This window comes from Leptospira vanthielii serovar Holland str. Waz Holland = ATCC 700522 (assembly GCF_000332455.1).
GTDB lineage: Bacteria > Spirochaetota > Leptospiria > Leptospirales > Leptospiraceae > Leptospira_A > Leptospira_A vanthielii.
On sequence record NZ_AOGY02000024.1, the window covers coordinates 1 to 115,343 of the forward strand.

Sequence of the window (115,343 nt, forward strand, 5' to 3'; positions counted from 1 at the left end):
CTGGAACTTTCATTCTTCTGTGAAATGATTTGAGCATTTGATACTGAATAATTAATGAAAGAATTTCTTGAATAACCTTTAGATAATTCTCTGGAAATGCTTGAAGGACTTCGATTCAGTATCTTAGCTATACTTCTAATACTTTCCTCTTTAAATCGCATCTCAGCAATTACTTCCCTTTCTTTCAAATTAATTCTTGTATAATGATTCATTTATTAACACCTTATTCATTAGATTATCGGTGTTGCGTTAAAAATTTGATTCTACCTTAAATAATAAATAATTGAGTCCAATGTTATAAGGATTGTTTGTTCCCTTTACTAAAAATTCATTAAATAAAATATACCTTTGTAAAGAGTTTTTCCCATTATCTTCTGCAAGAGCTCTGTACTGAATTTCTCTTTCACCCGCTTCTGGAGTTGGGTTATTCAGATAATTGTCCCAATTGCTAAAGGCGGTGTTTCTATTCTGAGTTTTGTATGCTTTATCCGATCCTATTTGGCCTTGGATAGTTGCATTATAAAATTGTAAAGTGCCACCTGGATTCACATAGAAATACCAATATCCTTTTCCATCTTCATGAAGGATGGGAGGACCTGGTTGTAATGCAGAACTGCCAGGGCCAGGAGTTTTGTCGATATTCCCGAATCGAAAGATAAACCCAAAAGAAACATCCGATTGAATATTCCCTACGTTAAGATTATACTGAGTTCCAAAAAAACGATGATGAAACTTTCTAACATCTGTTCGTAGCGCACCTGAGTATGAATTGGGGATCTGTGTATCCCAACCTTGCGGAGTGGGTGAGCCAATCAAATTGTGAAAATTCATCTGTGCAGATTTGCCTCCAACAGACGGTCCAATCATCCCAAGTTCTAATTCTGTAGTGATACTAGTGTCTTCCGTTGCTGTTGTTAGCGAATTACTAAAGTATGCTCTACTTGAATAAGGTCGATCGCCATAGGATACATCCGCCTTTTCTATGTTTGTTGGTGTATAGAACTCCTGTCCGAGTGAAAATCCTTGCAAATATTTTGTAGTTTGCGACGGAGTAATGAATAAATCATTCCAATATCCTAATACTTTCCGCGTAGGATTGGACTCCCCAGCGCTCATATTAAATTCCAAACGGGATCCATTCGTATAATACCTGTCTGAGAAACCTCCAAAGGCATCATTTTCCATTATCAGTCGGATTTGGTATTGGTCTTTTGGTTCGGGAATTTTCCTTTCTATTTCAGGAGTGATCGGTGACTTTATCGGATTTTGTTTTTTGATCACTTTCTTCGTTTTTTCTGAGTGCAAGCCAATGGTAAAGACGAGAACAAGGAAAGATAAATACCAGAAGACTTTCATGATCCTATAGAAAATCCCCCTGAAGAACCTGCAAGGAACTCTCTTGCAGGTTCGGTTGCCCTCAATTAACTGTCATAGTTCCCATTTGAGCATCGGAAAAAGAGAGGCCAGCATTTGATCCATTTCCATCTAAATCACAGTAAGTGTTGGAAGCTACGCCAGTGATGGAGAATCTAAAAACATAACGATAAGTCCCTGCAGTGGAAGGGGCTGTGATTGCAGAATAGTATTCATCGTCATTTCCATATTGTGTATTATAAGTTGTAGCAGTGAAAGTCCATAGGTGCGGGTGTGTGATCGGATTGGTATTGTTCGGGCCATATCCAACACTTGCCACGACTCTAACGTCGGCTCCGGGTGTATCCGATACACCTGCATGATAAATTCTTCCATAAATTACATCAGTTGTCCCACTGGAGCTAACTGTAAGGCTACTTGGCCATTGGATCGAACAATAATGTAAAATGGGTAAATTAACTGGTGTTTTGTTTACCTCTGCACTGAGGGAACTTTCTCCTCCGGCATGAACTGCTACTAAACGAAAGAAATAGGCAGTGTCATTGGTGAGACCTGTGACCACAATGGGGGAAGAAGTTCCCGTAACTGAAGAGTTGCTAGTCGTCACTCCTGAAGATGTGCTGTAATAAACCTTATAACTTGTTGCCCCGGAAACTGTGGCGAAGGCAATGGAAACTTCTGAGTTACCGGCCGTAGCCGAAGAGATCGTCGGTGCCGATGGGGGACCAACAACAACAGCAAAACTGGAGACTGAAGAAATGTTTCCTGCTTGGTCACAACTCATTGCTTTGATCGTATAACTACCGTTTGGTAGTGTGGCTGCCGTTGTATATTCTGATCCACTGGAAATGGTGCAAGCCGTTCCGCCACTAAAGGAAGGATCCGTTCCTGTGGTTGAATATGCTGTTTTTTTGCAACCAGTGCCGCCCGTATCAGCACAACTTATAGTAACCGTGGTTCCACTGGTATGTGGGCCACCTGTTGTTGGGGATGTAATACTTACGTTAGGAGCTGTTGTGTCTTTGGTAAGGGAAAAGGAATTTGATCCATAATTGGAAACCAAGTTTGAAACACAAATTCGTAGCGTATTGGATTCTACGGAAAATGCGGAATTGGCAATGGTTGATGTAGTATCCGGTCCACCGGAGGATACAGCTCCACTTACATTTAGATTTCCAGAACCATTGCTCAAAGGAGTTCCAGTAGAACAACTGGATCCACCCACTCGGAGTTGGTAGTTTCCTGATTTAGAACTTTGCCAAGAAACAGAAACTGACTCGGTTCCATTTAAATAAATTGGATGTGAGTTGATTGTAATATTCGCAACCGTTGTATCGACGCTATATAATCCTGATGTTACGCTGCTTACGTTTCCTGCAACATCTCTGGCAACGTATTTTAAATAATTTGAGTTAGCGTCAGATAGTGAAATTGCTGTGGAATATTCTCTGCCTGAAGTTATACTCCCTGAAACTCCATTGATTGTTGGGTTTGTTGGGGCAGAACCAGATTGTAAGGCATAAACAATTTTTGTACAACCTGATCCACCCGCATCCGTACAAACTAAGGTGACAGAAGTTGTTGTGGAAAAATTTCCTTGCCCAGGAGTCGGGGTCACGGTCGGTGCTGTATCATCTCTTGTGATTTGAAATGTTTGGGATCCCGTTAGTCCTAATGCGGTCACACAAATCCTATATTCCTTACTCCCCTCTGCGGAAAAATGAGATCCAGCACTTCTTGTAAAAGTTTTGTTCACACCTGAAGTGACAGAACCATTATCTACTTCAGTACCATTGTTACAGGAAGAGGAACCTTCTTTGATACTATAGGTTCCAGTTTTATTGGATGTCCAAGTGGCCGTTGAACTCGCAATGGCACCTGCTGAATTACTGATATAATTTGCAGAGAGTGATACCGATACGGACGGAGCAGCTGAGTCAATTGTATATGTTCCTGTTGAAACTGTAGAAAGATTCCCGGCCAGGTCCCGACACATGGCTTTTAATGTATAGTTGCCATCTCCCGAAAAGGAAATAGTTTTACTTGGAGGGTTCGTTGTTAAACCTACTTTAGGTGAAAAGGAAGGTGTGTTTCCGTCGAGAGTGTAAAGTATCATCCCCGGTGCCACGGAATCTTGGCATTGGATTGTGACTGCAATGGCGGAGGAGGAGGTTGCAGAACTTGGAGATAAGTTTATAGTTGGAACAGTAACATCATTTAAAATTTGAACTATCGTTGTATCATTTGGAGTTCCATCTCCGTCTGTATCAAATCCTTCTGGGTTTCCATCTTTGTTTGCATCTACTAACACCACTGTGTTACCTGAACCGTTTGGACCGGTAGTAATTGCGATAATTCCTGCATCAGTTACAGAAATGTAGTAGTCTGGAACACCATCCCATTCTGATCCACTGCATCGGGAATACCATCACCATTTGTATCGAGTAACACTAATGAGGGGAAGTCGTTTCCATTTAGATTGATTCCATCAGAGATCCCATCTCCGTTAGAATCCGCAAGAATTCCATCATTATTTAAATCAATAGTGGCTCCCGGTTTTAGCTTCGATGAATTCCCTGAAGAACCGCCACCTAAACCAAGCAAAATTGATTCCATACCGGACTTTTTTTCTTCTCCAGGCAAAAGGATACAATTTGTAAAGATTAGACCAGATATAAGTAATGCCGTTAAACTTCTAATTTTCATATATTTTTCTCGCTTGTTAGTCGATATACTATATAACAGGTATTTTTTCAAAACTGTCAATTGAAATCTTCAGGATAGAGCTAATGTTTTCTTTGGTGATATGGAGATTAAAGGGTAAGTCATCCTGATTTCGAATCATTGGCACTCTTTCGAATTTTATAACTTTCTATTTTGTTTCTAGTTCGGCATCGGACTTTAAATACAGATATCGTTCCGCTATGAAAGTTCCAAAGGGTACGACTGAAGCAAGCGCCGCTAAAAAAGTTTTTTTTGTTTTCCATTCTAATTCTACTTTAACCTGAAACAATTCTACCAAATACAAAAGGAACAACAACCCATGGATGAGTCCAACGATCTTATTTGGCTCTGGATTTTTATACAGATATTTGAGTGGCATGGTCACGAAGAGGATTGTGAGAAAAGAGAGTCCCTCTAAAAAAGCTAAAATGCGAAATCGTCCTAATTTGGTTTGGAGTAAAGAAAACACAGTCACTTCCTTGTAGTTCAGTATTTTCCAATTTCTTGGGAATCTATGTTTCGTCCTTACTTTCTTTAGTGAGTTTGGATCCTTAAACAAACTGCTGCGATGACAGTTTTTTGGGCAAAATTAGTAGAATTGTATCGAAAATCGGAATTCTGCCGGATCTAAGATTCCCAAAATTAGTCGACAATTGTTCGGGATTGACATTTGAGAGGAACCCATTTAGAATCTGAAGGATGAAGTTCCGAATTTTTCTAATTGTTCTTTTTTGTTTCTCTCTCCCCCTTATGTCGGAAGAGAGATCGGTGTATTCTGCCGCCATGGCGAAAAAAGACATCACAGGTCCGTCTGTGGGTGTTATGTTTTGGGGCTTTGCCAGAGAAGACCAAACGGGAGTTGGGATTCACACAAGGCAGTTCGCGAGATCGCTCGTCATCCGCGACCAAAGTTCCAAAAAACTTTTAGCTTATGTGACGGCTGAAGTTGGTGGTATCCCTTTTGAAATCCAAAGAGATGTGGTCAAAAGATTACAATCCGAATTGGATCCAGGATTTAACTATGGTAATGTTCTCATCAACGCATCACATACGCATAGTGGGCCCGCAGGGCACTTTCATTATTCAGAAGTATCCTTTTATTCAAAAGATTTTTATTCGGAATCTTATGCTGTTCTAAGAGATGGGATCTTTGAGTCCATCAAAGATGCATATCTAAAGATGAAACCCGCTGAATTGACTGTCGGAAAAACAATGGTGAGTGAAGCGGGTGTCAATCGAAGTCTTTCTGCTTACCTTGCCAATCCAGAATCAGAAAGAAAAACATATTCAGATAATATTGATCGTGAGATGTTACAATTAACAGTATCGGTTGCTGGTGTTCCTGTCGGCTTTGTCAATTGGTATGGAGTTCATCCAACCAATATTACCTTTGATAATCGACTGATATCGTCGGATAACAAAGGAATCGCATCCTTACTTGCTGAGTCAGAGGCCAAAAAACAAGGGTTAAGCGATTTTGTTGCCATTTTTGCACAAGCAAATGAAGGGGATGTGTCTCCCAATCTCAATTTGAATAATACAGGCCCAGGAAAGGATATTTACGATAGTAGTTTTATTATTGGAAAGAGACAATTTGTAGCAAGCCAACAGATATTGAAATCTGAAGGAAAACGCCTGTCAGGTGGAATTTCTTTTACACAACGATTCATTGATATGAGTAAACATCCTGTGAGTAGTGAATTCTCAGGAACTGGAAAAACAGAAACCACATGTCCATCGGCCTATGGTTATTCTTTTGCTGCAGGTTCCACAGAAGAAGGTGGTGGGCACTGGTTATTTCACGAAGGAATGACAAGTAAAAATCGTAGGTTCTACATTGATTGGATTGCAAAATTTATGTTACAATCTCCCTCAGACGAACTCAGAGCATGCCAGAACCCGAAAGCTGTTTTGTTCCCAATGGGAGAAACAAAACCTATTCCTAGTTTACCACAAATCCTACCCTATGGACTAACACTCATCGGTGACCTTACTATTTTAGTGTTACCACATGAAGTCACAACAATGTCCAGTAGACGACTAAAAAAAGAAGTTCAGTCCGTATTAAAAGATAAAACTACTGAGATTGTTTTGTCTGGACTTACGAATGATTTTTCTGGATACATCACAACACCGGAAGAGTACTCAACTCAAAATTATGAAGGTGGTCATACATTACACGGTCCTCAGAGTTTGAATGCTCTAAGACAAGAATTTCATAAAATGTCAGTAGAGTTAAAGGATGGAAGTCCGGCAACATCTCCGACAATTATGCCATTGGATTTATCCGATCGTATCCATCCTTTGAAGATACCATCATCAGACGTTGTCTCAACCAAACCACAATCGGTGATCCAACCAAGTTCCGAATCTTATCAAAGAGGTGAGGTCGTATCTTGTCGAGTGGCATCTGCAAACCCAAACGTGGGTTATCCGAAAGTGACTTCCTATTTATGGGTCGAAGTTTTAGAGAAGTCCACTTGGAAACCCGTTCGTTCCGACGCCGATTTTGATACAAAATTTATTTATCAAAAACGTGGTCTTTGGGGCAGAACAGAAGAAAGTGTAGATCTAATTTGGGAAACTAGTTCCGATACAAAACCAGGCGAGTATCGTTTGGTCCATGAGGGAATGTTTTTAAATGCCGATGGAATCAAATCTAATTACAGGATTGAGTGCCCAAGTTTTCGAATTGCTGAAGGTGGAATATAAGATTATAAAATAAATAAGATCCACTTTCCTATAAATGGATCTACTTCCTTCGCACCGAGTTCCTCGGACTATGTCCTTTGAGCTCGGTTTTTAGTTTGATCCATCTCAACACATTCTTAGGATTGAAATCCCTTTTGTTTTGAAAAACAAGTTGTGGGAAATTCGCATGTAGTGGAAATCTTAGGAAAAGAGAACAAGGATATAAGAGGAAGGCAGATGAGCAAATTTTACCGAGACGAATGGGTTTGGATTACGGGAGCCTCCTCTGGAATTGGAAAAGAATTAGTCGCACAAGCATACAAACAGAAAGCAAAGGTATTACTTGCATCTCGAAAAATCAAAGATTTAGAAGCCATTGCGAAAGAACTCCATTTAGAGAAAGGACGTTTCGCTGTAGAAAAATTAGATTTGGAAGATTACAAATCTATGGCTGCTTTTGCAAAACGTTGTATTCAAAAGTATGGGATCCCAAAAGTAGTCATCCATAATGGTGGGATCAGTCAAAGATCCTTAACCAAAGAAACAAACTTAATTACATTAGAAAAGATAATGAATACTAATTTTTATGGTGCAGCCGAGATGACTCGAGCGATGATCCCACAAATTTTAGGTAAAAAGGAAGTTCACTTTGCTGTGATTTCAAGTGTTGCTGGAAAAATTGGTAGTCCACTTCGATCTGCTTATTCAGCCTCCAAATTTGCGTTAGTTGGTTTTTTTCATTCCTTACGATCAGAAGAGGAAAAATCCGGTATTTTTGTGACCATGGTGTATCCAGGTTTTATTCAAACAAATATTTCTAAAAATGCATTAAAGGGAGACGGCTCTTCCACTGGAACTATGGATTCCGTAATTGCTGCGGGATTACCAGTTCAGTTATGTGCGCACCGAATTTTACATGCGGTGGCCAACAAACAACGTGAAGTTGTTATTGCAGGTATCAAAGAAAAATTCGGATTAGTTTTACAAATGGTGTACCCGTCGTTATTTTTCAAAATGATTCAAAAAGCAAAGGTTAGGTAGGGAGAAAGTTCAGTTGAAACAAAAATTTTACGTTATTGGAATGGTTCTATTTTTATCCCTGGGAGTATTTGCAGAAACTCCAATTTTAGATTATAAAACAAAAACAAATGCGAACGAGAAAGAACGTACATATCTTTTAGATCTTCTGCGAGCTAATCTTGCTAATGAATTCAAACAAGAATTTATATTTGTTGTAGAACATTTTAAAGTTTCCGGAGACTACGCTTGGTTTCGGGGAACGGCCAAAAGAAAGGATGGGAAGGAAATTTCCTTATCTGAAGAAATTCCTTATGACTGTTGCCATCTGGAAGCTCTCTTTAAAAAAACCAATGGGAAATGGCAAATTTCTGAATCAGGCGCTTTTAGTACGGACGTTTGGTGGGATGGAATCCAAGCCCGCTACCCGAAAGCATCTAAAGATATCTTTCAGTAAATTTGAACAATCAGTCCATAAGTTTGGAATGACCGCTGCGATTATTTACAAAAAGGTTTTGATATTTTGATAGAATCTGCCTTTAGGGGTTGTTTGATTGGAGTATGCTTCTCGAATACCTAAATGTTAATTCGATCCATATTCTTCCCAATGCTAAAAATTGGGAAGATGTAAGTCTTGAGTTATTGCGGAAAGTTGATGAGGATCCCGTTAAAGAAGATTTACAAAACCGGATGGAGTCTTTTCCGAACAGTCTGTTCGGAGATCTTGGTCCTCATATTTTAATTCCACATTTTCGCTCCATACACATCAAAAATCCCGAGGTTTTTTTATTTTTAATTCCCAAAGGGATTCTTATGGGGGATCGCATCATTCATTTGATCCTATTTCAAATAATCCCAGAAACACAATCATCTCTACACTTACGTTTGTTACACGGTCTTTCTTCGCTTCTACCGCAAATTTTTGATGAATTGTTGGAATGTGATACAGAGTCAAAGGTTTTATCTGTGGTGCAACGCGGTGAATCAGATATGAAGCCTAGTTACAAAAATTTAAATCAATCCCAGATTGCATTTGAACTACAGACAGATTTACAAAACGGTCTAACTCAATTTGAGGCAAACATTCGTCTAAAAACATTTGGAAAGAATGCGATCGAAAATGAAAAGTCGACACCAATCATTTGGAAATTTTTTAAAAGTTTTTTTAGTTTATTCGCAATTCTGTTATGGGTAGCAACAGTTTTATGTTTTGTGCCGGGTGTAGATATGCCGGAGTTGGGAATTGCCATTTTTATAGTAGTTGTCATCAACGGTATTTTTTCTTTTTTTCAAGAATCTAAATCAGACCATGCGGTAGAAGCCTTACGTAAGTTACTCGCACAGGAATGTCCGGTCATTCGAGATGGTATAACTACCACAGTTCCTGCGGATGATATTGTTCCCGGCGATTTGATTGTTCTTTCTGAAGGGGATATTGTACCTGCAGATTGTAGGATCATTGAATCGGAAGATGTTGAAGTTGATAATTCTTCCCTTACGGGTGAATCCACATCTGCCAGGCGTTATAAATCAGATAGCGAAATTGTTTTAGAAGGAAAGTTTCTGTGGTTAGAAATGCCAAACATTCTTTTTGCTGGAAGTTCCTTAATCAAAGGAAAATCTAAAGCGATTGTTTTTGGTACAGGGTTATCCACAGAGATTGGCCAAATCGCAGGGATTACTTCAAAAATCAAACGGGACGAGAGTCCGTTACAAAAACAGTTAAAACAAACGGTTATCTCGATTTCATTATTTGCCTTTGTGATTGGAATCGTTTTTCTACTTTTGGGATACATGGTTGCAGGATTAAGTTTTGTCCAAGCATTCATTTTCTTTATCGGAATATTTGTTGCGAACGTTCCAGAAGGATTACTACCAACAGTTACTCTTTCTTTAGCATTAGGTGTTTCTCGCATGGCAAAACGAAATGCGATCCTGAAAGATCTTTCTAGTGTAGAAACACTTGGTTGTACAACAGTTATATGTTCTGATAAAACAGGAACTTTGACACAAAACCAAATGCGTGTGATTGAAACATATTTTGATTCCAGATCATTCACACCGCAAGAGTTAGAAACAAAAGAAGGTAACCAGATTTTTTTAAGTTGTGGTTATCATTGTAATAACGCTAGTTTGGATCCAAATCCTTTGGGGGATCCTACAGAGCTTGCTTTGTTATATTTATCGCAAGGTAAAATTAAAAATACAAGCGGGAAACGAATTCATACGAACGCATTTGAATCTGTAAGGAAACGAATGAGTGTGGTAATTAAGGGAGACAACTTTACCACAGCGTATGCAAAAGGTGGCCCTGTCGAAATTCTTTCTATTTGCACTCATGTTTATGAGAATGGTTCCGTTGTTTTGTTGGATGAAACAAAACGATTGAATCTCAAAAAAGCGTCAGACCATTCCGCAAGCCAAGGTTATCGAGTTCTTTCTTTTTCTTATAAAGTCATAGAGGAAAAGAATCCTCCAATGAATTTGGATTCGATCGAATCCAACATGGTTTATTTAGGTCATTGTTGTCTAGCAGATCCCATTCGCCCTAAGGTTCCTGATGCAATTTCGAAATGCCACACAGCGGGGATACGGATTTTGATGATTACTGGCGATCATCCATTAACTGCTGAATCTGTCGGTAGGTCTATTGGAATTGGTGGAGAAACTCCTGTTGTCATCACCGGCGTGGAATTGGATAAAATGAATGATACCTCTCTTAAGGAATGGATCCGAAAAGGGGAACCCATTTTTGCAAGAGTGTCTCCTTCGCAAAAACTACGGATTGTTACCATGTTGCAAGGATTAGGTGAGATTGTGGCAGTTACTGGAGACGGGGTCAATGATGGCCCTGCACTCAAAAAAGCTGACATCGGAATTGCGATGGGAAAAAGAGGGACGGAGGTTGCCAAAGAGGCAGCAAGGATGATCATTGTCGACGATGATTTTGCAACCATAGTGGATGCCATTGAGGAAGGGAGAGGAGTTTTTGATAATATTCGTAAATTTTCTGCGTACGTTTTGAACTCCAATCCGCAAGAACTCATTCCTTTTTTGCTTTGGGCATTGATACCTGGATTTCCACTACTTATGACTGTTATGGGTGTTCTTGCCGTTGACGTCGGAACAGATTTAATTCCTGCAATGGGTCTTGGTGCAGAACCACCGGAAAAAGGAATTATGTTTCGGCCACCGCGGAATCGAAATGAGAAGTTGATATCTATTAAATTTATTCTAAGGTCTTATCTTGTAGAGGGAATGATTCTTTTTTTCTCTTGTTTGGCTACGTATTTTTATTTTGTTTATACGGAATGTAATGGAGTGTTACCTCTTTCTCCCAAGGGATTGAATATGGCTGAAGCAAGTCCTCAGTACCTTCAATCCCTGACAGCTTTCTTTTTCCCAACAATAACTGTACAAATAGCAAACGTTCTGAGTAAACGTTCAAGAACTGAGTCTATTTTTCAGATGAATTTGTTTTCCAACCGAATCATTTGGGTAGGAATTGGTTTTTCATTATTCCTTTGTGCAATTTTCTTTTATACTGACCTAAGTTCTGTTTATTATTTTGCTCCGGTCCCTATACATGTATATTTGTTTGCATTCCATGGAACAGTTGTTATGGTTTTTTATGCAGAGATAATAAAATATTTCCGTAGGAAACGGCTGGCTAAAAATTAGAATCATTCTAGTAATTGATATATAGAAATTTATTGATTTTTTATTTTGCTTCGATAGTCCGTTCACTTCGTATCTGTTGACCATAGAATGATTAAAATAAACATGAATCGTAAGATGGCTTCAATAAAAGTTCGGGAGTATAGGTGAACGAAAAAAGAGTTCTATTGGCTGAAGATGAATTAGTCTCAGCTACATATCTAAAGGATAGTTTGTCTGCATTGGGTTATAAGGTGACTTTAGCAGGTGATGGGAAACAAGCTTTAGAGTATTATTTAGACAACCCTTTTCCTGTTGTGATCACCGATTATGAAATGCCTGGTTTGAATGGTGCTGAATTAATCCAGGAATTAAAATCAGAAGATAATGACCCAGTGATATTTATGTTAACTTCCCATATTAACCCCAAGTTGATTGTAAACGTAATGAAATTGGGCGTTTATGATTATCTTGTAAAACCTTTGGAAGAACAAGAAATTTCAATGAAACTAAAACGTGCATTTGAATTTTATGAAATGAAACGTATTGAAACAATCACGAAAAGGGAACGTCAACTTCGGTTGGAAGGCCATTTGGAATGGATCCAGTGGAAAGAAAAGATGGCAGGTGTGGGTGAGTTCAATCGTCTAAATCAAAATCTATTTGAGAGTTTGAAAAATAGTTTTTGTCAAGGTGCTGGTTTTGGTGCTCTTGTGACTCTTTTGAAATTAGTTGCGGATACAACAGTAAAAGAAGGTAACCATTATAAAATTGAATCTGATTTAATGGAACTCATTCAAATTAATACAGGGATGGCTGAAAAGGCCCTAAAAATGTTTGCTGATATTGATTTGATGGTATCGAGCCCAATGCAGTTTGAGGAAATTACCTGCGTAGAATTATACCAACAATTTCAAATTTGGCTTCAAGATTTGAAACCACTATTGGATTTAAAAAACCAGCAGATTTTGGTTAGCGACTTAAAACCAAATCATTCCAAATACAAAGTTTCTTTTAATGATTTTACTCTACGGACTTCGTTTAAGGAAATCATTACGAATGCATGTAAATTTTCGGAATCCAATTCCAATATAACAATTCTAACGAATGTTGAATATAGCTGGTTTAAATGTGTTGTATATAATCAACCAACAGCTAACGCAGATGGAACTCGTGGCATACCTTTACAATATGAAAATTTGGTCTTTGAACCTTTCTATCGATTATCAAAGAATGTTTTTGATGAATACGGAACCTTGGATTTTGGATTAGGACTTAGTTATGTGGACTCTTGTTTAAAAAAACATGAAGGGAAATTGTCTGTTCATAATGTGGTTGACCATTCAGAATGGAGTGACAGTCCGGTCACTAAGGTGGCTTTTCAATTTTCGTTACCCGTAAAAAAAATCTGACACCATGTTCCAAACAAATTACATCGACTTACTTTCAAACGTTCCTGATTTAATTTGTGAGTTAGATGCTTTTGAAAGGATCCGTTACGCAAACTCATTCCACAAAGATAAACTAGGTTACGAAGCGCATGAAATTCTCGGTCGGTCGGTGGATGAATTCTTTCATCCAGACGATCGCAATGAACTACGCACAAAGATGTCTCTTTTGAAGGTACCTGGATCTGAAACCAAAGGGATATGGCGGATTGCGCACAGAGATGGACATTTTTTGACTTGCGAATGTCGTGGAAAACTTAAACACGATTCCAATGGTAATAAAAGGATTATTGTGATCGCGAGGGACATTACCGAAGAACTCGGAACAGAATTTAAAATACATAGTAAACCTGACCCCAAAGTGCAGTCACCTTCCGAACTTCACTACCAGAGTTTTTTTGAATTGAAGATGTCTCAGTTCGAATTTTCTCAATTAAAATTTGCCTTTGATGAACATGCAGTCATAACAATCACCGATAGAAATGGAAACATTACATATGCCAACGATCGGTTTTGCGAAATTTCAATGTACTCACGAGAGGAGTTGATTGGGAATAACCACCGTTTGTTGAATTCAGGGTTTCATTCTTCTGATTTTTTTGAACGTATGTACCAAATGATACAAAATGGTTATGTGTGGAAAGGGGAGATTCGAAATAGAACAAAAAATGGGTCTATCTATTGGGTAAATGCAACCATTGTTCCTTTACGATCGATTGACGGAAGTATCAATCGTTTTGTTGCTTTACATACTTTAATCACTCGGACCATTGAATCAGAAGAAAGGGTCACTCAGTTATTACATGAGAAAGAACTACTTTTACAAGAAGTTCACCATCGAATTAAAAATAATCTATTTTCTGTTTTTAGTCTTTTGAAAATGCAGGCTAGTTTTTCTCAGGATCCACATTTAAAAGAACAATTTGACGAAGCTGCAGGGCGTTTGCGAAGTATGATGGCCTTGTATGATCGGTTGTATCGATCTCAAAACTCTAATGAAATCGATCTAAAAGAATACATCCCTAACTTGGTCCGTCAAATTCTTTCTACTTATCCAAAAGATATCAGTTTTGATTTTTCTGCTGATACACCGATGATTGTGAAACCAGATATTGCTAACAATTTAGGAATTATTTTAAATGAATTAATTTGCAATTCTGTGAAACATTCCTTTCAACAGAAAGATGTTGGAAAAATTAGAATTCAAATTGGAATAGATGATCATCAGATTCAGTTTCTTTATAGTGATAATGGTGAACCACTTCCAGACTCCTATTCTCTGGAGAATTTGGAGACTGGATTTGGAATTAAACTTATGAATTTACTTGTTCAACAATTAAAAGGAAAAGTGAAAGTAAACCCAGGGCAGAGTGTTCAGTTTGATTTGTTGTTTCCGTATCGGTAAATTCTATTTTCGAATCCAATGTTTCCATTTTTTATGATAAAAATAAAAAATCATAACCAACGAAGGAACTAAAAACCAGAGAAGGAAAATACTATTTGCTGTTAGTATTGATATTTCTTCAAAAGTTACAATCTGCCGAAAACCTTCGATAGTCCATCGAACTGTATGTTTGAAAGGACCTTGGCCTTTTATTACTGATAGTGAAATTTCGGATTTGGCTGTGATGGTCTCACCCACAGGGATTGCAAATCGATTCACTGGCACAGATACAATTGCTAATCCAGTATTGGGATCAACTGAGTTACAATAGTTTGATTCACATTGTATACAATATCCGTTTTTATCTTTGGCTGCAGGATTCCCTGAGATGTAAGCATTACTTGTGAATCCCTGAAGACTTTTATGTTCGTTTCCAATGTAAACACAGGTTGTATAGAGATTTTCCTCTGATACATAATTTAGTTCTAATGTATGTGAACCCGAATGTCCATTTCCATCGGCGATTACAATTGGAAATTCCTTTGGCATTATAAATTCAGCACTTCCCAAAAGAGTTATAGAATCAACACATCGACTTTCAACCATCGAGGTATAACAATTGTTTATTGATATGTCTTTTGACTGATTTTGGAAACTATACATTTCGATATGATTGGTATCAATTGGAATGGGTCTCGAAAAACAAAATAGATTGGATTTTTTGTCCTTTGGAAATAGGTTTGAGTCCACCTCAAGGTTCGTTGGAAGATCAACCCCTGCATAAGATCTTGGATCTAAAAGGACTTGCGTTCCATTTTCATCTATTCTGATGTTGACACAACTCGAATCCCATTCTGCGGGATTGCAGGTTTTTTCTTCACCTTGTCTGTATTGAATGAAGAGACCTCCATACAATGGACAGAATGTTTCTATCGATTCCGGCTTGAGGATTGTCATCTGAATGAAAGTCGGTAAGAGGGTTTCTGCAGGATTTGTTGGTTCCTCTGGGATGGTTTGGGATGTACTGCCATTCCCATTTCCAAGTAGAGGAAATAACCAAAGTAGAGAGTCAGGTTTTCTATGAGCGCAAGTGAACAAAAAGAGAAGAAGGAAAATGAGTCTGATTGGCTTCATAGAGAATGAGACGAAAAGCAAACATCAGATTAGAACAATCTTTGACAAGATATCTACGAACACTCGTACTCGTACGTAAGTATTAATCGATTAAATGAAGGATCGTGTCGAGTTTGTTCAACCGAAAGACTGTACGAATGAGTTTGTTGACTCCTTGGATCTGCAACTGTAAATTTTGTGATTCCATTGCAGAATGAAACTTCATCAATTCCCCAATGGTGGCACTATCCAAGGACATGGAAATATCCGTAAAATCAAGAATCACATCTTCCTTTGTCGTATTGATGGTGGACATAATTTTTTCCCGGAAGGCGCTGAGTCCATCAAAGGAAAGCTCATTGTTCTTGATTTCGATTAGAATTGCCAAGGTTTAAAACTATTTTTATTTGATTGGATATTTTGAAAGGATTTTTCCACTTTAATTTCTTGTTTCTGAATTGTTTTTCATTTCTATTTGTGATCAGATCAGGTTTAGTCCGCTATGCAGGTATCTGTAATGGGATTAAACATAAAATCCAAAGTGTTGTTCGTCTTTTTTTATCGGACTTCATACATTAGTTAGTTTTTTGTATTCTCTTTCAGAATCGCATCTGTTTCGCAATAGTACGAGTCTGGAATTTGTTTTGCTCTCGGAAAAATAATTTCAAAGTTTTGTGATTCTTTCGGCAAAAAATCTTCCTTTTCTAAACTAACAGTGGCATAGTCGATTGTTTTTTCTTGTTTGTTGATTAGAAGACATGTAATTCGGGTAAAGTTTGTTGTCATATCTCCTTTATTTTGTATTTTTCCGGTGAGTACTACTTCTTTGTGTTGATTTTGTTTGAAATCAATTTGTTTCAATAACAGCTTAGGTTTATCGGTGTCATTTTGAATCGTAGTGGCTGTTACATGAATATCAAATCTATCATAAACGGGAACCTTTTCAACTAATACTTGAAAACTAACAGACTCTCCATCAGAGACTACATTTTTTTCCGCATACCCAACACTAGTTACAATACTCAGACCTCTTTCGTTTAATAAATCAATGGTGAATTTTGGCATTAACAATTGATTACCACTTTTATTAGTAAATTTTCCTACAATGTATACATTGCCAATTGTGTCCGGTAGGGCCGATGTGTATTGAAATTCTCCTTCCGGAATAATTTCCCCAGTTTCTAAATTGGGATCCATTGGAATGGATACTGTTTCCTCTTCTTGTGTGAGACTTAAACCAGATTTTAGTTTTTGATAATAAGTAAATGCCGAAGAACCTAATACAAGCCATGCGACCATGATTCCGGTGATAAGATTTTTCCAATTTCCCAAAGAACCAGTTTGTGGGTTTTGTTTGGTTGTTCCGTATACTTTGGTGGGTGGAAAGTTTACCATTCCACCAGTAGGTAATTTATCAAAACAATCTCCACAACGGTAAATAGTTGCCGATTCTTGGTATAAATTTGTGCTACCACAACTTGGACATTGTTTTGGGTTCATATTACGAATTCAAACAGAAGCCACTGAAAATCCAAGGAGAAAATAGATTGGGAAATATCTTTCTTCTTCTTTATTTTCTTAGGTATTGCGTTTGGGTGATTGGGAGTAGTGTATTTGGTAAGGAGAGAGTTTTTGTTTTTCGAAAACTACATTTGTGTGGACAATTAGGGATTATCAGATTCTCAGGCAATGTAAAGGGAGATGGTGGTAGTTCTAAAAACGTAAATGATTTTATATTTTCTTTTTGCAGTAACTCTGCCAAATCTTGCTGATCGTAGTCTTTTCTTAAGAGTAGTAGATCTTTGTTTTCTTGGAGTAAAGGCAAGGCAACAAAAGAAAAATCAGAATTATTGAATAAAAGCATAGAATCGTCTAACTTGCGTATTTCGTTTAAGGTATTCGCCTGGAATTTAGATATTTTTTTTAGTTCTTTCATCTGACCATTCAGATTCCAAATTGTATAAAGAGAGATTAAGGTTAAGGCAAACATCCACCGGTAAGAAAGAACGGGAATCATCTCACTATCTTTTCTCAAAATCAGAATATAGAGGGGAACGAAACCATATAAATAACGAGGTGTATTGTGTCCACCTGTGTTGGGGGCCAGGGATATAGTAACAACAGTTACTAAAAGAAGTAGGATCAGTGGAAAAGAGATTTGTTTGGAAACAGAAGATCTTAGAAAGAAAAAACACGATAAGAGGAAAATGGGAACTTGTCCGATCCAGATTTTTGTTAAGTAAAAGATAGTCTCTAGGCGGAATTGAAAATCGGAATTTTTGGCCATCCGGAGGGGGAAAAAAGAACCTGTAGTATATAGATTTCCCAAAACAAAAATACTCAGAACAAAAAGAATGGAAATACCAAAACGAAGAATCCGCGAGTGGTTTGAAAAACAAAATGGAACTAAGACCATTACCATACTCATTTCTGGACGGATCCAAATCATAAGGGCAGATAGGATTCCAGCAATTGTAACTCGGTTTCTAGAAAATAAAAATAGAACCAAAATTTCTAAGAAAAAAATCAAAATAGTTTCATGGATTAAAAATATATAAATGGGAAGGCTTGAACCAAATAACAATAGTACTGTGGAAACCACATCTTTTTTGATTTGATGGAAAATATAAATCGCACCAGAAAATAGAATCAACTGGGCCACCGTGATGCTAACAGTTCCAAAAAATTTCAGCAAGGGAGAAAATAAAAAAGGATAGAAATTGGGAAATGTAGAATGCGCCTTTCCATTGGTTAGTTGGAAAAAGAGGTCTGGCAAAGGAAAAAAAGAAAAACTTGGATCCTGTATTTGGTGGAGGTAGGGTAAATAGAAAATAGTTTGACCTGCTAATTTCATTTGCCATTCTATTAGAGCAAAATCGGTAAAAGGAAGGAGCCCTCTCGCAGAAAAATAAAAAGATAGGAATGCCAAAAATGCTAAACTAAAGAAGAAACCAATTGCTTTTTTGGATTGTATCATTTCGAATCAAAAACAGGTACATGGTTTCGAGATTCCTACGTTCGGCAATGAAAAAAGTTCCCTTCTCATCTATCTTACTGCCTAAGAAACTGCTTACCGGACTTTTTGTATTTTGTTTGTTTGTCCTTCCCATCATTTCTTTTCGTTTTTTTGATTTTATTAGTTTGTGTTTTGATTCTAAATATGGTCATTACCACTTTCCCGAAAATAGAGAGATTCCTTTTTTTCGGCTGGGCGAAAGGGAGATGGGAAAGATTGGAGAATGGGGTATCCGTGAGGGAAGTTTCAAACCTGAGGCCAAGTGCAAATACCTTTCGTTAGGTGATTCGCAAACCTTCGGTTCAGGAATTTTTTGGAGGGATACTTTTTCCGAAATACTCAATCGAGAAACAGAATGTCAGTGGACCAATGCTGGTATTCCTGGTTTTACTCTGGAAAATGAATTTTCCTTATATGAAACCATAAAATCCAATATTTCCTTTGATCGAGTTTATCTGTTTATCTATGGAAACGATATTTATGAAACAGGGGATACCCCAGACTATTTACATTATGTGAAAAAACAAACTTGGTATCTTCAGGTTTTATCGTTTTTATTTCCTGAACAAACTCGGCTTTATTTAAAATCGAAATATTTTCAAACCATCCAGAAACGAATGGAGTTGGAACTGGAAAGGGTATCCAAATTAGAAATTAAAAAACAGAAAAGTTCAAATACAACGAAAGAAGAGTTTATTACTTTAAGAACTTTATACACCTTAAGTCCTGATTATTTCAGTGGATCTTTGGATACTAAAACCTATGCCAAAACCAATTTTAATCGGTGGATCAGAATTTTACGACAGTTACATAACAAAGTTCTGGCAGATAAAAAAGAATTGGTGATGGTTTATATCCCTTTGGATGTGGAATATGATCCAACCAGATTTCAAATTTACGAAGAGATCGGTTTTGTGATGAATTCAAATTGGATTCATTCGGATTCTGATTTTATTACCGACTTAAAAGCAATTTCTCGAGAGAAAAATATTCCTTTTATTGATTTGAGGGAATATATGAGATACAGGTCCGATCTATTGCAAAAGGAAGACATTCATTTGAATGAAACTGCTACTCGTTTGATTGCAAATATTCTAAAACAGAAACTTCGGATAAATTGATCCCATTTAGCTTTGTTCTAATTTTTTTAAAATCGGGCAGTCGGGTCTATGATCACCATGACAATGTTTGACGAGATTTTTCAATGTATCCGACATATCTTTTAATTGTTTGAGTTTTAAATCCAATTCATTCAAATGTTTTTCCGCAAGTAGTTTTACTTGTTTGCTACTCCGTGATTTATTTTTCCAAAGCCCAAGTAAACTTTTAATATCTTCGAGTGGGAACCCAAGTTCTCTGGATCTTTTGATAAACCGTAAATAATGAATGTCATCGGAACTGTAAGATCTGTATCCGTTTTCGGTTCTGCCGGCCTCGGGGATCAAACCAATCCCTTCATAATGGCGAATGAGTTTTGTGGTGACTCCCGATTCTTTAGAAAGTTCTCCAATATTCATTTGAATCCTCCAAAAAAAATTAAAAAAAACGATAAAAAAATCAAATCGGCTATTGACCTTCCAACGATTGGAAGGTTTAGACTGGATTTATGTTAACAAAGGAGTTACCATGAAACCAATCAAAAATTTACTAAAACTTGCAATTTTTGCAATGTTTTTGAGTTCGCAGCAGATGGCCGCGCACGGGGAACACAAACCAGGTCCTCACGGCGGTATGATCCGGATGCCGGGAGCTTTTCATACGGAGGTGCTTCCTTTCCAAAACTTAGGATTTAAGGTTTATCTACTCGATATTAATTTTGAAAATCCGACTTCCAAAAATTCAAAGTTGCATGGTAAGGTAGTTTCGAAAGGTAAGGAATTTACTTTGAAATGTTCGGGTCACCCAGATCATTTTTATTGTGAAATTCCTAAGGGAAGTTCGGTGGAGGAAGGTGAACTCATTCTTTCTCCGGAATGGAATTTCCAAAAAGGTGCGGATGTAAAATACAAACTTCCGTTAACAGAATCGAAAGAACAAAAGAAGGAGCATCATCATGGTTAATTATGAAGTAGAAGGAATGACTTGCGGGCATTGCAAAAAAACGGTAGAAAAAGTTTTCGCTGAAATCGGTAAAGAAGCAACTGCTAACATAGAAGAAAATATAGTAACTGTGAAAGAATCTCTAACGGATGCGGAGCTAAATAGTCTTCGGTCACGTTTGAGTGAGGATGGATATTCCCTTGGAAACGTCAAATAATACCACCGAACGAACATTAGATCTTTTTGGTATGACCTGTGCCAATTGTGCCCTTCGAATTGAGAAGGGCCTTTCTAAAATGGATGGAGTATCGGATGTTCGAGTCAATTTTGCACGTGAATCTGTTTTTTTACGCAGTGTCGATTCTGTAACGCTGACTTCCCTCTTAGAAAAGGTGGAGTCCCTTGGTTATTCAGCAATTGTCCATGATGCAAATCAACAATCGGAAACGGAAAAAAAACAAAAGGACCAAATCCGGAATCTAAAGATCCGTTTTCTCTTGTCGGTATTTTTCTCCTTACCATTGTTTTATGCTATGGTTACTCATTTTAGTTTCCTTAGTTTTATGCCAATGCCGCATTTCCTAATGGACCGGTTTGTGCAAATGGCAATTGCCTTTCCTGTGCAGTTTCTGATTGGATTTCCCTTTTATCAGTCAGCCTATCGTGCATTACGAAATGGATCAGCCAATATGGATGTTCTTGTTGTTATTGGAACAAGTGCAGCCTACGGGTACAGTGTGTTCGGAAAGGATCTCTATTTTGAAACCTCAGCTGTCCTCATCACCTTTATCCTTGGCGGTAAGTGGATCGAACATTATGCCAAAGGGAAAAGTAGCGATGGAATCAATGCTCTTCTTAAACTTCGTCCAGAAACAGCTACGGTTCAATCCGATGGAGTTTGGACGGAAGTCCCCAATGAATATTTGAAACTAGGTGACCTGGTTTTAGTCAAGGCGGGTGAACGGTTTCCTATGGATGGAATTGTATCGGAAGGAGAAAGTTTTGCCGATGAATCCATGTTAACTGGTGAAAGTATGCCTGTAGAAAAGAATGTGGGCGATAAAATTCTCGGTGGAACAGTGAATGGAAGTGGGTCTTTGGTAGTAAAAGCAATGAAAGTTGGAAATGATACCACACTTTCGCATATCATTCGTTCTGTGGAAGAATCACTTGGCACAAAAGCTCCCATCCAAAGGATTGCTGACCAAATCTCCGCGTATTTTGTCCCCGTTGTCGTAGGTATCAGTATCATTGATTTTTTGGTTTGGTACTTCGTGATCACACCGGGGGTGGTTACAACGGCCATCGAAACAAGTATTGCTATTCTCGTGATTGCATGTCCTTGTGCTCTCGGCCTTGCCACACCCATCTCTTTACTTGTGGGGACAGGGCGTGCGGCCAAAAGGGGAGTGCTTTTTCGCAGTGCCGAAGCATTGGAATCTGTTTCTAAAATCAATTGGATTGCTTTTGATAAAACGGGAACACTCACGGAAGGAAAACCAAAAGTAACTGAGACCACCCATTTTGGATTAGATTCTACCAGTTTGGACCTTGTTTTACGATCGATTGTGAGGATGGAAGAAACATCCGACCACCCGCTGGCCAAGGCCATCGTTGGTTATGGAAAAGAAAATAACCTCTATCAAATTAGTTCCGAAATGGTTTCGACTAAAACTTATCCGGGAGGTGGCATCCAATCCGAACAAAATGGGTTGGTTCTCGTTGCCGGTAAACAGGCGTTTGTGGAAGAGAATGGGTTTTTAATTCCTAATTCTATAAAAGAATCAATTAGGCCTTGGACAGAGGATGGATCCAGTTTGGTTTTTGTTGGGATTCGCGGAATAAGGGAAGGGATGGTGGTTTTTCGCATTGAAGACAGGTTGCGTAAAGAGGCAAAGGCTGCCATTTTAGAATTAAAATCTATTGGAGTAGAACCTGTCCTCCTAACAGGTGATAATCAGACATCGGCCGAAAAAATTGCTCGGTTAGTTGGGATTTCTGCTGTGTTTTCAGGACTCCTGCCTGAAGAGAAAGCAAAAATCATTACCACTCTGAAAACGAACAAAGTGCATTCCGCTATGGTAGGAGATGGAATCAATGATGCACCGGCCCTTGCATCGGCTGATGTGGGAATTGCTATGGGAACGGGTTCTGATGTTGCGATTAACACTGCGGATGTGGTCCTTGTTAATGGAGACATTCAAAGAATTGTGGATCTCATTCATATTGGTAAAGACACTGTCATCAATATTCGGCAAAACTTTGGTTGGGCTCTTGGTTACAATTTACTCGGAATTCCGATTGCTGCATCGGGTTTACTTGCTCCTTGGGTGAGTGGAGCTGCTATGGCATTCAGCTCTCTGTCGGTTGTTTTTAATGCCCTTCGTATGAGTCGTTGGAAATAAAACGAAAATATAAGAGATGGTAAATTTTTGGATATCTCTTTTTTAAAACCTCCCTCCCATTTAGAATCTTCGGTAAAAGAATTCTGGATTTGGAAGGGAGTGAATGTCCGCGAACTCCCATGGATTCTGCCATCTTACGAGTGTGAGATGGTGTTTCATTTGGAAAACCCACCACTAGTAGAAACCGAAAACAGGGAACTGATCCGATTACCGAAGTTTCATCTTGTCGGGCCACAGACAAGAAGGTGGAGGATTTTATCTGAATCCGAAATCTCTTTATTTGCGATCAGGTTTTATGTAGGGGGAATGTATTCTTTATTTTCCAATCGAGGGGATGAATTACAAAATCAGTTTCCTGAAATCAAAAACAATTTTTTGTTAGAAGGAAATTCAAGTTCTAATTTTTTATCTGAAGATGGGATTTCTGAATTTCTAGCCAACTTTCTAAAACAATATCCCGGAGAACCGGGAGAAATTCCCACCTACATTCGGTTTGCTCTTTTGGAGCTAACACGAGCTGCCACCTCCATTGGAAGTCTTTGCAAAAAAATGGGAATTTCTAGAAAACAATTGGATCGTAAGTTCAAAGAAATTGTGGGTATGGTTCCTTCTGAATACCGAACAGTGCACAGGTTACTGGAAATGGTCCGAAATCCAGAACATTACAGAAAAAATAATCCAGACCTAAGGTTTACCGATTTGGCCCAGGAATTCAATTATTCTGACCAGTCCCATTTCAATCACGATTTCAAACGAATTTCTGGATCTATTCCCAACGAATGGTTCCGAGAATATGAAAAAATGTCCCATTTTTACAATCATGATTCGTCAGATACTGATAGGATGGAAACATGATACAAAACATAATTGATTTCGTTGGTAAAACAAAGTTTAATCTCAGGTTACGCACATTGTGTTCCGCTATCACGAGAGAAGATAAAGAATCGTTTGATTTGTTATTATCCGATCCAGATCTAAAAGAAATTTTGGTATCAGAATCTCCCTTACTTCTTGGACTTGCAGTCACGGAAGTTTCCGATATTTATTATTTAAAAAAATTATTATCTCTTGGTTTGGATCCTAATCAACCAGATAACATGGGTTTGTATCCCATACACAAAGCAACAGAGACAGGGAATGGGGAAGCCGTTGAAGTATTACTTAACTCTGCCGCCGATCCCAATGTTTCCGACCCAAGTGGGGTTACTGCCCTTCATATTGCCAATAGTTTTGATGGTCTTGGTGAAATTTCTGATCTTCTCATTCGAATGGGTGCCAATATCTACCAAAGGGACAAACTGGGCAAACGTTACCTAATGTAACTCCCATATCTGATTTCTTAGTAGGGTGGCCATAATCTGTTTGTCTGAATGGCCTAGTTCCCAATCTTTGTGATTATGATCGGAACACCCTTTACCCCTACTGCTACAAAACTTTTACTCCTCGGATCAGGAGAACTTGGCAAAGAAGTAACCATCGAAGCAAACCGTCTAGGTGTTCATGTCATTGCAGTGGACCGTTATCCAAACGCACCGGCCATGCTTGTAGCACAGGAATCACGAGTCATCAATATGCTTGATCCACTGGAACTAGAAGCCACCATACGAGAGTTAAAACCTAATTTTGTAGTCCCTGAAATTGAAGCCATCCATACAGAAACGTTAGTCCGCTTGGAGATGGAAGGTTTTCGGATCATTCCTTCTGCGAAAGCTGTGAACCTAACCATGAACCGCGAAGGGATTCGTAACTTTGCTTCGAAAGAACTTGGATTAAAAACTTCCAAGTATCTTTTCGCTGATACCGAAGATGCCTTTCAAAAAGCAGTTCGAGAGATTGGATTTCCTTGTGTGGTCAAACCCATCATGAGCTCTTCTGGAAAAGGACAAAGCCTTGTGCGCACCGAGTCCGATATTTTGAAAGCCTGGGAGTATGGACAAACAGGAGGAAGGACTGGTAAAGGAAAAATGATCATCGAAGAATTTATATCCTTCGATTTTGAAATCACTCTTCTCACCATACGACATATAGGTGGGACTACCTTTTTGCCTCCCATTGGGCATAGGCAGGTGAACGGGGATTATGTGGAGTCTTGGATGCCTCAACCCATGTCGGAAAAAGCACTCCTAGCTGCAGAAAAAATTGCCGAAACAGTAACCACTGGCCTCGGAGGAATGGGGATTTTTGGGGTAGAACTCTTTGTTAAAGGGGACGAAGTGTACTTCAGTGAAGTATCCCCAAGACCGCATGACACAGGTCTTGTGACACTCATCTCTCAAAATATTTCTGAATTTTCCCTACACGCCAGAGCTCTTCTCGGCCTACCCATTCCAGAACTCATTTTTAACACTCCCGCAGCCAGCTCCGCTATCCTTCTAGAAGGAAACACCAAGGCACCAGTCTATACGGGTCTTGAGGATGCACTAAAATTAAGAGGAGTGGACATTCGAATCTTTGGGAAACCAGAAATTGATGGGAAAAGGCGAGTGGGTGTTAGTTTAGCAATAGGAAAAACGATCGAAGAAGCGAAAGAAAAAGCAAACAGGGCTCGGGATTGTATCAAACTAAATAAATAAAATTCGATTATGACCGTTTAGTCTTTTTTGATTTCGGGGGACTTAAAATTGGTCATCATGGATTCGTAGATACTTTCTTCGCCAAAGGGGAGAAAGGAATTATCATAATGAAGTGCGAGTAGTTTGTTTGTCCCTTTTCCAAACCCACGAATGAGCTCTGACTCTATAGAATCAAAATCTGAATCCTCAATAGATTCCATAAATCTGCCATCATGCAGAAGGTTCAAAAAAATCACAAATTTCCCTGCATGTTTTAAAATCTTTAAGGCAAATAACATTTCTCGAAGTTTTAATAGGTAAAGAAGAGGGCGGGTGTTCCTTGCCATCACTAACTTCTGTTCGGCTTCACTAATATCTCTAAGTGCGAGACGTAAAAAAGCCCTTGTTTGTGTTTTTTCTTTATCGCGTGATTTCCCGCCGAGTAAAATTAATTCGGAACGCACGAGGTTTAAATTTTTAGTTAGAATTTTGTCATAGAGTTGGATGAGTTTGTATTGAGTGGATCGTACCGCCAAATAGGCATCAGCATATTTGCCTTGGATGTGGAGGCTTTTAAAACGCAAATACTCATCAATGATTTCTTTATACTCGGCCTTTTCTTCCGGACTGCCTAAGTGGATGACACTGGAATCAAGCGAACGCACCAAAAGATAATTTTCCTCCGCACCGAATGCCACCTGTAAGTTGCCATTGGCATAACTTCCACTGCCAAAACTGAGGCATAGGAAACTAGTGAGACGAAAAAGAAAAGTTCGCACAGTACAGTTTCGGCCCAAAGGGCAGTTAAAAAAAGTTCATAATCTGACTCGTGGGTTTCCCTCTCATTATGTCCGCCGGATCTTAAGTTTCTTCGGGGAACTGACCCAATTTCTTTCCGATTCTACTCGTCGTATCCGGTTCTTTTTCGATCCTGGTTTTATACGAAAAAGGGAAAACCTTCGGAAATTATATGATTAAAGTATCTGGTTTAAATAAACAATTCAACGGCAACGTCTTATTCGATGATTTACAATTCAGCGTGAACCGTGGCGAACGTGTGGGTCTTGTGGGGCGCAATGGACATGGAAAATCCACCATGGTCCAAATCATTTTAGGAAAAACGGAACCTGACTCAGGAAACATCACCATCCCCAAGGGATACCGGATTGGACATTTGGAACAACATTTGGTTTTTACCAAACCTACAGTTTTGGAAGAATGTGCCCTCGGCCTTCCCGAAGGGGACGAATACGAAACCTGGAAAGTAGAACGAATTTTATTTGGTCTTGGATTTTCAGAAAAAGACATGGAACGTAGCCCCGAAGAGTTTTCTGGTGGATACCAAATCCGGATGAACTTAGCCAAACTCCTGGTCTCGGCTCCGGACATGCTCATATTAGATGAACCAAACAACTATTTGGATATTGTCACCATACGTTGGTTAGAGGAATTTTTGCGCGAGTGGGAAGGGGAAATTATTCTCATCACTCATGATAGAAGTTTTATGGACAGTGTTGTGACACACACAGTTGCCATTCATAGAACCAAGGCCATCAAGGTGCAAGGGGATACGGAAAAGTTATACACACAGATCAACCAAGCAGAAGAGATCTACGAAAAAACGAGATTAAACGAAGCCAAAAAACGCAAACAAGAAGAGATCTTTATCGCCAAGTTCAAAGCCAAAGCAAGTTTTGCCAGTCGCGCCCAGTCTCGTGTCAAAAGATTAGAGAAACAAGGAGAAATGAAGGCACTCGAGAATATTGAAGATATGGAACTTTATTTTAACAGTGCTCCCTTCAATGCAAGTCAGATGTTAAGTGTCGATGAAGTATCATTTTCTTATAATGGATCGGTGCCTTTTCTATTTGAAAACTTTTCTATTAGTGTCGGTCCGGAAGATCGAATTTGTATCATCGGGAAAAACGGAAAAGGAAAGTCCACCTTGCTTAAGTTAATTGCGGGAGAGCTTAGTCCAGTTAAGGGTGATGTCAAAAAACATCAGCTTTTAAAGGAAGGGTATTTTGGCCAAACTAACAAACTGAACATGAACGAAAGTAATACGGTCGTACAAGAAATCATGACTGCTGACCAAAACTGTTCTGAAGGAAAAGCTCGTGCCATTGCCGGTGGGTTAATGTTCTCCGAAGACCTTGCCTTAAAAAAAATCAAGGTTCTCTCTGGGGGAGAAAAGAGTCGGGTTTTACTTGGTAAAATTTTGGTGACTCCTTGCCACTTGTTGTATTTGGATGAGCCGACAAACCACTTGGATATGCAGTCCTGTGACTCACTGATTGAGGCCATCGATAACTTTGATGGTTCTGTCATTATGGTCACACACAACGAAATGCACTTGCGTGCTGTAGCCACAAAACTAATAGTATTCGATGATGACCGAGTTTTTGTTTATGACGGGGGTTATGACGACTTCCTCACAGACATTGGCTGGAAGGATGAAACCGTTTGAAATCTATCCTCACTCTAAAACAAGTTTCCAAGTTGTATGACAACGGATTCCAAGCACTAAAGAATATCAATTGGGAAGTAAAAGAGGGCGAAATTCACGCTCTCCTTGGCCCAAATGGAGCAGGGAAAACCACACTCATCAATTTGATCTGTGGAATTGTATCACCAAGCGCCGGTGAGGTGAATGTTGGTGGATTTGATATCATCAAAGATTTCAAAAAAACCAGATCCTTCATTGGCCTTGTTCCACAAGAACTCAGTGTCCATGCCTTTGAAACCGTTTGGGCCAGTGTTTCCTTTACTAGGGGCTTGTATGGCAAACCCGCCAATCCAAAGTACATTGAAGAAGTTTTAAAATCTCTTTCCCTTTGGGACAAAAAAGACCAAAAAATTATGACTTTGTCAGGGGGGATGAAACGTCGCGTTTTAATCGCCAAAGCATTGTCGCACGAACCAAGTATTTTGTTTTTAGATGAGCCAAGTGCTGGTGTGGATGTAGAATTACGTAAGGATATGTGGAAAATTGTAGAATCGCTCAGAAAAAACGGCGTTACCATTATCCTCACCACTCACTACATCGAAGAGGCGGAATCCATTGCCGATAGAATCTCTGTGATCAGAAAGGGAGAAATTTTCCTTACAGAAAATAAAGACCGGCTCATGAAACAACTCGGAACCAAACAACTTCGTATTGAACTTAAAAAAACACTAAAACTAATTCCAAAGTCCCTATCGAAGTATGAATTGGAACTAGTCGATCAGAATTCTGCGATTGTGTTTACGTATGACCGTTCGGATGACAGTAGTTTGATTACCAAACTTCTGGATGATTTGAAAAAACTCAAAATCCAATTTAGTGATTTGAGTACAAAACAAAGTTCTCTTGAAGAAATTTTTGTTCAGTTGTTACAGGAGGCTGTATGAATTTTTACGCAATTAAGTCCATCTATCAATTTGAAATGGCAAGGACCTTTCGCACCCTATTACAAAGTATTGCCTCACCAGTTCTTTCCACTTCTTTGTATTTTATTGTATTTGGATCGGCCATTGGTTCAAGGATCCAGGAAATCGATGGAATCCATTATGGAAGTTTTATTGTTCCGGGTCTTGTGATGTTGTCACTTTTGACTGAGAGTATCTCCAATGCTTCCTTTGGAATCTACTTCCCTAAGTTTAGTGGAACCATTTATGAAATTCTATCGGCACCAGTGACGATGTGGGAAGTGGTGATTGGGTATGTGGGAGCTGCTGCCACTAAGTCTCTTATGCTCGGAATACTAATGCTCATTACCGCATCATTTTTTGTTCCCATTCGGATTGACCATCCCATCCTCATGGCTTTTTTTCTCGTATTAACCTGTATTAGTTTTAGTTTGTTTGGATTTGTGATTGGGATTTGGGCAGATAGTTTTGAAAAACTTCAAATGATTCCTATGCTTGTCATCACACCACTGGTATTTTTGGGAGGAAGTTTTTATTCTATCCAAATGTTACCTCCCTTCTGGCAAAAATTGAGTATGTTTAACCCGGTCTTGTATTTGGTCAGTGGTTTTCGTTATAGTTTTTTTGAAAGGGCTGACGTAGCACTCTCTGTGAGTATTACAATGATCCTTGTGTTTTTGACTTTTTGTTTGACGGTAACCTGGCTTATCTTTCGCACAGGATATAAAATCAAAAACTAAGGATGTAATTTAAGAACTTTAGTTTCAATATATCTTTAAAAGTTCGACTTCAAAGATAAGAGTGGAGTCCGCAGGAATGTTCCCCACTTTTTTGCTACCGTACCCGAGTTCTGGTGGGATAATGAGTTTTCGTTTTCCACCGACTCGCATCCCTTTGATACCTTTGTCCCAACCCTTCACCACTTCTCCCGCACCTAAGTTGAATTCAAAAGGACGGTTTCGGTCGCGGGAACTATCAAACTTGGTACCGTTGGGGAGTTTGCCTACATAGTGAACAGTTACATAGGAACCGGAAAAAGCTTCTTCTCCTTTTCCTACAACGAGATCGATAATTTGGAAGTCCTTTTCTGCTGATTGGATGGGGAATACCAAAACAAGAAGGAAAAATAAGACGGTTCGGATAATGATCTTCATACTTTAGTGAAAGCATTCAAGATTTGGATTTCTTTGCCAATGAAAAAAACTATTCCAAAGACTGTCCTATTTTAGAATAACCAAATGTTTCATGAGTTTATTTTCTATTGTCGGGAGCTTGAATCCTTCCTATTCAGAAACCAAATCCAAGAATTTATAGAGGGCGAGCACGATAGTTTTTTTGCCGAAGAAATGCTCCGTTACATTCAGGCGGAATCCTTAAAAATTCCCGATTCAGAAAAACAAAAATACCCAAACCTACCTTGGGATAAAATTGATAACCTTTGGCAAAAGGATTTGGCTCGGGCCTATGACTACATCGACTTGAAGATGTTATACTATATTTGTGCTTACGAAATTCCGAAAATTACAAAAACAATCAAATTAGAAATCCGCTAACGATTAAGCGGCTGATTTTCCATTGTTTTTGATAATTTCGATATTTTCTTCGAATCGAACTTTTTCTGCGTAAGTTCGTTTTCCAGAAAACTCAACACCAACGAGCAAATCTCCTGACTCTTCCTTTTTTGCCCAAGCAATTTTTCCAAAAAAGCGGAAGGGAGTCTGAAGTTTAAAAACTAATTCTAGTAATATACCTTTTTGTTTCGGGAGAGTTTCCACTAAACTGCTGTTACCGACTCTTAGCTTTAGTCCCGTTGCAGAAAGATCCAATACAGGAAATTTTTCTACAGTTGTCATCAGGTTAGCATCTTTGATCCTTTCGATCATTTCTGCAATTTGTACTTGGTAAAATGTTAAATCTTCTGTGGTAATAAAATTATCTTTGGTTTGTAACCAGTAATATCCAATAGGAATGATTTCTTCTAATTCATTTTTATAAAGGATAGGAAGAATGAGTTCTGATTTTATTTTTTTGTCTCTTGCTGTCATTGCAAGTTTATCAACATGTTCTTCAATTTCCTCTTCGTAGTTGATAAATCCTTCTTCAAGGGAACGATAACTTTCTCCGCTGCTTGCATCTTTTATGAAGAGAATTCTTTGCGTAGATTTTACCACATCGAACTTTCTTTCCATACCAGATTTGAAAATATCCATGGTACCTGCTTCGCCGGACCTTGCCATCATTCGTTTGCGGTAGTCTTCAAAATTGACTCGCACAAGGGTAGGGATGTTGAACATATTCGCTTCAATAATAGTTTTGGAACTAACAATGTTGGTAACATTGACAAGCCCGTCTTCCGAAATTGTAAAACGAGGATTTACTCTTTCTTTTTTAGCGATGAGAACTTTATCAACATGGAGTTGGATTTTGTTAGGTGCAAGTTGTTTTATAAAAGAACAATGTAGTTCTAAATACCGAGCCAAAAGTTTGGAAAGGATGAAGGTGGAACCAGGTCCAATCGGCCAAACTTCGGACCAATCAACCACAATCTCTTCTCCACCAGGTAACTCCTGTGTTACGGTCATGGTTTGGATTTGCCCATTCCAATTGGCTTTCATTTCCTGATTCATTAAGTAGTGTAATATCACATGGTGTTTCTGTTCTTTCCCTGTGATTTGATCCATTGGTCGCATAGCTAAATTCCGAGTTCTATTTTTGGATTACGGAAATAAATTTCCGGCCCTAATGGAAAGTAAAGATCATGCTCGTCTCTTTGGCAAGAAAAAGGAAAAATTAAAGTAACAGTAAGTGTTTTTTTTCTGTTAATTCATAACAGAAGTGAATCCATGAAAAATGATTTTGTAGGTGTGAATACTCGGGAAGGTACTGATATAAAAACGCTTCACATCTTTTCTCTCGTTCAAGATATTTTTTTTCCATTACGATAGTTAGATCGTTTAAAGTTTTTTCGTATCTGTCTGAATCCATATAACCTTCTTGTAAGGCCTTTTTTAGAAACATTCGTTTTTCATTCCATTCTAATGGGGAAAGTACTGAGATTGTATCTATCTCCAAACAAAACTCTTTTAACTCTCGTTCGAACTTTGGAACTTCCTTTCTGATATTTTCACATTTGTAGAAGAGAGTGCGGAGATGGCTTATTGCGTAAGTATCGATTTCAGAAATATGTCCTTCGTAAAGAGCGTGATAAATCTTAGGAAAGGAGAAGGTAAACATCGGACCTTTATAGGGACAAAGTAGATCCAATTGGTAGGCACCTCTTGCATTTAGTTGTAAGGAACCTTTGACTAGGATCCCATTCACATCTGTCTCCAATGTTTTAATACCGAGCATACTATTATTCAATTGCCTTTGTAGTGAAATTTATTGTATGATCGGGAAGTTTTTTCCAATATTTCAAAATCTTACAAACAAAGAGAAATTTGTTTTGGTGATTCCCCTAAGGAAAGAAATCCTAAAAATTCTTCGAATTGTTTTTTGCAACCGAAACCGGATGGGAAGACTCTGACATTATTGTGCAGTCTCCTATTGTTAGTGAATCTCCGAACCAACCCAAACTCCCGAAAGCCAAAGGTACCAAAAGAGCCCTTCTTGTAGAAGGAGGCGGAATGAAAGGAGCATTTTCTGGTGGTGTTTTGTATGCTTGGAACCGTTTCCTAAGACCAAATTACTTTGATTTGGTGGTGGGTGTGTCTTCTGGTGCTTGTGCGGCTGCATACTATGTATCTATGCCCAAAGAGGAACCTATCAAAAGTGAAAAGGCACTTGCTGTTTGGTATAGGGATTTGTCGGGAAGAAAACTGATATCCTTTTTACATCCATTTCAAGGTAAAACGCTTCTCAACCAAGAATACTTAATTGATTTTATTTTTCGAAAAAAAGTTCGACTGGAATCGGAAACTTTGGATCGAAAAAATGTACCACATTTTGTCGTGGCAGTGAGTAATTTGCATACCCATTCTATCGAGTATATCAAAGCCACTTCTGCTAATGTTTTTGATCTTTTGAAAGCAGCAACTTCTCTTCCTATTGCCACTCGCGGTAAACATTGGTTAAATGGTAAATTGTATTCGGATGCTGCTATTTTAAATCCGCTTCCTATCCAAGATATTATAGAAGCTGGTTATAAAGAAATTGTTGTGATGGTATGAGGAGGTCAGATAGGTAACAAAAGAGACAACTCACATGGGTAACACCTACATTGTGTATCGGAGGACAATCCGATGCCTTGGAAGGAAACCAAAGTGATAGAAGAAAGAATCAAGTTCATAGCAGCTGTTAAAAGTGGTCAGTGGTGTTTTGCCGATCTTTGCCGAGACTTTAATATATCGAGAAAGACTGGCTATAAATATCTAAAGAATTATGAGTCGGAAGGTATCGACGGACTCAAAGATAAATCTAGAAAAAGAATCACTCAGTCCAATGAAACTCCTGAGAAAATCGTTCACCTAATTGTATCTTTACGTGAAGACCATCCATCTTGGGGTCCCAAAAAACTCCGTCCCATACTCAAAGCAAAGTTTCATCGCATGAAACAGATTCCAAGTGAAACTACAATTGGAAACATTCTTCGCAAAAAAGGCCTAGTCAAACCTAAGAAAAAAAGACCAAGAGTTCCACAGTCTCTATTTCCTTTTTCCAATGTAGTCGCTCCCAATGATGTATGGTGTGTTGATTTTAAAGGCCATTTTACAGTAGGAAATGGCAATCGCTGCGATCCACTAACAATTACAGATGCATATAGTCGCTACCTTCTAGCATGTGAAATCCTGAATAAAACGAATGCAGAGCAAACAAAAGCGGTATTTGAAAGGGTTTTTAAAGAATATGGACTACCACAGGCAATCAAATCAGATAATGGATCACCTTTTGCAAGTAAGGCCATTGGCGGCTTAACTAGTCTTTCTATATGGTGGTTGAAATTAGGGATCCGACCGGAACGCATTGAACCAGGGAAACCATCTCAGAACGGTCGTCATGAGAGAATGCACAGAACACTCAAAGAAGAAACTGCATTACCTCCAAGATCTAGTTTGGATGCACAACAGACCGCCTTTGATTCATTCCGTGAAGAATTTAATAAGGTAAGACCACATGAAGCTTTGGGTTTTCTGACACCTGCAAAAGTTTATAAATCTTCGAAAAGGACATTCCCAAAAAAGATTCTAGAGGTAGCTTATCCCACACATATTGTTACCGATAAAGTCCATGAAAGTGGTTTTGCGCAGTACGGGCCCCATCGAGTGTTCTTTGGGAATCCTTTCATTGGAGAGGTAGTTGGCTTTGAAGAGATATCTGATCGGCATTGTCGTCTTTACTTTGCGGATGCAATTCTTGGAATTTTGGATTTGTATACGAGTAAAGTGTTGAAATACCAGAGGCTATTGTATAGAATTGACTAGTAAAAGTGTAACCCATGTGAGTGATCTAAAGTGTTACCGATGTGCCTTTTCATACATGATTATGAATTCACCGATCAGACATATTTCGGGTCCATTAACAAGACTCACAAGCCTTCTTGCTTTCCCAAAACATCGGACCATTCGTAAACTTATGCGGAAACTCCACCACTTTCACTTTAATACTGGGAGAGAAATTGCAGTCAAACCGCCAAGAGGTGTGAAGATCATTACGGTGGCTCCGGATGGACCACTCCCTGTCAAACTCACCACAACCATTCGCACAAAACTTTACAAAACAGTTCTTCTTGGCGCTAAAAAAGGAGAAGAGGCTATGCAAAAAATTTTGAAGCGAAAGTTTAAAAAACAAAAATAACGATTATTTTTTTTCGTTTAGTTCACTGATAAAAAAGGCACCGTAAGGTTTGTTAAATGCATTTATAAAATCACCACCGATGTACCATTTCCCATTTCGATAATAACTTAAATTCCCAATATCGTTTGGGTTAGGAAACCAATCTAAAACTGAATTGGTTTTTGCATCAAATGCACCCATATATTGACTTGTCGTGTTACCATTGAGCCCATTAAAGGAACCAGTAATAAGCAGCTTCCCCTCAGGTGAAGTCGTAATTGAAGAAATCATTGCGTCCGCATAGATATTGTTTGGTGTCACGTAAGTTTGTGTTTGAGTATCGAATGCCGCTATGTAGTTAAAGGTTCCTAAACTTCCAATTGAAGTAAATATCCCTCCCAAATAAATTTTTCCATCTAGATAGGTCTGTGTATTTACACCGTTACTTGGATAATTAACATTTGATGGAATCAAACGCATAACGCCTGTGACTGAGTCTACGGCGCGGTAATTAGTTACTGTTGCATCCCCATTCATACTGTTATAAATCCCTCCAACAAAAACAACGTCCTTTACGACAAGTAAACTACTAGCACTTCCTCCTATACCTAAATTTGGGTTCCAAGATGTGAGGTTTAGTGAATTGGAATCAATGGAGGCAAGAGCATTACGAGACTGACCACCTACACCGGTCATACCATAACCACCAAAAAAAACTTGGTTTTGATTACTTGTGATAGTTCGAATTTCTGCTGAAGTTCCTGTGATGGAAAGATTGGTTGGGTTCAATTGATATTGGGGAAAATCTAAAATGGCAAAAGCAAATCTTGGGCTTCCGTTTACATTTTCAAAACCTCCACCAACATAAAGATGGTTATCTTTAACATGTAGAGCCTTGATCGAAAAATCAAAGTTAGGTGTGTTTTCGACTGGGTATCCGGTTTCCTCATCAAAAACCACAAAATTGTTTCTAGGTTTAATATTGACTGCAGTATGGTTACTTGCTATTAGAATTGTAGATCCTGCTACAACAATATCACCTGCAGGAAAGTAAATAGACGAATTTAGGCTGGGGTCCCACTGATTTAAGTTTTGGCTTGGTAAGTCGAAACTAGCACTATAGTTCCTTTTTTGTCCTTTTGCTTCTGTAAAATCACCAAGGACATAAAGTTTGTTCCCGATAACATTTAAGTTCCTGACATAACTGTTGAGAGAAAAGGAATTTTCTTTGATTGCACCTAATTGATTGTCTACGCCTACAAGATAATTGGAAGGTGTTGCTCCTATGGTTGTGAATTCACCACCCAAGTACACTGTGTTTTCATATTGATTGACTTTGAACACTTCCAGGTTTGGGTTTGGGGCCCAGGAAGTTTGTGTTCCATTTAAATAGAAGGACATGGCTCTACCAGCAAAAGGTCCAACTATATAGAGGACTCGGGTTCCGGTATGATCGGTTCCTAGATGTAAATCATTTACTTGCCCACCGGCTGGGGCCTGTCCTGTGAAAGAAGAATCAATGGCACCTGTTATTGGAGATAATTTAACAAGTCCATATCGTGGGTTTCCACCAATGTCTTGAAAATGTCCTCCAACATACAATGTTGAGTCGTCAGATACAATATCAAAGATAGAATTATCATAGGATGGGCTTAGAAATTCAGAGTTGAGAGCACCTGTATATCGATTGAGTGAAACAATATTAGTTTGGGAACCAGATCCCCATCCGACAAACATACCTCCCACGTATAAATTGTCACCTAATAATGACAAGGCGGCAATGTTCCTCGATGGATCTTCCACAGGTACAAAATTTGGATCCAATTGACAACCCGATAAAATATGTGCTACTTGGCTTCGTTTGATTCCTTGGACATGAGTAAAATCTCCTCCAATATAAAACCCACCAGATCCATCTGAAATGGCAACATTACTGAGTCCTTTTACTTTCAAATGGGGACAAAAACGATTGGGTACAACGGCTCCAGAAATGGAATCCACAAAGGCAGCACTTCCCGTCGGGACACCTGTCATCGTAAATTCTCCTCCAATAATCATTTGTCCTTGGTGAGTTGTGATGGCATTGACCCTGGCAACAGGACCATACACAGCCCATTGATCGAAGAAAGAAAAAGAGGGGAGGCAAGATGGAGAATGATCGCCGGTAACATACCGAATGATGGTTCCTAAAAGAAAAGATTTGGATTTAACATCACATACGTTTTCAAGGTCTGTTGGTTTACAAAGAGAAGCGGAAAGAGTGAGAAAAATAATAATCCCAAAAAATGAATACAAACGGGCCATAGAAACAAAGTCTGATCCTTCGAATTTGTGTCTAGCCTTTGAACGGGAATTTTTTAGGTCATTCTACTAAGAAAATTATTTCTGCAATCATTCGTTTAAACTAGATCGAACGAGCCCACCATTACTTCTCTTCAGAGCGTTCGAGAATGCCCCTCCCAAATAGTATTTTCCATTTTTATACATGGACGTATAAACAACATCATTGAATCCGCTAATCCATGGCGATACAGTATTGGTGTTACTATTGAAAACTCCAAAAGAATAGTTTTCAGTGGCTCCATTCAGTCCAGTAAAGGATCCGCCGATAAGGACATTCCCATCACTATAAGCTGCGATGTGGTTTACAATACCGTCACCATATACTGGGTTAGGTTGTTCATAAGATTGATTGGCGAGATTATAAACTGCAATATTGTTGAAGGTTCCTACGCTACCAATTGTTGTAAACTGTCCTCCGAGAAAGATTCTTGATCCTACTACCGCTTGCGCATAGACACCGCTATTCGGAAAATTAGTTGTGGAAGGAATGTTCCGTTTGGTTCCTGTGAGTTTGTCCACTGCTTGGTAAGATGTAGTCACGCCATCCCCGTTAATTCCGGTATACAAGCCACCGAGAAATACCAAATCATTAACAACGAGAAAATTTTCACCAGAGCCGTTTAGGTTCGGATTCCATCCACTTAAAGATAGGTCGCTTAAACTTAAAGCAAAAGCACCGTTTCTGACTTGACCGTTCACATTTGCCAAGCTGGTTCCTCCAACATATATTTGTGATTCATCACTGGTGATTGTGCGAATTTCTGGGGAGCCACTGAGGACGGTATTAATTGGACTTAGTTGGTAATGAGGAAACTCCAAAATTGCAAAAGCGTTCCTTGGTTGTCCTGCGACATTCGTAAAATATCCTCCCGCAAATAGTCTGTTATCAATTCGATGAAGGGTCTTTATCGGATTATTAAAGTAAGGTGTTCCTTCGATTGGTGCACCTGTCACTTCATCGAATACGGCAAAATTACTTCTCGGGAGAACATTCACTGTAGAACGAATGGAGGTGGTAACAAATACCACCCCATTTCCTGCGAGGACGAAGTCAGACCCTGGATTAGAAATGAAACCATCAAAATTTGGATTAAAAGCATTTACTGACTCACTGGGTAAGCTGAGTGCTGCCATATAATTTCTAACAACGGATTTGATCGAAGTAAAACTTCCACTTAAGTATAAAGTATCTTCGAGCACTCCAAGGGAAGCAACATTGCCATCCACATTATAATTTGCAGTAATGATACCACCTGTACCATTGTTAACCGAAGCAAAATTGGCAGCAGCACTAACTCCAACTAGAGTAAACTGGCCACCTAAATAAATTGTATTGTTGTACTGTTGGATCGAATTGACTTGGCCATTTGGACCTGGATTCCATGTTGTCAAAGTTCCATCAGGAAAAATGGAAAACGCATAGTTGTAAGTTGCAAGAAAATCCCCACCTACAAAGAAGTTCGGGCTTCCATTGGCGTCAGTTCCATAATACAAATCAAGACAAGTACCTGAGGTAATGATTGGACTGAAAGAGGAGAATAGAGAACCTGAGTGGAAAGATAACTTTGCGATACCTCGCTGTGCACCTCCGCCGATACTCGTAAAGTCACCACAGACATAGAGTGCTTGACCATCTGTTTCTAAATCAAACACACCCGAGGCCGCTGGATCTACGTTTGCATTGAAAGAGTTATCAATGGCACCAGTATAGCGATTGAGTCGAACTAAGAATTTTTGGTTTGAATCACTCCAGGTTGGAAACAGTCCCCCCACATAGAGGGAGTCACCCATGAGTAATAAGGCTCTAACTTCTCTGCTAATATCTTTGGGAACATTGAAATTGCGATCCAATTGGCACCCGGGCAGAATATGGGCAAGGCCGTATCTTTCTTCCCCTTGGACCCAAAAAAAGGAACCGCCAATATAGAATCCACCACTTCCATCGGAAATGGCGGTCTGCGTTCCTCCCACTACTTTCAAATAAGGACAATAACGATGGGGTAATACTTTCCCAGTGGCTGTTTCTAAATAAACGGCTCCCCCAGTAGAAGGGCCTACAAATTGGAAACTCCCACCGACGATGATTTGGTCGTTATAACTAGTCATCGCATTGACACTCGTAATGATTGAAGGTGGTGTTGGTTTAAACACTCCCCATAAATTTTGAAAGTCGAAGGATGGATAACAAGAAGGAGAGCGATCTTCTGTAACAAAACGAATTAGAGTTCCGTAAAAATAATCTTTTGATTTTACATCGCATGGGTTCGAAAGTTTTGTGGGTTTACACCCGAACGCCAAACCTATAAACACTGAGTAGATGATGATCATTTTTCGCATACTTACCATAATGCGATATTTTAATAAAGATTTGAGAATTTGTCTACTCGTTTGAAATAAATTTCTCCGAATCTGAGATGCGTCTAAGGGAAGATGGTTTGGATTTCCCTAATGTTAGTCGGAATGGGTTTTTTGATCCTATGGATTTGGACAATCAGTTCAAAAAATGATGGGTCTGTAATTCTATTACGCAAGAAAGGAAATCCCTCTCTTGAAAAAAATACAATTGTTATGGAATCCCAAAGTGGGGAATTTTTCATTCTGTTTTCCGCAGGTTCCTCAAAATTGGAAAAACGATCTCTGGATTTATTAAGAGACCATTTTGATCCAGAATTTTTATCCCATTTAGGATATGTTAGCTTAATTGGTTCTGCAGATGCATCGGGTCATTTAGCAAAAAACCGACGATTAGTAAAAGAAAGAATCCAGATTGTGGAAAGATGTTTGATAACTTTTGGAATTTCCAAAGATAAAATCCGAAAAATTTTTTTAGAACCAAGTTACGGTAGAAGTCCTGAGTTGCGAAGGTTGTTACGGTCCGTAAAGATTCAATACAAAATGGAAACATAGAGTGACATATTGGATTTGATTTGGTCTTTTGAATAATACACTATGATTCGAACTGATATTCAAATTCGATTTAATGATATGGATCCCATGCGGAGAGTCAATAACGCAAGTTACTCGGCCTATTTAGAGTTGGCAAGATTAGATTTTTGTAATCGTTATCTATCCGTTTCAGAATTAGATGATATTCCTTTTGTTTTGGCTCGAGTGGAAATGGATCTAAAAGCATCGGTTCTGCCAGGAGCTTCCATTTTTGTAGAGACATGGGTTTCGTCAATCGGCACTACTTCTTGGGAATTTTCGTATGAAATTCGAGATAAAAAAACAAATACACTTTATGTGTCAGCAAAAACTGTGCAAGTTTACTTTGACTACCGAGCCAAATCTAAAAAACCCATCCCGTCAGAATTTTTAAAATCTTTAGAAAAGGAACGTTTGTAATTTAGAACAATTCTCTTGAATCAAAATGTTTCCATTCCCAATGGTAAGCAGATTTGTCTCCGTATTGGATGCATTCCTCTAACCAATTGGATTCTCTGTCTGGGTTTAGAAGGGAATAGGTTTCTGATACCGAACGAATGAGTTCCCCATATTCAGGAAGGATTTCTGGAAGGAGTGGATCTGTATTTCGTTCGAGGAGTCGCACCACCGATTGGAGTAGGGCAAAGTAAATTCCCTTACGTAATAAATCTGGAATTCCTTTTGGAAGAGTCACCAAGGCCTCTATTTGTGGAAACAGTGACACCAGTTTTGGAACATGGACATACAAATGGCTTGGCAACTTCGATTGGATTTCAGTAAGATACACTTCATTCTTATTTTCACCCATGACAAATCCAATCTATCAGATACGTTCTCAGATTAAAACCATTTGTACTGCCGAAGGTTTTTCTTTGGTGGGATTTGCAGAGGCAAAGATCCCAAATTCCGATCTAGATCATTTGGATGAGTGGATTCGTGAGAGCCGGTTTGGGAATATGGCTTGGTTTGCCAAAGACCATGCAGTGGGGATTCGGAATCGTTTTGAAAATTTGGGCCTTGTTCCAAAGTCTGTAGTCTGTCTTGGATTTGTATACCGATCAAGTCAGGGAGAGGAAGTGGTTTCTCAAATGGAATCAAAAGTTTCTCGTTATGCGTTAGGTTCTGATTACCATATTGTATTAAAAGAAAAAGGCAATCGGATTTTAAAAACTCTTCGCACTGAGTTCCCAGATTATAAATTCCGCCAATCTATCGATAGTTTACCGATTGCTGAAAAAATTTTAACAAGAGAGTCTGGGATTGTTTGGCAGGGGAAAAATACCAATCTTATCCATCCAACGCTGGGGTCATATTTTTTTCTCTCAACTATCTTAACCGATTTAGAGTTAGGTGGCTCAGATCCTGAAGAAATTGTCACAGACCACTGCGGAAGTTGCCGTAAATGTTTGGATGTTTGTCCGACAGGAGCACTGGAAGAATATAAAATTGACGCAAGAAAATGTATTTCTTACCTAACCATTGAAGACCGAGAAAAAACCGAGGCCACGGATTCTTTTTTGCAATGGGATCGGAAGGGTTGGGTGTATGGATGTGATCTTTGCCAAGAAGTCTGTCCCTGGAATGCCAATGTGGCCAAACGTAACCAAGTTGAAACCACAGAACCAAAGTTTTTACCCAGAGCTTTTTGGACGGACCCTCAATTTACATCCAAAGAATCTCTCACGGAACAAGAATTTGGCGATCTTTTCAAAGACTCTCCCATTGAGAGGATTGGTGTAAAAATTTGGAATCGAAATTTAAAAAAATAGAGAAGTCTGATATTTTATTAATGCATGAAGGCTATGTGATCAGATCGAACTAAGTCCCGCACGGGTCGTTAGGGAAATGCACGGAGTTTGCTGATGCATAACGATGGCTTTCACGAAGTAAACTTTGCCGATAAAATTTCGGTAGCCAATTTCGGATCCTTAGCAGAACAAATGGCACTCACGACTGCGATCGAGTCGGCCCCTGCCTCCACAACCTCTTTCGCATTGGATTCTTTTATCCCTCCAATGGCAACGATAGGAAGTTTCGTTTGGGCTCGTAACCACTGCAGGCCATCCAGTCCCCAAGCAGGTTTTGTATTGGTTTTGGTTTCGGTATCGAATACGGGAGAAACTGCAATATAATCTAAGTTTGGTTTTGGATCTGTTTTTATCAGGGAATGGTAGTCTTCTTTTGTTTCCAAAGAGAGACCAATGATGGCATCTCTTCCAAGGATCATGCGAGCGTCCATCCAAGGAAGGTCTGATTGTCCCAGGTGGACACCGTCAGCGCCAGCCGCCAAACAAATATCTAGGCGGTCATTGATGAGAAGGGGAATCTGAAAGGGAGTAAGGATTTTTTTTAAATGTTTGGCGAGTTCGAGAAATTGGCGACTGTCTGTTTCTTTTTCTCGGAGTTGGACAAGGCTCACGCCTCCAATTGCTGCCAGTTGCACTACCTCCACCAAACTATGGTAGAGACAAAGGGGTCTATCTGTTACCAAATAAACCCCGTGGATTTTATTCCCCATTTAATCTTTGTTTGATGGTATCGGCACTGATTTCATAAAGAGCATCTATAAATGCGACTTGGAAACTTCCAGGAGCGGATGTTTTGGTTTTTGCCATTTCTCCGGCGATTCCCATTACTGCCATCGCAGAAGTTGCTGCACGAAATTGGTTTGCTTGAACGGCAGCAAAGGCACCACAAATGGCAGAAGCAGTACAACCAAGACCAGTTACCTTAGTCATAAGAGGATCCCCGTTTCTCACTTGGGCTTTGTCTGTACCACTCAGGATATAATCAGTGGCGCCTGAAATCACTACCACTCCACCAGTGACTTTGGAAAGTGATTTCCCTGAATCCACTGCTGAATCTGAAGAATCAGTTGCATCGACACCTTTGGTTTTTCCTGAGGAGTTGAGTGTAGAAAGAATTTCAGAAGCATTGCCTCGAATAATAGTGGGACTACCAGCTCCTAAGATTCGACGAATTGCCATATTACGCAAGTTACTCGCTCCGGCACCTACAGGATCCAGTATCAAAGGTTTCCCAATAGAGACTGCTTTTGTTGCAGCCTTTTCCATACTTTGGATCCAAAGTTCGGAAAGGGTTCCAATATTGATGACAGTTGCCGAACAGATTGTAACCATCTCTTCGACTTCTTCAATGGCATGAGCCATAATGGGAGAAGCACCAATGGCAAGAAGCGCATTGGCAGTGTTATTCATGACTACATAGTTTGTGATATTGTGAACGAGTGGGGACTTAGAACGCAATGCGTCCAAGTCGTCGATAGTGTTTTGAATGATTGATTGAGACATGCGGAGGTTTCCTAGGAAAACCTAGGCAATCTTCGTAATGGCGTCTTCTACTTTTTTGATTAAATCCGATTCAGACCAAGGTTTTTTTAAAAAACTATGTAGGTCGACTTCTCCTCTCAATTGATTGAGAGAGAGTTCGTCAATATGTCCTGAAATAATTATTTTCTTAATCTCTGGATAGGTTTTGTGGACATCCCTAAGAAACTCATCCCCTCTTTGATTTGGCATTAGCCAATCGGAAATGATGATCAGGATGTCGATTCCTTCTACAGCCAATTCTTCGATGATAGACCACGCCTCTTCTGTATTTTGGGCGGTTTCATAACGATACTCGTTCCCAAAATGTTTTTTGAGCTGAGACTTCAGGCTCATCAGAATAATTTGTTCGTCATCAACGAAGAGGATGGCTTTATTCATTGCGAATTATTTTCCGTCGTTAGGGCACTCAACGAGTTTGTCATGACCTGGGCAGGAACGTTTTTCTTTTCCTGGGCAAATGGCAAAGGATGCAGATGTAACGACAAAAAGACTAAATAAAGTGATGGTTTATTTCATAAAAATCCTCTTTGGAGATTAGACGACAGAATGGATGCGAAAGCAAGAACGATTTCTTCAAACTTTTGTTAGAATTTCGTACCCTTTGTCTGTGACAAGTACGGTATGTTCAAATTGGGCTGAGAGTTTTCCATCTTTAGTGCGAACAGTCCATTTGTCAGATCGATCAAAATTCACTTCCCAAGTTCCCAAGTTGACCATGGGTTCGACTGTAAAAATCATTCCGGCTTCGATTTTCGCTAATTTGCGGGGAGAGCGGAAGTGAGGAACTTGTGGCTCTTCATGGAAATTACGTCCCACTCCGTGTCCCATTAGATCACGCACAATCCCGTAACCCATAGGAGTTAGAAAATCATCGATGGCGTTTCCGATATCATCGATCCGGTTGCCTGGTTTGATCTGTTCGATTCCGACCCACATGGCTTTTTCTGTATCGGCCACCAGTTTTTCGGCTTCGGGAGTAGTTTTTCCGCCTACGATAAAGGTTTTGGAGGTGTCGCCAATATATCCGTCCACAATGGGGGATACGTCCAAATTCACAATGTCTCCATCGACGAGTACATCTTCTTTTTTCGGAATTCCATGGCAAACTACGTGGTTGATCGAGGAACAAATGGATTTTGGAAACCCTTTGTATCCTAGAGGAGCGGACCTATGGCCGTTTTTTTTTGTAAAAGTTTCTGCTAGATCGTTCAGTTCTAAGGTGGTGACCCCGGCTTTGACAAAAGGTTCTAAATAGACGAGGAGTTCGGCGGCAAATTTTCCCGCCTTTCTCATCTTTTCAATTTCTGATTTGTTTTTAATGTAAATCACGGATTAGAAATCTGTGGACCGAACCGTTGTTCTTTTGTTGGCAGAGGTTCTTTCCAAAGCTTTGTCGATGAGTCGGTAGATTTCTTCGTTGATTCCATCAATCGCATCGCCGGAAGTCATAAATCCCTTACTTTTAATATATGCTTTCACTTTAGAAGTGACAATTAGGGATTCCTTCGACGTTGTTTCTGTTTGTTCTTCGGACATGGATACCTCGGTTTTATTTCTTTCTAACTCCGAGGATGTTATCTACGAGGGATTTTTCAATATTTAATTTTTCGCTGATTGCCTCAGAAGACCACTGGTAGTTGTCGTGGAGGCTCTGGATGGTGGCCCTTTTTCGATCCACCAAGGGATTTCCCGAAGTTTTTCGCTCGACTTTTCCTGCCGGGGTAGGGCTTTGCATAGCTCCCTGAACGATATCCAAGAATTCGGAGAGTTTTTCGAAGGTTTCGTCTGCTTCGCCGAGGAGAGATTCCAAATCGTCCTTGGTTTCCCTTGACGATTCCTTTAAGTCTTCCAAACGTTTTTGCAAGGTGAGGATTTGGCGGTGACGGTCAGAAAGATCACCTAGCAGCTCTTCAATTTTGTCAAATTTACGTTCTACAGAATCAATCTGTGCTTCTCGTTCCACAAGGAAGGAAGTGCGGTTTTCTGCAGTTCGGATGGTTTCTGTAAGTTCTTTTTCCCGAGCCTCCACCACTTCGATTTCGCGGTCGAGGATGTCGAGGCGGGACTGGAGTTCCCGTGCATTGTGTTTTTGAGTTTCTAAGTTTTCGACCAAATGGAAAACAGAGTCTTGTGATTCCTGCAAAGAGGAAAGGAAGGATTCAATTTTTGATTGTTCGGTGGAGAGTTTAGTCACTCGGTTTTCAATAGAGCTAATTTCTGTTAGGCTCTCTTCGAAACCTTCCATAGTTTCCGAAACATGGACCAGGTTTGAGGCAAGAATTTGCACTTGTTTGTCGATGTCTTCTGATTGGAACTGTGCTTCTTTTAAAGTTTCTAGTTCACTTGTTATTTCTTTTCTAAGTTCCACAAATTCAGAAATTGCAGATTGGTAGAGGTTTAGGTCAGGTCTGCCTTTTTCAAGGGCTCTTAGGGCCTCTGAGATTTCTTCCACAGCACGGTTTGATTCATCTGCAATTTGTTTGGCGGAAGCAAATAAGTCAGAATGTTCTTTTACCGTTTCTAGTTCACTGGAAAGAGTTACGATCTCGTCTTTTAGTGTTTCCATTTCTGATTGAAAACTAGAGAGAGTTTCTTCTTTGGTATCGTTTAGATCTTGTAAACCATTTCCAATTTCGTGTTTTAAATCTTGGAAACGCTCCAAACTTTCTTTCAAAAAATCTTGGCTTTCTTTTGCGATTTCTTTGAATGATTTTTCATAATCTCTTTGATAAGTTTCGATTTGTTTTTTGGATTCGTCTTTGGAACGTTTAATACTTTCTTCTAAGTTGCGGCGAACTGTACTTAGGTGGTTTGTGATTTTTTCTTCGAGTTGACCAAGTTGAATATTTCCTTTGTCCAGAAGTTTTGTCAATTGGTGAGAGATTTTAGAATCAATGGTTTCATTGAGTCTATCCATCTTCTCTTCTTGCAAATTAAAGAAAGATTCTCCCGATTCCTCTAAGTGTTTGAGGATTCGATCTACTTCACTCCGAGCAAGTTTTGCTTCATCTTCCAAACGAGAAATACTTTCTTTGGTTTTAGATTCAGCCGCGATTTCCAAATTGGATTTAGCCTTTTGGAATTGGTTTTGGAATTCACCGAGAAGGTCAGCTCCTTCCACGTGGATTTCTTTTAGGCGGTCTTGGAGTCTTTCAATGCTATAGTTTTGATCACCTCGCATTTTTGCGAGTTCGTCTTCCCATTTGCTGACAAAGTCTTCCAGATGACTGTTGGCGATACGAATCTTTTCGGTTACAATTTCTTCGGATTCTTTGGCCTTTTCTTCTGCTGATTCTAAGATTTCGTGTGCGGACTCACGTAGCGCTGATTTTAACTCCTCTACGTATTCATCTACATCTTTGGTTTGTGCAGTGATGGATTCGCTTAAGTCTTTCACCTGCGACTGGACTGTCTCCAAATCCGATTCCATCTCAGACTTTTGGAGTTTAAAATCAGAATTCATTCTTTCTTCGAGTTCTTTTCGGAGTTCAAATAAAGAGGTTTTGATGACAGTTTCTTGGTTAGAACGAACGGAATCCAACTCGCGATCAAAGTCTTTCAATTCTTGGAGGGCACTTTTTTTCAAAGAACTTGCTTCTTCTTTTAGATCTTCCGAAATGCGGTGGAATTCTTCAGAGAAGGCTTCAATTTCACGAATGAGTTCTTGTTTGCGGATGTCCGCTTGTCTGAGGAGTTTGTTTTCCGCTTCCAAATATTTTTCTTGGAATTGGATGATGGTTTGGTTGATTCCATCAGCTTGCCTTCTTGTTTCATTGATGATGTCATCTCGTTTGGATAGCGTTTCCAAAGAGAGATCTTCAATTTCACGTTTGATGGCGTCTGTTTCCTGACTAAGACCTTTCATAAAAGAATCTTTGGTATGAGTGACTTGGTCAAAGATGGAATCAAAACGTTCTTGGATTTTTTTATCGAGTAGGTTTACTTTCTCGTCTAGTTTGCCAGAAGCACGTTGGTATTTTTCTTCCAACCTTTCATCAAACTTATCTACTTTGTCAGAAAGAAGAGAAGATGTGTCTTCGAATTTTGTTAGACGAACGTCCAAATCACCTTGTGCATATTTCATGGACTCAAGTAATAAATCCATTTCTTTGCGAGCATGGTCTAGGCGGCCTGCGGTTTCACCTACCATCACATCGGCATGAGACAAAAGTTTTTCTCGGGCAGTCTCCGCAATTTTGGATAATGAATTATCTAGAAAATCTGATTTGGTTTCGAGTAGGCTTTCTAATTCTACCATCTTATGTGCAACAGATTGTAATATTTCATCACTTCGGAGATTCAGTTTGTTTTGGAATGTATCCAACATAGAGATGGATTCGTTGTGAAGAGATTCCATATCTTCAGAAACTTCATGTAACTCCCGTTTGTGGGTGTTAATTTGAGAGAGTCCTTCTTCCATGTATTGTTTTTCACGGCGGACTTGATTACTCAAATCTTGGATTTGTTCCATCTCTCCCGATAGAGAAGAGAGGTAGTCTTTACTTGCACGGATTTTTTCGAATAGGTCACGGGATTCGGAACTTAATTGTTGGATGTCTTCGGCAACTTTGCGGGATTGTTTGACGGTGATGTCTAGGTCGATTCCGGCATCTTTCACCAATTGGATTTTTTGGAGAGCAACACCTTGGATTTCGTCGGTCAATTTTGACGCATAACGTTTCAGTTGGGACAGTTTGGTGTTGGACTTGTCCAAACGACGAAGCCCAATCGTCACGGCAACACTGGCCAAAAAAGGCAATAAAAAGACTTCTAATCCCATTTTCTCAAAGATCCAATAATAGTATTATGTCGCATGAAGATGGTTGAAGAAAACCAGGCGGAGATTTTTTCCGCAAGCCTTTTTTAATTCAGTGAGAATTCACGGATTTGGATCCAAAATCGGGTGAAAATCTTCGCTTCTTCTGCCTCTAAAATAGCTAATCTTTCTTTAGCCCCCGGATCCAGGCGGAACATTTCCGCACTCATATCCGAAAGGTGGCCTTCTTCTTCTAAAATCAGGTTGGTTAGGCGGATGGGGGAACCAGTTTTGTCCAGAATCTCGTCGTACGCTGCATAGACGACCATGGCTCGTTTTTCAATCACCGTAGTGGTGTACAAATAAGCAAGGTAGGTAAATTGTTTTGGGTCGGGGAAAACTTTCTTTAGGTTTCGGCGTACCAATGTGTCCAGTTTTGCGAAATAAATTCTTGCCGCTGTTCCCCGGACGAGTGCGGAGTTTTGGTATCCCGATTGGAAACTGGGTTTTATGGTACGGGCTGCTTTTTTAAAGAAGAAGGCATGCCTTGCTTCTTCGGTGGCATGTTTCAAAATCATTTCCGAAGTTTCTTCACTGGATTGAGTGAGAAGAATTTTTCTCGAACCCAAATGTTCTAAGAGAGAAAGTGTATTCAACCAAAGAGCATGGTTTGTTTCATTGGCAACGATATCGGAGAGAACTTTTGGAATGGAATCATTCGAAAGTAAAGTAGCAGAACCCATAAATCCAAAATCTGAGAGATTGTTCTCTCGGCTAGTCTTTCTTCAGTGGAATGGTGAGTTGGGCAATGGTTTCCCCATCTTCATGGTAGATACGAAATTGGTCTGTCGGCAGACCTTCTCCTTTGAGTAGAATGACACAAAGGGCAATTCCAATTCCTTCTCCTTCTGAATTGTCTCCTCTTTCGATATAGTATTCCATGATGTCGTTATAGTTTTGCGCATGCAGTAGGGAGTTTCGAATTTTTTGCATCTCGCCGCGTACGAGGGTTGTATTGTTTCTGACATCAAACTTAATTTGGTTTTGATTGTGTTCGATTTTGACATGAACATAGAGTTTTTTTTCTCGTGCTAATGGTTCAAATGAATTCCCCCGGCCAGATAGGATGAGACTTTTGTACATCCTAACACCTAACTCATAGTCGGCGGGAGAGTGGATGTCTAGTTGGTTTTCCAAAAAGAACAATCTTTTGAAATTGGCTTTGAAGCCATTGAGGATTAGGTCTTTCACGATGGTGAAAAGAATGGCGGATAAGTCAGAGATCCCATATTTTTCTGTAAGTGCATCCAGTATGATTACCAAGTTCTCATCCAATACTTTGGATGCACCATAGATTGCCATTTCTATGGGTTGGGATCGGCCTACCCAATCCTTTACTTGTTCTGGACGAAACGGTTCCATTAAAAAATATATTGGCTCGGAAACAAGGGATTGGATTTGGATTTTTCTTCCACAAGCATTGTTTGTAACTCTTTTCTTAGACGTTCTGTAATGGAATCTAGCGTTTTCTTTTTGTCCTCTTTATAAGAACTTAAATACTCATTGATCGTAAATGGTGTTCCGAATCTAACGACTGCTTTGTGTGGCCGTGCTCTAAATTCCCCAAAAAGTTCGTTTTCATAACGATATAAAAACTCATACAATCGTTCCGCACTCGGTAGTTCTTTGATATAGGCGGTTTGGATGGTGATAAAGTCGTAGGCTTTGGTTGCCGCTTTTCTTGCCCAGGTTGCCATCTCAAGGCTTGGCAGTTCGCCATTCGGATCGGGCATTCCCACAGAAACCATTTCAAGGACACTCAAGATCCTTCTTAATTTTTCTATCGCATTGGCGTCAGCATCCCATTTAGGAATGTTGGCTTTTCTTGCAATGTTGTCGAGCATGGCATGACGCATTCGTCCGAGCCTATAATCAAAGTCATCGACTCTTCCCTCTTCGACAGGAACTCCATATTCTTTTTCCTCTCTTTCAATCATTCGTTTCCCCACAGATAAAAATCTATGGACAATATCTTTTCCGGTTTTTTCTATCCCTAACTTTTGTTCCATTTTGGTTATGGTTTGGTCGATGTCTTTTTGCATGGAATCGATAGAACCGGTCATTCTGTACTTAACGAAAGTAGGTAAAATCCAAATTTTTGCTTCTGGATCTTTTTTTAGTGCATCATCCAAACCCCAAAAACCTAACTGGGCCACTCCCGGTTGGAAGGGAAGTAAGGTATCGTTCATTCCACTTGTGGGTTCTCCTTCTGGAAAAAGGGCAAGTTTTCCCCCTTTGGAAGCCAGAATTTCTCTAGATGCTTTCAGGGATTCTCTGTCGGGTGCACCAGCTAACACTGAAAAGGCTCCGATGGATTGGATAAAATCACCAACAAATCCATAGGCCCATTCGAATACTTCTCTTGCCGCCATATAATGAAAACGAGAACCCATAAGATTGGCCGCATGGTAAGCAACCCCGGGTTCTTTAGTGGTAGGGTGATTAGAGATATAAAGGAGTCGTTCTTTTTGAAAGGATTTTAATGTTTTTTGGTCGGTACTTGATATCTCGATGGATTCCAGATTGTGGAGCATTTTATTGAGAACGGGAAGGGTCATATCCGTAAACCATAAAGCCGGGAGATTGAACTTTGCAGGGATAAAGGATTTGATTGACATAGGACGAATGCTAACAACTTAATCAAAGGAAGCAAGTACGAATTCACATGGCACTTATAGAAGAACTCAACCAACAAGGCAATTTTCTCTTCCGATGGCGCTCCTACATTCCAGGAGTCATTTTGTTCCTTTCCCTACTGTATCTACCGTATGTCCCTTATTTTCAAGGTAACTATAACTCCAATTTATATTGGCTTTGTGGTGCATTTTTTGTAAGTTTTGCGGGACTTTTTATTAGATGTTTTACGATCGGATACACACCTAAAAACACTTCAGGTAGAAATACAAAACAACAAGTGGCAGATGTAGTAAACCAATCAGGGATTTACTCTTTGGTAAGGCATCCTCTTTATGTAGGGAATTTTCTGATGTATCTTGGCCCAGTTTTTATCCTACGGGATTTTGCTTTTGCACTCGTTTACATCATGTTCTTTTATCTATATTACGAAAGAATTATCTTCGCTGAAGAATACTTCCTTCGTGGAAAATTTGCAAAAGGGTATTTGGAATGGGCGGACAAAACTCCTGCTTTTATTCCAAGGCTTTCCGGTTATATAAAACCCAAATTAGGTTTTTCTTTCCGCAATATCTGGAAACGAGAATACCCAAGTTTATTTGGAATCATCGTTGTGTTTACTGTTTTTGATCTAATCCAAGTTTACTACCAAGAACCGACACTCCGTGCGTTGGACATCACTGGAATTTGGAAACCTTTCCATACTTGGTTTTTTGGATTTGGTTTAATCTTTTATGTAGTCACTCGTCTCATTGTAAAGACCACCAAACTTCTAGAAGTCGAAGGTAGATAAACCTTTATGAGTCGGTTGTCCAATGGTTGGAAGATTCCTGAGTCTCTTGACGACAAAAAAGAACTTATGGAATCTTACCAAAAAACGGTAGAGAGTATGGAGGCGGAAAATCCGCTTACCATCTTTCGGGAACATATGGACAATGGACTTTTGTTTAAAGCAGGACTTCAAGATGCCACAAACCAACTCACAACATTCGCCAATTTGTATATGAGTATCATCGAACTAAAAGCAGAAATCCAAAAACAAACCAAGAACAATGTGACTTGAGTCCTTGTTTGCCGGAGAAACCTTCACTGGTAGATTCCCAAACAAATCCGTCTTTTTTTAACACTAGCAAACAAGAAACAAATTACTTACCAAAGACTGGTTACTGTATTTCTTTAAGTTCTACTTCAGAAAAACAACCTTCTGTGGAAAGAATTTTGAATTCTGATGTTAGGATATGGATATTTTTTGGATAGTTTGTTTCTTTTTGAAATTTGGGAAGTTTGGATAGGGGAATTGAAACTTCAGATTTATTTTTTTCTTCAAATCGGTAAACAAATGTTAGTTCGTCTTTAGGCATTCGCAGCTCTTTATCTACGTTGATACTTTCCCGTAATAAAAATCGCATTTGGAATGCAGGTAGTTTTTCACCGGGACAAGCAAAAACAATCAGGTTTTGAAACTGGCGAGGTAAAAATTGGGTTCCATCCCAAAAATGTGACAATTTCATTTCTAAGAAAAAATCAAAATCTTCTTTAGCGTTTTGTTTCTTTCTCCAGACAGTATCTTTATCTTTGTCTAATAAAAGATGAAGTCCACCAGATCCGGTAACATCTTCGATTCGAAACGGTGGGTTTTCTTTGTATTGGTTTATACTTTTTTTTGTACCGGAAAATAGATAATAGTTCCCGAAGAGAACAAGAGAAATGGCGAAGAGAATGGGAAGGACAATTACAGGTCTCATATGAAAGAAAAATTTATGTTTACCAACAAAATGGGCTACTTCTTTTTTTATGAATCGATTCGAAAGGAGCTCAGATGAAAATTGGGATTCTCGGTGGTACTGGCCTCATTGGTACATCGCTCATTGAAACAGCGGTCCGTAAGGGACACCGTTTCCGAGTGTTTTCAAGAAAAACTTCCTTACCTCCCGAACTTTCTTCCTATCCCGAATTGGAATTTGTTTCTTGTATTCTCCCACAAACCGCAGACTTAGAAGGTTTGGATGTTATCGTTAATTTAGTGGGAGAGCCAATAGCAGGCGTTAGATGGACAGAAGAACGCAAACGACTCATCAAAATTTCTCGCGTTGATTTTACGAGAGGACTTGTTGCTCGTGTTTTGGATTTAAAATCTCCACCAAAAGTTTTTATCAACTCCAGTGCTGTTGGGTATTATGGAATGACCGAAGGAACTCACGAACCATTTACTGAAAGTTCCGCACCGGGTGACGACTTTCTTGCCAAACTTTGTGTGGACTGGGAAAACCAAACTCTGCTATTGAAATCAGCAGGCGTTCGTTCTTTGGTTTTGCGAACTGGAATCGTTCTATCTCCGAAAGGGGGAGCTTTGGAAAAAATGATCCCGCCTTTTTTGCTGGGAGTGGGTGGTTCTATCGCTTCTGGAAAACAAGGGATGAGTTGGATCCATATATTGGATTTTATTTCTGCCATGTTACACTTAATGCAGTTAGAATCAGCACAAGGTGCTTATAATTTAGTTTCTCCAGTTCCTGTCAGTAATGAAGAGTTCTCCAAAGTTTTGGCAAAAACACTAAGACGTCCCAATCTTTTTAAAGTCCCTTCTTTCGCCATACAGGCGCTCTATGGAGAAGGATCCGTAGTTATCACGAAAGGACAGTATGTGCTTCCTAAACGGCTTCTTTCGACGGGTTATGAGTTTCAGTTTCAAAATTTAGAAAAGGCACTCTCAAATCTTTTAGAAAAACAGTGATTTCTTCTTTTCAAAAGACAAGAAGGATGAGAGACTGGAGCCATCCTTATCTCGGAGTAAGAAATGAACTCAAAAAAAGTATTAGTCTCTTTATTCGCACTCTCCTTCGCATTCGTGATGGTAGCCTGTGGCGATTCCAAACCAAAAGAAGAAACACCAGCTGCTGTTGAATCTAGCGCTAGTGCGGATCCTGATCTAGCTAAAGGGGAAGAACTTTACCTACAAAACTGCTCTTCTTGCCATGGTGAGAAAGGTGCTGGTGACGGTGCTGCCGCTGCTGCTCTCAACCCAAAACCAAGAAACTACAAATCTCCTGCTTCTGAATGGAAAAACGGAAACACTGCTGCGGCCGTGACTAAAACTTTAAAAGAAGGAATCAAAGGATCTCCGATGGTTGCTTACGGACATTTGGGTGATGATAACATTCGCATCCTTGCTAAATACGTAGAACACCTTTCTAAAAATTAATCATTGTCTTTTTCGGTTCCGCCTACGGGTTGGGACCGAACACTTGTCTTTATGAACCAAATCATTAAAAAAGCCGATCGACCCACTTGTGATTGTGGGACCACTCGTAACGATGAAAATGCACGCAAAGTTGTGAAGTACTCCACCTGGGGAATGATCGCCATGGGTCTTGTCGGGATATCAGCTACACCAACAGATGTGTACTTTGTCTGTCGGAAATGCAAACAACCCTTCGGTCGAATGACGAAAGAAGAAAGAAAATCGAAATCCTAATTTTAGTTGACCCTCCTTCTCGGTGGATTTCCCTGGAAGCTAATGATGGAAGAGTTTAAGATTCGATTGGGATTTGAGAACGGGGGAAACCTCCCTGTGATTCACATTTCTGGCGAAATCACATCCGAAGCCGAAGAAGAGATTGTTGAATCTTACGAATCCATTCCAGCGGACAAACGCCTTCGTGTCATTTTGAACTTTTCTGAAACTTCTTATATCAACTCTGCAGGAATTGCCACCCTCATCAGCCTGATTACAAAGTCATCTGAGAACCAGGGGAAAATCGAATTTGCCGGACTCAATACCCACTTCCGCAAAGTGATGGACATTGTTGGTTTGACTGACTTTGTCCTCATTCACGATTCTCTTAATTCTGCACTCACCCAAGTCTAAATTATTCTAGATTCCTAACTTCCCTTCCGTAAGATAGGAGGGAGAGAGGTCTTTTCATGAGTGAAGTGGAATTCCACGTCAAGGGCAAAACATACAAATTACCGGTCATCGTTGGTACCGATGGAAAAGAAGGAATCGACCTAACCGATTTTTATAGAAAAACCGGCCTAGTCACCGTCGATCCTGGTTTGTTTAACACAGCCCTCGGTTTGTCGAAAGTATCTAGACGTGATCCAGAAAAAGGTGAATTGACCTATCGTGGTTATGACCTGAAAGAACTTGCCTACCAATCCACTTTTGTGGAAACTTCGTTTTTATTAATTTATGGAAACCTCCCCACCAAGCAAGAGTTAAACGATTTTTCTAGTCGCCTCTCCAAACACTCAATGATCCACGAAGATATGTTGAATCTCTTTGATGGTTTCCCGGGTGTCGCCAATCCACTTGCTGTTCTATCGGTGATGGTAACCTCTCTTTCTAGTTACTATTTGCAAGAATATGAAGAAAAATTGGATATGGGTGTGGACCTAATTGCAAGGTTACTTGCAAAAATTCGTACCATTGCTGCTTTCACATACAAACATGCCGTAGGACACCCGTTTGTTTATCCTTTGGATAAAAATCCATATTGCACCAACTTTCTTTACATGATGCATAAAATGCCTGCGGACAATTATACAGTTCCCGAAGAGTTTGATCGTATCTTAAACCAAATGTGGATTTTACATGCCGATCACGAACAAAATGTATCCAACACAGCAGTACAGGTAGTTGGATCCACACAAGCTAATCTATTTGCATCGATTTCTGCAGGGATCATGGCACAGTGGGGAGCTCGTGAAGGTGGACGTCCTACAGCGGCAATTGGTCTTATCGAAGACATCATCAAAACGAAAACACCTGTTAAAGATTATTTTGAAAGATTCAAACGTGGTGGTCTAAACATTCAAACCAATGGATTTGGACAAAAGGCTTATGATGTGGTGAGTCCTCGCGCACAGGTAGCTCGAGAAATCATTCGCGAATTCTACAAAGGTAAAAAGTTAAGTGCCGTGGAAGATGTAGCTCTCCAAATTGATGAAGTGGTTTGGAACGACTCCTATTTTATGGAAAATCTCCTCTATCCTAACTTAGAATACTACTCAGGGCTAGTATTTCACACATTGGGAATCCCTAAGAATATGTTCTCTGTCATGCAAGTGATCGGTAGACTTCCTGGTTGGCTTGCCCATTGGAGAGAACAAAGGATGAAGGGAGACTTCTCAAAAGTTCGTCCAAAACAAATATATGTGGGCGAAAACCAAAGAAAATACATCCCCGTTCAGAATCGTCTCTAGGTCAGTTAGACTAGAGTTCTCAATGAATTTCCGATGGTTCGGAATGGTGTGGTGTTTGGCGCTGATTTCCTGTATGCCGAAAGAAGCGCCTCCCAAGGTGGAAAGAGGGGTTCTCTCCGCCGAGTCGTATTTAAAGGATCAGGCAAAAACGATAGAACTTGCAGGAGACTGGGAATACTATCCCGGTCTTTTGATTTCTCCTGTAGAGTTAGAAACTTTGGACTCAACCCGGGAACCTCACTTCTTTGAAGTTCCCGGAATTTGGTCAGAGTCTTTTTTCAAAAGGGGATTTCTTGCAGGGGATGGGTATGCTACCTTTAGTCTGAAAGTAAACCATGGACATAAAGGAATCCCCCTTTCCTTAAAGGTCCCTGAAATGGAGACCGCCTACAACCTGTTTATTGATGGGGTAAAGGTGACGTCAAACGGTGTTGTATCCACTTCTTACCAAACAGGAAAACCAGAATACCGTCCTCGTATTGTCGATTTTTTTCCAAAAGAAAACCAAACTGCGATTCTATTACAAATCTCCAATTACCACCATAGAAAGGGGGGACCTGCCCAAGTGATCATACTTGGAAGAACCTCCGATATCCATAACAAATATGAATTCGCTATTTTACGAGACATGTTACTTGTCGGAAGCATTTTGTTTATGGGTATTTATCATTTGTTTTTATTTTGGAGCAGAAAAAAAGATCCTTTCACCTATTGGTTTGCGCTCACCTGTATTCTTGTCGCCTTACGGGTGTTTATTGCAGGGAATAAATATATCATTCAATTGTATCCCGACCTTTCATGGGAAATTCATTTAAAATTAAGTTACCTAAGTTTCTTTTTAATCACACCTATTTTTGCCAGGTACGTTTATTTACTATTCAAACCATATTTTTCAAGACGAGTTTATGAATTTTTAAAATATCTAGGTTTTGCTTTTTGTTTTATTGTTTTGGTCACTAGATCATCGTTTTACACGTATTTGATGGTTCCGTTCCAGATTTTTACTTTGGTGGGAGTTTTTTATGCATTCTTTGTTTTGACTAGGGCCATTCGTGATTCATTACCTGGATCTGTCATCTTTTTGGTTAGTTTTGCAATCTTTATTGCCAGTTTTATCAATGACATTTTGGTAAATAACCTAATCATTCATGGCCCTCTTACCATTCACTTTGGAATTTTTACTATGTTTTTTGTACAGTCCATTTACATAGCTAAGAACTTTTCTAAAGGATTTGTAGAGGCTGAAGATTTGGCTATTGAACTTTCAGATAAAAATCAAACGTTACAAGGTGTACAAAACCAACTAAAAGAATTAAATGAACGATTGGAAACTCGAGTCAAAGACAAAACAGAGGAACTACAAGGAAAACTGGATCAAATTGGAAAGGATATGAGACTTGCAAAGTCCATTATCCAAAGTGTCACTAAACTTCCTGATATAGATTCCTATCTAAAGGTAGATATTTTATACAAACCAATTGCAGAAGTTGGGGGTGACATTTATTTCGTAAAAAGAATTCAGGATTTTTATTACCGATTCTTTTTGGGTGATGCGACTGGTCACGGTTTGCAGGCGGCTCTTTATTCCATGATGATCCAATCGGAATTTGAACGTGTATCTGCTGTTGCTATGCGACCGAATGATTTGTTATTCTACATGAACCAACATTTTTATGATAAAAATGCGGATCTTCAGATTTATTTCCCGGCACTTGTGATGGATTTTGATTTCCATCAAAAAATCCTACGTTATGCGGGAGGTGGTGTCCAAAACCAAATCCACATGAAAAAAAATGGAGCCTTCACTAAATTAGAAAACACAGGTCCCATCATTGGAATTTTGGAACACTACCGGTACGGAATATTAGAATCCAAGGTGGAGTCGGGGGATCGCATCTTTTTGTTTACGGACGGTTTGTTTGAGGAGTTAAACGAATCAGACGGAGCCCAGGCTTGGACTGATTTGTTAGAGGTAATTCAAAGTACCGTATCTTTACCATTTGCGGAGGTAGTTCCCTCTATCCAAACCATGTTATTTCAGAGGATGAACAAATCGCAGTGGAAGGATGATTCCACTCTCGTTTTTATAGAAATCACCTAACGGACGATTGTGTTAGGTGACCTCTATAAAGTCAATTTGGCTTCTTATTTAAAGAATTTAGTTTGTCCAATTGTAATCAAAATTCTGATCTACCAATCGCCGGAAGACCCGCCACCCGCAGAATCACCCCCACCTCCGGACCAACCATCAGAACCACCAGAGGACCAAGAATCTCCCCCGCTAGACCAACCTCCGCCACTGTAAAAACCGCCCCCAGACCCACCGCCACCTTGGCCAAAACCAAGAACTCTCTTTAAAATCATCACTAAGATAAAAAGGAAAATCGCAACAAATAGAGCCGCCGTTCCACCAAAGATAAAAACTAACAGAGGATAGAGGACAAGTAATCCCACAATCGTAAATACTAGTCCACCAAAGGCAGGAATAAACATAGAAATGAATGTAAAAATTCCTCCAATGAGTCCTGAAGGTGCAACTTCAGAAAAACTATTGTTACCGGTAGTTGCAACATCATCTTCGGAAGGAGCATACTCTCCTCGGATCGTTGCCATAAGGGCATTGACTCCGGCAGTTACTCCGCCATCCATATCACCCGATTTAAAACTAGGCCTAAGTTCATTGCGGATAATCTGTTTTGCCTGTATATCAGTGAGGGCTCCTTCAAGACCTCGTCCCACAGCAATTCTCATCTTCCTTTCGTTAGGTGCTATGAGTAGAAGGACCCCATTGTTTTTGTTTTTTTGTCCTAATTTCCATTCATCAAAGATTTGGATTGAGACATCTTCTATCGTTTCATCGTGTAGGCTAGGGGTTGTATATACGGCAATTTGATTCGAGGTTTCCACTTCAAATTGTTTGAGATTCGATTCGAGTTGGTTTATTGTAGTTTCGGACAAAATTCCGGCATGGTCCATCACTCGTCTTTCGAGTTTAGGAACTGGGAAAGAAGAGAGTGTTGTCATGGTTTGCAAAAGAACCAAAACAAATAACCATCCTTTCGGTTGTTTAAGAATAGAATGCAATTTTGTATTTATAGACTTAGGGTTGATATTCATTACATCAATTTCCCACCGTCACGGATTTCGTTGGAGATTTCGTTTTTGTCGTCTTTCTCAATTTGGATATTGTATTTTTTAAGAAGATCACCACAAAAGAGAATACTAGAAACAATCCCTTCTTTTTTCTTATTGGACTTCATTCCTTCTACAATCAATCGAACTGCTTCATTCCACTCTGACTTCGGAACTACCTTGGCAATTTCTTTGTCCGGTAATACTCGCACGAAGTGTTCAAATAAAGAAATGTAGATTAAAATTCCTGTTCTATTTTTGGTTCTAAAAACTTCTTCATCTAAAAAGGCTTCTTTGGCTCTTAGGTCGACAAAGTATTGTTTGGCGCCCCTGGATACTAAGTTGATTCTGATTTTTGGAAATATAGATGTGATGGCTAACCCTAGAAGTGCTCCAACCCAAACCGAAAGAACGGCAAAAAAGGACTCACCACCCCAAACTAGACTGTAGAGATTTTGGGTTGTATAAAATGTAACACCACTGACTCCACCCATTAGAAAGGCTCCAAGCCAGGCCCATTCTTTGTAATGGTGTGAAGATTCTGCAAAAAAGGGAACGATTTCTGCGGAGGTTTTGGACTCTGCCTCTCCGACCGCTGACTTAATTTCATCCAAATCGGATTTAGAGAAATAACGTGCAAGTATACTCATGGGCAGAAGAAAACCAGGAATCCCACCCAAATCAACCAAAAAACCTAGATTTTAGAATCGATGACGATAACCAAACTTACTAAAAATAAGTGGAGGATACTAAAAAAGAAAAACCGTTTTGCGAGTAATTTATCTTGGGAAAGTTTCAATCGATACGCAAATACCAAAATCAAAATCGTGAGGAGGATTGCAGAAATGAGAAAGAGTAATCCCATCCGAGGATCTGCAAAGTAAAACCCAATGACGGAAGCAGAATAAGCAATGGCATATAAAAAAATTTGGTTCACAGTTTTCTGAATTCCTGAAACTACAGGCATCATCGGAATTCCAGCAAACGCATAATCATCTTTTAAGAAAATCGCCAATGCCCAGAAGTGTGCGGGTGTCCAAAGAAAAATCATGAGAAATAAAACCCAAGCAGGGATGGGAAGGGCATTCGCCATCGCAGCGTATCCGATGAGTGGTCCAATACATCCAGAAATCCCACCGATAACAATGTTTTGTTCCGTTCTTGGTTTTAGCCAAATTGTATATAGAAACACATAAGAAAGTAAAGCCGAGAAAGCACAAACGGCCGTTAGTAGGTTGACAAAGTAAGTTAAAATTCCAAATGCAAGAATTGCAACCGCAACTCCCAAACAAAGGGCAAAGACCGGTGAAATTTCCCCAGAGGGAATAGGCCTTTGTTTTGTCCTGTACATCACGGCATCTCTTTCTCTTTCAATGTACTGGTTGAGAATGAATGAGGCTGAACTCATTAGGTAAGTGCCAAAAAGCGTGATGAAAATTTCCCAGAAGGAAGGGTATCCGATAGTCCCTAAATACATTCCCGGAAGAACGGTAGCAAGGACAAGTACTGTGACTCTAGGTTTTGTGAGTTGGTTCCACAATCGGAACATTATAAAACCTCTTTTCCCTGAGACCTAAAATGATAAAAAGCAGCAATAAAACAAAACATAAAAACTAATACACCGTTTAGTGTATGTAAGCCGGTGATCAGTTTCGGGAGTTGATACAATACGTTCATCGCACCCAATAAAATTTGGAAAGAAACCAAATAAGCGGCAATTTTAAGGGATTTTTTAACTTTTTCGTTTTTTAGATAGAGGATTCCGTAAGCAGAGAGCGAAAGAACAGAAAGAGCTACCAAATAACCAAAGAACCTATGTTCCATTTGAAAGCGAATGGGGCCAATCATTTTGGGGAACCATTCTCCATTACAAGTTGGAAAGTCGGAACAAACAAGTCCTGCATAATGAGAACTTACTTTTCCTCCGAGAAAAAGTTGGTATAAAACTACAACGAGCGTAAATACAAAAAAATATTTGCCGGGCCTGTTCCATTCAAACGCTGAAGAGTTATCTTCGGAGATAAGCAATCGGACGGTCAGACAAGAAGAAAGTAACAATACTGCATTGAGTAAGTGTAAGTTAACGGTTGTTGGGTGGAGAAGCTTTGTGACAGTCAGTCCCCCAAGGATAACTTGTGAAATCAGGAAAAAAAGCGATAAGGTTGCCGCAATTCCCAATCGATCACGAGTCTCTTTATTTCTCAATACCCATATAAAGCCGATCCCTACGAGGATTCCCAAGATACCAGAATAGTATCTATGGCCCACTTCCATAAAAATTTGGAATGTAAATTCTGGCACAAACTTCCCATGGCACAAAGGCCAATCAGGACATGCCAACCCAGAATCAGTTGCTCTTACGAGTGGTCCGTAGAGAAGATTGATAAGGATCATAGCGGAAAGAATGGTGTAAAAACGTTTGAGTGTCATACGTCTATCTGTTTCCTCCAGGTTTTGTGATCTGAGTTTGGGGAAAATAAAATTAATCTTGCATCTTTTAAAAATTGTTGGATAAAAAGAGCAGTTTTTCGTATAGACTATATCAGGTAAAATTATGCAAAACACAGACCTTTACAATAAGGGTGGCTATTGGACTTTCCTTGTCACACTCGTAATCAACATTCTATTCTTCGCTTATATTTCCTTTGTTCATCCGGGTACTCCGGATAACCCAGGAATGGAATCGAAAAACGTTCAGTCCAAATAGGGTAATTCGCCAAACTTTCGTGAACATTAGATTTTTCTTTTTACTTTGTTTGTTTTGGACTGGGGTCTTATATGCGTATGACCCACATTCCAATCTAACCCGGGAAAACAAACTCCCGAAAGAATTAGAAAATATTGGATTTTCCGATGTCACTGGGAAGTCTCTAAACTTGGACATCCCCTTTCGCGATGAATCGGGGAAATCCGTTCGTTTTTCTGATTTTCTCTCCAAAGGGAAACCAGTCCTTCTTTCTCCTGTTTACTTCAAATGTCCTACGCTTTGTAATTTTCACCTCAATGGTGTGTTTCAAGGATTAAAGGCACTCGATTGGACTCTCGGCAAAGAATACCAATACATTGCCGTATCCATAGACCCGAAAGAAAACGAATCTATTTCGTTTCCAAAAAAAGGGGCTTATTTGAAGGAATATGGTAGAGAAGGAGCAGAATCGGGACTCCACCTCCTGACCGGTACACAAGAATCCATTGATGCACTCACAAAACAATTGGACTTTCGGTATGCTTGGGATTCGGAAGCGAAACAATACATCCACGCCAGTGGAGTTTATGTTTTGACTCCCGAGGGAAAGGTTTCACGAATCTTTCAAGGGATTCAAATCGAACCAAGAGATTTAAAATTTGCCTTTCTTGAGGCATCTTCTGGTAAGATTGGGAGTTTTGTGGATAAGTTTGCTTTATTTTGCTTTCAATTTGATCCGAGAAAAAATAAATATACGATATACGCATACAGGATGATGCAATTCGGGGGGGCGGTCACCTTACTCCTTCTCGGTGCGTTTTTATACATAAACTGGCGAAAAATAAAAAATAACAACCGTCAAGGAGTCACATAGATGTCTTGGAGCAGTCTCATTCCAGCGACCTCGTTCATGCCTATCCAGGCAACTGAAATCGCAAAAGAAGTCGATCTTCTCTATGCGTTTCTGATCATAGCAAGCCTTGTTTCGTTTGTCATCTTGATTGGTGGAATGACATGGTTCCTCATCAAGTTCAAACGTACAAGTTTAGACCAGAAATCCGCATACATTACTCACAATAATTTTGCAGAATTTCTCTGGTCGTTCATTCCTCTCATCATTATGATGGGAATTTTCTACTGGGGTATGGTCATTTTTGAAAAACTTCGAATTCCACCAGAAGACATTGCGGCTGAAATTCACGTAACTGCGGAGCAGTGGGCGTGGACTTATCGTTATGCAAACGGAAAAGAATTTTATAGTTCTGCTAACGATCCTATGATTGTTCCTGCAGGAAAAGCAACAAAACTCATCCTCACCTCCAAAGATGTCATTCATAGTTTCTTTGTTCCCGCTTTCCGAACCAAACAAGATGCGGTTCCCGGAAAACTCACCCAACTTTGGTTCGAACCAAAACAACCAGGTGAATATATTGTTTTCTGTACTGAATATTGCGGAACCAAACACTCCGGTATGATGATTAAAATCAAAGCAGTTCCTTCTGAGGAATATGCGGCTTGGTATCATGCTGAGAAAAAAGGGGAAGATAGTCCTGCCGATCTTGGAAAGACTCTGTTTGCTCAAAAAGCTTGTGCTTCTTGCCACTCGGTCGATGGATCTAGAATTGTTGGACCTACTATGAAAGGACTTTTTGGTTCTGGTAGAAAGTTTGCTGACGGAAGCCAAACCAAAGCAGATGAAAACTACTTACGTGAGTCCATTCTTGTTTCATCCGCAAAGATCGTAGAAGGATATCCGCCAGCAATGCCGGTATTCCAAGGTCAATTGTCTGATGAAGACGTTGCCAACCTAATCGAATATATCAAATCCATTAAATAAGTAAGGAAGAGAGATGAGTTCAGCACATACAAAAACCGAACATGGTCACTCCACTGACCATAATTATCTGAACCACGGATCTGGAATCTGGTCTTGGATGACCACTCTGGACCACAAACGCATTGGTCTTATGTACTTCGCAACAGTTTCTACCCTTTTTCTAATCGGTGGTTTCTTTGCCTTAGGGATTCGATTGCACTTAGCTAAATTTGGTGCTACACCACTTTTAGAGCCGGACACTTACAATAAGTTTATGACCTTCCATGGTGCCATTATGGTATTTATGGTAATCATTCCGGGAATTCCGGCTTTTCTTGGAAACTTTGTCCTCCCTATCCAGTTGGGTGCGAAAGACGTTGCTTTCCCAAGACTGAACCTTGGTTCTTACTACGTTTTCATTGCGGGAGCTGCCATTGCTGCTTCTTCCATGATCTTTAACCAAGTAGATACAGGTTGGACATTTTATACTCCATACTCTACAGCAAAGACTTCCAATGGTGTGATTTTGCTTGTTTTGGGTGCCTTTACTATGGGTTTTTCTTCCATCCTTACGGGACTAAACTTCATCGTTACCACTCATAAACTAAGGGCTCCTGGAATGACTATGGACAGAATCCCACTGATGATTTGGGCTTTGTATTCCACTTCCATCATCCAGATCCTTGCAACACCAATTCTTGCCATCACACTTCTTCTCATTGGTGCTGAGAAAACTTTAGGTGTGGGAATCTTTGATCCAGACCTCGGAGGAGATCCAGTTCTTTTCCAACACTTCTTCTGGTTCTACTCTCACCCAGCAGTTTATATTATGATCCTTCCTGCGATGGGTGTGATCTCTGAACTCATCACTGCGTTCTCCAAAAAAACAATTTTCGGTTACCGTGCGATTGCCTACTCTTCGGTTGCGATTGCGGCAGTATCCTTCCTTGTTTGGGGACACCATATGTTTGTTTCTGGTCAGTCTACACTTGCTGGTATCATTTTCTCCATCATCACTATGTTTGTTGGGGTTCCGACTGCGATCAAACTCTTCAACTGGATCTCTACTATGTATCGCGGAACTGTTACCTTCGAAGCGCCGATGCTCTTCGCTCTTGGTTTTATGTTCCTCTTTACAATCGGTGGTTTGACAGGGGTTTTCCTTGCATCGACTGGTATGGATGTTCACTTCCATGACACTTACTTTGTGGTAGCACACTTCCACTACGTAATGGTGGGGGGAACTCTTATGGCGCTTATGGGCGGTATTTTTTACTGGTTCCCAAAAATGTTTGGAAAGATGACTTCCGACCTAGGTGGAAGAATCTCTTGGGTTCTTATCTTTACTGGATTCAACGTAACCTTCTTTCCTCAGTTCATACTCGGTGCTATGGGAATGCCAAGACGTTACTTTGACTACCTTCCAGAATACACAAACCTAAACCAAATCTCTACCGTGGGTTCTTGGCTCATTGGACTTGGATTTGTGGTTGCGCTTATCACCATGATTCATGGAATTCTGAAAGGGGAAAAAGCTCCTGACAACCCTTGGGGTGCAAAAACACTCGAATGGCAAACGTCTTCTCCTCCACCACACGAAAACTTTATCAATACTCCAACAGTAACTGCAGGGCCATATGACTTCCGTTAGTTCTTCAAGTGAATTTCAACACCAACACCATTTTAAGAGTGCAGATCACCAGTATGCCTCTTCCAAACAAGGGATATGGATATTCCTTTGCACAGAAATCCTGATGTTCGGTGGCCTATTCGTAGGTTACCTGATCTACCATTCTCTTTACCCAACTGTTTTTAAAAACGGTTCTGAGACTTTGGACTGGAAAATGGGCGCGGTAAACACAGTTGTCCTTCTCATCAGTTCCTTCACAATGGCTGCGGCAATTAACTATGTGCAACGTGGTTTGCATAAAGTAGCGGCGATTATGCTTGCTCTTACCATCGCTTGTGCGGGTGCCTTCATGGTAATCAAATACTTTGAATACAGTCACAAGTTTCATGTAGGAACAGTTCCAGGAAAGTTTTCTCTTGTGGATCCAACTTGCGCTGCAGGTGGTAAAAGAGCAGAGTGCGAATCTAAAATTTCCGCCCTTCTAAAAAACCCAGCAGAACTTGAAAAGAACCACGTAAGTGCAGAAGAAGTCACTCGCCTAAAAGCGGTAATTTCTCAACCAAAATGGGAAATGTTCTATGGTTTTTACTTTGTCATGACTGGTCTTCACGGAGTTCACGTGGTAGCGGGCGCTTTCCTTATTTTCTGGGTTTTTATGAAAACTCTAAGAAGAAAGGTCGGACCTGAATACTACACTCCAGTAGAAGGTGTGGGTCTTTTCTGGCACGTAGTGGACTTGGTATGGATTTACCTCTTCCCACTTCTTTATTTGGTAGGATAAAAGGTATTATAGAATGGAATACGTAATCAATTACGGACTTTACTTCATTGCTCTTGTTGCAGTTTTCACTCCAATTCTTGGATTTGGAATTTTTGCTCCAGGGATTGCAACGGCTACCATTTTAGGATTTATCGTAAACTGGTTCGGTCAGTTCTTTCAAACTGACCGGTTTGCAAAATTTACAGACGAAAACAAAGATAGCAAATTGTTAAAATTTGTTTTAGGTGATGAAGATCACAAAGAAGATCATGCTTCTGCATCCATGTGGGTAGAAGATGGTGAAGAGGAAGAAGAACATGACCACCATGTGATTTCCATTAAAACATACGTATATGTTCTATTGGCTCTTTTCTTTGGAACTTTTATTACTGTTTGGGTAGCACAATACGACTTAGGAAAGTGGAACATGATTGTAGCCATGGCGGTCGCAACATGTAAGGCATTCTTCGTATTGGCTTATTTCATGCATTTAAAGTATGATAATATGCTGAACCGTGTTATTTTCTTATCAGCTTTTGCCTTCTTAGCACTCCTTTTTGCTTTCTCTTTCGGCGATATCATTTCTCGAATTGCTCCGACGACAGAGTTCCCAGCAAAACCTTTCTTCTAGAAAAAAATTGCCAAAACGATTTTAAACAAGCCCGCCCTCGCGCGGGCTTTTTCGTCTAATGAGGAATCGTGTATTACTATTTCAAAACGATTCTCTCAAAATTCCTAGATCTGGTTCCCGAAAGGGAAATTCATAACCAGGATTATCTTGCGGAGTTAGACAGACACACTCGAATCATCCAAATCCCTGGTAGTATCATTGGCGTCTTTGCTATGTTAGGTTTCGCCTTTGATACAGATGCCAAACTTCACCCTGAATTTCCTGAACTATTTTACTTTCGAATTGGATTTAGCCTACTATGCATCTTTTATATAGCCTTTATTCTCTATAACCACTCAAAAAAGATACATTCTCGTTGGGAAGGTTTGACTTGGGCCTATTTGGTCTATGGGTATCTGTTGTTTACTGCGGCCTATTATACGGGACGAATCGCAGACGATGCCCCTTATGTTTCAGGATTTCAGATGTTGGTAATGATCCTCCCTTTTTTACCACTGCCAAGAAAAACCATGTTCATCTATTATCCCATTTCTATTGTCATCTTTGTTCTTTCTGTCCTTGTTTATAAACCAAATTTAACTACTGCTGCCGCTGCATATTCCATGCAAAACTTGGTCCTCAGTTATATTCTTGGAATTTTTAGTGGGTTTATTATTGAAGGATACAGGTTCCATTCCTTTTTAAACCACAAACGAATTATCAAGAAGAATGAAGAAGTCACCAAAACTGTAGAAGAAATCCAGATATTAAAGTCTCAACAAGATGGTGATTATTTTTTAACATCACTGCTACTAGAACCTTTGCTTGGTCATGAAGTGGATGGGAGTGCTGTTGCGATTGAAACTGTGATCAATCAATACAAAAAATTCTATTTCCGAAACAAGGAATATCAGTTAGGTGGGGATTACATATCCGTATTTAATTTAATTTTGCAAGGAAAACGATACAAAGCATTTATTAATGGGGATGCAATGGGGAAATCCATCCAAGGAGCAGGGGGAGCGATTGTACTCGGAGCAGTGTATAACTCCATTATCATCCGTTCGAAGATGGATCCCGTTTCTTCCAACCGGTCTCCCGAACGTTGGTTAAATGATTGTTATTTAGATCTGCAAAAGGTGTTTGAAACCTTTGAAGGAGCCATGTTAGTTTCTGCCGTAGTGGGGTTGTTGGAAGAATCAACGGGGACATTATATTTCATCAACTTAGAACACCCTTGGGTGATATTGTATCGTGATGGAAAAGCATCTTTTATCGAAAACGAAATCCACTATTATAAGTTAGGTGTGATGGAAGGGCTCTCCGATACATTTATCTCTGTTTTTCAAATGAAAAAAGGAGATAAAATCTTTTGTGGTTCGGATGGAAAAGATGATTTGGTTCTTTCTGAGAAAGGCAGATACCGTGATATCAATGAGGACCAAAATTTAATATTAGAAAATATTGAAGAAGCGGATGGGGATATGCAGTCTGTTTTGGATTGCCTTCGGCAGAAAGGAAAGTATTCTGATGATCTAAGTTTGATATCTTTACAATACAATTTGGATCCATACCCAAAACCAGGAAAGTTTTATGTGGAAGCTCGTGAGAATATCCGTGAGAAACGTTTTGATAAGGCCCTGGACTTGTTGTTGTCCTACGAATCTGCACTCGATACATCTATATCCGAGTTAAAGTATATTGCTAAGTTGTATGAAAAAAAAGGGGATTTGGTAAAGGCTATGGAATATGCAAGCCTTGCCTTAGAGAATTACCCATCAGATACCGTATGGATGTTTCATACGTCTGTATTATACAAACGAATGTATTCTTTGTACAAATCTCAATCGTTCCTATTTGAATCGCAAGAACTCGGAGAAAGGGTACGTTTGCGACAACCTTCTAACATTCGGAATTTGATCCATTTAGCCGATGTTTGTCGTTTGAATGGAGACAAAGACCGAGCTTCCTATTTGATGGGATTGATCAAAAAAATGTCTCCAGAACATCCTAAGTTCCAAGAGTTACTATCAATCTTGTAATCCTTCTGGGCCAAGGGTAGTTCTTAATCATTTCTGCAATTGAATGATTCTGTCTTTTATTTCTAGATTCTGGAAACCGTAATTGTCTCGAATCCACCCAAAAGCCTTGGCTGTATAAAAGAACGTATGGGTTCTATCATTTTTATAATACCAACTTTCAAAATTGATGGAGTCGTCATAAGGGTGAGTGAGTATATACAAACTTCCACCTGGTTTTAATAAATGACTTAGCTTATGAAACTCTTTTTTCGGTGAATGAAAATGTTCTACTACTTCTGTGAGAATGATATAGTCGTAGGTTTGTTTTAGGTTTTCTGGGTAATTGTGAAAGAAGGGATCATATAGTTTTATTTTGAAATCCACTTGTTCTAATAGATATTGAACCACTGGCCCCGGGCCCGCACCATAATCTAAACCTTTGTCAGTCGATTTTTGGTTTGCGATGACCATATCTACAATTGGTTTTAGAAAACTTTGGTAACGGATATCATCTACATCATTATTGTGTTCTGTATATCTTAACTTTTCTGCTTCCTTATTTGGCCAAAATTTAGGATCCATAAATATAGAACGACAATTTGAACATCTAAAATACGATCGAAGCCGGCCTGTATAGTAAGGAGTAGAGTCCGATTCGCAAAGAAGGCATTTCATAATTTATAATATCATATTGGAAAAATGATTAGTGATTTCAACTACGATCTAACAAACCGTGAATCATTCCGATTTCATAAAAAACCATTCTATTTTTTTGAAGCGGTGTCCGACAATTAGAGTAGTAGAGATACCGGAACACCCATGCAAAATATAGATTATTCGAGAAAGCTGAGATCCGGCCGACCCCTAGAAGGTGAGGTTCCATCCTATTCTCCACAACCGCATTCTTATCTCAGTAACCCTCAAAAACCTAAATCGGCTTTTATCCTTCTTATTGGTGGAATTTTACTTTTTACTTCAGGGATGGTAGTCGGAATCCAGTTGGGGCAAAAAGAGACTAAATTTAAGGAAAACTCGGAAACTTCATTCTCCAATGTAGGTTCCCAAAAAATACCTGCCCCAAAACTGACCCAATCCAATGAAGAAGGAACAAACCAAGACGAAAGTCGGACCGAAGGGACAGATTCTTCTTCTGGATCACCGTTCCCGGCTACATTGAAATTTCCTCCCAAAAATGACCAAATCAACTATATGGTCCAAATCGGGGATTTCACCCCAGAGGAAGCGGTAGCCGTAGGAAAACAGCTAATTGATACCCATCCCTCCTTACGAGGAAGAATCTTTCGTACCTCTACCGGTAAACTATTCGCTGGATACTTTTATCGTTTGGATGATGCCAAGGAAACATTGGATATCGTGAAGTCCAAACTGCCTTCCCTTACGGATGCTCAAGTAAAAACTATACGATTCTGAACTATTTTTACCAACTTCCTTGACATTCGTCAATTTTCAGGTATAGTAAGGACAAGAGTATTTACGGAAGTTATTATACTTACTTGGCTACAAAAAAACTAAACGAAAAAACTAAAGAGCCTAAATTCAAGGTTGGGGATTATGTTGTATATCCCATCCATGGAGTAGGTGAAGTCACAGAAGTTGCTAAAAAGCTGATTCTGGGAAAGAAAAAAGACTGCTACAGTTTGGAAATTCAAGGTTCCAAAATGAAGGTCTCAATCCCGGTGGATCGCGCAATGGATGTGGGTATCCGGTCGATCATTGATAAAAAAGAGATCAAAAAAGTTCTCACTCTCCTGAAAAAGGATGAGGTCGACACGGAAGAGGACTGGAAGGTCCGTTACCAGAACAATATGAACAAGATCAAGTCTGGTTCCATTTTCGAAGTGGCTGATGTTTGCCGTAATCTTTACAGACGTGCCTATGGCAAAGAACTTTCCATTATGGAAAGAAAGCTCTATGAGAGCGCCTATAATTTAGTAAAGATGGAAATTGCACTTAGTAAAGGTGTACCCCAGGAAGAAGCAGGGAACATCGTCTCGGACGTGTTAGCGGCTTCGGTTCAGGGATTGGCTCCAGCACCACCTCCAAAAGAATTGGATGATGATCTAGATCTAGAATAAACTTCCGTTTTTGCTCAACTCTTTTACAAGGATTGAGTTATGAAACACTTACTTTCAGCCCTTGGGACAATTATCGTCTCTTCGGTATCGTTTTTCTTCTTATATTCGGAATCGCAAAACCTCGTTTTGGCGGGGACTCTTGCTGGATTCATTCTCCTTTACTCCCTATTCCTAGTGTTAGGTGAAAGAAAATTATTCCCTGAAATCAAAGCCGATGTTGTACTTTGTGCAAGCGTTGGAGCTCTTCTTGGTCTGTCTATTGCGGCATTTCCAGTAAGTCTCCTGAACGATTACGGATATAAATCTATCGCTATCTTTGTCGCTGTTCTTTTGTTCCTTACAGGAATCAAAACAGGAATTGCTTTCTCAAGGAAACCGGGTCTTGCCATTTTTGGTGGTGGTGCTGGCGGAGCAGGTTCTAGTTTTCAAATCCCTGGTTTGGAAAACGCAAACAGCCATATCCGCGACAAAATTCTAGACACTTCCGTTGTCATTGATGGTCGTATTTTAGATATCGCTGACACTCATTTTCTAGATGGCCCCCTCATCCTTCCTAACTTTGTATTACGGGAAATCCAACTCATTTCCGATTCTTCTGACCCAATCAAGCGGGCTTGCGGAAGACGTGGTTTGGAAATGTTAAACAAACTCCAAAGAAAAGGATCCATCGAAGTTAAAATTACTTATACTGATTATTCAGATACAAGAGAAGTCGATGCAAAACTTGTGAAACTCGCACGTGATACGGGGGGAGCTGTTGTAACAAACGACTTTAACCTAAACAAAGTAGCTGAATTACAAGGAGTTCGAGTTCTCAACTTAAACAACCTTGCCAATGCTTTAAAACCTGTGGTGCTTCCTGGGGAAGAATTCCAAATTTCCGTCATTAAAGAAGGAAAGGATGAAAACCAAGGTATCGGTTACTTGGAAGATGGAACCATGGTAGTCATTGAAAACGGTGGTCACTTAGTTGGAAAAGATGTAAGGGTTGTTGTGACAAGTATCATCCAAACTGCTGCCGGTAAGATGATTTTCACGAAAGTGCAAAACGGTAACAATAACTACAACAAATCGTAATCTATTTTAAGTAGTCTAACGGGTATGAAACTAGTTCGTTTTTTAATTTCACGCGAAGGGTTCATATCCGTTTTTTGTTATACGATTACAGCTGTATTTTCTTTCCTTTCCTTTGCCCCTTTAAGTTTCCCTTTTTTTGTTTGGGTGGCTCCATTCGGACTTTTTATCATCGAAAAACGAAACAGAGGTGAGTGGAAAAAACTCATCTACCACGGGTTTGGCTTTTCCATTTTATTTTATTTAGTGTCTTTCCATTGGGTTTACCATATGACCACTGTATTTGGTGGTTTTGATTGGTATTTGGCGGTTCCCATCTTTATTGGTTCGGCAATCCTTTTAAATTTTAAATTCCCTGTTTACCTTTTGGTATTTTCTTTTTTAGCCAAGCGAGCGGGGCGATTTTTCCCTCTCATAGCTTCGGTTTCCATTTTATTTTCTGAATTTTTGACTCCTCAAGTTTTCCCATGGTATTTTGGCAATGTTGTCGCCGAAAATCAAATTTTGGCACAAAACGCAGAATATGCGAGTGCATACGGATTGTCTGCATTTTTGTTTTTTGTTTCTTATTATTTGTTTTATTTAAGAAAGCCAAAATACTTTTTACGGTTGTTTTTAACATTCCTTTCCAAACATAAAAACATCCAAAAGAAATTTGTCTTTGCTGGACTTGGGATTGTTTTGGTTCTCGTTTTATTTTTCGGGAACGGATACTATTTATTTCAAAAGTGGTCGGCTATAAAACCCATTGCGGAACGAGATGTCCTCGTTATACAACCTAATGCACCACTAGAATTTCGAGATGGGCGTAATCCCGCAGAAGAGATTCGCAATCTCATGACTCGCATTGATACCATGACGGAGATGGAACTCAAAAAAAGTCCTGTCGATCTGCTTGTATTACCAGAGTCAGGGATTCCCTTTTTCACGACTCATGATACAGAAGTCACTCGCTACAGTCGGATCTATTGGCATCAGTTTGAATCGCTTATGGCCATCCTTAGCCTTCGTCACGGGACCAATGTTTTTTATAATGAACTAGATGCTGATTTGGTTCCAACGGCACTCCCTGGTCGAATTTCTAGAAGGGATGTTCGAATGTACAATTCGTCTGTACTTATGAATCCAAATGGAGAAAGAAGGAATAGTTACCAAAAGGTTTTTTTACTCATCTTTGGAGAATACATGCCATTTGAATGGATGTATGCTTTGTCTGGACAAACGGGACAATTTGCACCGGGAACAAATCTCGATCTTATTCCTTATTATGAATCACGAAAAAATCCATCCTCTAGAACAAAAGACTTACATTGGGAAGATACAATGACTATGGGGCCTGCCGGTGTTCGTGAATACTATTCCAAAGACAAAGTAGAAGAAAAACAATTGGGTAGTTTTTTGCCTTTGATTTGTTATGAAGTGATCATTTCTGAATTTGTAAGAAAGTTTCAAGGAGATCCTGACTTTATTGTCAATGTTACCAATGACAAATGGTATGGGAACTCCGTTGAATCCTACCAACACCATACTTTGGGACGACTCCGGGCCATCGAGTTTCGTAAATGGATTGTTAGGTCCACTAACTCGGGTACATCGGTGTTTACTGACCATTTAGGAAGAAATATTGATAACGACTTTACTCCGATTGAAACAACCGCTGTGATCCGGAAAAAAGTACAAGTGATTCCTGGTGAAATGACTTTTTATAGATTATATGGAAATCTGCTTTCCTATTTGTATATGGGAATTGTTGGTCTAGTGTTGTTATTTTATGCAAAAAGGAATTCTTAATTTTCTATTTGAGAATAGATTTTATTTTGCAGTTTATATTTCGGTTGTTCTTCACATAACATTAATTATATATTCATTCAATCATTCCGATTCTCCATACCAAAAAACGCTTTGTGGACCACCTTGGATATATGCAACGGAAGAAGAGAAAGAAGTCTCTTTTCAGATGAGTTTTGGTAAGTCGGGTAGTGAGACTGGAAATGCCGAAACTACTGATGATCCTGGAGATGGCGAAGAAGGGGAAGAGGGTGACGGAGGTGGCTTTTCCAAAGGCAAATATAAGGGGAGCCAATGGGAAGATCTGGTAAAAGATTTGGAAGGCACTTCGTCCTTACGCAAACAGTTTAAAAATGATTATGACCAAATCAATGAAAACTCTGGAGTTGCTGATTCCTATATCAAACGAAATCGCGATTATGAGGACATCATTGTAAAAGATGTACTGCCCACTGTAAAAGGAATTCGTGATCCCTTCCGTGTTGACATAGAAACTGCCGAAGACAATTTATTTGTACATAAAGAACGAAACCGTATCATAGAAGAATTCAGAAAAGGGGATGAGTCATCTCCTCCGATCACCATGCGGATTTCGAAAGAAGGGGAAGCAGAACCAAAGTCTCCTCTTTCTATGCCCAAAGAAGATCGAAGTAAATATTTAGATCGAACTCTCAAACAAAAAAAGGAAAAACAGTTGGATGAATTCATTTCCCGGTACATGGGTTATGATCCAGACAAAGGGGATCTCAGTTTTTTTGTTCGCGATTTGTACTATGAAAACTTGCAAAGGTTAGCCTACCCATTTAGTGGGGATCCCAGTTATTTTTCCATTGATTACTTTCAAGAAAATCTAAACAAAGAAGATTTCCTGAGACAAATGATGGCGGCTCTCTCTGAAAATTTGGGAACAAATACAGGTACAGAAATTCTTTTTACCATTGAAAATATTTATGAAATCCAAGCAAGGGCTCTCGAACAGTACTTCTATGCAAAAGAATACTTAAAACTGGCAACACCAGAACAAAGACAAACTTTAAGGTATGAAACCTTACGGCGAGTGGAAGAAAAGTATCGGAAACTTTTGCGAGATAAAAAACTATTCACTATTAAGGATGTAGAGGAAGCATATTCCAAAAAACGAATCGATATCATCGATACATTGATTAAAAAAACACCGAAAGGGTATCGGATCAGAGATGGTTATTTTGATAAGGGAAGGATCCTTTGGGAAGCAGGAATGGTCCGTAAGGATTCCAAACTTCTAACGGAAGCCATTCAAACTTGGAACGCCATTCCCCGTCTCCCAACCAATGGAGATTTTTTAAATGAAAAGGCACATAACGCCGTCCAGTTATTGCTACGAGATCTTGGAAATGTATCGGATGCGAGTCAGTTATCCTCCGGATCCAAAGATCAAATTGAATTTATTTTACGAACTAGACTTAGTGAAACGATGACCAAGAAAAAAGAAAGGGAGGACAAATTACTTTGGCCTAAAGCGAAACAAAAACAAGGGAATATTGGGAACTAAACCGAATTCACCACACCGCATAACGAATGTTGGTTGGTTTTCCTTTGGCGATCAAACTTTATAAATGAGTTCTTTAGATTTTTATATTTTCGAGACCGTTTTCATGGAACTCTTGAGCCCATTTGTCATGAAAGGGAGTTTCTTTTTCGATTCGTTCTTCGATTGCCATTTGGGAAATGGCCGTTTCGCCGTAGTGGCGAAGGAAATCTCTGTGAGCCAGTCTTTCGATGAGTGCTTGCCAGAACACTTCGTCTTCGTAGTCTTCTAAAATATCAACAAGACCACTTTCTTCCTCGAATTCCCGAGTTAAATAAGGTTCTCCATTGTTCTGGTCAATTTGGACAATATTTCCAAGGCCTGCGTGTTCGGCTTGGGAAAAAACGTGGCGAACCACATCGGCGAACCTAGAATCCGTGTCAGGTTCATCCTCTGATCTGTCCTTGGCTTGTAAGGTGGAAATGACCCAATCTCCCATGTACACTAACTTGAGCAGGGTTTCGTATTGTTCTAGGGACAGTTCCATTTCCATTTAGGATCAGGTTCGGTCATGAGGTTATGAAGAAAAGAGTTTTTTTGCGGAAAGAATCGATACAGCGGGTCGAAAATTCAGTCTTCTAAAAGGATTTCTTTGTTACGGAGTGGCCTGTATTTATCTCGCACAATCGCAGTTATGTCATCAATGGCAACAAGAACCTCTTGGTTCGGATCGTTACCTTCGAAAGGTAAATAAAAAAATCCAAGAATTCGAATCGAACTTTTCTGCAAAAATACCCTATCATTTTGATCAAAATTTTTTGAAATCGAAACCGTGATGGATTTCCAACCTCGATAATTCAGTGAGGTGAGATTTAATTGTCTTACTTCCGCATCTTGCGACTCTATGATCAGTGTTAGGTTCCCGTTGGACTGTGAAGAGTAGATGGGAATGGTAATTTCCTTGATAAAGGCATTCACTTCTATGGGTTTAGGAAAATATAAAGAAAAAGGGAAATTGGCATCTTTCGGGATTCGTAAGACAAGTGCTTGTTTGGACCCTGGAATGGGTGCTGTAAAATTGGCAGAAAGGGAGATTTCTGGAAGTTTTGTACCTTTTTCCAATTTAGTACGCAGGTTTTCCCGATTGTAGTTGGGCAATTCGAAATTTTCGAGCAAAATTTCCCGCCAAATGCCTGTCTCAGCCCCAATCGGAATCATTCCAAATACGAAAAGAAAAAGTGTAAGTTTCCTTGAGATTCTCAGTGCAATCATGTTGACAATAATTCCTTACAAGGGGGATATATATGTTTTATCTGTAAAGAGGAGACTTATACAAATGCAGGCGCACAAATACCTTTTGGCCATACTGACAATATCTTTCGCAGGCCAAATTACAGCACAAGTTGCTGCACCAAAAGCCACTACTTCCACCAAAGACCAGGCAATCAAAAAAACAGAATCCACCTCTACACAAGCCAAAGATGGTGTTGATAAAGTTGAGACAACTGTAAAAGACATTTTGGGTGACAAAAAAGAATCGGGAGCTACTTCCAATCCAGCTGCTCTTTTCATTACAAGTAAAACTTCTTTTTCATTAGATGCAAAAGACGAATCATCCACAATCGATTTTATTGAATGGAAACCAAAAAACGGAGAATACAGAAAGTATACTCAGCCAATTCGTATTTCTGAAGAAGGACTAACTGAAGTTTACTATCGTTCTGTGGACAAAGTTGGAAACGCAGAAACACCTAAGATCCTCGTACTTCATGTTGATAACACTGCTCCTCGCGTGAGTTTAGTTCCTCAAGAACAGTTTTTTGTGTTAGACGGAGTTCCTTTCGCTTCTAAAAATAATACATATACTCTTGTAGCAGAAGACCAACAAACTGGTGTTGAAAAAGTTCAATTCAACGTTAACCAAGAAGCAACAAAAGTTTATGCAGATCCAATCAAATTGGAAAATGGTGGAGCAAACGTAGTTAAGTATTCTGCTACTGATAAATCTGGAAATTCTTCTCCTGAATCTTCTATCATCATTACTGTTGATGATGTGAAGCCTACAATTGAAATCGTTCCTTCTTTCCCGCTAGTTGATATCAATGGTAAAAACTTTCAAAGAAAAGGAAATGTATTCTATGTTAATGCAACAGACAAAGAATCTGGAATCAAAAAAATTCTAGTAAAAGTTGACGAAGAAGAATACAAACTTTATGTAGAAGCAATTGCAATTGAAACACAAGGTGACCATGTCATTAAAGCTATGGCAGTTGATAACGTTGGGAACCAATCAGATGTAGTGGAAGTAAAACTTTCGGTGGATTTAACTCCTCCAACTTCTACGATTCAAAAATCAGCTGAAGAACCAAAAGTAGAAACACCAGCTCCGGCAGCTACAACACCTTCTAAGTAGTTTTTTCACAAAAAAACTAGAACCGCAAGGTTACAAAAAAGAACCCCTTTCTATATGAGAGGGGTTTCTTTTTTATCCTTTGTTTTCCCTAAGTTTTGTGCCTTTTGCGGATCCTATGATCGATTTTCGGAAACGATGGCCGTTTGTAAACCTTGCACAAAACGAAACTACCTTCCACAAAAACAAATCCTAAAACCAAACCAGGTAAAACTTCCGTCCGATCGATTTGTTTTTTATGACCAAGTTTTCTATTTGCAAATGCGAGGAAGTTTTGAAAAGAACCTCTTTCAGTCTTTGAAGTTTGAAAATGAACGGCATCTGGCAAAATATTTTTGTTTGGGGCAAAGGTCCTTGTCAAAATATTTAAAAGGAGATCCTCCCGACAGTGTGGTTCTTGTCCCTTCTTCCCCAAAGGCGGGGCCGAGACCATACCACGCTTCTTATGTCCTTCTGGCAAAATGGAAAAAACTCTGGAAAATCAGGGAAGATACTAGCTTGCGTAAGGTTTCGGCGGACAAACAGTCTTCGCAAGGGTACGAAAGCCGATTTTTTCATGCAAAAAAGGCATTCCAATTCACAAAAAGTGATAGAATCATTGAGGGACTTCATGTTCTAATTGTAGATGATATATTCACAACGGGTGCCACTGTAAATGAAATCGCTAGACTGTACAAACAGGCTGGGGTTAGAAAGGTGACTTGCGTTGTTTTACTGTTAAGCGGGGGTGATTGAATCGAATGGATGTTCAAGTCAAGGATGACATAAGGATTATTAAATTTTCTGGGGCCATCATCAAGGTTGATTCCGATGAAATTGAAAAAGAACTTTCAAAACTCACGCAAAGTTCTGTTAAAAAAATTATTCTGGATTTAACAAAAGTTCATCATATTTGTTCCACAGCTCTTGGCATTTTCGTAGCCACCAAACGTAAGTTAAAACCTATGAATGGTGATATTAAAGTGATCGTTGTAGATGAAGATTTGATTCAATTGTTTGAAATTACAATGCTTGATAAAGTATTTGAAATTTTCCCTGATTTATCGGCTGCAATGGAAGGATTTCAACTCGACGAGGAAGATTCCAACTGACAAAGAAAACTTTAGCATTTGCTTCCGGGAGTGCACACAAATGGAAGGAAATGCAGATGTTACTTGCCCCCTATGGTTATGAGGTTGTCCTTCCTAAAGATTTAGGAATTTCATTCTCTCCGGAAGAAACGGAAGACTCATTTACTGGAAATTCCTTTATTAAATCAAAAGAACTCTATCGCCTGACAGGAATTCCCTCTTTCGCCGATGATTCTGGAATTTCCGTTCCAGCACTCGGAGGGGAACCGGGAGTGTATTCGGCTCGTTACGGCGGCCCGGGACTTACTGATAAAGAACGTGCTCTTTTCCTTTTACAAAAGTTAGGTGCAAGTGTGGACCGCAAGGCCTACTATAGTTGTGTGGTAAGTTTTGTGGACGCAAATGTTGCAGTGTCTTTTGAAGGAAGGGTCGACGGACTAATTGCCGAAGACTACGATGAAGAAGGTAAATTCGGATTTGGATATGATCCCATTTTTATCTACCCACCCTTTGGAAAACGATTTTCTCAAGTATCGGAAGCAGAAAAAAATACCGTCTCCCACCGTAAAAAAGCAATGGAGCTTTTTTTGGATTGGTTGCAGAAATACAAATAACAAAAGTTAGTTTTATGAGCTGACTGCGCCTCTTTTGTCCTTATGAGATTTCTCCTCCTCATTTTATTATTCCTTATTTGGATTCCTTCATCGGGATGGGCGTTGCATGCTCAGGTAGTTTGTTTGGGCGGAGAATGCTCCCATATCCCCAGAGAATTTCAAATTTTGGGGAACTTTGCGGAGCCTGTTTTTGATAGAATATATACTAACGGTTTTCTTCGTTCTATGGGGGAAAATGCCGTTTTACAAAATTTGAATTCTAACCAATCGGGTGGAACCAGTGTAAGTCGTTACCGGTTGGGGCTTGGATATACAATATCACAAGGTCAGGCTAAGGCGCGAAATTTATATTATGAAAATTCCGAACTAAGGACTTTACCAAAACTTGGAGTAGCTGCATCACCTGCATTCAGTTTTACGGCCAATTTAGGCGAATGGATCGGTGGTTCTTTAGCCAAACAATGGAATCTCACAACGCATTTTTTTCCCTATGAGTTCTGGGAATCCAATATTCCTTTTGTAAAAATTCGCAATACAGAAGTGAACGGACGTGTCACTAATTTTGGTGCTGTCCTTCGTTACTTTCCTATTGATTCTGGATTTTCTTTTGGAATGGGAATTTTCCAAACCAATCAAGATATCTATTTAAGCTCTTATGATCGAAGGCCCACTCAATTTAGAATTGATGGTGATAAACGACGTTGGATTGGTCAGAATGATTTGTTTTACCAATCGAGAATAACCTCTGGTTCCTTAGATATAAAATACAACTTCACCATTGGATTTTTATCCATTGTACCTGGTTTAGGTTTTGTATATAATCATGGTTATACGGCTATTCGGGCCAGTCGGTTTGCAGCAATTTCTAGAATGGAAAATCCTGATGACTTTGACTCTGATCCCAGTGCCATCGGGATCCGTCTCACCACAAGGCATAATCATAGATCAGGCTTCGGGTATGGAAGTTTAGGACTTCAAATAGGTATGGGAGATTTTAGTCTAATGACAGAGTTCATGACAGGGAAAGACATCCAGTCGATTAACCTTTCCCTGCAAAAAAATTTTAAGTAGCGAGAATCGCACCACCAGTGAGACGTTTGTAGAAATCGTTTCCTTCCCTGTCCAAAAACTCTTCGTAGTTTCCTTTGAAGTCTTTGATTCCTTCTGGGGTCACTTCGATGATTCTTGTACAAAGAGAAGAGATAAATTCCCTATCGTGGGAAACAAGGATCACTGTCCCTTCAAACAAAGATAAGGCGTAGTTTAGGGCTTCAATGGTTTCCAAATCCAAGTGGTTCGTTGGTTCATCCAGTGCAATGACATTGTCACAAGCAAGGATCATCTTTCCAATGATCATTCGTGATTTTTCCCCACCGGAAAGAACAGTTGTAGATTTGTTCGCCATATCCCCAGAAAAAAGCATTCGACCGAGGATGGCACGAATTTCTTGAACTTCTGTTCCTTGCGGAGAGTTACGTAACAACCATTCTACGAGAGTATCTGCATCTGGTTCCATCGCCTCACGGTGATCTTGTGGAAAAAAGGAAGTTTCTACGGAATCTCCCCATTTCACCTGACCAGAATCTGGTTCTATTTTTTTAAGTAACATTTTGAGTAGTGTGGTTTTACCAACACCGTTGGTTCCTACAATTCCTACTTTTTCCCCTTTGGTGATGGAGGTACTAAATTCTTTGATGACTGGTTTCCCATCATAAGACTTAGAAATGTTAATGGCTTCAAACACATCCTTTCCTAGTGTTCGTTTTGCTTTGAAACGAATATAAGGTGCCACACGAGAAGATGGTTTTACATCGACCATCTCACCTTTAATTTTTTCTATCATCTTTTGACGAGAAGTGGCTTGTTTGGATTTACTGGCGTTGGCAGAGAATCTGGAAACAAACTCTTGTAAGTCGGCAATTTTTTCTTTTGCCCGTTTACTATCACTCATTAACTGCTCGCGTGTTTGTTCTGCGGCAATCATAAAGTCGTCATAATTTCCAGGGAACACTCGAATGGTATTGTAATCCAAGTCGGCGATATGAGTGGCAACGGAATTGATGAAGTGACGGTCGTGGGAGATTACAATGACCACACCTTCATAATTGATAAGGAGTTCTTCCAACCAGTGGATGGTTTTGATATCTAAGTGGTTCGTTGGTTCGTCCAAAAGAAGGACATCGGGTTTTAAAAATAAAACTTGGGCGAGAAGTACTCGGAGTTTGAAACCGCCGGTAAGAAAATTCAAAGGTCGGTTATGGGCTGTTGTAGGGATCCCTAGGCCTTCCAGAAGCTCTCCTGCCACGGATTCGGCCTCATACCCACCCATATCGGCGAAAATTTCCTCAATCTCGGAGATTCGCATTCCGTCTTCATCGGTCATGTCCTCTTTGGCGTAGATGGCTTCTCGTTCCGACATGACACTCCAAAGTTCAGGATTTCCCCGTAGAACTGTGCCAAGGACCGTCTCATTTTCGTATTCGTAGTGGTCCTGTTTCAAATATCCGACCTTAACGTCCTTGTCGAGAGCGACAGAACCGGCCGATGGCTGTAAAATACCGGCTAAAACCTTCATAAAGGTCGATTTTCCAGAACCATTGGCTCCGATCAGACCGTAACGGCATTCCGGTTTGAATTTAATGGATACGTTTTCGAAAAGAGGTTTTTTCCCGAAGGAGACTGTAATGCCGCTAGCTTGGATCATAAGTCAATTTTCTAAGGGAATCGGAGGTTTCAACCGACATTTCGTATGGTATGGCACGGATTCTCATCATCATTCTCCTCCTTTTCGGGAACGGGCTCATAAGCTCGCAAAGTGTAAAAAATGGAATCCAGGTTTTGGAGGGGGACCTCCTGAATACGGGCCATCTCCTCCGCACGGACAAACAGGTTTTTCGCATTAGTGGTGGTGTTTTACAGGAAGAGTTGGCATATTTGGCAGGAAAAAAGATACGGATGTTATGCGACGTCCAAGGGGAGACCTGCAGCCCTATTCGTTACGAGATGGAACCTTTTGAATCTGGCAAAACTCCAGATTGGACATTGAAAAAAATCCCTCGTTACGTAACTGGGGGCCTTTTTTCTTTCAACCCGCAGTGTACACCTGATGGCAAAATTTTATTTTGGACGGCCCTCATTCGCGAAGGGGGAAGATCCACTCAAAAAATTTGGGCCGCCAAACGAGACCAATACGGATTTTGGATGCAGGGAGAACAACTTCCGACACCACTCAACAATCGTTTTCCTTCTGCTGTGATTTCGGCTTTACCCGGTGGGAACGAACTATTTGTATTTGGTAATTTTGGGGAAGAGGAGATGTTGGATAACCTGAAAAAAGAGATGGTATACAAATCTCAAATTGCCTCTAGGGAAGCACAGAACCCAAAAGAGTTTCATCTTGTCCTGACTAAGTTAGAAACAGAATATAAGGAACGATCTGAAAAAATTCAAAATCGTGCTCCGCTGTACAAAACACATAGAACCGAATCGGGTTGGTCAATGCCTTCCCCCATTAATTTCCCTAGTTTTTATAATTGGTATAGAAAAGCAGACAATCCCAACCAACAGGTGTTTGGTGGATCGGCTTTGGCATCCAGTGGTCGGACACTGATTTATTCTGCCCAACAAAAGAAAAATTTTGGTAAGTTAGATTTGTATGTAAGTTTACAAAATGATGCCGGTATATTTGAAGAAGGAATTAATTTAGGAAACACTTTGAATACTGGAGAAGAGGAGATGGCACCTTTTCTTGGTCCAGATGACAAAACATTATACTTCTCTTCGTCTGGAAGAAAAGAAGGGATTTCCATCTTTATCTCTAGAAGGTTAAATGATTCTTGGACTTCTTGGTCAGAACCACAAGAGTTATCTTCTAACCTAAGAGGTGTTAACTTCTTTAGTATCCCAGCTGTTGGGAACTGGGCCTATATGTCCAGAGAAGGGGAATTGTATATGGCCGCCATCCCTCACCACTTCCAACCAGAACCTGTGGTTGTGATTAAAGGAAAAGTGGTCGATGAAGAGGGAAAACCACTTTCGGCTTTTGTGTTGTATGAATCTTTAAACAGAAAAAAATCCATTGGTTCGACTGTCAGTGATCCGGCGACTGGTGAGTTTAGTATCATCCTTCCTTACGATGAGAATTATGGTTTTTATGGAGAAAAAGAAGGATACCTTCCTGTTTCACAAAACCTGAATTTGGTGGGCAAAGAAAAAGAAGACAAAGAAAAAACTGTCCTTCTAATCCTTCCAAAACTAAAGAAAGGAAATCAAATTGTGATGAACAATTTGTTCTTCGCCTTCAGGTCATCGGAGTTAACCAAGGAATCGGAGCCGGAACTAGACAGATTGGCAGGAATCCTCCGAAAATCAGCCAATTTGAAGATCCTCATCGAAGGGCATACGGACAATGTAGGAACAAAATCTGCCAACCAAAAGTTATCACTCGAAAGAGCAAATTCGGTTGCTAATTATTTGAAGTCTAAACATAAAATAGAAGAATCACGAATTGCGATCGTAGGTCATGGTCCTCAGGTGCCCATTGCAGACAATTTGACCGAAGAAGGTCGTGGGACGAACCGAAGGGTAGTCTTTAAAATTTCGGAAGAGTAAAACGTGGATATCAAAAATATAAACATACCCAAAGTCAATGTAGACACCCAAAAGATGATGGGTGCGGTCGACGGTCTTGTAGATAAAATTCCATCACAAGTCCAAGACTTACTGAAAAAAATTGCCATCTCACTTTTTGTTTTTTTTCTTATCATGGCGATTTACGTAGGTTGGACCCATGGTTGGGAAAATGCCAAACCTCAAGGGATGCAACTGGCCCAAGACACTAGAAGTTTATTTCTTACCGAAATTGAAAGGGATTATAACAGAAAACGTAAAGATGTAAGAATGTCCGATCCTGAAGATTTAAAATACGAATCCAATCGAAAGATGCAATTTGATTTTATCAGCGAACGGGAATCAAACGGATACACTCATGACACCATTCCCGAAGAACAAGATTTTTTGGGTAAAGAATATGATTTTAGAAATCGTAAAGCCGAGGATACAACTGTTCCTCCCATCTACACTCCGTCAGGTGATGGTTTGATCCCAGCTCCGATTGATGTGGCACCCATGCAGCCAAAAGAAAATTCTAATACGACTGGTGCAACAGAATCTGATGATGAAATCCGTATGCAAAGAATGTTAAACCGAGTTTCTGATTTGGAAAAAAAAGTGAAGGCTAAAAACGAAGAAAAGAATTTGGAGACTTTGAAATTACCCAAACCACCAGAATCGAGTGAAGGTTTGGGAAAACCGAGAGGTTTGGAACGAATTCCCAAGAATTTACGATGAATGGTAACCCTTTGTTTTTTACTTCTAGGTTTCGAGTTTTGATCTCTAAGTCCGGTTTCCTTGTAATCGTCTTATTTCCTCTTTTGAGTATAGGTCTTTTTTTTCCACTCCATGCTCAAACTAATGAATTGTTTTTGCCATTTCCTGAAACTTGGAACAAAGATACGGCTAATTCTGGAATGGAACCCACTGCTTCCAGTAGTCCCACAAATTCGAATGTAAGTGCTAAACCAAACACAAATTCTAACTCCAGTGTCAGTTCAAATTCCCAATCTCTGTCAACTACATCTACAGAAACAAATGGGGAAACACCAGGGTCTTCTCTTGCTTCCAACAACCAAACCTCCGTTACAACCAAATCAAAACCAGTAGAGAAGAAGAAAAAAAAGAAGGAAGTGGTCGATCCGTCACAAGCATCTTTCCAAAAAGGAAAGGCTTATTTAACAAGGGACCAAAAGAAGTCCGCCGAATCCGAGTTTGCTGATTCCTATGGAAAAGAAGGGGAAGCAGCGAAGTTTTCTCGAGTAGAAAATTCTAACCTCTTTGGTCTGGATGGAAAAGATAAAGAATCTAGTGGTCTTGTGGAAAAACAAGAAGACCCAGATCTCAAAATCAAAACTCAGTTTGAACTCGCAAGATCTCTTGATCGTATTGGGAATCCTGATTCAGAAGAAAAAGCCTATAAGGAATACCTAAAACTAGTGACTGAGTTTCCGAAACACCCAGAACTCACACCTAGATCGCATTATGCGGTTGCCATCCTTCTCATTCGTAAAAAGGAATTTCGTTCGGCGGCCCACCAATTGGTGAGTATCCTAAAGAATTTTAAAGAATCTGCGGAGTTCCTTCCGGCACATTATTATTTAGGGAAAATTTACGAAAGTAGTTGGGACGAAAGGGATTTAGAACGTTCCTTAAAATACTACCAACTCTATATGAATGGAATGGAAGGAAAAACTTCAGTGCCTGGTTATGATTTTAAAAAAGAAACCCGCGAAAGACTGCGGGTTTTAGGTTCTTCGATTTAAGAATTAGAATTTAAGCGATCGCGACATTCACTTCGATCCGTCCAAACTTAGAGTATAAATTGATGGAAAGTGTTGGTTTTTTGTTAAACCGAACCGATGTGTTATTTGTTTCTTGAATGTTGGGTGTAGTGATCTCCACAGATTGGCCTGCTGAGGTAAAAATATTCATCGCATTACCAGTAGTCATGTTGGCAATCTCACCGAGGATGTCTTTGTATTCGTTTTTTACATCTTCGTCAGAAAGACCAGGCACTAACTTACGAGACACTTTGTATGCAGCATCGAGGTTCATACTATAAACCACTTCACCACTAAAGGAACCCACCACACCAATGATAATGGCAATTTCGTGGCTCGGAGTCGGTGAGTCCTTGATTCCGATTTTTCCTCGGATGAGATCCTGTTGTAACACATCGCGAAATACGATGGTGGCTGCTTCCAGGAACGGGTTGATGAAGTCGGCTTTAATTTGCATTTATTCTAAAGAGAGAAGGCCTTTTTTCTCTACGTTGTATTCTGCTGCTATGGACTGGTTTATTTCAAGAAAAAAGCTAAGAAGTTGCCTTTGTTTCAGAAAATCTGCAGCCTGATCTGCGGGTTTTTTAGCTGTGGTTTGTCCGTAGGTAAGAGCACCAAATTCTACATAAACCTGTTTGTCGTTGTCAGAGAAGGGACCCACAACAGTTTTTTTGCTGAAAGGATCGTTCGCGAGGGTTTCCCAAAACTTTGCAGAGTTCGCCAAACGGTAGCTATTGCCACGGTTAGAGGTCACAAGTTTTAAGTCAGACAGAGAAACATTCGAAACCGATTCAATGGGCTGTAAAGTTTCCTCGGCAATAGCCTCTAAAGCATTAGGTTCTGAAATTTTGGAAGCGATACGGCCTTTCCATACTTCCACTTCTTTTCTTTTGCGATCAAATTTCATTTTAGAAAGCAAAAGTGGTTTTCTTGTTTCGAAACTAACAAAATTTCCAGTAGCATCTTTCGAAAGTGATCCATCTTTCTTTTCTTTTTCATACTCTTTCATGAGTTCTGCATCGGAAATATTGATTTTGGCTTCGACGGCATTCAACAAGTTGACCTCAGAAATGGCCACAATTCGAAAAGAAATTTTGGCACGTTTGGCCTCGTCTTCCAACTCAACTTCGTTTTCGGTGGGAGCGAGTGGTTGTTCCAAAAAGTTGGGAAAAAGAGCATACCCAGTGGCAGAATCGATTCGGTAGTTCATCGGTGCCGAACGGTAGATTTGTTGGTAAATTTCTGTCAGAGAACGAGAATCTTCTTCTCCATATCCTGCTTGGGAAACGGATTCCTTGTGCACTTCACGTGCTTGTTTGGACATTTCCCGTTTGATACTGATCTCAGATACTTGGAAACCAACGGACGTGGCAATGTCGTTGGCAATATAAATTTCTCGAACGGTAGAATAAGCACAGGAGTTGAGAAGTTCAGGATTTTGAGCTGTTTCTCTTCCGTATTGTTGGTATCTGTAGTAACAATCTCGTTTGGCGGCGTTGAAGTAATCCACGGGAATGCTTTTGCCTGCAATGGTACCGGCTTTGGTCGAATTTTGGCCTGTGATGGCACCCATAAAACTTTGTTCCGCATCACCAGGTAAAAAAGTAATGATAAGGGTTCCGACCAAAATGAATAAAAAGAGGGCAATAATCGTACGATAGATTTTTTCTTTGAGGGTAGAGGGTTCTTCTTCGAACATAAAGGAAGCGTTTCCGTTTCCGAAACCCTTGTAAAGAAAAAATGTAATCAAGGGATTCGTCGTTTTGCAAGATAATGTAGGTAGTATGTTGTTTGCTGCATTTGCTATGATTCTTGTGGGTGTCCTATGTTTCTTGTACGTAGCCCTTTCTCCGCAGAAATCGAAACCTACGGCATACCCACCACGAAAAGCACAGGGCTCTGGCCAGTACCGAATGCCCCAAGGCCCCTCGGTGTCTCCCCAACTGGATGAACGAATCCGAAAAGAACGTGCGATTTCTGATGACCGTCATATTTCCTATTCTTTGCCCGAAGAAGTGACACCTTCTGTGGTCCAAAAATCCGAAGTTCTGCTCCCAACAGGGGATGGAAGTTTGGAACAAGAACCACCGACTCCTAAAGAAAGCAGATTCCAAATTGAAGGGACTTTGTTTTTGGATTATTCCGGTAAACTTACGTTTGGTGAGGAATCTTCTGATATCGATTCGCTGGAAGATGGACTAAAAAATTTCAAACGAATTGGTTCGGGAAGTTTACGTGAGGAAAATGGAAAGTTTTTATTTCATTCCGGAAATGTAACCTACACCTACACTCCCGAAGAATTGGAACAAGTGGTCCTACATAACCAAGGGATTGTATTTCTTTTGAAGGATACAAAGGCCCCAAAACCTGTATTTTTTACAAAAGACATCGATACATTCAAAGACTTTCTAAAACAAGCTGCTTTAGTTTAAAAATTAAAAAAGATTGTTTCCACCACTTTTTAAAATAACAAATCACCACTGAAATTCAAACTATAATGTTTTTGGTTCTTTAGAAATCGATTCTAGATTTAGAAACTTCTCTTGTAATCAATTCAATTTGTTTTTCACCGGTTCGCAACTGAATGTACTGTTCCAACTTATTCTTTTGGTCCTCTGTAGGGAGTTTTGTCCATTCTGAGTCAAAAAGATTTGTATCCCTATAAGAGTTTTGATTCATATCAAATTTTTTGGTTTTTGCAAAGCTAGCAGATACCAAATGAGGGAAAAATATTTGAATTTCTTTTGAGATCATTTCTGTGCTCGAATGCCCCATTACCATTTGGTTTTTGTAAATTTCAGAAAGGATTTCGAATTTTAAATGATCAATATTTGTGGAAGAAAGATCTTGGTGGATGATTAGTTTAGCATTTGCTAGGTTATAATACTTTAATTTGTTTTGTAATTCTTTTTCTTGGTTTGGATCGATTTTTGACCCAATAATCGTTAGTTCAATTTTTCGTTCTGTATATCCGATTTCTTTTTCCAAGGCTCTTCGGTTCTCGGTTAATATTTCTTTGCGAATGAATTCTTCCGCTTTTCCTTTGAAGTAAGAGGTTCTCACAATTTGGTAAGCTGTAAAAACCGAGGGAATGACCACAACGAGCGCAAAGATAGTTAAGTAAATTTTTACCTTCCTTTCTTTGTCCTTGTACAAACCCCAATCCACTTTTGAAAACTCCATATACCGAACAAAGACAAAGGTAGTGATCGCAATGAAGATGGAATTGATTAAAAAAAGATAAGTAGCACCAAAAAAATAAGACCAGTTCCCTTGCGATAGTCCATAACCTGCTGTGCAAAGAGGGGGCATCAGAGCTGTGGCAATGGCAACACCCGCAATGGCAGTTCCTTTTTCTTTTCTTGTGTTGGCAATGATACCCGTGGCTCCTCCAAAGATTGCAATAAGAGCATCATAAATTGTCGGAGAGGTTCTGGCTAATAACTCTGATTGGGCTTCATCAATAGGGGAGAGAGAAAAATAAAGAAATGAGGTCGCAATGCTCGCAAATGTTGCCACAGCTAAAGTACGTAGGAATTTTTTTAAGCTTTCAAAGTCGTTCGTGGCTGCGGCAAATCCAATCCCAACGATCGGGCCCATAAGAGGTGATACAAGCATTGCCCCAATGATGACCGCGGTGGAGTTGACGTTGAGACCAATACTTGCAATGAAAATGGCAAAAATCAAAGTCCACAAATTGGAGCCAGTTAACTCGGCTCCTTTTTGAACGGATTCTATGGTGCCCGGTCTATCTAGGTCGTCGAGTAGATGGAACCTTGGAGCCAACCATAAAAAAAAGGAAACAATCGGATTCTTTGGGGATACCATAGTGTCTTAGACATCCGATTGTCTTTGTTTGCAATTAAGTTTTTAAACCCCACCCACCATGACATGTTTGGTGATTAAATAATCACCTACCGACTCGATTGACAAATCCTTTCCAAATCCCGATTGTTTGAATCCACCATGCGGTGTTTCTGAAGCCAGTGGTAAGTGGTCATTGATCCAAACGGTTCCAAATTCAAATTGTTTGGCAACTCGCATAGCGCGCGCTATATCCTTAGTCCAAATCGAAGAAGCAAGCCCGTATTGGACATCGTTTGCGAGTCGGATTCCTTCTTCTTCTTTTTCATAAGATTGGATGGTAAGCACTGGCCCAAAGATTTCGTTTTGTACTACATCAAAGTTTTGTTTTACATCGGCGATGACTGTGGGTGCAAAAAAATATCCCTTGTCTAGGCCTTTGGGAATCACACCACCGGTTAGAATTTTGGCCCCTTGTTTTTTGGCACGATCCATAAAACCTAAAACGCGTTCGCGGTGGATGGCAGAAATGAGAGGACCCATTTCTGTTTTGTCATTAAAGGGATCTCCCACATTTACGGCTTTCATCGCATCCAAAACGGCATCGGTAATTTTCTTCTGTAAGGCCTTGGGAACAAGGATTCTTGTGGCGGCCGTACAGTCTTGTCCTGAGTTACAAGTGGCACCAAACGTTGCTTTGGCGGCAAACTGATTGATATCCACATCATCAAATACAAGGAGTGGGGCTTTCCCACCGAGTTCTAAATGCACTCGTTTGAGAGAATCTGCCGCCGACTTCATAATATTTTTTCCCGTTCCCGTCGAACCGGTAAGAGAAACCATACGAACCAGAGGATGGTCTACGATGGCTTGGCCTGTGGCATTGCCACCAGTGATGATATTGATCACCCCATCAGGGATTCCGGCTTTTTTTGTAAGTTCGGCTAACATGAGTGAGGTGATTGGTGTTCCGGGGGCCGGTTTTAAAATCACGGTGCAACCCGCAGCAAGGGCCGGTCCAAATTTCCAAACGGCCATAAGTAAGGGATAGTTCCAAGGTGCAATTTGACCCACAACACCGACTGGTTCCCGGCGAAGGATGGATGTATAACCCGGTTGGTATTCGTTTGCACGACTTCCGTGTACATCACGAGCCGCTGTGGCAAAAAAACGAATGTTATCTACAGCAAAAGGAATGTCTCCGGCGAGGCTCAAATTTTTATAAGGTTTTCCTGCATTCAGTGATTCGGCTTTTGCAAATTCTTTGGTTTTTTCTTCCAAAAGATCTGCCAATTTCCAAAGGGCTTTGGAACGTTCTGCCGGTGTGATCCCAGACCATCTTCCATCATAAAAAGCTTTGTGAGCGGCCTTTGCGGCTTTGTCTACATCGGCCTTACTTGCGTCTATGACTTTGGCAATTTTTTTGCCTGTGGCTGGATCTTCGATGTCCATAAGACTCCCGCCATTGGAATTTGCCCACTTCCCATCAATCCAAAGTTTAAATTCTTTCATACTGACTTAAATTTCCTTTAGTGATTTTGTTATGATCGCGAGGCCTTCTTTGACAATGGACTCTTCTGCCGTAATCGGAACGAGAATTCGAATCACGTTTCCATACACGCCACAAGAAAGAAGAACTAGACCATGTTCCAAGGCTTTGGCAGTGAGTTTTTTTGCCAAATCAGCCGAAGGTTTGTTTGCATCTCCATTTTCTACGAGCTCAAATGCCACCATGCCACCTAACCCGCGTATTTCGCCAATGTGAGGATAGGATTTTTTGATTTCGTTTAGTTCGGTGATTAACATTTTGCCGAGTTTGACTGATTTTTCTAAAATCCCTTCTTCTTCGATGAGATCCATGACCGCAATCCCTGCAGCACAAGCCACGGGGTTACCTGCATAAGTTCCCCCGAGCCCACCAGGTTCTACTGCATCCATAATGGATGTTTTTCCAATCACAGCAGAAAGGGGCATTCCGGCTGCGAGTGATTTTGCAGTGGTGATGAGGTCTGGTTTGATTCCAGAATGTTCAATGGCAAAAAGTTTTCCCGTTCTTGCAAATCCGGATTGTACTTCATCGGCAATCAGAAGGATTCCATGTTCATCACAAATGGTCCTTAGTTTTTTTAAGAAAGAAGGAGAGGCAATATAAAATCCACCTTCACCTTGCACGGGTTCGATGACAATGGCTGCCACACGAGAAGGATCAATGTCGGCTTTAAATAAATTGTTTAGAGCTTTTATGGAATCGTCTTCTGTGACCCCATGGTATTCCATCGGAAAAGGAATGTGGTAAACGTCGCTTGCGAAAGGACCAAATCCTTTTTTATAAGGAACCACTTTTCCTGTAAGGGCAAGTGCCATCATGGTTCGTCCGTGAAACCCACCGAGAAAACTGATAATTCCCGGCCTTCCCGTAGCGGCCCTTGCAATTTTCACTGCGTTTTCTAAGGCTTCGGCCCCAGAAGAAAAAAGAATGGTTTTGGCTCCACCCTCAATCGGCGCTTTGGCGTTTAGTTTTTCGCAAAGAACGATATAGGATTCATAAGGCATAATTTGGAAAGCCGTGTGCAAAACTTGATCCACTTGTTTGTGGATGGCAGCAACCACTTTTGGATGGCAGTGCCCTGTATTTTGAACTCCAATCCCACCACCGAAGTCGATGAATCTTTTTCCTTCAATGTCCCAAATTTCTGCATTTTTGGCTCTTTCGGCAAACGCTGGATAGGCGGTTGTAACACCTCTCGGAACGTTTGCAAGTCTTCTTTCCCATAGAGTTTGGTTGGTTTGTTTTTGATTGCCTGTCATGTGATTCCTCCGAGGCAGAGATATTTGGTTACTGTATAATCATCGAGTCCGTATTTGGAACCTTCTCGTCCCATTCCAGAAAATTTAACACCCCCGAAAGGGACTTGTTCTGAAGAAATTAATCCTTCATTAATTCCCACCATCCCGTATTCTAGTTGTTCTGCGACTCTAAAAATGCGAGCTATGTCCTTTGTATACAAATAGGATGCGAGTCCAAAGTCGGTGTCATTTGCCAAATGGATGGCTTCCTCTTCAGTTTGGAAGGTTTGGATACACGAAACTGGTCCAAAGGTTTCTTCCTTTGTCACAACCATGGAGGAGTTTACAGGATAAAGGACAGTCGGCTCAAAAAAATTCCCTCCGAGGCTGTGTTCCTGCCCACCAGTCAGAATTTTTGCTCCTTTGGAAACGGCATCTTGGATATGCGATTTTACTTTTTCCAGAGCCGCCTCATTAATAAGTGGGCCTTGTTGGGCATTGGGTTCCATACCATTGGCTACCACGAGTTCCTTGGCTTTTTCGGCCAACTTCTTTGCAAAAGCTTCGGCAACGGAGGCCTGGACAAGAAAGCGGTTTACACAAACACAAGTTTGTCCCGTGTTTCTATATTTCGAAAGCATGGCGCCCTTAACGGCCTCCTCAATGTCGGCATCTTCAAAAACAATAAAGGGAGCATTTCCACCGAGCTCCAGTGAAAGTTTTTTCAAAGTAGCTGCTGATTTTTCCATGAGATAAATTCCAGTCTTTGTGGAACCAGTAAAACTTAGTTTACGAACTTCTTTACTTTCTAAAATGGTTTTCCCTATGGCGATGGGGTCACCAACTAACACGTTCCAGACGCCTTTGGGAAGTCCTGCTCTTTCGGCAAGGACTGCCATGGCAAGTGCCGAGTAGGGAGTAAGTTCTGCCGGTTTGGAAACAACAGTGCAACCAGCTGCGAGGGCTGGCGCTACTTTTCTTGCAAGCATGGCTGCCGGAAAATTCCAAGGAGTGATGGTTCCCACAACTCCAATCGGTTCCTTTAATACAAGGATTCTTGTGTCTTTTCTGTGTGAAGGGATGATATCACCATACGAACGTTTTGCCTCTTCGCCAAACCATTCGATGTAAGAGGCAGCATAAGCGATCTCTCCACTAGCTTCTGTTAGTGGCTTCCCTTGTTCTTGGGTCATGATCAGAGCCAAATCTTCTTGGTTGTCCATTATAAGTTGGAACCATTTGCGTAAAATTCCGGCTCTTTCTTTTGCGGGTCGCGTTTTCCAATCCTTGAGAGCTTCTTTAGCCGAACGAATGGCGCGACTTGTATCTTTTTCTGTGGAGTGAGGAATGTTTCCAATCACTTCACCACTTGCGGGGTTATGGACTAAAATTTCTTTTTTGTTTTCTGCAGGGCACCAAACCCCGCCAATGTAGTTTTCTTGTCGAAAAAGGTCTTTGTCTTTGATGTATTTCATACCAAACCTGTGCTTTCATCGAAATACCAGCTCCTAAAAATTCCTACCTTTTTTTTGAAAACCTAGGAAGTGGTTGCTTAATTTTGGGTTTTTGGTATCTAAATCACTGACATAAGTAAAACCAGGAGCACATAGGTTTATGAAATTCGATTCATACAAACGAGTGATTTTTTCTGTAGCAGTTCTCGCAATCGCTTTCACGGTTGCCTGCGGCAAAAAAGAAACAAAGGTTTCCGAAATCGGGCAAGGCGAGGGAGAAGTTTCCATCGTAGCTTGGCCGGGATACATTGAACGTGGTGAAACAGACAAAGGATATGATTGGGTCACTGAATTTGAAAAAAGTTCTGGCTGTAAAGTAAATGTAAAAACTGCCGCTACATCTGATGAGATGGTAGCACTCATGAATGAAGGTGGGTTTGATCTCGTCACTGCCTCTGGTGATGCATCGTTACGTTTGGTTGCCGGTGGAAAGGTCCAAGAAATCAATACGGATTTGGTCCCTAGTTGGAAAAATGTAGATTCTCGTTTGCAAAATGCTCCTTGGCATACAGTGGAAGGAAAACATTTCGGAGTACCTTACCAATGGGGTCCGAACGTACTTATGTACAACACTAAGGTTTTCAAAAAAGCCCCTACTAGTTGGAATGTTGTTTTTGAGGAACAAGTTTTACCTGATGGAAAATCAAACAAAGGTCGCGTACAAGCCTTTGATGGTCCAATCTACATTGCCGATGCTGCATTGTATTTAAAACAAGCAAAACCAGAACTCGGAATCCAAGATCCTTATGAATTGGATGAAAAACAATACACTGCTGTCATTGAACTTTTGAAAAAACAAAGACAACTCGTTCCTAAGTATTGGCATGATGCGATGGTGCAAGTGGATGACTTTAAAAAAGAAGGATTAGTTGCATCTTCTACATGGCCATTCCAAGTAAACCTACTTGTGAGCGAAAAACAACCTGTAGCATCTGTCGTTCCACAAGAAGGAGCAACCGGTTGGGCAGATAGCACCATGTTACACAAAGATTCAAAACATGTAAACTGTGCTTACAAATGGTTAGAACATTCCCTTTCTCCAAAAGTACAAGGTGACCTTGCTTCTTGGTTTGGATCTGTTCCGTCTGTTCCATCTGCTTGTAAAGGGAACGCTTTACTTGGGGACACTGGTTGTGCCGTAAACGGATTCAATAACTTTGAAAAAATCTCTTTTTGGAGAACTCCAAAAGAAGATTGTTCGGGTGGAAGAAAATGTATACCTTACAAAAAATGGGCTGAAGATTATATTTCCATTATTGGAAGTAAATAGATCTTAACATCATAGAATACTGAAGGAGAAGGAATGGACCAAGTTTACGATGTTGAATTTCAAAATGTAACAAGGAAATTCGACCAATTTATAGCGGTGGATGATGTCTCCTTTGGGATTAGAAAAGGTGAATTCTTTTCGATGTTAGGCCCTTCCGGATCGGGCAAAACTACCTGCCTCCGTATGGTGGCAGGATTTCAAGATACAACTTCAGGAAGGGTTCTTTTGGAAGGTGTTGATGTTACAGGCATCCCACCTTACAAAAGAAATGTGAATACAGTCTTTCAAGACTATGCTTTATTCCCTCATATGACAGTGGCTGAAAATGTGGGTTATGGGTTAAAAATTAAAAAACACCCTACTAATGAAATTACCAAAAGAGTATCGGAAATGCTTTCTATGGTGCGCCTTCCTGATGTGGGAAACCGCAAACCTTCTGAACTCTCTGGGGGGCAAAGGCAAAGGATTGCACTTGCACGAGCTCTGATCAATCGGCCCGGAGTACTACTTCTCGATGAACCACTCGGCGCTCTTGATTTAAAACTCAGAGAAGAGATGCAATTAGAACTCAAGGCCATCCAAAAAGAAGTGGGGATCACTTTTATCTTTGTCACCCACGACCAAGAAGAAGCACTTTCTATGTCAGATCGAATCGCCGTCTTTAATAAAGGTAAGGTGGAACAAATTGCCACCCCAGAAGAATTGTATGACCGCCCAAAAACTGAGTTTGTCGCAAACTTTGTAGGAACTTCCAATATTCTCACTTTAGAGGAAACCAAACGATTGACTGGCCAAACAGGAAAGGGAATGATTCGTCCAGAACGTGTCCATGTATTTGCCAACGCAAAAGAGGACAACCATTCCACAGGATATAGAACCTTTAAAGCAATTCTCAAAAGCCAAGTGTATTCAGGTGCCACTTCCAAAATGCATTTCGAAACACCTGCTGGTTCACGGATCATTGCCTCTACACAAAACTTAAAAATATCAGCAGAATATATTGCTGTTGGTTCGGAAGTGCTTGTGGGTTGGAAAGATTCTGACATGCATTTACTTTAAGGGTTTGTAAATGACAACCACCTTTGATAAGTTTTTTACATTTCTTTTTTATCGAAAAGGCCTTGCGATTTTTTTGTTACTCGCACCGCTTCTCATTTGGCTTGGTGTTGTGTATTTGGGATCGCTTTTTACACTCCTTATCCAGAGTTTTTTCTCCATTGATTCTTTTTCTGGAGTGATCAAACGCGAGTTTACTTTAGAATCCTATTATGACTTGTTTCGTCAGAGTACGAATTGGGATATCATCATTCGTACCACAACCATGGCCTTTACTGTTACTGTTGTGAGTGCCATCATTGCTTTTCCCATTGCTTATTATATGGCGATGTATGCAGGCCCAAAACTAAAACCCATTCTTTATTTAGGAGTGATGTTGCCACTTTGGTCGAGTTATCTTGTGAAAGTATATTCTTGGAAACTCATTATGGCAAAAGAAGGAATCCTCACTTGGTGTTTGGAAGAACTTGGACTCCTGCATCTTTTAGATGCCATCCTTTCGTTACCTGTGATTGGGGGAACCTCATTATCGTTTTCTTACATTGGGATGTTTTTGGTTTTTGTTTATATTTGGCTTCCTTATATGATCCTTCCCATCCAGGCCTCTTTGGAACGAATTCCTAAGTCACTGCTCGAAGCCTCTTCCGATTTAGGTGGAGGACCGGCCCAAACCTTTCGTAAAGTGGTTTTGCCATTGGCATTTCCGGGAGTGGTGGCAGGTTCGATTTTTACCTTCTCACTTACATTAGGTGATTATATCATCCCTACCATTATTGGTAATTCTAGTTACTTTATAGGAATGGCGGTTTACACCCACCAAGGAACAGCAGGGAACATTCCTTTGGCGGCAGCCTTTTCTATGATACCGATTATTATCATGATGGTTTATCTTATGATTGCCAAACGATTAGGAGCTTTCGATGCCCTCTAAATGGAATTTCGGAACCATCGGATTAAAACTGGCAACCATCCTTGGTTTTCTTTTTATCCACATACCAATTTTTATCATCATCATGTATGCATTCTCTACTGATGAAAAAACATTTCAATTTCCCTTACCTGGGTTCACTCTCAAATGGTTTGGAGTTGCTTGGGAGAGGAATGACATTTGGGAAGCCATCATTCTTTCTTCACAAGTCGCTACCATTTCTACGATTCTAGCTATTGTTCTTGGAACCTTGGCATGCCTTGCTGTCTATCGTAGCAAATTTTTTGGAAGGGAAGTGATTTCCTTTTTAGTGATTTTACCAATTGCTTTGCCTGGGATTGTAACCGGTATTTCGTTACGATCGGCCATGTCACTTTTTGGAATTCCTTTTAGTACATGGACCATTGTCATTGCACACGCAACATTTTGTGTTGTGACTGTATACAACAACGTACTGGCGAGACTTCGTCGGAGCTCACATTCGATGGTGGAAGCATCTATGGATTTAGGTGCCAATCCATGGCAAACATTTCGATTTGTCATTTTACCAAATATCGCTACGGCATTGTTAGCTGGTGGGATGTTGTCATTCGCATTATCATTTGATGAAGTGATTGTGACAACATTTACGGCGGGCCAACAATCCACGGTTCCCATTTGGATGTTAACAGAATTCATTCGACCAAGGCAGAGGCCTGTGACCAATGTGGTTGCGGTTTTTGTCATTCTTGTGACAACATTACCAATACTTGTAGCTTATTACTTAACCAAAGAAGATGAAGGTGGGAAAAAGTAACTCCTACTTAATTCTTGAATCGTTATGTAAGTCTCTCGAACCAATTTAGAAACTGTTACAGTTTTGCGTATTTTGACAATTATCAACGGAATTTCACTTTCCCAAATTCTAGAAAGTGGTAGACTTTTGAAATGGAAAAATTGATTCAAAAGCTGATCATCCCGATCGATGGTTCACCGAGTTCTGCTAAAGCGTTGGAATTTGGTTTGGCAATTGCAAAGGCAAGTAATGCTAAATGTTATGTCGTTGAAGTAGTTGAGGATTTTGGTCCTCTCCCTGGTTATTATGATGCGGCTCCGGTAGGCAAAGATCGAGTGAAGTGGATCTCTGAGCAACGTTTTGAAAAAATACACCCTATTTTAGATGAAACTTCCGTGAAATGGGAACGTGTTGTAATAGAAGGATATCCTGCGGAAGAAATATGTAAACTTGCCGAAAAAGAAAAGGCAGATTTGATTGTGATCGGTAGTAGGGGCCATGGAATTCTTGGAAGATTCATTATGGGTAGTGTATCTGATCGAGTTGTACATTACGCACCTTGCTCTGTAACGGTTGTTAGGTGAATTCAACATAAATTTGTCAAATCGTTGTTAAATTAGTTGCGCTGAATTGTATCGTATCGGAATCTACGGACTAATCCTAAAGTAGATTTCCGGTTGATACAAATAATGGTTTTTGAAAAAGAAGAACTCCCCGCAGTTTTGCCTCTCGACAAACGATATACAAGAACGTATTACCAAGACGACAGTTTTGTTTCGAACATTCGAAGAGCACTCCCTCGAATGATAACGACTGTTGTCATGGAAGAACATGTCTTCCCTAAACTGAACAGCGAAGAAATTGACTTTCTGCTACAATACTATGCAAAAAGACAAGATACTAGTGGGAATTATTATCAACTCAAAACAATTCCTTATCGTATTCGAAAAGAATCTGCGGAAAGAATTTTAAAAGAAGCAGGGATTGATGATACACAAAAAGATTTCATCGGTACCTTCTATCATTTTGATACGGAATTACAACAGTATGTTCTAAATGATAAAGTCACCGAATCAGATGAAATTCGAATCCTTCAGATCATTAAACGTCGGGACTATTATGTTGGTAATGTAGAGAAGTCAAAGATCTCTGCAATCTTTGAGCCAATTGAGGAGATTCCAAAAAAAGATACTTTTTTTGCGAACCTTTATGTTCCCGCAGAGCATAAGTTTTTTTCTCCACCCAATCTAAAACATATTTCCGGAATGCAAATTGTGGAGGCCGCTAGGCAATTTGGAATTGCTTGCAACCATATATATGGAAAGGTTCCGTTTGACGGAGTCACCTTTTTATTGTTATATTTAAACTCTGAGTTTTTCCAGTATGCCAAGATGAATATGCCTATCAAGTTGCGAGCTAAAGCCATCGAGACCAAAAACAGTAAATCTGGTTATTGGAACTACTCGAAATTGGAAATTACTGCCTACCAGGAAAACCAAGAGATTACAAAAATCGAAATGGCTGCGAGTATCCTGCCTTTAAAAGTCTACAAACGCTTAAAAAGCACACAGGAAGAAGTATATGAAATTGATCCAAGATTTCGAATTATGGATCAGTTCAAAAACAATATCTCGGTCAGGGAAAATGGGCGTAATATTGTTTCAACGATAGAAAATATATCTAATTCTGGGTTTATGGTGCGCTGCTCAGGGATCCTACCTGGTGATTTGGCCCATAGCCAACAACTCGAATTTTTTATGCATTTTGATATTGTCGGTTTTGTTCATGGAACTTGTATTTTATTATGGGTCAAAGAAGACGATAATAATGAAGACACCTTCTTTGCCGGTTTTCGTTTTGAATCGATTTCCGAACTAGATCGGGCAAATGTAAAGGAAGCAATCAATCGTTACGGACGTTTGATCGAAGAAAGGGAAATCCAATGAGTGGAAAAAAAGTAGCACTAGTAACCGGTGGAACTTCTGGACTCGGAAGGTCTATTGTTTTAGAATTTGCAAACGCTGGTTATGTGGTTGGATTTTGCGGAAGGCGAAAACAAGAAGGGGAAGAAACCTTGGCTCTTCTTGAAAAACAAGGTGGCACTGGAATGTTTGTTCGTTGCGATGTCACACAATCGGAAGCAGTTCGTAATTTCGTTGAATCAATTGTCACTAAATATGGTTCCATCGATGTTGCAGTGAACAACGCAGGGATCTCTGGAGTTTTGAAAGCAACGGCTGATTATCCATTAGATATATTTGATTCTGTAATGGATGTAAATCTAAAAGGAACCTTCCTCTCTATGCAATTTGAACTAAAACAGTTTTTAATTCAAGGGAAAGGTGGAGTCATCATCAATGTATCTTCAGCACTCGGTGTTCGAGGAAAAGAAAAAGCAGGTCCTTATTCAATGACAAAACATGGAATCATTGGGCTCACCAAGTCAGCGGCATTGGAATATGGTTCTTCTGGGATTCGTGTGGTGGCGCTCTGTCCGGGTGGGATCCAAACAGAAATGGATGATGTATTTTATGCTAATGTCTCGAACCCAGAAGAAGTAAAAAAGGAAAGAATGAAATCTTATGCTTTAGGTAGAATGGCAACACCAGAGGAAGTTGCAAAAACTTGTGTATGGCTCTCTTCCGATGGAGCTTCTTTTATCACTGGAGCAGTGATACCGGTTGACGGTGGCAAAACTGCTAGATAAGGAAACCCATTGTTTACTGTAGGAAAATATAAAGCAATCAAGGAACTTCACTTAGGCAAAAGAAGTTCTGTTTATGCGGGGGAATCTGCGACAGGTAGCCCCGTCGTAATCAAATTATTGAATCGCGATTATCCTGATAATCATGAAATCACTCGCTTTAAAAATGAATTTGAAATACTCCGATCGATTGATTCTATATACACACTTAGGCCTTTGGAATTAGAATCCTACCAGAACACAGTTGCGATTGTATTTCCCAATGTTGCTTATACCGATCTCGCCAAATTGCAGTTAAGTGGAAAATATAGTAATATAGCCACTTTTTTGAATATTGCTATCGAAGTTTGTCGAGCGCTTGCTGATATTCATAAAGCAAAGATTGTTCACAATGATATCAAAGCTCAAAACATAATTTATAATCCAGATACTGGTGCGCTAAAAATCATTGATTTTGGTTCAGCAACTCTTTTGACCCATAGAAGTTTTTATCTCCCGATGAACCAGAATCTTACGGGAACCCTCGCACATATTTCTCCAGAACAAACTGGTCGGATGAATCGCACTGTTGATTACAGGACAGATTTCTATTCGTTTGGTGTCACCTTATATCAGTTAATCACGGGTGACCTTCCGTTTTTATATACAGATAGTTTGGAAATGGTGCATGCCCATCTTGCCAAAACTCCACTTTCACCTAAGGAAAGAAGTGGTGCTCCAAAGATAGTCTCCGATTTGATTATGAAACTTTTGGAGAAAAACCCTGAAGATCGTTACCAAACGGCGACGGGTTTACTTTCTGATCTTTCGGCAATTCAATCCGTTCTTTTGGAAAATGGACGTGATTCCTTAGACCAGTTCCAAATGGAACTAGCAAAAAATGATAAATCATCAAGATTTCAAATTCCAAAAAAATTATATGGAAGAGAAACCCAACTCCAGGTTTTCGAAGAAAAATTTCTGGATGCCACAGAAGGTCGGATTGAAATCTTTCTTATCTCTGGACGTTCGGGGATTGGCAAATCTGCTCTAATCAATGAAATTCAAAAACCAGTTACAAGAGAAAAGGCGTACTTTACTTCTGGGAAATTTGATTTATATAAAAAATCGATCCCTTACCGAGCCATTAACTTAGCGTTACAAGGGCTTGTTCGACAACTATTGTCTGAAAGTGAATCTTCTGTAAAAGAATGGAAAAAAATAATTTCTGAAGCCCTTGGCGTTAATGCGAAACTAATTATTGACGTTGTTCCTGAGTTATCGCAACTGTTAGGTGAAGCTCTGAACCCACCAGAACTCGATAGTTTGGAAACGGAAAATCGGTTCCACTTGGTGTTTCGAAAGTTTCTTAGGACCATTTGCACAAAAGAACATCCTGTTGTTTTATTTTTGGATGATATGCAATGGGCGGATTCTTCCAGTATATTGTTATTGAAGGAAGTTCTGACAGATCCAGAGATTTCTCATTTCTTTATTATATTGTCTTATCGTGACAATGAAGTATTACCAACCGATCCATTTTTTAGATTATTGGAAGAGTTACGTGAAATTCAGGTGCCAATTACTGAAATTCAATTAGAGCCACTTCGAGAGCGAGACGTTGCTTTACTTGTTTCTGAAACTCTAGTGGTTCCAGAATCTGAGATTCGACCTATTGCGGAAGTACTTTGGAAAAAAACAAAAGGAAATCCATTTCACGTCAATGAAATGTTTAAGAACCTCTACGAAAGGTCTTATATCTATTTTGCGGAAGATCATTGGTCTTGGGATAAAGATAAAATTGATTCAGTTAATATCTCTGATAATGTCATCGATTTAATCATTGATAAAATCAATCTTCAATCTGATGAATTAATTGAAGCGTTGAAATTAACAGCGTGTATCGGAAACTGGTTTCGCCATGATATATATGCTACGATTGCCGAGAGGCCATTCCATAAGGCATCCATGGATTTGGTGGCCCTGGCCAACGAAGAATTTTTGATTCTAGGAATGGAGGATGCAAATTTTACCCATGATAAAATTCGAGAAGCAATTTATAAAATCATTTTACCCGAGGAAAAAGCAAAACTACATTATAAAATAGGGAAAACATATCTCTCTATTTTGTATAAATATAAACTTGAAGACCATCTGTTTACCATTGTAAACCAATTGAATTTGGGTGCTTCCCAAATGAAGGGAAACGAGGAGTTAGCTGAGTTACGAATTTTAAATGAAAAAGCAGGTTTTAAAGCTTTAAATTCATCTGCTTATGATGCTGCATTTACATTCTTTGATCGGATGTCGGGACTCATGACAGATGATGAATGGAGGACAGATTACGAAAATACATTAAAACTCCATTTGGCTTATGCAAGGTCTGCGTATCTTTCAAAGAATTTTGAAGCTGCGGAGAAGAGTTTTAACTATATACTTAGTTTTGTTCGAAATGACTTAGATAAAATTTTAGTTTATGAGCTACAATCTTCTATGCTTGTAACGCAGAACAAGATGAAAGAGGTATTGGAAACCTTAAAACAAGCGTTAAAGCTTATTGGGGTTCGGTTGCCTAAAAAAGCCGGACCTTTGTCTCCTTTCCGGGAGATTTTAAAGTTTAAATTTAAATTGGGTCATAGGTCTATTGAAAGTTTAGAACATCTACCGATCTCGGAAGATCCCAAGTATCTTGCAATCATGCGTCTTCTGAATGCATGTATTGCTCCTTCATTTTTAGCAGAGCCAAATTTATTTCCCGTTATCGTTCTCAAATTGGTCAACCACACTTTACGATATGGCCTGTGTGAGATCAGTGCTTTCGGATTTTGTGCGATGGGTGTAATCCAGGGATCGGGTTTGGGAAATTATGAGGATGGTCTAAAGTTTGGTCAGTTAGGTGTTCGTTTACTTGAAACTTTAGATGCAAAAGCATTTCGCTGCCGAACGTTATTTATGTTCGCAAGTATGATTGCCCCTTGGAAAAATCATGCAAGAGATGGCCGTTCAATATTTTGGGATAGTTTTCTCGCAGGAATGGAAACTGGTGATTTACAATACTCATCTTATTCACTGAATAATATCCACTTCCAAGGTTTATTGTTTCGTGAAAATCTAGACGATTTATATAAAAGTCAACTTCGTTATGATTCTTCTCTATTGAGTCTGCGGCAAAACCATGCCTATCAGGTACATCGTTTGAATCTCCAATTAGTTGAAAATATGAGAGGAGAGTCTCCTGATCCAATGAATTTGGAAGGTCGATATTTTTCGGAAACTGAAACTGTTTCTGAATGGATATCTACAGGAAATGCCAATGCTCTTTTTGATTATTATTTATGTAAGTTGCGAATTGAATATTTTCTTGGTGATAAAGAAAAGGCATATGAATATTCAACAAAACTAGATTCATTAGAAGGTGCAATGTTCGGGATGATGTTTGTCCCTGAACATGTTTTTCTTGGTGCTCTTGTATCGTTTGCGTTAATTATAGATAACAAATTTCCTGCTGGAACCACAAAATCATCACTTAAAAAAAGGTTAAGTAGATTCGAAAAGCGAATGAAGGTTTGGGCAAAGAGTTCTCCAGAAAATTTTGGACATAAATACCATATCATTTCTGCATTATTATTATATTTGGCGAACCAAAAAACGCAAGCGGTGATTGCATGTAAGGCGGCGATCTCCTTAGCTCGTGAATCAAGTTATATACTGGAAGAGGCACTTGCGAATGAGTTTTTAGTTAGAATGTGGAAAGAAACAGGGTTTGAACAATATAGTAACTTACATTTGGTGGAAGCACATTACCGGTATGGGAAGTATGGTTTTTTATCTAAAGTGAAACAACTAGAATTGGATCATGTTTCTCTGAAAAAATATATTGGAAGAAATTTTCGAACAGATTCGACCGATAGTCTTTCTTTGTTTAGCACAACAAAAGATATTTTTGGTGATGTTGGCTCTACTTTAGATATCAATACAGTCATCAAAGCCTCGCAGACAATTTCGGGAGAAATCCAACTCAATCGCCTTTTGGAAAAAATGATGAAAATCTTGATTGAGAATGCTGGTGCGGAAAGAGGATATTTTATACTAAAAGCGGAATCCGGTTGGCAGGTTTTAGCGGAGTCGGAAGTCGAAAAGGAATCCGTTTCCGTATATGCAGAATCGCCATTTGATATCGATTTTCTTCAGCCGGTAGCTTATGTGAATCAAAACAAAATTCCATCACAAATCATAGGTTATGTGGTGAGGACGGGACTTGTTGTGATTTGTGGGGATGCAGCAAGAGAGGGCGATTTTAAAAATGACCCTTATGTAAAATCAACTCTTCCTAAATCTCTTCTCTGTTATCCGATTTTAAGTCACGGAACTGTTGTTGGTATTGTTTATTTAGAAAATAATCTTACGACGGATGCTTTCACTCCTGGCCGTGTGGAAATTCTGAAAATCCTGTCTTCACAGATTGCTGTTTCCATTGAAAACTCTCTTTTGTATACCAATTTGGAACAAAAAGTTGATGAACGAACGAAAGAATTGAATTTTGCTTTAACGGAAGTTAAGGGACTTAAGGAACAACAAGATGGCGATTATTTTTTGGCCTCATTACTGATTGAACCATTAACGCAAAATCTTGCTACCTCATCCAATATGAATATTCAGTTTCTTACGGAACAAAAGAAAAAGTTTTCGTACAAACAATGGAATTCTGAAATTGGTGGCGATTTATGTGTGTCTTCTTCTATTCTGTTACAAAATAAAAAGTATATTGTTGTTTTAAATGGTGATGCAATGGGTAAATCCATGCAGGGAGCAAGTGGCGCTCTTGTCATTGGATCAGTATTTGAAGCCATCATCAAAAGAAATGGCCAGTCTGATGAAGTGCGAGATATAACTCCTGAAAAATGGGTCAGCAATGCATACATTGAATTACACAACACTCTTGTAACTTTTGACGGCTCCATGCTTATTTCCATGTTTCTTTGTCTGATCGATGATGAGACTGGATTCTTCTATTTTTTAAATGCAGAACATCCGAGGCCTGTGATTTACCGAAGGTATCGTACCTTCTTCTTACCACATAACTATGTTTGTGCGAAGTTGGGTCTTTTAGCATCTAAGAAAGCTCTGCAGATTAACACCTTTCAACTTGAAAAAGGAGATGTATTATTAATTGGATCAGATGGACGGGATGATATTTTGATTGGCTCCGAAATTGAAATGGAGGTCAATGAAGACGATGAATTATTTCTTAAAACTACATTGGAAGGCCAAGGTGACTTAGAATCCATTCGGGATGCGATCAAAAGTCATGGCGAATTGATAGATGATTTGTCGTTAATTCGAGTGGAGTATACAGGAGAGGGCTCACCGGTTCATGTTCCTCCCAATCATCCAAAACACTTTGTTTACCTGCGAGCACTTACTCTCTACAAACAGAAAAAATGGGCAGAAGTGGAACGTATGATATCTGGTCATTTTGATTCAATCCATGATGCACCACTTTCTGTTCAAAAAATCTACTTATATACAGAACACCGAATGTCGGTGTTCCCGTTAGAATTTGCTGTAAACTATGTCCAAAAAAATCCATCGGACAGCCTAACACTCTTTTATATTGCGGAAGCACTGTTTAAAAATGGAGATTTTTCTGCGGCATTCGATTATTCCGAGAGAGTCCAACTCAGACGCCCTTATCATAAGGAAAACAATATTTTATTTGCTCGACTCTTAGAACTTCGGCGAAAATAAATCATCTTATGTTATCCGTCGGGAACGACATCGTTGAAAACCAAAGAATTCGTGAACTCCTAAAAAAACATGGGGATCGCTTCTTAAAGCGGGTTTTTACAGACGAAGAAGTTGAATATTGCCATAAACACAAAGATCCCGTTCCTTTCCTTGCTGGTCGGTTTGCCTGCAAAGAAGCCGTAATTAAGGCCCTAAACCTAAATCCTGGGGAAGTGGCAGATATGCGTGAGATTGAACTGGCAGGCACCAATTTTGGTAAAAAAACGCTAGTCATCCATGGGAAAACTGAGAAGTTTTTCCGAGAGAAAGGATTTACAAAGAGTTCCGTATCCATCAGTCATGCTGACCATTACGCAACTGCTGTTGTCATTTTCTATAAGGAGCCCCTATGATCGTTAGTGATAAAATGAAGGCTGTTTTGGTTCACTACAACCATGCACTTTCGTTATACAAATCGCGAAAGTTTGCGGAAGCAAAAGAAGAGTTCAAAAAAGGATTAGCAATTCATCCACAAGATGGCCCTTCGAAACTATACATTGAACGATGTGATGATTATATCGCAGATCCCCCACCAGAAGATTGGGACGGGGTATATAATATGAAAACAAAATAGGAACTATGTCAAAAAAAGAAATGCAACCAACCATCACCGAACACGGAGTCATTGCCACTATTCTCGGAAAAGAAACAGCATTTAGCGGAACTTTAGCGTTCAAAAAACCCTTACAAATTTCCGGTGATTTTACCGGTGAAATCATCTCCGATGGTTATCTTGTGATTAGTGAAGGGGCAAGAGTGAAAGCCAACATTAAGGCTGGCACAGTTGTTGTTGGTGGGACGATCATTGGAAATGTAACAGCAACACAAAGATTAGAAATGTTGTCCACGGGAAAAGTACAAGGTAACATTCGTACTGCAAAACTTCAGATTGCAGATGGTGTTGTGTTTGATGGAAATTGTGAAATGCTAAGCAGCGAAGAGACTTAGTTTGTGGCAATTTCATCCCTATAGCCTACTTTTATTTCTAGCATTCGGCTTCAATCTTGTATTGGGGCTATTCGTTTTAAAATCTTTCCGCCTAGATCTTGTTAAATATTTATTAATTCTAGTAATCGGTTCCATGATGTGGACCGGCTTCTATGGACTTGATTTTATATACATTAGTTCTGATTTACACAGAACCTTTGTCGCCTTATTGTATATCGGGGTTTCCCTTGCCAATTTGGGAATGGTTCTCGTATCTCTAGAGTTCACGCAAAACAAACATCTACTAACCAAAAAATTTTGGGTTTTACTTACAATCCAACCACTTCTTACCTTAGCAGTTTGTGTTCTCGATCCAATCTTTAAAACTTTAACTTTAGATACTTATCTTGTTAATATCAACGGTCGGATCCAATGGATCCAAGTAACCAATACCGGTGGGTTTGTTGTTTCCTATTTGCTTTCGTTTTTCTGGTCGGTGTTTGTTGGATATTTACTGATCAAAGGAATTTTCATATCGAAATCTACTGAAAGACGTAGGTATCTTCTCATTCTAATGTCGTATTTGTTTATTTGGATCACCGCCACTTTGCATAAGTTAGGTGTTAGGCCCTTGCCTGGGATTAACGTCACTGCGGTCATGAGCACAATGCAAGTGATTCTTATTTTCTTTGCGATTGGTTATTATCGTATGTTTGACTTAGTTCCCTTGGTACGAGGGGAAATTGTAGATGAACTAGATGAAGCAGTTGTAATTCTCGATTTTAACAATAGGATTGTGGATTGGAACATGGCAGCAGAACATTTGTTTTGTACCGCCTCTAAAAATTCCACCTTACTTTCTTATAAATATTTTTTTGCATCAGCTCCAGGAATTATTTCTAAACTTGATCACTTATCAGATAAACGTACTCTCACAAAATGGATTTGGGAAAAAGACGAAAAGTATTGGGAAGTGACCGCAAAACAAATCCGAGACGCGAATCGAAAAAAAATTGGAATGGTTCTTGTTTTTCGAGATAGCACGGAACAACGGAATTTAGAAAAACAAATGTCAAACGTCAATCGCGAGTTGATGGTTGCAAATGGTACTAAAGATCGTTTTTTATCTATCATTTCTCATGATTTACGTGGCCCTCTCGCTGGAATTAAAATGTTACTCAAAGTATTAAATGAGGACATGAAAAAGAAAGAGGATGCACTTGCGGGAATGACCCAGTCACTTGTGGACGCAACAGAATCTGTATTTTCCTTATTAGAAAACCTTTTGGAATGGTCTAAGTTGCAGCGAGGACAGGAAGAGTTTCGTCCTCATTATTATCGGTTGGATAATATTGTAAGAGAATGTTTGGAACTATTTGTTTTGAGCGCATCTAACAAAGGTATTACTCTGGAAGTGGAAATTCCCTCGCATGCGATGGTATTTTGTGATGACAGGATGATCATTACAGTCATTCGGAATTTGGTTTCCAATGCCCTAAAGTTTAGTCATAATAATGGTAAAATTCTAATCAATGCTTTGGATGTTGGTGATGATTGGCAGGTTTCTGTCATTGACTCAGGAGTTGGTATGTCGAAGGCAATAATAGACAAACTATTCAAAGTAGGAGAAGTGATAAAATCGACTGGAACTGGAGGGGAGACGGGGAATGGAATTGGACTTTTACTCTGCAATGAGTTTGTTTCTGTGAACGGTGGAATTCTGTTTGCAGATAGTGATGGCGTTTCTGGTTCCCGATTTGTTTTTACCATTCCTAAAAAGATGAAAGAGGAGATCATTTCATGAAAAAGACAATTGTTGTTACAGGTGCTACAGACGGAATCGGAAGGGTATGTGTTCATTCCTTTGCAAAGAGTCAAGAGGAATTGATTTTAGTTGGACGTAATCCAGACAAACTTGCTGCTTTGGTATATTCATTACAAGTAACAGGCGCTACAGTTCACTCTTATGTTGCCGACCTGTCGTCTGCAAAAGAAACATTTTCACTTTCAGAAACCATCAGAAAAAATCATCCCAAGATCGATGTTTTACTCAATAATGCAGGCGCTTATTTTGATCAACATACCCTTACCAAAGAGGGGATTGAATCCACATTTGCTTTAAACCATTTAAATTATTTTATTCTGACACTCGGTTTACTTCCTTCCTTAAAAAAAGCTGGGGAAGCCAGAATTGTCAACGTGGCCTCTCGAGCACACATGGGTGTATCTTTGGATTTCAATAACTTGTTAGGTGAAAAAGAATATTCCGGTTGGAAACAATACCAAAGGTCGAAACTTATGAATATTTATTTTACCTATGAACTTGCTGAACGATTAAATCAAACCAAAATTACTGTCAATTGTTTACACCCAGGATTTGTGAAAACAAGGTTTGGTCAGAATAACGACGGTTTAGCGAGAGTTGTTTTGACATTTGCTCAGAATGTTTTTGCAATCTCAGAAGAAAAAGGTGCTGAAACTTCAATTTTTCTTTCAACGGACCCATCTGTAACTTCTGTTTCTGGTAAATATTTTTCAAAAAAGAAAATCGAAAAAAGTTCTGAACCTTCTTATGATGTAACAGCCAGAAAAAAACTTTGGTCATATACGGAAGACCTTCTGAAACATAAGTTTAGTTTTAAATTCCCTGGTTTTTGATGTATGGGTTATAAACACCAAACAAACCCAATCCAAGTTCCGGTTCCTGGCGGGAAAACAATTGCAGAACATTTCGGCATTCCCTCTACGGGAAGTTCCGAGGTTTCTATTGCGTATATGGTGGCACCTGCGGGTTGGGGGGAACCATTTCAAAAACCCAAATTTGATGAGTGGACTCTTATGGTCCGTGGAAAACAACAAATTGAAATCAATGGAGAAAATCTGATCCTCAGTGCTGGTGAATCACTTTTGGTTGAGAAAGGTACTAATGTTAGATATTCTAATCCTTTTTCTGACGATGCAGAATATTGGTCTATTTGTAAACCTGCGTTTTCTTTGGACTTAGTGAACCGGGAACCAGAAACTTAAAGATTGTATGGGAACCGAGGAGAAACCAACAGCGGATTTAAGTTTTTTAAAAAAGGAAATGAAACCCGCTTTTTTTCCCAAGGGTTCTCTGATTATCGAGCAATTTTCGTTAGGTGATTCCTTCTATTTTATAGAATCTGGAAAGGTTGAAGTTTGGAAATATTTAGATGAAAGTAAACAAGAAATATTAGTCATTGGAGATCTTGTCGCCGGTGATTATTTTGGAGAAATTGCTCTCATCGACTCGGCTCCTCGTACAGTAAACATTTCCGCTAAAGAAGATTCTACTTTCTTCAAACTGACAAGGGAAGATTTCCATCGTTTGATTCAAACAAGTCCTGATATGACTTTGACACTTTTGAAATTGTTAACTGCGAGAATCCGAAACGCAGAACAAAGAGAAAACCAAGTTTTGATCCAAAAGAATAGGGAACTTCGCCTTCAAAATGAAACTTTGGAAGAAATGGTAAAAGAAAGAACGGCAAAGTTAACTCAGTCTTTGAAAATCATCCAAGAAGATCTAGAAACTGCAAAAACCATTCAAAGAAATATTTTACCACTAGGCCTCAAATATGTAGCGCATTTAGATTTTGGATCGCGATTTGAACCTATGGCAGAAGTCGGTGGTGATATATTCGATGTTATCCGTTTAGAAAAATCCAAAATACGATTATTTTTAGCTGATGCAATTGGACATGGAGTACAAGCGGCCCTCATCACAATGGCCATTAAAGCAGAATACGATCATATCAAACACAATACACCGAATCCAGCAGATGTTTTGTATGTTCTCAACCAAATTTTCATCGATCGATATGGGAAAAAATCCAATCAATTCACGGCTGTCATAGTCGACTTGAATTTAGAGGAAAACAGTTTAACATATTCTTCAGCAGGTCATAATGAACCTTATGTGGTGTGTAAGGACCGGATCATTCCATTAACTGAGTCGGGTGTGATGTTAGGTTTGGAGAAAGAGGTCGAATATTCGAATCACACGATGCCTTTTGGGCTGGGGGATCGTTTGTTTATGATTTCGGATGGGTATTTAGAGCAGGAAAACAGAGAGGGAATTCTCCTCGGAGAGACCAAATTGCTTTCCAGTTTTGAATCTGCTAAGAGTTTGGATCTAAATCTAGCAGATACGATTAATTTGCTTATGGATGATTTTCATTCCTTCAGAGGAAATGCCTCTATGATGGATGATGTTACGATTCTTGGAATCGGTACGACGTATTAATTAGGAGATAAACTTTGGGTTTAATCATTGCATATATTTTGTTTCTTTTGAATTTATTATCGATTATACCAACCATGTATCCATTATACATTTGGAAGTTGGTGACAACAGGTTCAGTAAGAAGGTTAGGTGACAGGCTTCTTTTGAAGGTGGGAGAAGTTTGGATCGAAAATAACTATCGGATTTCGCGAATGTTATACGGTGTCCAATTCGAAGTGATTGGAGATGCTTATAAAGATTTGAAACAAGATGGACGTTATATGATTATCTGTAACCATCAATCCTGGTCCGATATTTATATCATTCAATCTGTGTTAAATCGGAAAATTCCACTCATTCGATTTTTCATCAAAGATTCGTTAAAATATGTTCCAATTCTTGGACATGCGTGGCTTGCTTTGGACTTTCCTTTTGTAAAAAGAAGCAGTCGAGAACAACTGAAAAAAAATCCAGAACTTGCTACCCAAGATTTGGAAAATGTTAAAAAGGTTTGTGAGAAATTTGCCGGAATGCCTTTTTCGATTTTAAACTTTCTTGAGGGTCACCGAAGGACTCCTGAACGTGTGCAAAAGTTACTCAAAAAAAATCCTTACCAACACTTACTTCGTCCTCATAGCGGTGGCATCTCGGTTGTGTCTACGGCACTCAGAAATTCGATTGATGCCTTTATTGATTTAACAATTGTTTATCCTACCGAAAATCCGAGTTTTTTGGATTTGATGCAAGGTAAAATTAGGAAACTAAAGGTATTTGTAGATGTGATCCCGGTTTCGCAAGTTCCTATTGAAGAGAACGAACAATTTGCACCAATGTCAAAGAAAATGAAACGATGGGTAGATGAACGATGGGCATTAAAAGACACTTTGATTGAGAAGGAGAAACAACCAAAATGAAATATCTAGGAATCAGCATATTTTTGATCACCGTATTATTTTCTTGTAGAACTTTCGAACCGGTTGCTTATGAACCACCAATCAAACCGGAACCAGTCGGAGTTTATGCACCTAACACAGAACTACAAAAATCTATTTTACTTGCGATCGGTAAAGTTAAGGGTTTGGAGTCACTGGATGTCGATGCCGATGGAAATATTTATGGTGGGGACAAGGATGGTCGTATCATTCGAATTACTCTAAAAGGTGAAATCAAACCCATAGCCAAAACAGGTGGCCGGCCTTTAGGAATCCAGTTTGACAAAGCCGGGAATTTGATTATCGCCGATGCTTATAGTGGTCTACTCTCTTTGGACAAATCAGGTAAACTTACTGTTCTTGTTTCTGAATACAAAGGAAAACCTTTTCAGTTTACGGACGATTTAGATATTGCTCAAGATGGTAAAATTTATTTTTCTGATGCATCTATCTATGAACAAAAAGAATACCTTTATGATCTTTTAGAAGCAAAACCATACGGGCGAGTGTTTGTTTATGATCCAAAAACTAAAGAGACGGAACTTCTCGCGGACGGATTGTACTTTGCGAATGGAATTGCATTATCTAAAACAGAAGACTATCTTCTTGTGAATGAAACTTATCGATATAAAATCACAAAACTTTGGTTAAAAGGTCCTAAAAAAGGTATAAAAGAAACTGTAATAGAAAATTTACCTGGTTTCCCTGATAATATCACTCGAAACGAAAATGGAGATTTCTGGGTGGCTTTGTTTACTGTAAGAAATGATAGGATGGATCATATGCATCCTTCTCCTGTTGTCAAAAAGATGATTTCCTTTCTTCCTAAATTTCTTTGGCCCAAAGCAGAACCTTATGGATATGCACTCAAAATGGATGGGAACGGAAAAGTCCTTATGACTTTGCAAGACCCTGGCGGAGAACACCTGAAAGAGGTAACGAGTATTATAGAGAAGAAAAGGCAGTTATATATAGGTAGTCTCTACAATGATCGTGTAGGGATTTACGTTTTACCTTAATAGTTTTTCGATCGCATTCATACTTACGAATCACCTCCTAACCTTTGTTTTTGTTCAGGTTAAGGGGTGCAGGCGTATTCGTATTCGATAGCACCAAGGCTCACGGCTCCATCACCACCGGGCCTTGTCCCATTTCCATTCAAACTATCGGTTAAGATATTGTTCGTTGATTTTGTGATGAGACATGAAGTTGCACTAGTCGGCACATAATTTGCTGTCACTCCAAAGTTGGAAACAAAATTAGGGTTTAGATTTAGGTTATTGCCAAAGTTTGCTACTACAGCACTAATTGGCGTTACACATCCTGCTGTGGTAGGAATTGCTCCCCCGCACAGGTCTGTATAGTTTATGCTATTGTGATAAACTAAAGACGCACAGTTGTGAAATACATTGTATTTGATCGCACTTTGGATACCAGACCCTGAATTAATAATACATGCATTCCCGGCCGTATTATCTACTAGCAATAAAACATTATTTTGAATATCAGCAGCACTGGAGGGGGTTGTAATAAATATTGGCGATTCCTTTCCGGCTATAGGTGAGGATCCGCTACTTACTGTGTTATGGTAAATTTTTATACCCGAAAACACTCCCTTTAATTCAATCCCAAAGGCATTATTATTACTCGTTCCGTTCTGAATCCAATTATTTGCAACTAGGATATTGGCAGGAGTTCCTACACTGATCCCAGCTGCCGTTGTGGCACTGCCGGTTCCGTTGGATCCTCCTGTGTGAATGTAGTTTCCTATGATTCGGGTTGTGGCGTTTGAATTGGTCGTATATATTCCATACACGGAGGTGCTGACTGTAGATGTTGCACTTCCCACTTCAATGGTATTATTTTCTATCGTTGCTGTCCCTCCGCCAGTGACATAGACCCCGGCCACTGTTGAGGGTGCTGTAGATGTTGCGTTTCCAACGTTGATTGCGTTTCTACGAACGACATGCCCGCCTATAAGATGTATCCCATAAGTACCGAGAACTCCATTCGTTGAGACAATCGTGTTCCCTTGCGTGGTAGAACCAATTTCAATGGCAGAGGCTACTTGGATGCGAATCCCAATAGAATTATTTCCTGCACCACCTTTCAAAATATTTCCGGATAAGGTTCCGTTAGATCCGGCACTCGCCGCTGAAGTTACTTCAAAAGCAACACTATCAGTGGAGGATGTTAGATTTAGATCCTTACTGAGTATGATGTTTCCAAGTATATTGGAAACAGTGATGGTGGAGGTTCCAACATATTGCACTCCTTTCGATCTTACATTGGCTAAGGTCGAATCTCCTCCTGAAATTACGTTGAGTAGAAGGATGGGGGAGATAGGAAAAGTGGACGACATATACAAACCGATGGCATCACAACTTGCCAAAGTACATTTTCCTCCATCGATTAAATTTTTGACCAAAAAAAGATTACTATTGATTGAATGGATTCCGGAAGAGGCATTGATTCCCGTACCACCATCGATAGCATTATTGATTAGTCGCACTTTCGCAGTGGAATCCAAAAATACTCCCGCCATATAAGGCGCTGTATTTGGACCCGATTTAATGAAAAAACCAGAAACGGTTGTGTCATTGACAATAGAGACATCTCCTGCTATGGCAGCACAGGGTGAAACGAGAGTTGCGGCCGCACAACTAACAGGTGTTGCTATCATTAAAATTTGAGAGCTATGGGAATCCGGATCCCAAGTTCCAAAATTGGATCCAGCAACATAACCTCCATAAAGCGATATGCCGTTAATTAATTGAATTTTATCACCTATAGCGGTTGAATCATACCATCCGCCTTCTACAAGAACAGCGCAGTCAAAAGTGGGACAAACTCCCAAGTTATTGATAGCCTCTTGAATATTGCGTTTGGGCGTAAATGGAGTTAGACCATCAAAGGCATCGTTCCCACTAATTTGGGACACATAACGAATGGTGGAAGGTACTAAATAAGGGATATTGACTGTGGTAGATAGGGAATGTCCGCTATTGCTAATACAATTCAATGTGAGAGTGCTATTGCCATAAACCCATGAGTCCGTAGGCGCAGGTGTAACTGTGAGAGTGTCGTCTGTAATGGCAGTTGTAGACACTAAAAATTGAACAGGAAAACCAAGGTTTGTGTTTAGGCCCGT

At 39.7% G+C, this 115,343-nt stretch carries 110 protein-coding genes and 1 pseudogene (1 of these 111 running past the window's edge); 69 read left to right on the forward strand and 42 right to left on the reverse strand.

The window, feature by feature from the left end:
* The 5 genes from LEP1GSC199_RS20705 to LEP1GSC199_RS04230 all read right to left on the reverse strand — a co-directional run.
* On the reverse strand, positions 1–212 hold a 212-nt coding region (locus LEP1GSC199_RS20705), incomplete at its 3' end, for a helix-turn-helix domain-containing protein (RefSeq protein ID WP_002978446.1).
* A gap of 37 nt (positions 213–249) precedes the next feature.
* Entirely contained in the window at positions 250–1,356 is a 1,107-nt protein-coding gene (locus LEP1GSC199_RS04220) for a lipid A deacylase LpxR family protein (RefSeq protein ID WP_002978227.1), read from the reverse strand.
* A 61-nt stretch (positions 1,357–1,417) separates the two neighbouring features.
* Positions 1,418–3,688: an FN3 associated domain-containing protein gene (locus LEP1GSC199_RS20485; RefSeq protein WP_002978182.1), complete on the reverse strand. Its 2,271-nt coding sequence runs from the start codon at positions 3,686–3,688 to the stop codon at positions 1,418–1,420.
* Between the two features lie 53 nt (positions 3,689–3,741).
* Positions 3,742–4,080, reverse strand: coding sequence for a hypothetical protein (locus LEP1GSC199_RS21635; RefSeq protein ID WP_002978129.1), 339 nt, complete (start codon positions 4,078–4,080; stop codon positions 3,742–3,744).
* A 166-nt stretch (positions 4,081–4,246) separates the two neighbouring features.
* Positions 4,247–4,567: a DUF3817 domain-containing protein gene (locus tag LEP1GSC199_RS04230; protein WP_002978344.1), complete on the reverse strand. Its 321-nt coding sequence runs from the start codon at positions 4,565–4,567 to the stop codon at positions 4,247–4,249.
* Positions 4,568–4,797: 230 nt separating this feature from the next.
* Here LEP1GSC199_RS04230 and LEP1GSC199_RS04235 point away from each other — a divergent pair, with 230 nt between their 5' ends.
* The 6 genes from LEP1GSC199_RS04235 to LEP1GSC199_RS04260 all read left to right on the forward strand — a co-directional run bounded on the left by LEP1GSC199_RS04235 (position 4,798) and on the right by LEP1GSC199_RS04260 (position 14,316).
* Complete coding sequence (locus LEP1GSC199_RS04235; protein WP_002978159.1) at positions 4,798–6,810, forward strand: neutral/alkaline non-lysosomal ceramidase N-terminal domain-containing protein; 2,013 nt, start codon at positions 4,798–4,800, stop codon at positions 6,808–6,810.
* A gap of 216 nt (positions 6,811–7,026) precedes the next feature.
* Complete coding sequence (locus tag LEP1GSC199_RS04240; RefSeq protein WP_039926146.1) at positions 7,027–7,830, forward strand: SDR family NAD(P)-dependent oxidoreductase; 804 nt, start codon at positions 7,027–7,029, stop codon at positions 7,828–7,830.
* A gap of 13 nt (positions 7,831–7,843) precedes the next feature.
* A complete protein-coding gene (locus LEP1GSC199_RS04245; RefSeq protein WP_002978448.1) occupies positions 7,844–8,263 on the forward strand; it encodes a hypothetical protein in 420 nt (139 codons plus the stop codon).
* A 104-nt stretch (positions 8,264–8,367) separates the two neighbouring features.
* The gene (locus LEP1GSC199_RS04250; protein WP_002978263.1) at positions 8,368–11,487 is read left to right on the forward strand and encodes an HAD-IC family P-type ATPase; all 3,120 of its coding nucleotides are present in this window, start codon (positions 8,368–8,370) and stop codon (positions 11,485–11,487) included.
* A gap of 143 nt (positions 11,488–11,630) precedes the next feature.
* Positions 11,631–12,875, forward strand: a complete 1,245-nt coding sequence (locus LEP1GSC199_RS04255; RefSeq protein WP_002978458.1) for a response regulator — start codon at positions 11,631–11,633, stop codon at positions 12,873–12,875.
* Positions 12,876–12,879: 4 nt separating this feature from the next.
* Positions 12,880–14,316 carry a PAS domain-containing sensor histidine kinase gene (locus LEP1GSC199_RS04260; protein WP_002978510.1) on the forward strand — a complete coding sequence of 479 codons (1,437 nt, stop codon included), beginning with the start codon at positions 12,880–12,882 and terminating at the stop codon, positions 14,314–14,316.
* A gap of 3 nt (positions 14,317–14,319) precedes the next feature.
* On the opposite strand, the gene LEP1GSC199_RS04265 is transcribed toward LEP1GSC199_RS04260, so the two are convergent.
* The 4 genes from LEP1GSC199_RS04265 to LEP1GSC199_RS04280 all read right to left on the reverse strand — a co-directional run bounded on the left by LEP1GSC199_RS04265 (position 14,320) and on the right by LEP1GSC199_RS04280 (position 18,385).
* On the reverse strand, positions 14,320–15,429 hold the full coding sequence (locus LEP1GSC199_RS04265) for a hypothetical protein (RefSeq protein ID WP_002978261.1): 1,110 nt from the start codon (positions 15,427–15,429) through the stop codon (positions 14,320–14,322).
* 82 nt (positions 15,430–15,511) lie between these two features.
* The gene (locus LEP1GSC199_RS21240) at positions 15,512–15,796 is read right to left on the reverse strand and encodes an STAS domain-containing protein (RefSeq protein ID WP_039926072.1); all 285 of its coding nucleotides are present in this window, start codon (positions 15,794–15,796) and stop codon (positions 15,512–15,514) included.
* A gap of 191 nt (positions 15,797–15,987) precedes the next feature.
* Positions 15,988–16,908 (reverse strand): hypothetical protein, encoded by a 921-nt coding sequence (locus LEP1GSC199_RS04275; protein WP_002978275.1) that lies wholly within the window; start codon positions 16,906–16,908, stop codon positions 15,988–15,990.
* A gap of 70 nt (positions 16,909–16,978) precedes the next feature.
* Complete coding sequence (locus tag LEP1GSC199_RS04280; protein ID WP_002978339.1) at positions 16,979–18,385, reverse strand: LA_3751/LA_3752 family putative glycosyltransferase; 1,407 nt, start codon at positions 18,383–18,385, stop codon at positions 16,979–16,981.
* 47 nt (positions 18,386–18,432) lie between these two features.
* Here LEP1GSC199_RS04280 and LEP1GSC199_RS04285 point away from each other — a divergent pair, with 47 nt between their 5' ends.
* The gene (locus tag LEP1GSC199_RS04285) at positions 18,433–19,545 is read left to right on the forward strand and encodes a hypothetical protein (RefSeq protein ID WP_002978116.1); all 1,113 of its coding nucleotides are present in this window, start codon (positions 18,433–18,435) and stop codon (positions 19,543–19,545) included.
* A gap of 6 nt (positions 19,546–19,551) precedes the next feature.
* Here the strand turns inward: LEP1GSC199_RS04285 and cueR are convergent, their stop codons facing one another.
* Entirely contained in the window at positions 19,552–19,941 is a 390-nt protein-coding gene (gene cueR, locus LEP1GSC199_RS04290) for a Cu(I)-responsive transcriptional regulator (protein ID WP_002978356.1), read from the reverse strand.
* A gap of 109 nt (positions 19,942–20,050) precedes the next feature.
* On the opposite strand from cueR, the gene LEP1GSC199_RS04295 reads away from it, so the two are divergent.
* From LEP1GSC199_RS04295 to purT, 6 genes are all read left to right on the forward strand, one after another.
* On the forward strand, positions 20,051–20,485 hold the full coding sequence (locus tag LEP1GSC199_RS04295; protein WP_002978110.1) for a hypothetical protein: 435 nt from the start codon (positions 20,051–20,053) through the stop codon (positions 20,483–20,485).
* Entirely contained in the window at positions 20,478–20,681 is a 204-nt protein-coding gene (locus LEP1GSC199_RS04300) for a heavy-metal-associated domain-containing protein (RefSeq protein ID WP_002978369.1), read from the forward strand. The genes LEP1GSC199_RS04295 and LEP1GSC199_RS04300 overlap by 8 nt, the downstream gene beginning before the upstream one ends.
* On the forward strand, positions 20,665–22,869 hold the full coding sequence (locus LEP1GSC199_RS04305; RefSeq protein ID WP_002978333.1) for a heavy metal translocating P-type ATPase: 2,205 nt from the start codon (positions 20,665–20,667) through the stop codon (positions 22,867–22,869). Before LEP1GSC199_RS04300 ends, LEP1GSC199_RS04305 begins: the two co-directional genes overlap by 17 nt.
* A 27-nt stretch (positions 22,870–22,896) precedes the next feature.
* The gene (locus LEP1GSC199_RS04310) at positions 22,897–23,724 is read left to right on the forward strand and encodes an AraC family transcriptional regulator (RefSeq protein WP_002978157.1); all 828 of its coding nucleotides are present in this window, start codon (positions 22,897–22,899) and stop codon (positions 23,722–23,724) included.
* Positions 23,721–24,191, forward strand: a complete 471-nt coding sequence (locus LEP1GSC199_RS04315; RefSeq protein WP_039926076.1) for an ankyrin repeat domain-containing protein — start codon at positions 23,721–23,723, stop codon at positions 24,189–24,191. The genes LEP1GSC199_RS04310 and LEP1GSC199_RS04315 overlap by 4 nt, the downstream gene beginning before the upstream one ends.
* Before the next feature lie 75 nt (positions 24,192–24,266).
* Entirely contained in the window at positions 24,267–25,442 is a 1,176-nt protein-coding gene (purT, locus tag LEP1GSC199_RS04320) for a formate-dependent phosphoribosylglycinamide formyltransferase (RefSeq protein WP_002978506.1), read from the forward strand.
* A 17-nt stretch (positions 25,443–25,459) separates the two neighbouring features.
* On the opposite strand, the gene LEP1GSC199_RS04325 is transcribed toward purT, so the two are convergent.
* Positions 25,460–26,200, reverse strand: a complete 741-nt coding sequence (locus LEP1GSC199_RS04325) for an adhesin OmpL37 family surface protein (RefSeq protein ID WP_002978240.1) — start codon at positions 26,198–26,200, stop codon at positions 25,460–25,462.
* 191 nt (positions 26,201–26,391) lie between these two features.
* Here LEP1GSC199_RS04325 and LEP1GSC199_RS04335 point away from each other — a divergent pair, with 191 nt between their 5' ends.
* From LEP1GSC199_RS04335 to LEP1GSC199_RS04345, 3 genes are read left to right on the forward strand one after another with little or no spacing between them, the layout of a single operon-like run.
* Positions 26,392–27,888: an ABC-F family ATP-binding cassette domain-containing protein gene (locus tag LEP1GSC199_RS04335; protein WP_002978207.1), complete on the forward strand. Its 1,497-nt coding sequence runs from the start codon at positions 26,392–26,394 to the stop codon at positions 27,886–27,888.
* A complete protein-coding gene (locus tag LEP1GSC199_RS04340) occupies positions 27,885–28,811 on the forward strand; it encodes an ABC transporter ATP-binding protein (protein ID WP_002978145.1) in 927 nt (308 codons plus the stop codon). Before LEP1GSC199_RS04335 ends, LEP1GSC199_RS04340 begins: the two co-directional genes overlap by 4 nt.
* Entirely contained in the window at positions 28,808–29,569 is a 762-nt protein-coding gene (locus LEP1GSC199_RS04345) for an ABC transporter permease (RefSeq protein WP_002978512.1), read from the forward strand. Before LEP1GSC199_RS04340 ends, LEP1GSC199_RS04345 begins: the two co-directional genes overlap by 4 nt.
* Before the next feature lie 24 nt (positions 29,570–29,593).
* Here the strand turns inward: LEP1GSC199_RS04345 and LEP1GSC199_RS04350 are convergent, their stop codons facing one another.
* Positions 29,594–29,983, reverse strand: coding sequence for an FKBP-type peptidyl-prolyl cis-trans isomerase (locus tag LEP1GSC199_RS04350; protein ID WP_002978302.1), 390 nt, complete (start codon positions 29,981–29,983; stop codon positions 29,594–29,596).
* A gap of 84 nt (positions 29,984–30,067) precedes the next feature.
* Here LEP1GSC199_RS04350 and LEP1GSC199_RS04355 point away from each other — a divergent pair, with 84 nt between their 5' ends.
* Positions 30,068–30,382, forward strand: a complete 315-nt coding sequence (locus LEP1GSC199_RS04355; RefSeq protein ID WP_002978456.1) for a HepT-like ribonuclease domain-containing protein — start codon at positions 30,068–30,070, stop codon at positions 30,380–30,382.
* Between the two features lie 3 nt (positions 30,383–30,385).
* Here LEP1GSC199_RS04355 and LEP1GSC199_RS04360 read toward each other — a convergent pair whose 3' ends face one another.
* On the reverse strand, positions 30,386–31,519 hold the full coding sequence (locus LEP1GSC199_RS04360; protein ID WP_002978109.1) for a DUF1577 domain-containing protein: 1,134 nt from the start codon (positions 31,517–31,519) through the stop codon (positions 30,386–30,388).
* A gap of 100 nt (positions 31,520–31,619) precedes the next feature.
* Positions 31,620–32,180, reverse strand: a complete 561-nt coding sequence (locus tag LEP1GSC199_RS04365; RefSeq protein ID WP_002978508.1) for a hypothetical protein — start codon at positions 32,178–32,180, stop codon at positions 31,620–31,622.
* A gap of 182 nt (positions 32,181–32,362) precedes the next feature.
* Here LEP1GSC199_RS04365 and LEP1GSC199_RS04370 point away from each other — a divergent pair.
* The 3 genes and pseudogenes from LEP1GSC199_RS04370 to LEP1GSC199_RS04380 form a co-directional block, all read left to right on the forward strand.
* Positions 32,363–32,995 (forward strand): annotated as a pseudogene (locus LEP1GSC199_RS04370) (patatin-like phospholipase family protein); the annotation flags it as partial.
* A 75-nt stretch (positions 32,996–33,070) separates the two neighbouring features.
* A complete protein-coding gene (locus LEP1GSC199_RS04375) occupies positions 33,071–34,249 on the forward strand; it encodes a DDE-type integrase/transposase/recombinase (protein ID WP_002978427.1) in 1,179 nt (392 codons plus the stop codon).
* Positions 34,250–34,310: 61 nt separating this feature from the next.
* Positions 34,311–34,622: a hypothetical protein gene (locus LEP1GSC199_RS04380; RefSeq protein ID WP_039926080.1), complete on the forward strand. Its 312-nt coding sequence runs from the start codon at positions 34,311–34,313 to the stop codon at positions 34,620–34,622.
* 3 nt (positions 34,623–34,625) lie between these two features.
* Here LEP1GSC199_RS04380 and LEP1GSC199_RS04385 read toward each other — a convergent pair whose 3' ends face one another.
* Both LEP1GSC199_RS04385 and LEP1GSC199_RS04390 read right to left on the reverse strand, forming a co-directional pair.
* Entirely contained in the window at positions 34,626–36,905 is a 2,280-nt protein-coding gene (locus tag LEP1GSC199_RS04385) for a Kelch repeat-containing protein (protein ID WP_002978442.1), read from the reverse strand.
* 87 nt (positions 36,906–36,992) lie between these two features.
* A complete protein-coding gene (locus LEP1GSC199_RS04390; protein ID WP_232420638.1) occupies positions 36,993–39,281 on the reverse strand; it encodes a hypothetical protein in 2,289 nt (762 codons plus the stop codon).
* Positions 39,282–39,374: 93 nt separating this feature from the next.
* On the opposite strand from LEP1GSC199_RS04390, the gene LEP1GSC199_RS04395 reads away from it, so the two are divergent.
* A complete protein-coding gene (locus tag LEP1GSC199_RS04395; protein WP_039926084.1) occupies positions 39,375–39,851 on the forward strand; it encodes an OmpA family protein in 477 nt (158 codons plus the stop codon).
* A 42-nt stretch (positions 39,852–39,893) separates the two neighbouring features.
* Entirely contained in the window at positions 39,894–40,289 is a 396-nt protein-coding gene (locus LEP1GSC199_RS04400) for an acyl-CoA thioesterase (RefSeq protein ID WP_002978298.1), read from the forward strand.
* A gap of 1 nt (position 40,290) precedes the next feature.
* On the opposite strand, the gene LEP1GSC199_RS04405 is transcribed toward LEP1GSC199_RS04400, so the two are convergent.
* Positions 40,291–40,677 carry an LIC_11502 family protein gene (locus LEP1GSC199_RS04405; protein ID WP_002978413.1) on the reverse strand — a complete coding sequence of 129 codons (387 nt, stop codon included), beginning with the start codon at positions 40,675–40,677 and terminating at the stop codon, positions 40,291–40,293.
* On the opposite strand from LEP1GSC199_RS04405, the gene queG reads away from it, so the two are divergent.
* Positions 40,676–41,638, forward strand: coding sequence for a tRNA epoxyqueuosine(34) reductase QueG (queG, locus tag LEP1GSC199_RS04410; protein ID WP_002978132.1), 963 nt, complete (start codon positions 40,676–40,678; stop codon positions 41,636–41,638). The two genes, LEP1GSC199_RS04405 and queG, sit on opposite strands and share 2 nt — an antisense overlap.
* A gap of 110 nt (positions 41,639–41,748) precedes the next feature.
* Here queG and thiE read toward each other — a convergent pair whose 3' ends face one another.
* The 9 genes from thiE to LEP1GSC199_RS04455 all read right to left on the reverse strand — a co-directional run bounded on the left by thiE (position 41,749) and on the right by LEP1GSC199_RS04455 (position 50,653).
* Positions 41,749–42,387, reverse strand: coding sequence for a thiamine phosphate synthase (gene thiE / locus LEP1GSC199_RS04415; protein WP_002978286.1), 639 nt, complete (start codon positions 42,385–42,387; stop codon positions 41,749–41,751).
* Entirely contained in the window at positions 42,377–43,180 is an 804-nt protein-coding gene (gene thiM / locus LEP1GSC199_RS04420; RefSeq protein WP_002978522.1) for a hydroxyethylthiazole kinase, read from the reverse strand. The genes thiE and thiM overlap by 11 nt, the downstream gene beginning before the upstream one ends.
* Before the next feature lie 21 nt (positions 43,181–43,201).
* A complete protein-coding gene (locus LEP1GSC199_RS04425; RefSeq protein WP_002978316.1) occupies positions 43,202–43,597 on the reverse strand; it encodes a response regulator in 396 nt (131 codons plus the stop codon).
* A gap of 195 nt (positions 43,598–43,792) precedes the next feature.
* Positions 43,793–44,548 (reverse strand): type I methionyl aminopeptidase, encoded by a 756-nt coding sequence (gene map / locus LEP1GSC199_RS04430; protein WP_002978382.1) that lies wholly within the window; start codon positions 44,546–44,548, stop codon positions 43,793–43,795.
* A gap of 3 nt (positions 44,549–44,551) precedes the next feature.
* Positions 44,552–44,755, reverse strand: coding sequence for a hypothetical protein (locus LEP1GSC199_RS04435; protein ID WP_002978419.1), 204 nt, complete (start codon positions 44,753–44,755; stop codon positions 44,552–44,554).
* A gap of 13 nt (positions 44,756–44,768) precedes the next feature.
* Positions 44,769–47,999: a SpiroCoCo family coiled-coil protein gene (locus tag LEP1GSC199_RS04440; RefSeq protein ID WP_002978179.1), complete on the reverse strand. Its 3,231-nt coding sequence runs from the start codon at positions 47,997–47,999 to the stop codon at positions 44,769–44,771.
* A gap of 83 nt (positions 48,000–48,082) precedes the next feature.
* Positions 48,083–48,718: a hypothetical protein gene (locus tag LEP1GSC199_RS04445; RefSeq protein WP_002978390.1), complete on the reverse strand. Its 636-nt coding sequence runs from the start codon at positions 48,716–48,718 to the stop codon at positions 48,083–48,085.
* Positions 48,719–48,749: 31 nt separating this feature from the next.
* Positions 48,750–49,397 (reverse strand): hypothetical protein, encoded by a 648-nt coding sequence (locus LEP1GSC199_RS04450; protein WP_002978394.1) that lies wholly within the window; start codon positions 49,395–49,397, stop codon positions 48,750–48,752.
* Positions 49,397–50,653 carry a lysophospholipid acyltransferase family protein gene (locus tag LEP1GSC199_RS04455; RefSeq protein WP_002978290.1) on the reverse strand — a complete coding sequence of 419 codons (1,257 nt, stop codon included), beginning with the start codon at positions 50,651–50,653 and terminating at the stop codon, positions 49,397–49,399. The genes LEP1GSC199_RS04450 and LEP1GSC199_RS04455 overlap by 1 nt, the downstream gene beginning before the upstream one ends.
* A gap of 47 nt (positions 50,654–50,700) precedes the next feature.
* On the opposite strand from LEP1GSC199_RS04455, the gene lmtA reads away from it, so the two are divergent.
* Both lmtA and LEP1GSC199_RS04465 read left to right on the forward strand, forming a co-directional pair.
* The gene (lmtA, locus tag LEP1GSC199_RS04460; RefSeq protein ID WP_002978153.1) at positions 50,701–51,462 is read left to right on the forward strand and encodes a lipid A Kdo2 1-phosphate O-methyltransferase; all 762 of its coding nucleotides are present in this window, start codon (positions 50,701–50,703) and stop codon (positions 51,460–51,462) included.
* A gap of 6 nt (positions 51,463–51,468) precedes the next feature.
* Positions 51,469–51,732, forward strand: coding sequence for a hypothetical protein (locus LEP1GSC199_RS04465; RefSeq protein ID WP_002978399.1), 264 nt, complete (start codon positions 51,469–51,471; stop codon positions 51,730–51,732).
* A gap of 100 nt (positions 51,733–51,832) precedes the next feature.
* Here LEP1GSC199_RS04465 and LEP1GSC199_RS04470 read toward each other — a convergent pair whose 3' ends face one another.
* Positions 51,833–52,414, reverse strand: a complete 582-nt coding sequence (locus tag LEP1GSC199_RS04470; RefSeq protein WP_002978539.1) for a hypothetical protein — start codon at positions 52,412–52,414, stop codon at positions 51,833–51,835.
* Positions 52,415–52,488: 74 nt separating this feature from the next.
* On the opposite strand from LEP1GSC199_RS04470, the gene LEP1GSC199_RS04475 reads away from it, so the two are divergent.
* The 6 genes from LEP1GSC199_RS04475 to LEP1GSC199_RS04500 all read left to right on the forward strand — a co-directional run bounded on the left by LEP1GSC199_RS04475 (position 52,489) and on the right by LEP1GSC199_RS04500 (position 57,975).
* Positions 52,489–53,403: a TIGR01777 family oxidoreductase gene (locus LEP1GSC199_RS04475; protein WP_002978208.1), complete on the forward strand. Its 915-nt coding sequence runs from the start codon at positions 52,489–52,491 to the stop codon at positions 53,401–53,403.
* 63 nt (positions 53,404–53,466) lie between these two features.
* Positions 53,467–53,871 carry a c-type cytochrome gene (locus LEP1GSC199_RS04480; protein ID WP_002978325.1) on the forward strand — a complete coding sequence of 135 codons (405 nt, stop codon included), beginning with the start codon at positions 53,467–53,469 and terminating at the stop codon, positions 53,869–53,871.
* Positions 53,872–53,922: 51 nt separating this feature from the next.
* Positions 53,923–54,144, forward strand: a complete 222-nt coding sequence (locus tag LEP1GSC199_RS04485; RefSeq protein ID WP_002978254.1) for a hypothetical protein — start codon at positions 53,923–53,925, stop codon at positions 54,142–54,144.
* 42 nt (positions 54,145–54,186) lie between these two features.
* Positions 54,187–54,537 carry an STAS domain-containing protein gene (locus LEP1GSC199_RS04490; protein ID WP_039926089.1) on the forward strand — a complete coding sequence of 117 codons (351 nt, stop codon included), beginning with the start codon at positions 54,187–54,189 and terminating at the stop codon, positions 54,535–54,537.
* 56 nt (positions 54,538–54,593) lie between these two features.
* A complete protein-coding gene (locus LEP1GSC199_RS04495; RefSeq protein WP_002978354.1) occupies positions 54,594–55,874 on the forward strand; it encodes a citrate/2-methylcitrate synthase in 1,281 nt (426 codons plus the stop codon).
* A gap of 73 nt (positions 55,875–55,947) precedes the next feature.
* Positions 55,948–57,975, forward strand: a complete 2,028-nt coding sequence (locus tag LEP1GSC199_RS04500; protein ID WP_002978220.1) for a SpoIIE family protein phosphatase — start codon at positions 55,948–55,950, stop codon at positions 57,973–57,975.
* Positions 57,976–58,064: 89 nt separating this feature from the next.
* On the opposite strand, the gene LEP1GSC199_RS04505 is transcribed toward LEP1GSC199_RS04500, so the two are convergent.
* From LEP1GSC199_RS04505 to LEP1GSC199_RS04520, 4 genes are read right to left on the reverse strand one after another with little or no spacing between them, the layout of a single operon-like run.
* The gene (locus tag LEP1GSC199_RS04505; protein WP_002978124.1) at positions 58,065–58,991 is read right to left on the reverse strand and encodes a TPM domain-containing protein; all 927 of its coding nucleotides are present in this window, start codon (positions 58,989–58,991) and stop codon (positions 58,065–58,067) included.
* Complete coding sequence (locus LEP1GSC199_RS04510; RefSeq protein WP_051999731.1) at positions 58,991–59,656, reverse strand: TPM domain-containing protein; 666 nt, start codon at positions 59,654–59,656, stop codon at positions 58,991–58,993. Before LEP1GSC199_RS04510 ends, LEP1GSC199_RS04505 begins: the two co-directional genes overlap by 1 nt.
* Before the next feature lie 44 nt (positions 59,657–59,700).
* Positions 59,701–60,555: a heme o synthase gene (locus LEP1GSC199_RS04515; RefSeq protein ID WP_002978488.1), complete on the reverse strand. Its 855-nt coding sequence runs from the start codon at positions 60,553–60,555 to the stop codon at positions 59,701–59,703.
* The gene (locus LEP1GSC199_RS04520; protein WP_002978242.1) at positions 60,555–61,436 is read right to left on the reverse strand and encodes a COX15/CtaA family protein; all 882 of its coding nucleotides are present in this window, start codon (positions 61,434–61,436) and stop codon (positions 60,555–60,557) included. The genes LEP1GSC199_RS04515 and LEP1GSC199_RS04520 overlap by 1 nt, the downstream gene beginning before the upstream one ends.
* A gap of 124 nt (positions 61,437–61,560) precedes the next feature.
* Between LEP1GSC199_RS04520 and LEP1GSC199_RS21420 the strand changes: the two genes are divergently transcribed.
* From LEP1GSC199_RS21420 to LEP1GSC199_RS04550, 7 genes are all read left to right on the forward strand, one after another.
* Positions 61,561–61,713, forward strand: coding sequence for a hypothetical protein (locus LEP1GSC199_RS21420; RefSeq protein WP_002978550.1), 153 nt, complete (start codon positions 61,561–61,563; stop codon positions 61,711–61,713).
* Between the two features lie 19 nt (positions 61,714–61,732).
* Positions 61,733–62,566 carry an SCO family protein gene (locus tag LEP1GSC199_RS04525; RefSeq protein ID WP_002978114.1) on the forward strand — a complete coding sequence of 278 codons (834 nt, stop codon included), beginning with the start codon at positions 61,733–61,735 and terminating at the stop codon, positions 62,564–62,566.
* On the forward strand, positions 62,567–63,529 hold the full coding sequence (coxB, locus tag LEP1GSC199_RS04530) for a cytochrome c oxidase subunit II (RefSeq protein WP_039926091.1): 963 nt from the start codon (positions 62,567–62,569) through the stop codon (positions 63,527–63,529).
* Between the two features lie 13 nt (positions 63,530–63,542).
* Entirely contained in the window at positions 63,543–65,159 is a 1,617-nt protein-coding gene (locus LEP1GSC199_RS04535) for a cytochrome c oxidase subunit I (RefSeq protein ID WP_002978439.1), read from the forward strand.
* Entirely contained in the window at positions 65,146–65,919 is a 774-nt protein-coding gene (locus tag LEP1GSC199_RS04540) for a cytochrome c oxidase subunit 3 family protein (RefSeq protein WP_039926094.1), read from the forward strand. The genes LEP1GSC199_RS04535 and LEP1GSC199_RS04540 overlap by 14 nt, the downstream gene beginning before the upstream one ends.
* Positions 65,920–65,932: 13 nt before the next feature.
* Positions 65,933–66,529 (forward strand): cytochrome C oxidase subunit IV family protein, encoded by a 597-nt coding sequence (locus LEP1GSC199_RS04545; protein WP_002978359.1) that lies wholly within the window; start codon positions 65,933–65,935, stop codon positions 66,527–66,529.
* Positions 66,530–66,597: 68 nt separating this feature from the next.
* On the forward strand, positions 66,598–68,550 hold the full coding sequence (locus tag LEP1GSC199_RS04550; RefSeq protein ID WP_002978530.1) for a SpoIIE family protein phosphatase: 1,953 nt from the start codon (positions 66,598–66,600) through the stop codon (positions 68,548–68,550).
* A 27-nt stretch (positions 68,551–68,577) separates the two neighbouring features.
* On the opposite strand, the gene LEP1GSC199_RS04555 is transcribed toward LEP1GSC199_RS04550, so the two are convergent.
* Positions 68,578–69,111 (reverse strand): class I SAM-dependent methyltransferase, encoded by a 534-nt coding sequence (locus tag LEP1GSC199_RS04555; protein ID WP_002978397.1) that lies wholly within the window; start codon positions 69,109–69,111, stop codon positions 68,578–68,580.
* Positions 69,112–69,348: 237 nt separating this feature from the next.
* Here LEP1GSC199_RS04555 and LEP1GSC199_RS04560 point away from each other — a divergent pair, with 237 nt between their 5' ends.
* The 5 genes from LEP1GSC199_RS04560 to LEP1GSC199_RS04580 all read left to right on the forward strand — a co-directional run bounded on the left by LEP1GSC199_RS04560 (position 69,349) and on the right by LEP1GSC199_RS04580 (position 75,018).
* Complete coding sequence (locus tag LEP1GSC199_RS04560; protein WP_002978271.1) at positions 69,349–69,960, forward strand: hypothetical protein; 612 nt, start codon at positions 69,349–69,351, stop codon at positions 69,958–69,960.
* Between the two features lie 83 nt (positions 69,961–70,043).
* Complete coding sequence (locus LEP1GSC199_RS04565) at positions 70,044–70,625, forward strand: CarD family transcriptional regulator (RefSeq protein WP_002978378.1); 582 nt, start codon at positions 70,044–70,046, stop codon at positions 70,623–70,625.
* Between the two features lie 39 nt (positions 70,626–70,664).
* Complete coding sequence (locus tag LEP1GSC199_RS04570) at positions 70,665–71,702, forward strand: PIN/TRAM domain-containing protein (RefSeq protein WP_002978346.1); 1,038 nt, start codon at positions 70,665–70,667, stop codon at positions 71,700–71,702.
* Positions 71,703–71,726: 24 nt separating this feature from the next.
* Entirely contained in the window at positions 71,727–73,490 is a 1,764-nt protein-coding gene (locus LEP1GSC199_RS04575; RefSeq protein WP_002978314.1) for an apolipoprotein N-acyltransferase, read from the forward strand.
* Positions 73,471–75,018 (forward strand): hypothetical protein, encoded by a 1,548-nt coding sequence (locus LEP1GSC199_RS04580; RefSeq protein WP_002978186.1) that lies wholly within the window; start codon positions 73,471–73,473, stop codon positions 75,016–75,018. The genes LEP1GSC199_RS04575 and LEP1GSC199_RS04580 overlap by 20 nt, the downstream gene beginning before the upstream one ends.
* Positions 75,019–75,091: 73 nt before the next feature.
* Here the strand turns inward: LEP1GSC199_RS04580 and LEP1GSC199_RS04585 are convergent, their stop codons facing one another.
* Together LEP1GSC199_RS04585 and LEP1GSC199_RS04590 are read right to left on the reverse strand one after the other, a co-directional pair.
* Positions 75,092–75,541 carry a hypothetical protein gene (locus tag LEP1GSC199_RS04585; protein ID WP_232420642.1) on the reverse strand — a complete coding sequence of 150 codons (450 nt, stop codon included), beginning with the start codon at positions 75,539–75,541 and terminating at the stop codon, positions 75,092–75,094.
* An 83-nt stretch (positions 75,542–75,624) separates the two neighbouring features.
* Positions 75,625–76,266 carry a flagellar filament outer layer protein FlaA gene (locus tag LEP1GSC199_RS04590; RefSeq protein ID WP_002978331.1) on the reverse strand — a complete coding sequence of 214 codons (642 nt, stop codon included), beginning with the start codon at positions 76,264–76,266 and terminating at the stop codon, positions 75,625–75,627.
* 64 nt (positions 76,267–76,330) lie between these two features.
* Here LEP1GSC199_RS04590 and ompL47 point away from each other — a divergent pair, with 64 nt between their 5' ends.
* Genes ompL47 through LEP1GSC199_RS04615 form a run of 5 tightly spaced genes read left to right on the forward strand, consistent with a single transcriptional unit; the run spans position 76,331 to position 80,159 of the window.
* Entirely contained in the window at positions 76,331–77,407 is a 1,077-nt protein-coding gene (ompL47, locus tag LEP1GSC199_RS04595) for a multi-beta-barrel domain surface protein OmpL47 (RefSeq protein WP_002978273.1), read from the forward strand.
* A gap of 54 nt (positions 77,408–77,461) precedes the next feature.
* The gene (locus LEP1GSC199_RS04600) at positions 77,462–78,139 is read left to right on the forward strand and encodes a ComF family protein (protein WP_002978141.1); all 678 of its coding nucleotides are present in this window, start codon (positions 77,462–77,464) and stop codon (positions 78,137–78,139) included.
* A 5-nt stretch (positions 78,140–78,144) separates the two neighbouring features.
* Positions 78,145–78,495, forward strand: a complete 351-nt coding sequence (locus LEP1GSC199_RS04605) for an STAS domain-containing protein (protein WP_002978434.1) — start codon at positions 78,145–78,147, stop codon at positions 78,493–78,495.
* On the forward strand, positions 78,492–79,088 hold the full coding sequence (gene rdgB, locus LEP1GSC199_RS04610; protein ID WP_039926099.1) for an RdgB/HAM1 family non-canonical purine NTP pyrophosphatase: 597 nt from the start codon (positions 78,492–78,494) through the stop codon (positions 79,086–79,088). The genes LEP1GSC199_RS04605 and rdgB overlap by 4 nt, the downstream gene beginning before the upstream one ends.
* A 42-nt stretch (positions 79,089–79,130) precedes the next feature.
* Positions 79,131–80,159, forward strand: a complete 1,029-nt coding sequence (locus tag LEP1GSC199_RS04615; protein WP_039926101.1) for an Lsa36 family surface (lipo)protein — start codon at positions 79,131–79,133, stop codon at positions 80,157–80,159.
* Here the strand turns inward: LEP1GSC199_RS04615 and LEP1GSC199_RS04620 are convergent.
* The gene (locus LEP1GSC199_RS04620) at positions 80,152–81,792 is read right to left on the reverse strand and encodes an ATP-binding cassette domain-containing protein (protein WP_002978170.1); all 1,641 of its coding nucleotides are present in this window, start codon (positions 81,790–81,792) and stop codon (positions 80,152–80,154) included. The two genes, LEP1GSC199_RS04615 and LEP1GSC199_RS04620, sit on opposite strands and share 8 nt — an antisense overlap.
* 50 nt (positions 81,793–81,842) lie before the next feature.
* Between LEP1GSC199_RS04620 and LEP1GSC199_RS04625 the strand changes: the two genes are divergently transcribed.
* From LEP1GSC199_RS04625 to LEP1GSC199_RS04635, 3 genes are read left to right on the forward strand one after another with little or no spacing between them, the layout of a single operon-like run.
* Complete coding sequence (locus LEP1GSC199_RS04625; RefSeq protein ID WP_002978300.1) at positions 81,843–83,699, forward strand: OmpA family protein; 1,857 nt, start codon at positions 81,843–81,845, stop codon at positions 83,697–83,699.
* A 3-nt stretch (positions 83,700–83,702) separates the two neighbouring features.
* Positions 83,703–84,437: an LIC_11485 family protein gene (locus LEP1GSC199_RS04630; RefSeq protein ID WP_002978277.1), complete on the forward strand. Its 735-nt coding sequence runs from the start codon at positions 83,703–83,705 to the stop codon at positions 84,435–84,437.
* The gene (locus LEP1GSC199_RS04635; protein WP_002978440.1) at positions 84,434–85,465 is read left to right on the forward strand and encodes a tetratricopeptide repeat protein; all 1,032 of its coding nucleotides are present in this window, start codon (positions 84,434–84,436) and stop codon (positions 85,463–85,465) included. The genes LEP1GSC199_RS04630 and LEP1GSC199_RS04635 overlap by 4 nt, the downstream gene beginning before the upstream one ends.
* A 10-nt stretch (positions 85,466–85,475) precedes the next feature.
* On the opposite strand, the gene LEP1GSC199_RS04640 is transcribed toward LEP1GSC199_RS04635, so the two are convergent.
* On the reverse strand, positions 85,476–85,940 hold the full coding sequence (locus LEP1GSC199_RS04640) for a chemotaxis protein CheX (protein WP_002978212.1): 465 nt from the start codon (positions 85,938–85,940) through the stop codon (positions 85,476–85,478).
* Positions 85,941–87,182, reverse strand: coding sequence for a SurA N-terminal domain-containing protein (locus LEP1GSC199_RS04645; protein ID WP_002978122.1), 1,242 nt, complete (start codon positions 87,180–87,182; stop codon positions 85,941–85,943). It lies immediately after the preceding gene.
* Between the two features lie 64 nt (positions 87,183–87,246).
* On the opposite strand from LEP1GSC199_RS04645, the gene LEP1GSC199_RS04650 reads away from it, so the two are divergent.
* On the forward strand, positions 87,247–87,915 hold the full coding sequence (locus tag LEP1GSC199_RS04650) for an LIC_11490 family protein (protein WP_232420644.1): 669 nt from the start codon (positions 87,247–87,249) through the stop codon (positions 87,913–87,915).
* Between the two features lie 79 nt (positions 87,916–87,994).
* On the opposite strand, the gene LEP1GSC199_RS04655 is transcribed toward LEP1GSC199_RS04650, so the two are convergent.
* Genes LEP1GSC199_RS04655 through LEP1GSC199_RS04670 form a run of 4 tightly spaced genes read right to left on the reverse strand, consistent with a single transcriptional unit; the run spans position 87,995 to position 93,549 of the window.
* Positions 87,995–89,311, reverse strand: a complete 1,317-nt coding sequence (locus LEP1GSC199_RS04655) for a DUF389 domain-containing protein (protein ID WP_002978196.1) — start codon at positions 89,309–89,311, stop codon at positions 87,995–87,997.
* Between the two features lie 42 nt (positions 89,312–89,353).
* Complete coding sequence (locus tag LEP1GSC199_RS04660) at positions 89,354–90,799, reverse strand: gamma-aminobutyraldehyde dehydrogenase (RefSeq protein WP_002978248.1); 1,446 nt, start codon at positions 90,797–90,799, stop codon at positions 89,354–89,356.
* A 6-nt stretch (positions 90,800–90,805) separates the two neighbouring features.
* Positions 90,806–92,095 carry a 4-aminobutyrate--2-oxoglutarate transaminase gene (gene gabT, locus LEP1GSC199_RS04665; RefSeq protein ID WP_002978104.1) on the reverse strand — a complete coding sequence of 430 codons (1,290 nt, stop codon included), beginning with the start codon at positions 92,093–92,095 and terminating at the stop codon, positions 90,806–90,808.
* Complete coding sequence (locus LEP1GSC199_RS04670) at positions 92,092–93,549, reverse strand: NAD-dependent succinate-semialdehyde dehydrogenase (RefSeq protein ID WP_002978288.1); 1,458 nt, start codon at positions 93,547–93,549, stop codon at positions 92,092–92,094. Before LEP1GSC199_RS04670 ends, gabT begins: the two co-directional genes overlap by 4 nt.
* Before the next feature lie 139 nt (positions 93,550–93,688).
* On the opposite strand from LEP1GSC199_RS04670, the gene LEP1GSC199_RS04675 reads away from it, so the two are divergent.
* The 17 genes from LEP1GSC199_RS04675 to LEP1GSC199_RS04755 all read left to right on the forward strand — a co-directional run bounded on the left by LEP1GSC199_RS04675 (position 93,689) and on the right by LEP1GSC199_RS04755 (position 113,211).
* Positions 93,689–94,858, forward strand: coding sequence for an ABC transporter substrate-binding protein (locus LEP1GSC199_RS04675; RefSeq protein ID WP_002978296.1), 1,170 nt, complete (start codon positions 93,689–93,691; stop codon positions 94,856–94,858).
* Positions 94,859–94,891: 33 nt separating this feature from the next.
* Entirely contained in the window at positions 94,892–95,917 is a 1,026-nt protein-coding gene (locus LEP1GSC199_RS04680; RefSeq protein WP_002978192.1) for an ABC transporter ATP-binding protein, read from the forward strand.
* Positions 95,918–95,927: 10 nt separating this feature from the next.
* Positions 95,928–96,845 carry an ABC transporter permease gene (locus tag LEP1GSC199_RS04685; protein WP_002978252.1) on the forward strand — a complete coding sequence of 306 codons (918 nt, stop codon included), beginning with the start codon at positions 95,928–95,930 and terminating at the stop codon, positions 96,843–96,845.
* The gene (locus LEP1GSC199_RS04690) at positions 96,835–97,638 is read left to right on the forward strand and encodes an ABC transporter permease (protein ID WP_002978233.1); all 804 of its coding nucleotides are present in this window, start codon (positions 96,835–96,837) and stop codon (positions 97,636–97,638) included. Before LEP1GSC199_RS04685 ends, LEP1GSC199_RS04690 begins: the two co-directional genes overlap by 11 nt.
* Positions 97,639–97,769: 131 nt before the next feature.
* Positions 97,770–98,201, forward strand: coding sequence for a universal stress protein (locus LEP1GSC199_RS04695; RefSeq protein ID WP_002978235.1), 432 nt, complete (start codon positions 97,770–97,772; stop codon positions 98,199–98,201).
* Positions 98,202–98,303: 102 nt separating this feature from the next.
* A complete protein-coding gene (locus tag LEP1GSC199_RS04700) occupies positions 98,304–99,563 on the forward strand; it encodes an AfsA-related hotdog domain-containing protein (protein WP_039926154.1) in 1,260 nt (419 codons plus the stop codon).
* Positions 99,560–100,324, forward strand: coding sequence for an SDR family NAD(P)-dependent oxidoreductase (locus LEP1GSC199_RS04705; protein ID WP_002978279.1), 765 nt, complete (start codon positions 99,560–99,562; stop codon positions 100,322–100,324). Before LEP1GSC199_RS04700 ends, LEP1GSC199_RS04705 begins: the two co-directional genes overlap by 4 nt.
* 9 nt (positions 100,325–100,333) lie before the next feature.
* Complete coding sequence (locus tag LEP1GSC199_RS04710) at positions 100,334–106,048, forward strand: AAA family ATPase (RefSeq protein WP_002978493.1); 5,715 nt, start codon at positions 100,334–100,336, stop codon at positions 106,046–106,048.
* An 8-nt stretch (positions 106,049–106,056) separates the two neighbouring features.
* On the forward strand, positions 106,057–106,440 hold the full coding sequence (gene acpS, locus LEP1GSC199_RS04715) for a holo-ACP synthase (RefSeq protein ID WP_002978360.1): 384 nt from the start codon (positions 106,057–106,059) through the stop codon (positions 106,438–106,440).
* Complete coding sequence (locus LEP1GSC199_RS04720; RefSeq protein ID WP_039926155.1) at positions 106,440–106,661, forward strand: hypothetical protein; 222 nt, start codon at positions 106,440–106,442, stop codon at positions 106,659–106,661. Before acpS ends, LEP1GSC199_RS04720 begins: the two co-directional genes overlap by 1 nt.
* Before the next feature lie 5 nt (positions 106,662–106,666).
* Positions 106,667–107,035, forward strand: coding sequence for a bactofilin family protein (locus LEP1GSC199_RS04725; protein WP_002978190.1), 369 nt, complete (start codon positions 106,667–106,669; stop codon positions 107,033–107,035).
* 1 nt (position 107,036) lies between these two features.
* The gene (locus LEP1GSC199_RS04730; protein WP_083901917.1) at positions 107,037–108,818 is read left to right on the forward strand and encodes a sensor histidine kinase; all 1,782 of its coding nucleotides are present in this window, start codon (positions 107,037–107,039) and stop codon (positions 108,816–108,818) included.
* Entirely contained in the window at positions 108,815–109,672 is an 858-nt protein-coding gene (locus LEP1GSC199_RS04735) for an SDR family oxidoreductase (protein ID WP_002978429.1), read from the forward strand. Before LEP1GSC199_RS04730 ends, LEP1GSC199_RS04735 begins: the two co-directional genes overlap by 4 nt.
* A 3-nt stretch (positions 109,673–109,675) precedes the next feature.
* Complete coding sequence (locus LEP1GSC199_RS04740) at positions 109,676–110,041, forward strand: cupin domain-containing protein (protein ID WP_002978409.1); 366 nt, start codon at positions 109,676–109,678, stop codon at positions 110,039–110,041.
* Positions 110,042–110,048: 7 nt separating this feature from the next.
* On the forward strand, positions 110,049–111,281 hold the full coding sequence (locus LEP1GSC199_RS04745) for a PP2C family protein-serine/threonine phosphatase (protein WP_002978371.1): 1,233 nt from the start codon (positions 110,049–110,051) through the stop codon (positions 111,279–111,281).
* 14 nt (positions 111,282–111,295) lie between these two features.
* Positions 111,296–112,174 (forward strand): acetyltransferase, encoded by an 879-nt coding sequence (locus LEP1GSC199_RS04750; RefSeq protein ID WP_002978139.1) that lies wholly within the window; start codon positions 111,296–111,298, stop codon positions 112,172–112,174.
* Positions 112,171–113,211, forward strand: a complete 1,041-nt coding sequence (locus LEP1GSC199_RS04755) for an SMP-30/gluconolactonase/LRE family protein (RefSeq protein WP_002978245.1) — start codon at positions 112,171–112,173, stop codon at positions 113,209–113,211. The genes LEP1GSC199_RS04750 and LEP1GSC199_RS04755 overlap by 4 nt, the downstream gene beginning before the upstream one ends.
* A 59-nt stretch (positions 113,212–113,270) precedes the next feature.
* Here LEP1GSC199_RS04755 and LEP1GSC199_RS04760 read toward each other — a convergent pair whose 3' ends face one another.
* Positions 113,271–115,343: the 3' portion of a beta strand repeat-containing protein gene (locus tag LEP1GSC199_RS04760; protein ID WP_002978500.1), read on the reverse strand. 1,011 nt of this gene lie beyond the right edge of the window; only the last 2,073 of its 3,084 coding nucleotides appear in the window; its start codon lies off the right edge, out of view — the gene reads right to left on this strand; its stop codon occupies positions 113,271–113,273.

What these genes read in the sequence shown, in the direction of transcription:
- LEP1GSC199_RS04690 (WP_002978233.1), top strand. Translation starts at nt 96,835, where the DNA reads ATGCCCTCTAAATGGAATTTCGGAACCATCGGATTAAAACTGGCAACC.
- queG (WP_002978132.1), top strand. Translation starts at nt 40,676, where the DNA reads ATGACAAATCCAATCTATCAGATACGTTCTCAGATTAAAACCATTTGT.
- LEP1GSC199_RS04405 (WP_002978413.1), bottom strand. Translation starts at nt 40,677, where the DNA reads ATGGGTGAAAATAAGAATGAAGTGTATCTTACTGAAATCCAATCGAAG.
- LEP1GSC199_RS04240 (WP_039926146.1), top strand. Translation starts at nt 7,027, where the DNA reads ATGAGCAAATTTTACCGAGACGAATGGGTTTGGATTACGGGAGCCTCC.
- LEP1GSC199_RS04400 (WP_002978298.1), top strand. Translation starts at nt 39,894, where the DNA reads ATGATTCGAACTGATATTCAAATTCGATTTAATGATATGGATCCCATG.
- LEP1GSC199_RS04385 (WP_002978442.1), bottom strand. Translation starts at nt 36,905, where the DNA reads ATGGCCCGTTTGTATTCATTTTTTGGGATTATTATTTTTCTCACTCTT.
- gabT (WP_002978104.1), bottom strand. Translation starts at nt 92,095, where the DNA reads ATGACAGGCAATCAAAAACAAACCAACCAAACTCTATGGGAAAGAAGA.
- LEP1GSC199_RS04435 (WP_002978419.1), bottom strand. Translation starts at nt 44,755, where the DNA reads ATGTCCGAAGAACAAACAGAAACAACGTCGAAGGAATCCCTAATTGTC.
- thiE (WP_002978286.1), bottom strand. Translation starts at nt 42,387, where the DNA reads ATGGGGAATAAAATCCACGGGGTTTATTTGGTAACAGATAGACCCCTT.
- LEP1GSC199_RS04470 (WP_002978539.1), bottom strand. Translation starts at nt 52,414, where the DNA reads ATGAGACCTGTAATTGTCCTTCCCATTCTCTTCGCCATTTCTCTTGTT.
- LEP1GSC199_RS04445 (WP_002978390.1), bottom strand. Translation starts at nt 48,718, where the DNA reads ATGGGTTCTGCTACTTTACTTTCGAATGATTCCATTCCAAAAGTTCTC.
- LEP1GSC199_RS04560 (WP_002978271.1), top strand. Translation starts at nt 69,349, where the DNA reads ATGCAAAATATAGATTATTCGAGAAAGCTGAGATCCGGCCGACCCCTA.
- LEP1GSC199_RS04555 (WP_002978397.1), bottom strand. Translation starts at nt 69,111, where the DNA reads ATGGATCCTAAATTTTGGCCAAATAAGGAAGCAGAAAAGTTAAGATAT.
- cueR (WP_002978356.1), bottom strand. Translation starts at nt 19,941, where the DNA reads ATGAATATTGGAGAACTTTCTAAAGAATCGGGAGTCACCACAAAACTC.
- LEP1GSC199_RS21420 (WP_002978550.1), top strand. Translation starts at nt 61,561, where the DNA reads ATGCAAAACACAGACCTTTACAATAAGGGTGGCTATTGGACTTTCCTT.
- LEP1GSC199_RS04695 (WP_002978235.1), top strand. Translation starts at nt 97,770, where the DNA reads ATGGAAAAATTGATTCAAAAGCTGATCATCCCGATCGATGGTTCACCG.
- LEP1GSC199_RS04360 (WP_002978109.1), bottom strand. Translation starts at nt 31,519, where the DNA reads ATGCGACCAATGGATCAAATCACAGGGAAAGAACAGAAACACCATGTG.
- LEP1GSC199_RS04485 (WP_002978254.1), top strand. Translation starts at nt 53,923, where the DNA reads ATGAACCAAATCATTAAAAAAGCCGATCGACCCACTTGTGATTGTGGG.
- LEP1GSC199_RS04500 (WP_002978220.1), top strand. Translation starts at nt 55,948, where the DNA reads ATGCCGAAAGAAGCGCCTCCCAAGGTGGAAAGAGGGGTTCTCTCCGCC.
- LEP1GSC199_RS04705 (WP_002978279.1), top strand. Translation starts at nt 99,560, where the DNA reads ATGAGTGGAAAAAAAGTAGCACTAGTAACCGGTGGAACTTCTGGACTC.
- LEP1GSC199_RS04390 (WP_232420638.1), bottom strand. Translation starts at nt 39,281, where the DNA reads ATGCGAAAAATGATCATCATCTACTCAGTGTTTATAGGTTTGGCGTTC.
- LEP1GSC199_RS04335 (WP_002978207.1), top strand. Translation starts at nt 26,392, where the DNA reads ATGATTAAAGTATCTGGTTTAAATAAACAATTCAACGGCAACGTCTTA.
- LEP1GSC199_RS04395 (WP_039926084.1), top strand. Translation starts at nt 39,375, where the DNA reads ATGGTTTGGATTTCCCTAATGTTAGTCGGAATGGGTTTTTTGATCCTA.
- LEP1GSC199_RS04220 (WP_002978227.1), bottom strand. Translation starts at nt 1,356, where the DNA reads ATGAAAGTCTTCTGGTATTTATCTTTCCTTGTTCTCGTCTTTACCATT.
- LEP1GSC199_RS04495 (WP_002978354.1), top strand. Translation starts at nt 54,594, where the DNA reads ATGAGTGAAGTGGAATTCCACGTCAAGGGCAAAACATACAAATTACCG.
- LEP1GSC199_RS04620 (WP_002978170.1), bottom strand. Translation starts at nt 81,792, where the DNA reads ATGATCCAAGCTAGCGGCATTACAGTCTCCTTCGGGAAAAAACCTCTT.
- LEP1GSC199_RS04375 (WP_002978427.1), top strand. Translation starts at nt 33,071, where the DNA reads ATGCCTTGGAAGGAAACCAAAGTGATAGAAGAAAGAATCAAGTTCATA.
- LEP1GSC199_RS04755 (WP_002978245.1), top strand. Translation starts at nt 112,171, where the DNA reads ATGAAATATCTAGGAATCAGCATATTTTTGATCACCGTATTATTTTCT.
- LEP1GSC199_RS21635 (WP_002978129.1), bottom strand. Translation starts at nt 4,080, where the DNA reads ATGAAAATTAGAAGTTTAACGGCATTACTTATATCTGGTCTAATCTTT.
- LEP1GSC199_RS04480 (WP_002978325.1), top strand. Translation starts at nt 53,467, where the DNA reads ATGAACTCAAAAAAAGTATTAGTCTCTTTATTCGCACTCTCCTTCGCA.
- LEP1GSC199_RS04315 (WP_039926076.1), top strand. Translation starts at nt 23,721, where the DNA reads ATGATACAAAACATAATTGATTTCGTTGGTAAAACAAAGTTTAATCTC.
- LEP1GSC199_RS04540 (WP_039926094.1), top strand. Translation starts at nt 65,146, where the DNA reads ATGACTTCCGTTAGTTCTTCAAGTGAATTTCAACACCAACACCATTTT.
- LEP1GSC199_RS04725 (WP_002978190.1), top strand. Translation starts at nt 106,667, where the DNA reads ATGTCAAAAAAAGAAATGCAACCAACCATCACCGAACACGGAGTCATT.
- LEP1GSC199_RS04450 (WP_002978394.1), bottom strand. Translation starts at nt 49,397, where the DNA reads ATGGAACCGTTTCGTCCAGAACAAGTAAAGGATTGGGTAGGCCGATCC.
- LEP1GSC199_RS04235 (WP_002978159.1), top strand. Translation starts at nt 4,798, where the DNA reads ATGAAGTTCCGAATTTTTCTAATTGTTCTTTTTTGTTTCTCTCTCCCC.
- LEP1GSC199_RS04675 (WP_002978296.1), top strand. Translation starts at nt 93,689, where the DNA reads ATGAAATTCGATTCATACAAACGAGTGATTTTTTCTGTAGCAGTTCTC.
- LEP1GSC199_RS04590 (WP_002978331.1), bottom strand. Translation starts at nt 76,266, where the DNA reads ATGATTGCACTGAGAATCTCAAGGAAACTTACACTTTTTCTTTTCGTA.
- LEP1GSC199_RS04280 (WP_002978339.1), bottom strand. Translation starts at nt 18,385, where the DNA reads ATGATACAATCCAAAAAAGCAATTGGTTTCTTCTTTAGTTTAGCATTT.
- LEP1GSC199_RS04580 (WP_002978186.1), top strand. Translation starts at nt 73,471, where the DNA reads ATGCAAAAAGGAATTCTTAATTTTCTATTTGAGAATAGATTTTATTTT.
- coxB (WP_039926091.1), top strand. Translation starts at nt 62,567, where the DNA reads ATGTCTTGGAGCAGTCTCATTCCAGCGACCTCGTTCATGCCTATCCAG.
- LEP1GSC199_RS04505 (WP_002978124.1), bottom strand. Translation starts at nt 58,991, where the DNA reads ATGAATATCAACCCTAAGTCTATAAATACAAAATTGCATTCTATTCTT.
- LEP1GSC199_RS04585 (WP_232420642.1), bottom strand. Translation starts at nt 75,541, where the DNA reads ATGGAACTGTCCCTAGAACAATACGAAACCCTGCTCAAGTTAGTGTAC.
- LEP1GSC199_RS04740 (WP_002978409.1), top strand. Translation starts at nt 109,676, where the DNA reads ATGGGTTATAAACACCAAACAAACCCAATCCAAGTTCCGGTTCCTGGC.
- LEP1GSC199_RS04250 (WP_002978263.1), top strand. Translation starts at nt 8,368, where the DNA reads ATGCTTCTCGAATACCTAAATGTTAATTCGATCCATATTCTTCCCAAT.
- LEP1GSC199_RS04520 (WP_002978242.1), bottom strand. Translation starts at nt 61,436, where the DNA reads ATGACACTCAAACGTTTTTACACCATTCTTTCCGCTATGATCCTTATC.
- LEP1GSC199_RS04350 (WP_002978302.1), bottom strand. Translation starts at nt 29,983, where the DNA reads ATGAAGATCATTATCCGAACCGTCTTATTTTTCCTTCTTGTTTTGGTA.
- LEP1GSC199_RS04570 (WP_002978346.1), top strand. Translation starts at nt 70,665, where the DNA reads ATGAAACACTTACTTTCAGCCCTTGGGACAATTATCGTCTCTTCGGTA.
- LEP1GSC199_RS04600 (WP_002978141.1), top strand. Translation starts at nt 77,462, where the DNA reads ATGAGAGGGGTTTCTTTTTTATCCTTTGTTTTCCCTAAGTTTTGTGCC.
- LEP1GSC199_RS04260 (WP_002978510.1), top strand. Translation starts at nt 12,880, where the DNA reads ATGTTCCAAACAAATTACATCGACTTACTTTCAAACGTTCCTGATTTA.
- LEP1GSC199_RS04515 (WP_002978488.1), bottom strand. Translation starts at nt 60,555, where the DNA reads ATGTTCCGATTGTGGAACCAACTCACAAAACCTAGAGTCACAGTACTT.
- LEP1GSC199_RS04735 (WP_002978429.1), top strand. Translation starts at nt 108,815, where the DNA reads ATGAAAAAGACAATTGTTGTTACAGGTGCTACAGACGGAATCGGAAGG.
- LEP1GSC199_RS04510 (WP_051999731.1), bottom strand. Translation starts at nt 59,656, where the DNA reads ATGAGTATACTTGCACGTTATTTCTCTAAATCCGATTTGGATGAAATT.
- LEP1GSC199_RS04440 (WP_002978179.1), bottom strand. Translation starts at nt 47,999, where the DNA reads ATGGGATTAGAAGTCTTTTTATTGCCTTTTTTGGCCAGTGTTGCCGTG.
- LEP1GSC199_RS04285 (WP_002978116.1), top strand. Translation starts at nt 18,433, where the DNA reads ATGAAAAAAGTTCCCTTCTCATCTATCTTACTGCCTAAGAAACTGCTT.
- LEP1GSC199_RS04475 (WP_002978208.1), top strand. Translation starts at nt 52,489, where the DNA reads ATGAAAATTGGGATTCTCGGTGGTACTGGCCTCATTGGTACATCGCTC.
- LEP1GSC199_RS04605 (WP_002978434.1), top strand. Translation starts at nt 78,145, where the DNA reads ATGGATGTTCAAGTCAAGGATGACATAAGGATTATTAAATTTTCTGGG.
- LEP1GSC199_RS04655 (WP_002978196.1), bottom strand. Translation starts at nt 89,311, where the DNA reads ATGGTATCCCCAAAGAATCCGATTGTTTCCTTTTTTTTATGGTTGGCT.
- LEP1GSC199_RS04745 (WP_002978371.1), top strand. Translation starts at nt 110,049, where the DNA reads ATGGGAACCGAGGAGAAACCAACAGCGGATTTAAGTTTTTTAAAAAAG.
- purT (WP_002978506.1), top strand. Translation starts at nt 24,267, where the DNA reads ATGATCGGAACACCCTTTACCCCTACTGCTACAAAACTTTTACTCCTC.
- LEP1GSC199_RS04465 (WP_002978399.1), top strand. Translation starts at nt 51,469, where the DNA reads ATGAGTCGGTTGTCCAATGGTTGGAAGATTCCTGAGTCTCTTGACGAC.
- LEP1GSC199_RS04380 (WP_039926080.1), top strand. Translation starts at nt 34,311, where the DNA reads ATGAATTCACCGATCAGACATATTTCGGGTCCATTAACAAGACTCACA.
- LEP1GSC199_RS04635 (WP_002978440.1), top strand. Translation starts at nt 84,434, where the DNA reads ATGAATGGTAACCCTTTGTTTTTTACTTCTAGGTTTCGAGTTTTGATC.
- LEP1GSC199_RS04345 (WP_002978512.1), top strand. Translation starts at nt 28,808, where the DNA reads ATGAATTTTTACGCAATTAAGTCCATCTATCAATTTGAAATGGCAAGG.
- lmtA (WP_002978153.1), top strand. Translation starts at nt 50,701, where the DNA reads ATGGCACTTATAGAAGAACTCAACCAACAAGGCAATTTTCTCTTCCGA.
- acpS (WP_002978360.1), top strand. Translation starts at nt 106,057, where the DNA reads ATGTTATCCGTCGGGAACGACATCGTTGAAAACCAAAGAATTCGTGAA.
- LEP1GSC199_RS04575 (WP_002978314.1), top strand. Translation starts at nt 71,727, where the DNA reads ATGAAACTAGTTCGTTTTTTAATTTCACGCGAAGGGTTCATATCCGTT.
- LEP1GSC199_RS04615 (WP_039926101.1), top strand. Translation starts at nt 79,131, where the DNA reads ATGAGATTTCTCCTCCTCATTTTATTATTCCTTATTTGGATTCCTTCA.
- LEP1GSC199_RS04490 (WP_039926089.1), top strand. Translation starts at nt 54,187, where the DNA reads ATGATGGAAGAGTTTAAGATTCGATTGGGATTTGAGAACGGGGGAAAC.
- LEP1GSC199_RS04365 (WP_002978508.1), bottom strand. Translation starts at nt 32,180, where the DNA reads ATGCTCGGTATTAAAACATTGGAGACAGATGTGAATGGGATCCTAGTC.
- LEP1GSC199_RS04645 (WP_002978122.1), bottom strand. Translation starts at nt 87,182, where the DNA reads ATGTTCGAAGAAGAACCCTCTACCCTCAAAGAAAAAATCTATCGTACG.
- LEP1GSC199_RS04300 (WP_002978369.1), top strand. Translation starts at nt 20,478, where the DNA reads ATGGTTAATTATGAAGTAGAAGGAATGACTTGCGGGCATTGCAAAAAA.
- LEP1GSC199_RS04275 (WP_002978275.1), bottom strand. Translation starts at nt 16,908, where the DNA reads ATGAACCCAAAACAATGTCCAAGTTGTGGTAGCACAAATTTATACCAA.
- LEP1GSC199_RS04425 (WP_002978316.1), bottom strand. Translation starts at nt 43,597, where the DNA reads ATGAATAAAGCCATCCTCTTCGTTGATGACGAACAAATTATTCTGATG.
- thiM (WP_002978522.1), bottom strand. Translation starts at nt 43,180, where the DNA reads ATGTCTCAATCAATCATTCAAAACACTATCGACGACTTGGACGCATTG.
- LEP1GSC199_RS04660 (WP_002978248.1), bottom strand. Translation starts at nt 90,799, where the DNA reads ATGAAAGAATTTAAACTTTGGATTGATGGGAAGTGGGCAAATTCCAAT.
- LEP1GSC199_RS04545 (WP_002978359.1), top strand. Translation starts at nt 65,933, where the DNA reads ATGGAATACGTAATCAATTACGGACTTTACTTCATTGCTCTTGTTGCA.
- LEP1GSC199_RS04685 (WP_002978252.1), top strand. Translation starts at nt 95,928, where the DNA reads ATGACAACCACCTTTGATAAGTTTTTTACATTTCTTTTTTATCGAAAA.
- LEP1GSC199_RS04455 (WP_002978290.1), bottom strand. Translation starts at nt 50,653, where the DNA reads ATGTCAATCAAATCCTTTATCCCTGCAAAGTTCAATCTCCCGGCTTTA.
- LEP1GSC199_RS04640 (WP_002978212.1), bottom strand. Translation starts at nt 85,940, where the DNA reads ATGCAAATTAAAGCCGACTTCATCAACCCGTTCCTGGAAGCAGCCACC.
- ompL47 (WP_002978273.1), top strand. Translation starts at nt 76,331, where the DNA reads ATGCAGGCGCACAAATACCTTTTGGCCATACTGACAATATCTTTCGCA.
- LEP1GSC199_RS04625 (WP_002978300.1), top strand. Translation starts at nt 81,843, where the DNA reads ATGGCACGGATTCTCATCATCATTCTCCTCCTTTTCGGGAACGGGCTC.
- LEP1GSC199_RS04265 (WP_002978261.1), bottom strand. Translation starts at nt 15,429, where the DNA reads ATGAAGCCAATCAGACTCATTTTCCTTCTTCTCTTTTTGTTCACTTGC.
- LEP1GSC199_RS04680 (WP_002978192.1), top strand. Translation starts at nt 94,892, where the DNA reads ATGGACCAAGTTTACGATGTTGAATTTCAAAATGTAACAAGGAAATTC.
- LEP1GSC199_RS04295 (WP_002978110.1), top strand. Translation starts at nt 20,051, where the DNA reads ATGAAACCAATCAAAAATTTACTAAAACTTGCAATTTTTGCAATGTTT.
- LEP1GSC199_RS04355 (WP_002978456.1), top strand. Translation starts at nt 30,068, where the DNA reads ATGTTTCATGAGTTTATTTTCTATTGTCGGGAGCTTGAATCCTTCCTA.
- LEP1GSC199_RS04670 (WP_002978288.1), bottom strand. Translation starts at nt 93,549, where the DNA reads ATGAAATACATCAAAGACAAAGACCTTTTTCGACAAGAAAACTACATT.
- LEP1GSC199_RS04535 (WP_002978439.1), top strand. Translation starts at nt 63,543, where the DNA reads ATGAGTTCAGCACATACAAAAACCGAACATGGTCACTCCACTGACCAT.